Source organism: Streptomyces sp. NPDC055962, from assembly GCF_042270185.1.
Lineage (GTDB): Bacteria > Actinomycetota > Actinomycetes > Streptomycetales > Streptomycetaceae > Streptomyces.
This window is the reverse complement of sequence record NZ_JBHJYN010000001.1, coordinates 993272-1106487: the sequence shown is the minus strand read 5'-3', so window position 1 is coordinate 1106487 and position 113216 is coordinate 993272. Positions and strand designations below refer to the sequence as shown.

The 113216-nt window shown below is 72.4% G+C and carries 101 protein-coding genes, 1 pseudogene and 1 riboswitch (2 of these 103 running past the window's edge); of the genes and pseudogenes, 66 read left to right on the top strand and 36 right to left on the bottom strand.

Annotation, left to right across the window (positions count from 1 at the left end):
* Together ACFC51_RS04955 and ACFC51_RS04950 are read right to left on the bottom strand one after the other, a co-directional pair.
* Positions 1 to 19 carry the beginning of a hypothetical protein gene (locus ACFC51_RS04955; protein WP_376526997.1) on the bottom strand. It extends 1871 nt beyond the left edge of the window, so 19 of the gene's 1890 nt are visible here — the first part of the coding sequence; the start codon lies at positions 17 to 19; the stop codon falls past the left edge of the window.
* A 57-nt stretch (positions 20 to 76) separates the two neighbouring features.
* Entirely contained in the window at positions 77 to 928 is an 852-nt protein-coding gene (locus ACFC51_RS04950; protein ID WP_376377263.1) for a hypothetical protein, read from the bottom strand.
* 67 nt (positions 929 to 995) lie between these two features.
* On the opposite strand from ACFC51_RS04950, the gene ACFC51_RS04945 reads away from it, so the two are divergent.
* From ACFC51_RS04945 to glmM, 4 genes are all read left to right on the top strand, one after another.
* On the top strand, positions 996 to 2615 hold the full coding sequence (locus tag ACFC51_RS04945) for an ATP-binding cassette domain-containing protein (RefSeq protein WP_376377265.1): 1620 nt from the start codon (positions 996 to 998) through the stop codon (positions 2613 to 2615).
* A 227-nt stretch (positions 2616 to 2842) separates the two neighbouring features.
* Positions 2843 to 3286, top strand: a complete 444-nt coding sequence (rplM, locus tag ACFC51_RS04940) for a 50S ribosomal protein L13 (protein ID WP_136328420.1) — start codon at positions 2843 to 2845, stop codon at positions 3284 to 3286.
* A 45-nt stretch (positions 3287 to 3331) separates the two neighbouring features.
* Positions 3332 to 3859 (top strand): 30S ribosomal protein S9, encoded by a 528-nt coding sequence (gene rpsI, locus ACFC51_RS04935; RefSeq protein WP_014154572.1) that lies wholly within the window; start codon positions 3332 to 3334, stop codon positions 3857 to 3859.
* Between the two features lie 215 nt (positions 3860 to 4074).
* Positions 4075 to 5433, top strand: coding sequence for a phosphoglucosamine mutase (glmM, locus tag ACFC51_RS04930; protein ID WP_376377268.1), 1359 nt, complete (start codon positions 4075 to 4077; stop codon positions 5431 to 5433).
* A gap of 41 nt (positions 5434 to 5474) precedes the next feature.
* Here glmM and ACFC51_RS04925 read toward each other — a convergent pair.
* The 4 genes and pseudogenes from ACFC51_RS04925 to ACFC51_RS04910 all read right to left on the bottom strand — a co-directional run.
* A pseudogene (locus ACFC51_RS04925) lies at positions 5475 to 5717 on the bottom strand (PH domain-containing protein); the annotation flags it as partial.
* Positions 5713 to 6705: a DUF389 domain-containing protein gene (locus ACFC51_RS04920; protein ID WP_376377270.1), complete on the bottom strand. Its 993-nt coding sequence runs from the start codon at positions 6703 to 6705 to the stop codon at positions 5713 to 5715. The pseudogene ACFC51_RS04925 and the gene ACFC51_RS04920, both read right to left, overlap by 5 nt.
* A gap of 18 nt (positions 6706 to 6723) precedes the next feature.
* Positions 6724 to 7716: a type I pantothenate kinase gene (gene coaA / locus ACFC51_RS04915; protein WP_376377272.1), complete on the bottom strand. Its 993-nt coding sequence runs from the start codon at positions 7714 to 7716 to the stop codon at positions 6724 to 6726.
* 283 nt (positions 7717 to 7999) lie between these two features.
* Positions 8000 to 8467 (bottom strand): HIT family protein, encoded by a 468-nt coding sequence (locus ACFC51_RS04910; RefSeq protein ID WP_376377274.1) that lies wholly within the window; start codon positions 8465 to 8467, stop codon positions 8000 to 8002.
* Positions 8468 to 8653: 186 nt separating this feature from the next.
* Here ACFC51_RS04910 and glmS point away from each other — a divergent pair, with 186 nt between their 5' ends.
* The 8 genes from glmS (at position 8654) to ACFC51_RS04870 (ending at position 16247) form a co-directional block, all read left to right on the top strand.
* Positions 8654 to 10501, top strand: a complete 1848-nt coding sequence (gene glmS, locus ACFC51_RS04905; protein ID WP_376377276.1) for a glutamine--fructose-6-phosphate transaminase (isomerizing) — start codon at positions 8654 to 8656, stop codon at positions 10499 to 10501.
* 15 nt (positions 10502 to 10516) lie between these two features.
* Positions 10517 to 10885, top strand: coding sequence for a holo-ACP synthase (locus ACFC51_RS04900; RefSeq protein WP_376377278.1), 369 nt, complete (start codon positions 10517 to 10519; stop codon positions 10883 to 10885).
* 3 nt (positions 10886 to 10888) lie between these two features.
* Positions 10889 to 12334, top strand: coding sequence for an NAD(P)H-hydrate dehydratase (locus tag ACFC51_RS04895; protein ID WP_376526995.1), 1446 nt, complete (start codon positions 10889 to 10891; stop codon positions 12332 to 12334).
* A gap of 66 nt (positions 12335 to 12400) precedes the next feature.
* On the top strand, positions 12401 to 12787 hold the full coding sequence (locus tag ACFC51_RS04890) for a DUF488 domain-containing protein (RefSeq protein WP_376377282.1): 387 nt from the start codon (positions 12401 to 12403) through the stop codon (positions 12785 to 12787).
* 61 nt (positions 12788 to 12848) lie between these two features.
* The gene (alr, locus tag ACFC51_RS04885; protein WP_376377283.1) at positions 12849 to 14003 is read left to right on the top strand and encodes an alanine racemase; all 1155 of its coding nucleotides are present in this window, start codon (positions 12849 to 12851) and stop codon (positions 14001 to 14003) included.
* 63 nt (positions 14004 to 14066) lie between these two features.
* Entirely contained in the window at positions 14067 to 15293 is a 1227-nt protein-coding gene (locus tag ACFC51_RS04880; RefSeq protein WP_376377285.1) for an alpha/beta fold hydrolase, read from the top strand.
* A gap of 19 nt (positions 15294 to 15312) precedes the next feature.
* The gene (gene tsaE, locus ACFC51_RS04875; RefSeq protein ID WP_376377287.1) at positions 15313 to 15846 is read left to right on the top strand and encodes a tRNA (adenosine(37)-N6)-threonylcarbamoyltransferase complex ATPase subunit type 1 TsaE; all 534 of its coding nucleotides are present in this window, start codon (positions 15313 to 15315) and stop codon (positions 15844 to 15846) included.
* A 197-nt stretch (positions 15847 to 16043) separates the two neighbouring features.
* On the top strand, positions 16044 to 16247 hold the full coding sequence (locus ACFC51_RS04870) for a hypothetical protein (RefSeq protein WP_376377289.1): 204 nt from the start codon (positions 16044 to 16046) through the stop codon (positions 16245 to 16247).
* Positions 16248 to 16398: 151 nt separating this feature from the next.
* On the opposite strand, the gene ACFC51_RS04865 is transcribed toward ACFC51_RS04870, so the two are convergent.
* Positions 16399 to 16938 (bottom strand): hypothetical protein, encoded by a 540-nt coding sequence (locus ACFC51_RS04865; protein WP_376377321.1) that lies wholly within the window; start codon positions 16936 to 16938, stop codon positions 16399 to 16401.
* 190 nt (positions 16939 to 17128) lie between these two features.
* Between ACFC51_RS04865 and tsaB the strand changes: the two genes are divergently transcribed.
* From tsaB to ACFC51_RS04830, 7 genes are all read left to right on the top strand, one after another.
* Positions 17129 to 17776: a tRNA (adenosine(37)-N6)-threonylcarbamoyltransferase complex dimerization subunit type 1 TsaB gene (gene tsaB, locus ACFC51_RS04860; RefSeq protein WP_376377291.1), complete on the top strand. Its 648-nt coding sequence runs from the start codon at positions 17129 to 17131 to the stop codon at positions 17774 to 17776.
* Positions 17773 to 18264 (top strand): ribosomal protein S18-alanine N-acetyltransferase, encoded by a 492-nt coding sequence (gene rimI, locus ACFC51_RS04855; protein ID WP_033297630.1) that lies wholly within the window; start codon positions 17773 to 17775, stop codon positions 18262 to 18264. The genes tsaB and rimI overlap by 4 nt, the downstream gene beginning before the upstream one ends.
* Positions 18264 to 19370 carry a tRNA (adenosine(37)-N6)-threonylcarbamoyltransferase complex transferase subunit TsaD gene (gene tsaD, locus ACFC51_RS04850; protein ID WP_376377295.1) on the top strand — a complete coding sequence of 369 codons (1107 nt, stop codon included), beginning with the start codon at positions 18264 to 18266 and terminating at the stop codon, positions 19368 to 19370. The genes rimI and tsaD overlap by 1 nt, the downstream gene beginning before the upstream one ends.
* Positions 19367 to 19636 carry a hypothetical protein gene (locus ACFC51_RS04845; protein WP_376377297.1) on the top strand — a complete coding sequence of 90 codons (270 nt, stop codon included), beginning with the start codon at positions 19367 to 19369 and terminating at the stop codon, positions 19634 to 19636. Before tsaD ends, ACFC51_RS04845 begins: the two co-directional genes overlap by 4 nt.
* Positions 19637 to 19782: 146 nt before the next feature.
* Complete coding sequence (locus ACFC51_RS04840) at positions 19783 to 20244, top strand: VOC family protein (protein WP_376377299.1); 462 nt, start codon at positions 19783 to 19785, stop codon at positions 20242 to 20244.
* Positions 20245 to 20317: 73 nt separating this feature from the next.
* Positions 20318 to 20590, top strand: a complete 273-nt coding sequence (locus ACFC51_RS04835) for a DUF1876 domain-containing protein (RefSeq protein ID WP_376377301.1) — start codon at positions 20318 to 20320, stop codon at positions 20588 to 20590.
* A gap of 109 nt (positions 20591 to 20699) precedes the next feature.
* Positions 20700 to 21350, top strand: a complete 651-nt coding sequence (locus ACFC51_RS04830; RefSeq protein ID WP_376526993.1) for a hypothetical protein — start codon at positions 20700 to 20702, stop codon at positions 21348 to 21350.
* A 20-nt stretch (positions 21351 to 21370) separates the two neighbouring features.
* Here the strand turns inward: ACFC51_RS04830 and ACFC51_RS04825 are convergent, their stop codons facing one another.
* Positions 21371 to 22585: a methyltransferase domain-containing protein gene (locus ACFC51_RS04825; protein WP_376526991.1), complete on the bottom strand. Its 1215-nt coding sequence runs from the start codon at positions 22583 to 22585 to the stop codon at positions 21371 to 21373.
* Positions 22586 to 22708: 123 nt separating this feature from the next.
* Here ACFC51_RS04825 and ACFC51_RS04820 point away from each other — a divergent pair, with 123 nt between their 5' ends.
* The 3 genes from ACFC51_RS04820 (at position 22709) to groL (ending at position 25953) form a co-directional block, all read left to right on the top strand.
* The gene (locus tag ACFC51_RS04820; RefSeq protein ID WP_376377307.1) at positions 22709 to 23629 is read left to right on the top strand and encodes a polysaccharide deacetylase family protein; all 921 of its coding nucleotides are present in this window, start codon (positions 22709 to 22711) and stop codon (positions 23627 to 23629) included.
* A gap of 288 nt (positions 23630 to 23917) precedes the next feature.
* Positions 23918 to 24226, top strand: a complete 309-nt coding sequence (gene groES, locus ACFC51_RS04815; protein ID WP_003966899.1) for a co-chaperone GroES — start codon at positions 23918 to 23920, stop codon at positions 24224 to 24226.
* 101 nt (positions 24227 to 24327) lie between these two features.
* Complete coding sequence (groL, locus tag ACFC51_RS04810) at positions 24328 to 25953, top strand: chaperonin GroEL (RefSeq protein ID WP_376377309.1); 1626 nt, start codon at positions 24328 to 24330, stop codon at positions 25951 to 25953.
* A 134-nt stretch (positions 25954 to 26087) separates the two neighbouring features.
* On the opposite strand, the gene ACFC51_RS04805 is transcribed toward groL, so the two are convergent.
* Both ACFC51_RS04805 and ACFC51_RS04800 read right to left on the bottom strand, forming a co-directional pair.
* Complete coding sequence (locus ACFC51_RS04805) at positions 26088 to 26861, bottom strand: SDR family NAD(P)-dependent oxidoreductase (RefSeq protein ID WP_376377311.1); 774 nt, start codon at positions 26859 to 26861, stop codon at positions 26088 to 26090.
* A gap of 308 nt (positions 26862 to 27169) precedes the next feature.
* Positions 27170 to 27844 carry an MOSC domain-containing protein gene (locus ACFC51_RS04800; protein ID WP_376377313.1) on the bottom strand — a complete coding sequence of 225 codons (675 nt, stop codon included), beginning with the start codon at positions 27842 to 27844 and terminating at the stop codon, positions 27170 to 27172.
* A gap of 82 nt (positions 27845 to 27926) precedes the next feature.
* Between ACFC51_RS04800 and ACFC51_RS04795 the strand changes: the two genes are divergently transcribed.
* The gene (locus tag ACFC51_RS04795) at positions 27927 to 28817 is read left to right on the top strand and encodes a LysR family transcriptional regulator (RefSeq protein WP_376526989.1); all 891 of its coding nucleotides are present in this window, start codon (positions 27927 to 27929) and stop codon (positions 28815 to 28817) included.
* Between the two features lie 224 nt (positions 28818 to 29041).
* Here ACFC51_RS04795 and ACFC51_RS04790 read toward each other — a convergent pair whose 3' ends face one another.
* Complete coding sequence (locus ACFC51_RS04790; protein WP_376377317.1) at positions 29042 to 29371, bottom strand: WhiB family transcriptional regulator; 330 nt, start codon at positions 29369 to 29371, stop codon at positions 29042 to 29044.
* A 433-nt stretch (positions 29372 to 29804) separates the two neighbouring features.
* On the opposite strand from ACFC51_RS04790, the gene ACFC51_RS04785 reads away from it, so the two are divergent.
* The 4 genes from ACFC51_RS04785 to ACFC51_RS04770 all read left to right on the top strand — a co-directional run bounded on the left by ACFC51_RS04785 (position 29805) and on the right by ACFC51_RS04770 (position 34282).
* The gene (locus tag ACFC51_RS04785) at positions 29805 to 30416 is read left to right on the top strand and encodes a response regulator transcription factor (RefSeq protein ID WP_003948568.1); all 612 of its coding nucleotides are present in this window, start codon (positions 29805 to 29807) and stop codon (positions 30414 to 30416) included.
* A gap of 423 nt (positions 30417 to 30839) precedes the next feature.
* Positions 30840 to 31415 (top strand): sigma-70 family RNA polymerase sigma factor, encoded by a 576-nt coding sequence (locus ACFC51_RS04780; RefSeq protein WP_329231921.1) that lies wholly within the window; start codon positions 30840 to 30842, stop codon positions 31413 to 31415.
* 135 nt (positions 31416 to 31550) lie between these two features.
* Complete coding sequence (gene guaB / locus ACFC51_RS04775; RefSeq protein ID WP_376377319.1) at positions 31551 to 33053, top strand: IMP dehydrogenase; 1503 nt, start codon at positions 31551 to 31553, stop codon at positions 33051 to 33053.
* A gap of 104 nt (positions 33054 to 33157) precedes the next feature.
* Positions 33158 to 34282 (top strand): GuaB3 family IMP dehydrogenase-related protein, encoded by a 1125-nt coding sequence (locus ACFC51_RS04770; protein WP_014154539.1) that lies wholly within the window; start codon positions 33158 to 33160, stop codon positions 34280 to 34282.
* A 69-nt stretch (positions 34283 to 34351) separates the two neighbouring features.
* Here the strand turns inward: ACFC51_RS04770 and ACFC51_RS04765 are convergent, their stop codons facing one another.
* Together ACFC51_RS04765 and ACFC51_RS04760 are read right to left on the bottom strand one after the other, a co-directional pair.
* Positions 34352 to 34963, bottom strand: coding sequence for a hypothetical protein (locus ACFC51_RS04765; RefSeq protein WP_376526987.1), 612 nt, complete (start codon positions 34961 to 34963; stop codon positions 34352 to 34354).
* A gap of 114 nt (positions 34964 to 35077) precedes the next feature.
* Positions 35078 to 36340, bottom strand: a complete 1263-nt coding sequence (locus ACFC51_RS04760) for a nucleotide sugar dehydrogenase (protein ID WP_376379986.1) — start codon at positions 36338 to 36340, stop codon at positions 35078 to 35080.
* Positions 36341 to 36595: 255 nt separating this feature from the next.
* Here ACFC51_RS04760 and ACFC51_RS04755 point away from each other — a divergent pair, with 255 nt between their 5' ends.
* Positions 36596 to 38302 carry a glycerol-3-phosphate dehydrogenase/oxidase gene (locus ACFC51_RS04755; RefSeq protein ID WP_376379989.1) on the top strand — a complete coding sequence of 569 codons (1707 nt, stop codon included), beginning with the start codon at positions 36596 to 36598 and terminating at the stop codon, positions 38300 to 38302.
* Here the strand turns inward: ACFC51_RS04755 and ACFC51_RS04750 are convergent.
* A complete protein-coding gene (locus ACFC51_RS04750; RefSeq protein ID WP_376526985.1) occupies positions 38299 to 39426 on the bottom strand; it encodes a serine hydrolase domain-containing protein in 1128 nt (375 codons plus the stop codon). The two genes, ACFC51_RS04755 and ACFC51_RS04750, sit on opposite strands and share 4 nt — an antisense overlap.
* 118 nt (positions 39427 to 39544) lie before the next feature.
* Between ACFC51_RS04750 and ACFC51_RS04745 the strand changes: the two genes are divergently transcribed.
* The 5 genes from ACFC51_RS04745 to ACFC51_RS04725 all read left to right on the top strand — a co-directional run bounded on the left by ACFC51_RS04745 (position 39545) and on the right by ACFC51_RS04725 (position 50253).
* Positions 39545 to 41563 carry a serine/threonine-protein kinase gene (locus tag ACFC51_RS04745; protein WP_376526983.1) on the top strand — a complete coding sequence of 673 codons (2019 nt, stop codon included), beginning with the start codon at positions 39545 to 39547 and terminating at the stop codon, positions 41561 to 41563.
* Between the two features lie 188 nt (positions 41564 to 41751).
* Positions 41752 to 44670, top strand: coding sequence for a protein kinase (locus ACFC51_RS04740; RefSeq protein ID WP_376526981.1), 2919 nt, complete (start codon positions 41752 to 41754; stop codon positions 44668 to 44670).
* A gap of 119 nt (positions 44671 to 44789) precedes the next feature.
* Positions 44790 to 46469 (top strand): serine/threonine-protein kinase, encoded by a 1680-nt coding sequence (locus tag ACFC51_RS04735; RefSeq protein ID WP_376526979.1) that lies wholly within the window; start codon positions 44790 to 44792, stop codon positions 46467 to 46469.
* Positions 46470 to 46730: 261 nt separating this feature from the next.
* Positions 46731 to 48368: a succinic semialdehyde dehydrogenase gene (locus ACFC51_RS04730; protein WP_376380004.1), complete on the top strand. Its 1638-nt coding sequence runs from the start codon at positions 46731 to 46733 to the stop codon at positions 48366 to 48368.
* A gap of 46 nt (positions 48369 to 48414) precedes the next feature.
* A complete protein-coding gene (locus tag ACFC51_RS04725) occupies positions 48415 to 50253 on the top strand; it encodes a GMC oxidoreductase (protein WP_376380007.1) in 1839 nt (612 codons plus the stop codon).
* A gap of 70 nt (positions 50254 to 50323) precedes the next feature.
* On the opposite strand, the gene ACFC51_RS04720 is transcribed toward ACFC51_RS04725, so the two are convergent.
* Positions 50324 to 51337 (bottom strand): LAETG motif-containing sortase-dependent surface protein, encoded by a 1014-nt coding sequence (locus ACFC51_RS04720; RefSeq protein ID WP_376380009.1) that lies wholly within the window; start codon positions 51335 to 51337, stop codon positions 50324 to 50326.
* 282 nt (positions 51338 to 51619) lie between these two features.
* On the opposite strand from ACFC51_RS04720, the gene ACFC51_RS04715 reads away from it, so the two are divergent.
* Entirely contained in the window at positions 51620 to 51754 is a 135-nt protein-coding gene (locus ACFC51_RS04715; protein ID WP_376526977.1) for an alpha/beta hydrolase, read from the top strand.
* Positions 51755 to 52123: 369 nt separating this feature from the next.
* On the opposite strand, the gene ACFC51_RS04710 is transcribed toward ACFC51_RS04715, so the two are convergent.
* Complete coding sequence (locus ACFC51_RS04710; RefSeq protein ID WP_014154529.1) at positions 52124 to 52426, bottom strand: chorismate mutase; 303 nt, start codon at positions 52424 to 52426, stop codon at positions 52124 to 52126.
* 314 nt (positions 52427 to 52740) lie between these two features.
* Here ACFC51_RS04710 and guaA point away from each other — a divergent pair, with 314 nt between their 5' ends.
* From guaA to ACFC51_RS04685, 5 genes are all read left to right on the top strand, one after another.
* Positions 52741 to 54327, top strand: coding sequence for a glutamine-hydrolyzing GMP synthase (gene guaA / locus ACFC51_RS04705; protein WP_376380616.1), 1587 nt, complete (start codon positions 52741 to 52743; stop codon positions 54325 to 54327).
* A gap of 116 nt (positions 54328 to 54443) precedes the next feature.
* Positions 54444 to 54593 (top strand): hypothetical protein, encoded by a 150-nt coding sequence (locus ACFC51_RS04700; RefSeq protein ID WP_376526975.1) that lies wholly within the window; start codon positions 54444 to 54446, stop codon positions 54591 to 54593.
* Positions 54594 to 54655: 62 nt separating this feature from the next.
* Entirely contained in the window at positions 54656 to 55411 is a 756-nt protein-coding gene (locus ACFC51_RS04695) for an SAM-dependent methyltransferase (RefSeq protein WP_376380645.1), read from the top strand.
* Positions 55412 to 55540: 129 nt separating this feature from the next.
* A complete protein-coding gene (locus ACFC51_RS04690) occupies positions 55541 to 56809 on the top strand; it encodes a hypothetical protein (protein ID WP_376380622.1) in 1269 nt (422 codons plus the stop codon).
* 75 nt (positions 56810 to 56884) lie between these two features.
* The gene (locus ACFC51_RS04685) at positions 56885 to 57394 is read left to right on the top strand and encodes a DoxX family protein (protein WP_376380625.1); all 510 of its coding nucleotides are present in this window, start codon (positions 56885 to 56887) and stop codon (positions 57392 to 57394) included.
* Between the two features lie 95 nt (positions 57395 to 57489).
* On the opposite strand, the gene ACFC51_RS04680 is transcribed toward ACFC51_RS04685, so the two are convergent.
* Both ACFC51_RS04680 and ACFC51_RS04675 read right to left on the bottom strand, forming a co-directional pair.
* The gene (locus ACFC51_RS04680; protein ID WP_376380628.1) at positions 57490 to 57720 is read right to left on the bottom strand and encodes a hypothetical protein; all 231 of its coding nucleotides are present in this window, start codon (positions 57718 to 57720) and stop codon (positions 57490 to 57492) included.
* Positions 57707 to 59044 carry a PspC domain-containing protein gene (locus ACFC51_RS04675; protein ID WP_376380630.1) on the bottom strand — a complete coding sequence of 446 codons (1338 nt, stop codon included), beginning with the start codon at positions 59042 to 59044 and terminating at the stop codon, positions 57707 to 57709. The genes ACFC51_RS04680 and ACFC51_RS04675 overlap by 14 nt, the downstream gene beginning before the upstream one ends.
* 207 nt (positions 59045 to 59251) lie before the next feature.
* On the opposite strand from ACFC51_RS04675, the gene ACFC51_RS04670 reads away from it, so the two are divergent.
* Positions 59252 to 60544 carry a PspC domain-containing protein gene (locus tag ACFC51_RS04670; RefSeq protein ID WP_376380633.1) on the top strand — a complete coding sequence of 431 codons (1293 nt, stop codon included), beginning with the start codon at positions 59252 to 59254 and terminating at the stop codon, positions 60542 to 60544.
* The gene (locus ACFC51_RS04665) at positions 60541 to 61236 is read left to right on the top strand and encodes a response regulator transcription factor (protein WP_173315165.1); all 696 of its coding nucleotides are present in this window, start codon (positions 60541 to 60543) and stop codon (positions 61234 to 61236) included. The genes ACFC51_RS04670 and ACFC51_RS04665 overlap by 4 nt, the downstream gene beginning before the upstream one ends.
* Positions 61237 to 61249: 13 nt before the next feature.
* Here the strand turns inward: ACFC51_RS04665 and ACFC51_RS04660 are convergent, their stop codons facing one another.
* Together ACFC51_RS04660 and ACFC51_RS04655 are read right to left on the bottom strand one after the other, a co-directional pair.
* Entirely contained in the window at positions 61250 to 62005 is a 756-nt protein-coding gene (locus ACFC51_RS04660; RefSeq protein WP_376380636.1) for a GNAT family N-acetyltransferase, read from the bottom strand.
* A 12-nt stretch (positions 62006 to 62017) separates the two neighbouring features.
* On the bottom strand, positions 62018 to 63088 hold the full coding sequence (locus ACFC51_RS04655) for an NlpC/P60 family protein (RefSeq protein WP_376526973.1): 1071 nt from the start codon (positions 63086 to 63088) through the stop codon (positions 62018 to 62020).
* Between the two features lie 356 nt (positions 63089 to 63444).
* Here ACFC51_RS04655 and ACFC51_RS04650 point away from each other — a divergent pair, with 356 nt between their 5' ends.
* Entirely contained in the window at positions 63445 to 63798 is a 354-nt protein-coding gene (locus ACFC51_RS04650) for a hypothetical protein (RefSeq protein WP_376380642.1), read from the top strand.
* A 77-nt stretch (positions 63799 to 63875) separates the two neighbouring features.
* On the opposite strand, the gene ACFC51_RS04645 is transcribed toward ACFC51_RS04650, so the two are convergent.
* Positions 63876 to 65024, bottom strand: coding sequence for an NlpC/P60 family protein (locus tag ACFC51_RS04645; RefSeq protein WP_376526971.1), 1149 nt, complete (start codon positions 65022 to 65024; stop codon positions 63876 to 63878).
* A riboswitch (cyclic di-AMP (ydaO/yuaA leader) is annotated at positions 65023 to 65184 on the bottom strand. Its footprint overlaps the gene before it by 2 nt.
* 257 nt (positions 65185 to 65441) lie before the next feature.
* On the opposite strand from ACFC51_RS04645, the gene pcrA reads away from it, so the two are divergent.
* On the top strand, positions 65442 to 67880 hold the full coding sequence (pcrA, locus tag ACFC51_RS04640) for a DNA helicase PcrA (RefSeq protein WP_376379912.1): 2439 nt from the start codon (positions 65442 to 65444) through the stop codon (positions 67878 to 67880).
* 91 nt (positions 67881 to 67971) lie between these two features.
* On the opposite strand, the gene ACFC51_RS04635 is transcribed toward pcrA, so the two are convergent.
* Positions 67972 to 69633 (bottom strand): M23 family metallopeptidase, encoded by a 1662-nt coding sequence (locus tag ACFC51_RS04635; RefSeq protein ID WP_376379915.1) that lies wholly within the window; start codon positions 69631 to 69633, stop codon positions 67972 to 67974.
* 240 nt (positions 69634 to 69873) lie between these two features.
* Positions 69874 to 70860, bottom strand: coding sequence for an esterase/lipase family protein (locus tag ACFC51_RS04630; RefSeq protein ID WP_376379918.1), 987 nt, complete (start codon positions 70858 to 70860; stop codon positions 69874 to 69876).
* 344 nt (positions 70861 to 71204) lie between these two features.
* Between ACFC51_RS04630 and ACFC51_RS04625 the strand changes: the two genes are divergently transcribed.
* The gene (locus ACFC51_RS04625; RefSeq protein ID WP_376379921.1) at positions 71205 to 71618 is read left to right on the top strand and encodes a cobalamin B12-binding domain-containing protein; all 414 of its coding nucleotides are present in this window, start codon (positions 71205 to 71207) and stop codon (positions 71616 to 71618) included.
* Positions 71619 to 71706: 88 nt separating this feature from the next.
* Here ACFC51_RS04625 and ACFC51_RS04620 read toward each other — a convergent pair whose 3' ends face one another.
* Together ACFC51_RS04620 and ACFC51_RS04615 are read right to left on the bottom strand one after the other, a co-directional pair.
* A complete protein-coding gene (locus ACFC51_RS04620) occupies positions 71707 to 73338 on the bottom strand; it encodes a DUF5691 domain-containing protein (RefSeq protein WP_376379924.1) in 1632 nt (543 codons plus the stop codon).
* Between the two features lie 293 nt (positions 73339 to 73631).
* A complete protein-coding gene (locus ACFC51_RS04615) occupies positions 73632 to 74774 on the bottom strand; it encodes a hypothetical protein (protein ID WP_376379927.1) in 1143 nt (380 codons plus the stop codon).
* A 117-nt stretch (positions 74775 to 74891) separates the two neighbouring features.
* Here ACFC51_RS04615 and ACFC51_RS04610 point away from each other — a divergent pair, with 117 nt between their 5' ends.
* The 5 genes from ACFC51_RS04610 (at position 74892) to sucD (ending at position 81906) form a co-directional block, all read left to right on the top strand.
* On the top strand, positions 74892 to 76004 hold the full coding sequence (locus tag ACFC51_RS04610) for an AAA family ATPase (protein WP_376379930.1): 1113 nt from the start codon (positions 74892 to 74894) through the stop codon (positions 76002 to 76004).
* Complete coding sequence (locus ACFC51_RS04605) at positions 76001 to 78316, top strand: DUF5682 family protein (protein ID WP_376379933.1); 2316 nt, start codon at positions 76001 to 76003, stop codon at positions 78314 to 78316. The genes ACFC51_RS04610 and ACFC51_RS04605 overlap by 4 nt, the downstream gene beginning before the upstream one ends.
* 38 nt (positions 78317 to 78354) lie before the next feature.
* Positions 78355 to 79530: a VWA domain-containing protein gene (locus ACFC51_RS04600; RefSeq protein ID WP_376527069.1), complete on the top strand. Its 1176-nt coding sequence runs from the start codon at positions 78355 to 78357 to the stop codon at positions 79528 to 79530.
* A gap of 288 nt (positions 79531 to 79818) precedes the next feature.
* Positions 79819 to 81000 (top strand): ADP-forming succinate--CoA ligase subunit beta, encoded by a 1182-nt coding sequence (gene sucC / locus ACFC51_RS04595; protein ID WP_376379936.1) that lies wholly within the window; start codon positions 79819 to 79821, stop codon positions 80998 to 81000.
* Between the two features lie 21 nt (positions 81001 to 81021).
* Positions 81022 to 81906 carry a succinate--CoA ligase subunit alpha gene (gene sucD / locus ACFC51_RS04590; RefSeq protein WP_014154506.1) on the top strand — a complete coding sequence of 295 codons (885 nt, stop codon included), beginning with the start codon at positions 81022 to 81024 and terminating at the stop codon, positions 81904 to 81906.
* A 132-nt stretch (positions 81907 to 82038) separates the two neighbouring features.
* On the opposite strand, the gene ACFC51_RS04585 is transcribed toward sucD, so the two are convergent.
* Positions 82039 to 83310, bottom strand: a complete 1272-nt coding sequence (locus ACFC51_RS04585; protein WP_376378159.1) for a helix-turn-helix domain-containing protein — start codon at positions 83308 to 83310, stop codon at positions 82039 to 82041.
* 131 nt (positions 83311 to 83441) lie between these two features.
* Here ACFC51_RS04585 and ACFC51_RS04580 point away from each other — a divergent pair, with 131 nt between their 5' ends.
* Positions 83442 to 85418: a DUF6350 family protein gene (locus ACFC51_RS04580; RefSeq protein ID WP_376527067.1), complete on the top strand. Its 1977-nt coding sequence runs from the start codon at positions 83442 to 83444 to the stop codon at positions 85416 to 85418.
* Between the two features lie 22 nt (positions 85419 to 85440).
* Here ACFC51_RS04580 and ACFC51_RS04575 read toward each other — a convergent pair whose 3' ends face one another.
* A complete protein-coding gene (locus ACFC51_RS04575; RefSeq protein WP_376526969.1) occupies positions 85441 to 86370 on the bottom strand; it encodes a hypothetical protein in 930 nt (309 codons plus the stop codon).
* A 239-nt stretch (positions 86371 to 86609) separates the two neighbouring features.
* Between ACFC51_RS04575 and purN the strand changes: the two genes are divergently transcribed.
* The 3 genes from purN to ACFC51_RS04560 all read left to right on the top strand — a co-directional run bounded on the left by purN (position 86610) and on the right by ACFC51_RS04560 (position 90440).
* A complete protein-coding gene (gene purN / locus ACFC51_RS04570) occupies positions 86610 to 87266 on the top strand; it encodes a phosphoribosylglycinamide formyltransferase (RefSeq protein WP_376378164.1) in 657 nt (218 codons plus the stop codon).
* Positions 87253 to 88806 (top strand): bifunctional phosphoribosylaminoimidazolecarboxamide formyltransferase/IMP cyclohydrolase, encoded by a 1554-nt coding sequence (purH, locus tag ACFC51_RS04565; protein WP_376378167.1) that lies wholly within the window; start codon positions 87253 to 87255, stop codon positions 88804 to 88806. Before purN ends, purH begins: the two co-directional genes overlap by 14 nt.
* Positions 88807 to 88979: 173 nt before the next feature.
* Complete coding sequence (locus tag ACFC51_RS04560; protein WP_376378170.1) at positions 88980 to 90440, top strand: DUF2079 domain-containing protein; 1461 nt, start codon at positions 88980 to 88982, stop codon at positions 90438 to 90440.
* A 60-nt stretch (positions 90441 to 90500) separates the two neighbouring features.
* Here the strand turns inward: ACFC51_RS04560 and ACFC51_RS04555 are convergent, their stop codons facing one another.
* Positions 90501 to 91109: a hypothetical protein gene (locus tag ACFC51_RS04555; protein ID WP_376526967.1), complete on the bottom strand. Its 609-nt coding sequence runs from the start codon at positions 91107 to 91109 to the stop codon at positions 90501 to 90503.
* 235 nt (positions 91110 to 91344) lie between these two features.
* Here ACFC51_RS04555 and ACFC51_RS04550 point away from each other — a divergent pair, with 235 nt between their 5' ends.
* The 4 genes from ACFC51_RS04550 (at position 91345) to ACFC51_RS04535 (ending at position 95533) form a co-directional block, all read left to right on the top strand.
* Positions 91345 to 92211, top strand: a complete 867-nt coding sequence (locus ACFC51_RS04550) for a bifunctional methylenetetrahydrofolate dehydrogenase/methenyltetrahydrofolate cyclohydrolase (RefSeq protein ID WP_376526965.1) — start codon at positions 91345 to 91347, stop codon at positions 92209 to 92211.
* Positions 92212 to 92230: 19 nt separating this feature from the next.
* The gene (locus tag ACFC51_RS04545; protein ID WP_376526964.1) at positions 92231 to 92854 is read left to right on the top strand and encodes a DUF3017 domain-containing protein; all 624 of its coding nucleotides are present in this window, start codon (positions 92231 to 92233) and stop codon (positions 92852 to 92854) included.
* A 406-nt stretch (positions 92855 to 93260) separates the two neighbouring features.
* On the top strand, positions 93261 to 94367 hold the full coding sequence (locus ACFC51_RS04540) for an XRE family transcriptional regulator (RefSeq protein WP_376526962.1): 1107 nt from the start codon (positions 93261 to 93263) through the stop codon (positions 94365 to 94367).
* A gap of 176 nt (positions 94368 to 94543) precedes the next feature.
* Positions 94544 to 95533, top strand: coding sequence for a malate dehydrogenase (locus ACFC51_RS04535; RefSeq protein WP_329232016.1), 990 nt, complete (start codon positions 94544 to 94546; stop codon positions 95531 to 95533).
* Between the two features lie 147 nt (positions 95534 to 95680).
* Here ACFC51_RS04535 and ACFC51_RS04530 read toward each other — a convergent pair whose 3' ends face one another.
* Both ACFC51_RS04530 and ACFC51_RS04525 read right to left on the bottom strand, forming a co-directional pair.
* The gene (locus ACFC51_RS04530; RefSeq protein WP_376526960.1) at positions 95681 to 96418 is read right to left on the bottom strand and encodes an isocitrate lyase/phosphoenolpyruvate mutase family protein; all 738 of its coding nucleotides are present in this window, start codon (positions 96416 to 96418) and stop codon (positions 95681 to 95683) included.
* A 412-nt stretch (positions 96419 to 96830) separates the two neighbouring features.
* Positions 96831 to 97340: a carboxymuconolactone decarboxylase family protein gene (locus ACFC51_RS04525; RefSeq protein WP_376378187.1), complete on the bottom strand. Its 510-nt coding sequence runs from the start codon at positions 97338 to 97340 to the stop codon at positions 96831 to 96833.
* A 47-nt stretch (positions 97341 to 97387) separates the two neighbouring features.
* Here ACFC51_RS04525 and ACFC51_RS04520 point away from each other — a divergent pair, with 47 nt between their 5' ends.
* From ACFC51_RS04520 to ACFC51_RS04510, 3 genes are all read left to right on the top strand, one after another.
* Positions 97388 to 98788, top strand: a complete 1401-nt coding sequence (locus ACFC51_RS04520; protein WP_376526958.1) for a PLP-dependent aminotransferase family protein — start codon at positions 97388 to 97390, stop codon at positions 98786 to 98788.
* Positions 98789 to 98915: 127 nt separating this feature from the next.
* Entirely contained in the window at positions 98916 to 99197 is a 282-nt protein-coding gene (locus tag ACFC51_RS04515) for a hypothetical protein (RefSeq protein WP_376378193.1), read from the top strand.
* 7 nt (positions 99198 to 99204) lie between these two features.
* A complete protein-coding gene (locus ACFC51_RS04510; protein ID WP_376378195.1) occupies positions 99205 to 100392 on the top strand; it encodes a glutathionylspermidine synthase family protein in 1188 nt (395 codons plus the stop codon).
* A 110-nt stretch (positions 100393 to 100502) separates the two neighbouring features.
* Here the strand turns inward: ACFC51_RS04510 and rocD are convergent, their stop codons facing one another.
* From rocD to ACFC51_RS04495, 3 genes are all read right to left on the bottom strand, one after another.
* On the bottom strand, positions 100503 to 101732 hold the full coding sequence (rocD, locus tag ACFC51_RS04505) for an ornithine--oxo-acid transaminase (RefSeq protein ID WP_376526956.1): 1230 nt from the start codon (positions 101730 to 101732) through the stop codon (positions 100503 to 100505).
* Positions 101733 to 102178: 446 nt separating this feature from the next.
* Complete coding sequence (locus ACFC51_RS04500) at positions 102179 to 102796, bottom strand: hypothetical protein (RefSeq protein WP_376526954.1); 618 nt, start codon at positions 102794 to 102796, stop codon at positions 102179 to 102181.
* Positions 102793 to 103374: an RNA polymerase sigma factor gene (locus tag ACFC51_RS04495; RefSeq protein ID WP_376378236.1), complete on the bottom strand. Its 582-nt coding sequence runs from the start codon at positions 103372 to 103374 to the stop codon at positions 102793 to 102795. The genes ACFC51_RS04500 and ACFC51_RS04495 overlap by 4 nt, the downstream gene beginning before the upstream one ends.
* Before the next feature lie 183 nt (positions 103375 to 103557).
* Between ACFC51_RS04495 and trpS the strand changes: the two genes are divergently transcribed.
* Positions 103558 to 104571 (top strand): tryptophan--tRNA ligase, encoded by a 1014-nt coding sequence (trpS, locus tag ACFC51_RS04490; RefSeq protein ID WP_376378204.1) that lies wholly within the window; start codon positions 103558 to 103560, stop codon positions 104569 to 104571.
* Positions 104572 to 104661: 90 nt separating this feature from the next.
* The gene (locus ACFC51_RS04485; RefSeq protein ID WP_376526952.1) at positions 104662 to 105252 is read left to right on the top strand and encodes a 2'-5' RNA ligase family protein; all 591 of its coding nucleotides are present in this window, start codon (positions 104662 to 104664) and stop codon (positions 105250 to 105252) included.
* 124 nt (positions 105253 to 105376) lie between these two features.
* Here ACFC51_RS04485 and ACFC51_RS04480 read toward each other — a convergent pair whose 3' ends face one another.
* A complete protein-coding gene (locus ACFC51_RS04480) occupies positions 105377 to 106135 on the bottom strand; it encodes a decaprenylphospho-beta-D-erythro-pentofuranosid-2-ulose 2-reductase (RefSeq protein ID WP_376378210.1) in 759 nt (252 codons plus the stop codon).
* A gap of 166 nt (positions 106136 to 106301) precedes the next feature.
* Positions 106302 to 107651 (bottom strand): FAD-binding protein, encoded by a 1350-nt coding sequence (locus tag ACFC51_RS04475; RefSeq protein WP_376378213.1) that lies wholly within the window; start codon positions 107649 to 107651, stop codon positions 106302 to 106304.
* Between the two features lie 128 nt (positions 107652 to 107779).
* Here ACFC51_RS04475 and ACFC51_RS04470 point away from each other — a divergent pair, with 128 nt between their 5' ends.
* On the top strand, positions 107780 to 108715 hold the full coding sequence (locus tag ACFC51_RS04470) for a YihY/virulence factor BrkB family protein (protein ID WP_376378215.1): 936 nt from the start codon (positions 107780 to 107782) through the stop codon (positions 108713 to 108715).
* On the opposite strand, the gene ACFC51_RS04465 is transcribed toward ACFC51_RS04470, so the two are convergent.
* Positions 108663 to 109907, bottom strand: coding sequence for a D-alanyl-D-alanine carboxypeptidase family protein (locus ACFC51_RS04465; RefSeq protein WP_376378218.1), 1245 nt, complete (start codon positions 109905 to 109907; stop codon positions 108663 to 108665). The two genes, ACFC51_RS04470 and ACFC51_RS04465, sit on opposite strands and share 53 nt — an antisense overlap.
* A 121-nt stretch (positions 109908 to 110028) precedes the next feature.
* Here ACFC51_RS04465 and ACFC51_RS04460 point away from each other — a divergent pair, with 121 nt between their 5' ends.
* From ACFC51_RS04460 to ACFC51_RS04450, 3 genes are all read left to right on the top strand, one after another.
* A complete protein-coding gene (locus ACFC51_RS04460; RefSeq protein WP_376378221.1) occupies positions 110029 to 110274 on the top strand; it encodes an SCO4848 family membrane protein in 246 nt (81 codons plus the stop codon).
* 54 nt (positions 110275 to 110328) lie between these two features.
* Complete coding sequence (locus ACFC51_RS04455; RefSeq protein WP_376526950.1) at positions 110329 to 111657, top strand: metallophosphoesterase; 1329 nt, start codon at positions 110329 to 110331, stop codon at positions 111655 to 111657.
* 141 nt (positions 111658 to 111798) lie between these two features.
* Positions 111799 to 113216, top strand: partial view of an ABC transporter substrate-binding protein gene (locus ACFC51_RS04450; protein ID WP_376378227.1) — the 5' portion only. It continues 136 nt past the right edge of the window; the window shows 1418 of its 1554 coding nt (coding positions 1-1418); it begins with the start codon at positions 111799 to 111801; its stop codon lies off the right edge, out of view.

Here is a 113216-nt window from a genome sequence, read left to right as displayed (position 1 = left end):
GGAGGGTGGTCAGACGCACGGCGACGGGTCCTCGGTGGAGGGGAGGGACGGGGCTGGTGCGTGGGGGGAGGGGCGGTCAGGCGACGGGGGCCCCTGCGGCGGCCGAGGCCTGGACCTCGCCACGGTGGCGGATCTGCCGGAAGGTGAAGTCGGTCAGGTCGTCACCGACCGCGTAGACGTCCTTGGACGCCGTGGTGACGTCCTTCCCGCTGGTGTAGCCGCCGACCGTGAAGTAGGCGTAGCGGCCGTAGGAGTTGGCGGTACGCCGGCAGACGGATCCGCCGCGGCAGAAGGTGGGGACTCCCGAGCCGCTCAGCGAGGCCAGGCCGCCGGACGCCTGCTGGGCGGCCTTCCGGGCTTCCGCCTCGGTGCCGAAGACGGCGAGGCCGATGGTGACCGCGACGCCGCCCTTGCTGTACGTGGCGCGGATGACCTGGTCGCAGCCGTTGCCGTCGAGGATGCCGCCGAGGGCGCCCTGGGTCGTCGTGGCGCAGTTCGCCGTGCGGGCGGTGGCGCCCTTGGCGTAGACGCGGTCGCCCATGGTCAGCTTCCGGCCGGGGAAGAAGGAGTCGACGGTGACCGGGCCCTTGTCCTTCTTCTCGTCGGCTATGTAGTCCTTCGGGTCCGGCGGGGGCGGAGGGGCGACCGAGGAGAAGGAGGGCCCCGGCGCGGAGCTCTCCGAGGGCAGGTCGGCGGGGGTGGGCAGCTCGCCGGCGTTCTTGTCCGACCCGGAGCCGCCGCCTCCGCCCGTCGTGATGACGGCGGTGGCCACGATCGCGGCCACGGCGGCGGTGGCCACCGCGCCACCGCCGATCAGCAGCCACCTCCTGCGCCTGGCACGTGTGGCGGACGCCTCCGCCAGTGCCGCCCAGTCCGGAGTCCGGCTCTCTCCCGGCCCCCAGGAGGGCCCCCCTTGCCCAAAGCTCATGCGGCGAATCCTAGACCGACCGTAATCGGGTTGGGCCAAGGGTTGTCCTGCCGTGACAATGCTCTGCATGGGACATCTTGAAGCGGGCCACCTGGAGTACTACCTGCCGGACGGACGGGTGCTGCTCGGCGACGCCTCGTTCCGGGTGGCGGACGGCGCGGTGGTCGCCCTCGTCGGGGCGAACGGGGCGGGCAAGACGACCCTCCTGAAGCTGCTCGCCGGGGAGCTCCAGCCGCACGGCGGCTCGGTCTCGGTGAGCGGGGGGCTCGGCGTGATGGCCCAGTTCGTGGGCTCCGTACGGGACGAGCGCACCGTCCGTGACCTGCTGGTCTCCGTGGCGCAGCCCCGCATCAAGGAGGCGGCCGAGGCCGTCGACGCGGCGGAGGCGCGCATCCTCGCCGTGGACGACGAGGCCGCGCAGATGGCGTACGCGCAGGCCCTGAGCGACTGGGCCGAGGCGCGCGGGTACGAGGCCGAGACGCTCTGGGACATGTGCACCACGGCCGCGCTCGGGGTCCCGTACGAGAAGGCGCAGTGGCGCGAGGTGCGCACGCTCAGCGGCGGCGAGCAGAAGCGGCTCGTCCTGGAGGCGCTGCTCCGGGGCCCGGACGAGGTGCTGCTGCTCGACGAGCCGGACAACTACCTGGACGTCCCCGGCAAGCGGTGGCTGGAGGAGAAGCTCAGGGAGACCCGCAAGACGGTGCTCTTCGTCTCCCACGACCGGGAGCTGCTCTCGCGGGCCGCCGAGAAGATCGTGAGCGTGGAGCCCAGCGCGGCGGGCTCGGACGTCTGGGTGCACGGTGGTGGATTCGGTACGTACCACGAGGCCCGCAAGGAGCGGTTCGCGCGCTTCGAGGAGCTCCTGCGGCGCTGGGAGGAGGAGCACGCCCGGCTGAAGGCGCTGGTCCTGCGGATGCGGCAGCAGGCGGCGAACAGCCCCGACATGGCCAACCGCTACCACGCGATGCAGACCCGCTTCAAGAAGTTCGAGGAGGCGGGGCCGCCGCCGGAGCCGCCGCGCGAGCAGGACATCAGGATGCGGCTGCGCGGCGGCCGGACCGGGGTGCGGGCGGTGACCTGCACGAACCTGGAGCTGACCGGCCTGATGAAGCCGTTCGACCTGGAGATCTACTACGGGGAGCGGGTCGCCGTGCTCGGCTCCAACGGCTCGGGGAAGTCGCACTTCCTGCGGCTGCTGGCGGGGGAGCCGGTGGCGCACACCGGGGAGTGGAAGCTCGGCGCACGCGTCGTGCCGGGGCACTTCGCCCAGACGCACGCCCACCCGGAGCTGCTCGGCAAGACGCTGGTGGAGATCCTCTGGACCGAGCACGCCAAGGACCGGGGCGGCGCGATGGGGGTGCTGCGGCGCTACGAGCTGGAGCGCCAGGGCGACCAGGCCTTCGAGAGGCTGTCGGGCGGGCAGCAGGCACGGTTCCAGATCCTGCTCCTGGAGCTGGCCGGCACGACAGCGCTGCTGCTGGACGAGCCGACGGACAACCTGGACCTGGAGTCGGCCGAGGCGCTCCAGGACGGGCTGGAGGTGTACGACGGCACGGTGATGGCCGTCACGCACGACCGCTGGTTCGCGAAGTCCTTCGACCGGTACCTGGTCTTCGGCTCGGACGGGGTGGTGCGGGAGTCCGCGGAACCGGTCTGGGACGAGCGCAGGGTCGAGCGGAAGCGGTAGGGGCGGCGCGTTTTGACCCGTCCCGGGCGGGACGGGTACTGTCGGGGGTTGTTATACGTATGGGCCACGGCGTTCTCACGCGAAGGGCCCGTACGTAGGTTCTCTGGAGCAGTTACCAGTGGCTCGCATACGGGCAGTGTCCCCGGCGCTGTGAGCCCCAGCTGCATGATCGCTTCAGGGGTGCCATGTGTCTGGACCTCATCCACTGAAGAAGCGAAGGCTACGAAGTGCGTACGTACAGCCCCAAGCCCGGCGATGTCACTCGCCAGTGGCACATCATCGACGCTGAGGACATCGTCCTCGGCCGTCTGGCCACCACGGCCGCGAACCTCCTCCGAGGCAAGCACAAGGCGATCTACGCCCCCCACATGGACATGGGCGACTTCGTCATCATCATCAACGCCGACAAGGTTCACCTGTCCGGCAACAAGAAGACCCAGAAGATGGCGTACCGCCACTCGGGCTTCCCGGGCGGTCTCCGTTCGGTGCGTTACGACGAGCTCCTCGCGAAGAACCCCGAGAAGGCTGTCGAGAAGGCCATCAAGGGCATGATCCCCAAGAACACCCTGGGTCGTCAGATGATCTCGAAGCTCAAGGTCTACGCGGGCGACCAGCACCCGCACGCTGCGCAGCAGCCGGTCCCGTTCGAGATCACCCAGGTCGCGCAGTAGTTCCGGCCTCCCCCCTAAGACGTACAGAAAGATCTGAGGAGAATCGTGGCCGAGACCACTGTTGAGACGCCCGTCGAGGGCACCGAGGGCGAAGAGACCTTCGCCGAGGTGACCACCTTCGAGTCGGAGGTCCCCGTCGAGGGTGAGTACACCTCCGAGTCGCTCGCAGGCCGCTTCGGCGACCCGCAGCCCGCGGCCGGCCTTGGCCGTCGCAAGAACGCCATCGCCCGCGTCCGGATCGTCCCGGGCACCGGCAAGTGGAAGATCAACGGTCGCACCCTTGAGGACTACTTCCCCAACAAGGTGCACCAGCAGGAAGTCAACGAGCCCTTCAAGGTGCTCGAGCTCGACGGCCGCTACGACGTCATCGCCCGCATCTCGGGTGGCGGCGTCTCCGGTCAGGCCGGCGCCCTGCGCCTCGGCGTGGCCCGCGCGCTGAACGAGGCGGACGTGGACAACAACCGCGCCACGCTGAAGAAGGCCGGCTTCCTCTCCCGCGACGACCGTGCGGTCGAGCGCAAGAAGGCCGGTCTCAAGAAGGCCCGTAAGGCCCCGCAGTACAGCAAGCGCTAAATCTCGCCTGCTTTACACGTTCGCCCCGGCGGCACACACCGTGCTGCTGGGGCGTTCGTTTATCAGCCCTCGCGGGCGTATAACGGCTTAAGACGTTTGCACGTTTATAGGGCTGGAAGCTTCGGGCGCGCCCTTCCTTGTTGTGCCTTGCCTCGCTTTGCCCTGATTTGATTACTTTGGTTTTGCGGTTTTCGGAGCACCTTCGGAGGACACCAGTGGGACGACTCTTCGGCACCGACGGCGTGCGCGGTGTCGCCAACGCGGACCTGACGGCCGAGCTCGCGCTCGGGCTCTCGGTCGCGGCGGCGCACGTACTGGCCGAGGCGGGCACCTTCGAGGGGCACCGGCCGACCGCCGTGGTGGGCCGTGACCCACGGGCGTCCGGAGAGTTCCTGGAGGCCGCCGTCGTGGCGGGCCTGGCCAGCGCCGGTGTGGACGTCCTGCGTGTCGGGGTGCTGCCCACGCCGGCCGTCGCCTACCTCACCGGCTCGCTCGGCGCCGACATCGGTGTCATGCTCTCGGCCAGTCACAACGCCATGCCGGACAACGGCATCAAGTTCTTCGCGCGCGGCGGCCACAAGCTCGCCGACGAGCTGGAGGACCGCATCGAGACGGTCTACGACCAGCACCGCACCGGCGAGCCCTGGGCGCGCCCGACCGGCGCCGGAGTCGGCCGGGTCACCGACTACGCCGAGGGCTTCGACCGTTACGTCGCCCACCTCATCGGCGTCCTGCCGAACCGGCTCGACGGCCTGAAGGTCGTCCTCGACGAGGCACACGGCGCCGCCGCCCGCGTCTCGCCGGAGGCGTTCGCCCGGGCCGGGGCCGAGGTCGTCACCATCGGTGCCGAACCGGACGGCCTGAACATCAACGACGGGTGCGGCTCCACCCACCTGGAGCTGCTGCGGGCCGCCGTCGTCGAGCACCGCGCCGACCTCGGCATCGCCCACGACGGTGACGCGGACCGCTGCCTGGCCGTGGACGCGGCCGGCGAGGAGATCGACGGCGACCAGATCCTGGCCGTGCTCGCCCTCGCCATGCGCGAGGCCGGCCAGCTGCGCAAGGACACCGTCGTCGGCACCGTCATGTCGAACCTCGGCTTCAAGACGGCGATGGAGCGGGAGGGCATCCACCTCGTCGAGACCGCCGTCGGTGACCGCTACGTCCTGGAGTCGATGAAGGCCGAGGGCTTCGCGCTGGGCGGCGAGCAGTCCGGCCACGTCATCGTCCTGGATCACGCGACCACGGGTGACGGCACGCTGACGGGGCTGATGCTCGCGGCCCGGGTCGCCGCCACCGGACGTACCCTCGCCGACCTGGCGGGTGTGATGCAGCGCCTCCCGCAGGTCCTCGTCAACGTGCCGGACGTCGACAAGTCCCGCGTGGAGACCTCGCCCGAGATCGCCTCCGCGGTGGCGCGGGCCGAGCACGACCTGGGTGACACCGGGCGCGTACTCCTGCGGAAGTCGGGCACCGAGCCGCTCGTACGGGTCATGGTCGAGGCCGCCGACCTGGAGCAGGCGCGTGCCGTGGCCGGGCAGTTGGCCGACGTGGTGAAGTCCGCGCTCGGCTGACGGACCAGCGGTCGGACGGACGGCCCCGGCTCCACCGCCGGGGCCGTCCTGCGTGCTGCCTCCAGCTCCTGGACGATGCGGGTCAGGTCGGCGGGGGCGGCCGCGAGGCGGACGGGCCCACCCGCGTCGTCGAGTTCGGCGATGTGCCGGCCCGCGCTGACGGTGTCGCCGTCGCTGCCCCGGACGCGCCGCACGCCCGTCACGGTGAGGCGCTCCACCGGTATCCGTCTCGCCGCGAACCTGCCCGGGCCGGGGTGGGGCGTCACCGCGGGCGGCCCGTCACCCGCCCCGGCGCGGGGTCGGACTGGGCCGCTGTGACTGCTCGGCGCCCGCCGGCCGGCCGGGCCCCCGCCGGCGCTGCCAGGCCCACAGCATCCTCTGCACCAGCAGCGTCACCGTCCCGGCGAGGACGATGCCTCCCAGGTTGGCCAGCAGCTGTCCCGTGGATCCCCAGGTCTGCGGGAGGTCCTGGTAGCTGAACGCGACCGCGGCGTTGGCCGCCGCCGGAACCGTGGTCACCGAGATCGCCACGCCGATCAGCGCCCCCGACTTGGCCGAGGTCAGCGAGAGCGTCCCGGCGATGCCCGCCAGGACCGCCACGACGAAGGACATCCAGTCCGGGTGCCAGATGAAGCCGGTGTTCGGCCGGTCGGCCTCGACCATGTCCGCGGTGAACAGCCCGAGCACGTCCATGAGCCAGGCGAAGCCCGCCGTGAGGGCCATGGCCACCACGAATCCGCCGATCAGCGCCCACAGCGACCGCCCCACCAGCCTCGGCGCCCGCTGCACCAGCGCCGTCGAGATCCCCGCCAGAGGGCCGAACTCCGGGCCCACCGCCATCGCGCCCACGATCAGGACCGCGTTGTCCAGCATCACGCCGCACGCGGCGAGCATCGTCGCGATGGCGAGGAAGGCCACATAGGTGACGCTGAAGGTCGACTCCTCGTGCGTGACCTCGGTCAGCTCCTCCCAGAGCACCGCGTCCGCCCCCTCGCCCGGCGCCGCCCGTTCCGCCTCGTCGGCGCGCTTGGAGAGGGTGAGATCTATGTCCTCGACGGTGATCGAGCCGCAGTCGTCGATCCCCAGCTTCCGCAGACCGCCGATGAGCTCGTCGCCCGCCTCACGTGCCACGTCGCACAGGACGACGTCGCCCGCCGGGCTCCGGGCGGCGCCTTCGAGCACCGCGAGATGGGCGGTCCCCACGGTCCGCTCGATCAGCTCGACCACCTCATCGGTGCGGTCGGACGGCACGATGAGGCGCAGATGCAGCACGGTGCACCCTTTCCGGGATCAGAGCTTGCGCAACGAAAGGCGCTGGACCTTGTGGTCCGGCCCCTTGCGCAGCACCAGGGTGGCACGGCCGCGCGTCGGCGCCACGTTCTCCAGGAGATTGGGCTTGTTGATCGTCCGCCACATGGTGCGCGCGTAGTCCAGCGCCTCCGCCTCGGAGACCTGGGTGTACTTCCGGAAGTACGAGAACGGGTTCTGGAAGGCCGTCTCGCGCAGCCTGCGGAAGCGGTGGAGGTACCAGTTCTCGATGTCCTCGGCGCGCGCGTCGACGTACACGCTGAAGTCGAAGTAGTCCGCGAGCCCCACCCTGGTCCGGCCGTCCTTGCCGGGCAGGGCCGGCTGCAGCACGTTCAGCCCTTCGACGATGAGGATGTCGGGGCGCCGTACGGTCAGCCTCTCGCCTGGCACGATGTCGTAGATCAGGTGGGAGTAGACCGGGGCCGTCACCTCGTCCTTGCCGGCCTTGATGTCGGCGACGAACCGGGTCAGCGCCCGCCGGTCGTACGACTCGGGAAACCCCTTGCGCGACATCAGGCCGCGCGCCTCCAGCTCCTTCATCGGCAGCAGGAACCCGTCGGTCGTCACGAGCTCGACCCGGGGGTGCTCGGGCCAGCGCGCCAGCAGCGCCTGGAGGATGCGGGCGCTGGTGGACTTGCCGACGGCGACACTGCCCGCGACCCCTATGACGAACGGGGTGCCGCGCTGCTCGCCGTGCCCGTTGCCCGCGTCGCCCAGGAAGGTGTTCAGCGCGCCGCGCAGACCGGACGTGGCCTGCACGTAGAGGTTGAGCAGCCGCGAGAGCGGCAGATAGACGTCCCGGACCTCGTCGAGGTCGATGACGTCGCCGAGCCCTCTCAGCTTCTCGACCTCCTCGGCGGTCAGCGGCAGGGGGGTCTTGTCACGCAGGGCGCTCCACTCGGCCCGGGTCAGGTCGACGTAGGGCGTCGGCGCGTGCTCGGTGCGGCGGGTGCTCCGTGCGGGCGAAGTGATCACGTACTCATTGTTGCGGGAGTTTCAACGGAGTGGGGGGTGGGGTCGGTCACGTGGGGGAGCGACCGGTGGCCCGCGCGCGGCCGGCGGGGCCTCACGCCCGTCCCCCGGGGACTCCGGGGCCGGATCCCCCCACCGGGGCGGCCCCCGTCGTGCTGCCCGGCGGGAACGGATCCCGGTCCCTGTGGAACGGCTGCGCCATCCGGTCGGAGGGCCTCGGCCGCCGCCGGCCGGTCGGCGGCCCGCCTCGGGGGAGTGGCGCCGGCAGCTCCGGCCGCCGTGGACATCACCCGCCGGCCGGACGCCCGCGGAGGCGGGCGCGGAGCGACAGCGCCGTCCGGTCGGCCTGAGCGGCCGTCACGCGCTCGTGCTCCGGGGCCCGGAGCAGTCCGAAGACCCCCGGGCCGCGGTGTTCCGGCGCCAGGTCCGCCGGGCGCGGCACGATGTGGAAGTGCACATGGGCGAAGCCTTCCGCCTCGGCGAACTGGACGACGTACGTCTTCTCGCAGCCGGTCACGCCCCGGAGCGCCCGGGAGAGGCCGATCTGCCACGCTCCCAGCGTGGCGGCCTCCGCGTCGGTGAGGTCGTGCACCGCCGTGACGTGGCGGCGGGGCAGCAGCACGAGCCAGCCCGGTACGGAGGTGGTGAAGGAGTGGGCCACCCGCCAGTGCTCGTCGGAGGCGACGCACTCCCGGGGCGGCAGATCCCCGAACCGCGCTTCCCTGTCGCACGCGTAACACCCAGAGGTCGTCATGACCCCGGAGCGTAGGGCCGTCCCTCCCCGGAGCGCACCGGTTCCTCCCGCTGTTGCCCGCGGCGGCCGAAAAGGTTCACGGGGGCGGGCCGGAGGTCCGGACCGACAGGGTGACAGACACGTTTGGCGCAGTGGCGGGCGCTTCGGCGCCGCCCCGGCCGAGGACACCGGCCTTAAGGTGGCGATATGTGCGGAATCGTGGGTTACGTCGGGACGCAGTCGGCGCAGGATGTCGTGGTCGCGGGGCTGAAGCGGCTGGAGTACAGGGGGTACGACTCCGCCGGGGTCGCTGTCCTCGCGGACGGGGGGCTGGCCTCCGCGAAGAAGGCGGGGAAGCTCCTCAACCTGGAGAAGGAGCTCAAGGACCGGCCGCTGCCGGCCGGGAACACCGGGATCGGGCACACCCGTTGGGCCACGCACGGCGGGCCCACCGACGCCAACGCGCACCCGCACCTGGACAACGCGGGCCGGGTCGCCGTGGTGCACAACGGGATCATCGAGAACTTCGCGGCGCTGCGCGAGGAGTTGGCGGGCCGGGGGCACGATCTGGCCTCCGAGACCGACACCGAGGTGGTGGCCCATCTGCTGGCCGAGGCGTACTCGTCCTGCGGTGACCCGGCGGAGGCCATGCGGCAGGTGTGCCGGCAGCTGGAGGGCGCGTTCACCCTGGTCGCCGTCCACGCCGACGAGCCGGACGTGGTGGTGGGGGCCCGGCGGAACTCACCGCTCGTCGTCGGGGTGGGGGAGGGGGAGATGTTCCTCGCCTCCGACGTGGCCGCGTTCATCGCGCACACCAGGGACGCGATCGAGCTGGGCCAGGACCAGGTGGTCGAGCTGCGGCGGGACGGGGCGACGGTCACCGGCTTCGACGGACGGCCCGCCGACGTACGCGCGTACCACGTGGACTGGGACGCGTCGGCCGCGGAGAAGGGCGGCTACGCGTCCTTCATGCTGAAGGAGATCGCCGACCAGCCCAAGGCCGTCGCCGACACGCTGCTCGGCCGTGTCGACGGTTCGGGCACGCTCCACCTCGACGAGGTGCGCATCCCGCCGAGCGTGCTCCGGGAGGTGACCAAGGTCGTCGTCGTGGCCTGCGGGACCGCCTTCCACGCCGGGATGATCGCCAAGTACGCCATCGAGCACTGGACCAGGCTGCCCTGCGAGACCGAGCTCGCCAGCGAGTTCCGCTACCGCGATCCGATCCTGGACCAGCGCACCCTCGTCGTCGCCATCTCGCAGTCGGGCGAGACGATGGACACGCTGATGGCTGTCCGGCACGCCCGCGAGCAGGGGGCGAAGGTCCTCGCCATCTGCAACACGAACGGTTCGACCATCCCGAGGGAGTCCGACGCCGTCCTCTACACGCACGCGGGGCCGGAGGTCGCCGTCGCCTCCACCAAGGCGTTCCTGACGCAGCTCGTCGCCTGCTACCTCGTCGCGCTGTACCTGGGGCAGGTGCGGGGTACCAAGTGGGGCGACGAGATCCGCACCGTCGTGCGCCAGCTCTCCGAGATGTCCGGCGCGGTCGAACGCGTGCTGGGCACGATGGAGCCGGTGCGCGAGCTGGCCCGCTCGCTCTCCGGCCACGACACGGTGCTCTTCGTGGGGCGGCACGTGGGCTACCCGGTGGCCATGGAGGGTGCGCTGAAGCTCAAGGAGCTCGCGTACATGCACGCCGAGGGCTTCGCCGCGGGGGAGCTCAAGCACGGGCCGATCGCGCTCATCGAGGAGGGCCTGCCCGTCGTGGTGATCGTGCCGTCCCCGCGCGGCCGTTCGGTGCTGCACGACAAGATCGTGTCGAACATCCAGGAGATCAGGGCCCGCGGAGCCCGTACCGTCGTCATCGCGGAGGAGGGTGACGAGGAGGTCGTCCCGTACGCGGACCACCTCATCAGGATCCCGGTCACGCCTACGCTGCTCCAACCGCTGGTCGCCACGGTGCCGTTGCAGGTCTTCGCCTGCGAGCTGGCGACCGCCCGGGGCAACGAGGTGGACCAGCCGCGCAATCTGGCGAAGTCCGTGACAGTCGAGTGAGTGAGTGAGTGAAGCGTGATCATTGGGGTCGGGATCGACGTGGCGGAGATCGAACGCTTCGGCGCCGCGCTGGAGCGCACGCCCCAGCTGGCCGATCGGCTCTTCCTGGAGCGTGAGGTGCTGCTGCCGGGCGGGGAGCGACGCGGAATCGCGTCGCTGGCGGCCCGCTTCGCCGCCAAGGAGGCCCTGGCCAAGGCGCTCGGCGCACCGGGCGGACTGCTCTGGACCGACGCCGAGGTCTGCGTCGAGGAGAGCGGCAGGCCCCGGCTGGAGGTCCGCGGCACCGTCGCCGCGAGGGCGGCGGAGCTCGGCGTACGCAGCTGGCACGTGTCGCTCAGCCACGACGCGGGGGTGGCGTCGGCCGTGGTGATCGCGGAGGGTTGAGGCATGCGACATGCCTACAGCGTCGAGACCGTACGGGCCGCCGAGAAGGCCCTCATGGAACGGCTGCCGGACGGGGCGCTGATGCAGCGTGCCGCGGCCGGCCTCGCGGTGGCCTGCGGTGATCTGCTCCGGCGCAACGGACGGGTGTACGGCTCCCGGGTGCTCCTCCTCGTCGGCAGCGGCGACAACGGCGGGGACACGCTCCACGCGGGAGCCCGGCTGGCCAGGCGAGGAACAGGCGTACGGGCCCTGCTGACCTCACCGGACACGGTCCACCGGGCCGGGCTGGCGGCCCTGCTCGCGGCGGGCGGGCAGGTCCTGGACACCCCCGACGGGCTGGGCCCCGTCGACCTCGTCGTCGACGGCATCACCGGGATCGGGGGCCGCGGAGGCCTGCGGCCCGAGGCGGCGGAACTGGTGCGCGCGGTGACCCGCGGCCACGCGCCCGTCCTGGCGGTGGACCTGCCGAGCGGGGTCGAGGCGGACACCGGGCAGGTGCTCGGCGCGGCCGTGCGGGCGGACGCGACCGTCACCTTCGGCACGTACAAGCCGGGGCTGCTCATCGACCCGGCCGCCGAGCACGCGGGCGCGCTCCGGCTCGTCGACATCGGCCTGACGGCGCAGCTGCCCGCGCGCCCGGACCTGGAGGCCCTCCAGTACGCCGACGTCGCCGCCCTGCTGCCCGAGCCGGACGCCGAGAGCGACAAGTACCGCCGCGGGGTCGTCGGGATCGCAGCGGGCTCCGAGCGGTACCCGGGCGCGGCCGTGCTCGCGGTCGCCGGTGCGCTGCACGGCGGCGCGGGGGCCGTCCGGTACGCGGGCCCCGGCGCCGACGCGGTGATCGCCCGCTTCCCGGAGACCCTCGTGCACTCGGGACCGCCGTCGCGGGCCGGCCGGGTGCAGGCCTGGGTGGTCGGGCCGGGGCTCGGCGACTCCTCGGCGGCGGCCGGTGCGGTGGCCGACGTGCTGGGCGCGGACGTCCCGGTGCTCGTCGACGCGGACGGGCTGCGGCTGATGGACGAGGGCGCCGTACGCTCCCGGACCGCCCCGACCGTCCTCACCCCCCACGCGGGCGAGGCCGCCGCCCTGCTCGGCGTACCGCGCGAGGAGGTCGAGGCGGGCCGGCTCGCCGCCGTACGGGAGCTCGCCGCGAGGTACCGCGCCACCGTGCTGCTGAAGGGCTCGACGACCCTCGTGGCGGACGCCGCGGACACGCCGGTGCGGGTCAACCCGACCGGCACGTCCTGGCTGGCCACGGCGGGCAGCGGCGACGTGCTGTCCGGGCTGACGGGCTCGCTGCTGGCGGCGGGTCTCGCACCGCGTGACGCCGCGTCGGCGGGCGCCTATCTGCACGGCCTCGCGGCGCGCCGGGCGTCCGACGGGGCACCGGTCTCCGCGCAGGACGTGGCGGGCGCCCTGCCGGCGGCGTGGCGGGACGTGCGGGCCTGATCCAGGCTGGACGCAAGGCGCGGGAGGAACCGGGCCCCGAGCGACGGGAACGGACGGTGATCGGTCGTGGCCAGCGGCAGCGGCATACGCGTACGCAGGGTGTACGACCCGCCGGAGGAGGACGACGGCACCCGCGTCCTGGTCGACCGGCTCTGGCCGCGCGGGATCTCCAAGGAGCACGCGGCGGTCGACCTCTGGGCCAAGGACGTGACGCCGTCGAAGGAGCTCCGCACCTGGTACCACGAGGACCGCACGGGCGAGCGGTACGACGCCTTCGCGGACCGCTACCGCGCCGAGCTCCGCGACCCCGCCCACACCGAGGCCGTCGAGGGACTGCTCGCGCTGCTGCGCAAGGGCGGCGCCGTCACCCTCGTCACCTCCGTGAAGGACGTCCCGGCCAGCCATGTCCCGGTCCTCGTCGCGCACCTGGAGCAGGCCCTCGACCACCGCTGACCGCCTCACCGGGCACAGGAGGTCGAGGGCACAGGCGTACGGCTCTGAGAGACTGGGCGCGATGAACGAGACAGCGACCCTGAGAGCCCGTGCCGAGATCGACCTCGACGCGCTGCGCGCCAACGTGCGCGCCCTGCGTGCGCGGGCGTCCGGGGCGCAGCTCATGGCCGTGGTGAAGTCCGACGCGTACGGGCACGGAGCGGTGCCCTGCGCCAGGGCGGCACGCGAGGCCGGCGCGACCTGGCTGGGCACCGCCACGCCGCAGGAGGCGCTCGCGCTGCGGGCCGCCGGTATCGGCGGACGGGTGATGTGCTGGCTGTGGACCCCCGGAGGGCCCTGGCGCGAGGCGGTCGAGGCGGACATCGACGTCTCGGTCAGCGGGATGTGGGCCCTCGGCGAGGTCGTCGCCGCGGCGACGGAGGCCGGACGCCCGGCCCGGGTCCAGCTCAAGGCCGACACGGGCCTCGGCCGCAACGGCTGCCAGCCCGCGGACTGGCCCGAGCTGGTCACCGCCGCGCGCGCCGCCGAGGAGGCGGGGATCCTGCGGGTCACCGGGCTCTGGTCGCACTTCGCCTGTGCCGACGAGCCCGGCCATCCGTCGATCGCGGCCCAGCTGGACGTCTTCCGGGACATGGTGGCGTACGCCGAGAAGGAAGGCGTCCGGCCCGAGGTGCGGCACATCGCCAACTCCCCGGCGACGCTCACGGTGCCCGAGTCCCACTTCGACCTGGTGCGCACCGGGATCGCGATGTACGGCATCTCGCCCAGCCCCGAACTGGGCACCGCGGCCGACTTCGGGCTGCGCCCCGTGATGACGCTCGCGGCGTCCGTCGCCCTGGTCAAGCAGGTGCCGCCGGGCCACGGCATCAGCTACGGGCACCACTACACGACGTCCGCCGAGACGACGCTGGCCCTGGTGCCGGTCGGCTACGCGGACGGCATCCCGCGCCACGCCTCGGGCCGGGGACCGGTCCTGGTGGGCGGGGCCGTCCGCACGGTCGCGGGCCGGGTCGCGATGGACCAGTTCGTGGTCGACCTCGGGGGCGACGCCCTGGAGGCGGGCGCGGAAGCGGTGCTCTTCGGGCCGGGTGACCGGGGTGAGCCGAGCGCGGAGGACTGGGCCCGGGCGGCGGACACGATCGCGTACGAGATCGTCACGCGCATCGGCCCCCGCGTCCCCCGCGTCCATCTGCACGGGGCCTCCGGCCGGGACTGAGCCCGGTCCGGCCAGGATCATGGTCCGACGACGACGACAACGACGACGAAGGAGCACGGCACCGTGAGCGAGACCAGCGCGGAGGACGTGGTGGCGACGGCGGCCGTCGCGGCGGCCGGCTGGCGCCGGGCGGGCTTCGCCGGGGCGGCGATAGGCGTCATCGCCGCGGGCGCGGCCGCGGGCGTCGCCGTCGAGCGGCTCACCGTGGGCCGCGGCATGCGCAAGAAGGCCCGTCTCGCGCTGGACGCCTCCGGCCCGTACGGGTCCCTGCGGGGGCTGCCCGGCCGGGCGGTCGCCGACGACGGCACCGAGCTGTACTACGAGGTCGACGAGATCGAGCCGGACGGCGGGGCGAGCCGTCCGGGCAGGGGCGCCGGGGCGAGCACCCCCGCGGGCTCCAAAGGGCGCAGGCGCAGGCTCTTCGGCAGCAAGGACCCCGCGCCTCTGACCGTCGTCTTCAGCCACGGCTACTGCCTGGGCCAGGACTCCTGGCACTTCCAGCGGGCGGCCCTGCGCGGGTTGGTGCGCACGGTCCACTGGGACCAGCGCAGCCACGGCCGGTCCGAGCGGGGCAGGGCCCAGGCGGAGGGGGTGCCGGTCGGCATCGACCAGCTCGGCCGCGATCTCAAGGCGGTCCTCGACGCGGCTGCGCCCGAGGGCCCGCTGGTGCTCGTGGGGCACTCCATGGGCGGGATGACGATGATGGCGCTCGCCGACCGGTATCCGGAGCTGATCCGCGACCGGGTGGCCGCCGTCGCGTTCGTCGGCACGTCGAGCGGCAAGCTCGGCGAGGTGAACTTCGGGCTCCCGGTGGCGGGCGTGAACGCGGTGCGCCGGGTGCTGCCCGGGGTGCTGAAGGCGCTCGGCTCGCAGGCGGAGCTGGTGGAGCGCGGGCGGCGGGCGACGGCGGACCTGTTCGCGGGGCTGATCAAGCGGTACTCGTTCGGTTCGCGGGACGTGGACCCCGCGGTCGCGCGGTTCGCCGAGCGGCTCATCGAGTCGACCCCGATCGATGTGGTCGCCGAGTTCTACCCGGCGTTCACCGAGCACGACAAGAGCGGCGCCCTGCCCGCCTTCCGCGACATCCCGGTGCTCATCCTGGCCGGGGACAAGGACCTCGTGACACCCAGCTCGCACAGCGAGGCCATCGCGGACGAGCTTCCGGACGCCGAGCTGGTCATCGTGCCGGATGCCGGGCACCTGGTGATGCTGGAGCACCCGGAGACCGTCACCGACCGGCTCGCGGACCTGCTGGTGCGGATCGGCGCCGTTCCGGCCGAGGCGCGCTGATCCTCTAACGTTGGTCGGCATGGAAGCAGCGCACAACGGCCCGGTGGCCGGTCCCGTCACACCGGGCGCCGTCACCCTGGACGTCGCCGTAGAGTCCCCCGAAGAAATGAAGGAGCTGGGCCGCCGGATCGCCGGTGTGCTGGCCCCCGGCGACCTGGTCATGCTCACCGGTGAGCTCGGCGCGGGCAAGACCACCCTGACCCGCGGTCTCGGTGAAGGCCTCGGGGTGCGGGGTGCCGTCACCTCGCCGACCTTCGTGATCGCCCGGGTCCATCCGCCGCTGGGCGACGGCCCCGCCCTGGTCCACGTCGACGCGTACCGCCTGGGCGGTGGCCTCGACGAGATGGAGGACCTCGACCTGGACGTGTCCCTGCCGGATTCGGTGATCGTCGTGGAGTGGGGCGACGGCAAGGTCGAGGAACTGTCCGAGGACCGGCTGCGCGTGGTGATCGACCGCGCCGTCGGCGACACGGACGACGAACGCCGCACGGTGACCCTGGTGGGGATCGGGGCGCGCTGGGCAGAGCTGGGCGGGGAGCTGGCGGCGCTCTGAGGGCGGACGCCGGCGGACGGGTGCGGCGCCCTCCGTACCGGGGCTCCGCGAGGTCTCCGTACCCTCGTTCACCCACCTTTTCCGACAAGGCGTCGGTAAAATGTTGCGCCGGGGCGGTCCGCCGTGGTCACATGGGACACAGGGACATGGTTAGGTCTACCTAACCACGCCTCTCACCGAAGCCCGAGGAGGCATCCATGCCGGCACCCGAGCGTGAAGTGCACCCGCAGCCGTCGCAGGCGTCACCGGCGGAGACACCGGCGGTGTCCGCGGTGTCGATGAGGGATCTGCTGGCCTCCTGCGCCGCCGCGACGGCGGTGTCGACCCCGCCCCGCGACGCGCAGGCGGACGAGGACGCCGCGCAGGACGTGCCGCCCGCCGCGGAGCGCGACGCGGCCTGACCTCCCCGGAGCGGCTGCGCCGAGGAGCGCGCCACGGGGACGTGCCGAGGGGTGCGCCACAAGGGCGACGCGACTCCGAGGGTGCGCCGTACGGGACGCCGCGCGCCGAGGGGGGGTGCCCTGTCGGGACGACGCGTGCCGAAGGGTGCCGCTACGGGACGACGACGACCTTCACGCCGACCGTGGCGAAGGTCCACACGGCGTCGCCGTCGGCCCGCTTCATCCGCACCCCGCCGGTCTTCCTGGTCGGGTCGGGGGTCTCCATCGAGCCGTCCTGGGCGGCACTGAAGCCCACGGAGACGTCGCCGACGTCCGCGAAGCGCACCACGTGCTCGATCAGGACACCGTCGGAGCCCTTGATGCTGCCGGAGCGCGACGTCACCCGGTACACACCGGGCAGCGGGCTCACGGAGCTGGGCATCACGGTGAACGTCCGGACCGCCTTCTCCTTGTCGTCCACGATCCACACGCGGCGGTCCTTCAGCGCGTACACCACGCGGGCCCCGGTGTCGGAGTCCTCCGGGACGGCGAGGGGCGCCTCGGGGGCCGCAGGCTTCTTGGAGGGGGCAGCGGTCGTCGGCCGCGAAGCCCCGGCCGACGGGACGGCGACCGAGTCGGGCGCGTTCGCCGACGCCTGGTAGGCGAGGAAACAGACCGCGGCCACCGCCGCGGCGGTGAGCCCGGCCACCATTCCCGAGCTGCCCCTTGCCACCGTGAGGTCCCCTTTCACATGCCGTCCGTCGCATGTCGTACAAGCATTTACGTCGTACACGCGTATACCCGGCGACGGTACCAGCAGCGGAAGGGGAGGCCGGGACGACGTACGGGCTGCCGTGGCCGAGTCGGCGGAGCCGTAGGCTGTTTGTGTGCTGCTGCTCGCCATGGATACCGCCACCCCCGCCGTCACCGTCGCCCTCCACGACGGCGTCTCCGTCGTCGCCGAGACCGGACAGGTCGACGCCCGCAGGCACGGGGAACTGCTGCTCCCCGCCGTCGACCGGGTCCTCACCGAGGCCGGGGTGACACTCGACGCCGTGACCGACGTGGTCGTCGGGGTCGGACCCGGCCCCTACACCGGGCTGCGTGTCGGCCTGGTCACCGCGGCGACCTTCGGCTCCGCGCTCTCCGTGCCCGTGCACGGGCTGTGCACGCTCGACGCCCTCGCCTACGCCGCCGGACAGGAGGGCCTCGAAGGCCCGTTCGCCGTCGCGACGGACGCACGCCGCAAGGAGGTCTACTGGGCGCGGTACGGGGACTTCCGCAGCCGGGACGGCGAACCCGCCGTCGACCGGCCCGCCGACATCGCGGACCGGCTCGCCGGACTGCCCGTCGCCGGCGCGGGCGCGCTGCTCTACCCCGAGGCCTTCCCGGAGGCCCGCGGCCCGGAGCACGTCTCCGCCGGAGCCCTCGCCGCCCTGGCCGCCGAGCGGCTGGCCGCCGGCGCCGCGCTGCTCCCGCCGCAGCCGCTCTACCTGCGCAGGCCGGACGCCCAGGTCCCCAAGAACTACAAGGTGGTCACCCCCAAGTGACCACCGCGACCGCAGTGCTCCGCGAGATGCGCTGGTGGGACATCGCGCCGGTGCTGGAGCTGGAACACGAGCTGTTCCCCGACGACGCCTGGTCGGCGGGCATGTTCTGGTCCGAGCTGGCCCGTGCCCGTGGGCCGCGCGCGACCCACCGCTACGTCGTGGCCGAGGACCCCGCGGACGGCCGGATCGTCGGCTACGCGGGCCTCGCCTCCGCCGGTGACCTCGCCGACGTCCAGACGATCGCGGTCAGCCGCGGTCAGTGGGGCGGCGGCCTGGGCTCCGAGCTCCTGACCGATCTGCTCCGGCACGCCACCGCCTTCGAGTGCACCGCGGTGCTCCTGGAGGTCCGTGTCGACAACACCCGCGCGCAGAAGCTCTACGAACGCTTCGGCTTCGAACCCATCGGCTTCCGCCGGGGGTACTACCAGCCGGGGAACATCGACGCACTCGTCATGCGCCTGACCGTACAAGGAACAGAGACAGACTGATGGCTGACGAACCGCTCGTACTCGGTATCGAGACCTCCTGCGACGAGACCGGCGTCGGCATCGTGCGCGGCACGACGCTCCTCGCCGACGCCGTCGCCTCCAGCGTCGACACGCACGCCCGCTTCGGGGGTGTCGTCCCCGAGATCGCCTCCCGCGCCCACCTGGAGGCGATGGTCCCCACCATCGAGCGCGCCCTGAAGGACGCCGGGATCAGCGCCCGTGACCTCGACGGCATCGCGGTCACCGCCGGCCCCGGGCTCGCCGGCGCGCTGCTCGTCGGCGTCTCGGCCGCCAAGGCGTACGCGTACGCCCTGAACAAGCCGCTCTACGGGGTCAACCACCTCGCCTCGCACATCTGCGTCGACCAGCTGGAGCACGGGCCGCTCCCCGAGCCGACGATGGCGCTGCTGGTGAGCGGCGGGCACTCCTCGCTGCTGCTGGCCCCGGACATCACCAACGACGTGCGGCCGCTGGGCGCGACCATCGACGACGCGGCGGGCGAGGCCTTCGACAAGATCGCCCGGGTCCTGGACCTCGGCTTCCCCGGCGGGCCGGTCATCGACCGGCTGGCGCGGGAGGGCGACCCGAAGGCGATCGCGTTCCCGCGCGGACTGAGCGGCTCGCGCGATCCCGCGTACGACTTCTCGTTCTCCGGCCTCAAGACGTCCGTGGCGCGCTGGATCGAGGCGAAGCGCGCCGCCGGTGAGGAGGTCCCGGTGCGGGACGTGGCGGCGTCCTTCCAGGAGGCCGTCGTGGACGTCCTCACCCGTAAGGCCGTCCGCGCCTGCAAGGACGAGGGCGTCGACCACCTGATGATCGGCGGAGGCGTCGCGGCGAACTCGCGGCTGAGGGCGCTCGCCCAGGAGCGGTGCGAGAAGGCCGGGATCAGGCTGCGGGTCCCCAGGCCGGGGCTCTGCACGGACAACGGGGCCATGGTCGCCGCGCTGGGCGCCGAGATGGTGGCACGCAACCGTCCCGTGTCCGACCTGGACCTCTCCGCGGACTCCTCGCTCCCGGTCACCGAGACCCACGTCCCGGGTGCGGGCGGCCACAGTCACGGCCACGACCACGTGCACGAGATCAGCAAGGACAACCTCTACTCATGACCGTCGCCCTGATGTGGGAGGCCCGTGCGGCGGAGGGCCGGGGCGCGGAGCTGCTGGAGTGGGCCAGGGCGCGGACGGCCGAGCTCGCCCGGCAGCCGCTGCGCGACGAGCTGCTGTGCGCCCCGGGGGACCGGGTGCTCGTCCTGACCTGGTGGGACGCGGCGTACGACGGGGAGCTGCCGGAGCTGCCCGAGCCGGAGGCCGGGCTGATCAGCCGCCCGGTGCACCGGTGGCGCTTCGAGTCGCTCGGTCCTGCGGGCGGCTGACAGCGCCCGGTCCGGCGGGCGGCTGACAGCGCCCGGTCCGGCGGGTGGCTGACGGGGGCCGTGCCCCGGGTGTTCCGATGAGTTTCCGGCCCGGAACCGGTCTACCTTGCACGCGAACGACGGCGTTGCGAGCGAAGGAGCAGACCATGCAGAAGATCAGGCCCTGTCTGTGGTTCGACAACCAGGCGGAGGAAGCGGCCGAGTTCTACGTCTCGGTCTTCGGTGGTGACTCCCGCATCGAGAACGTCACCCGCTGGCCCGAGGGGACCGATTCGGCCGGATCGGTGCTGACCGTCGACTTCGTGCTCGCCGGCCAGGAGTACCTCGGCCTCAACGGCGGCCCGCAGTTCACCTTCGACGAGGCCGTCTCGCTGAGCGTGGACTGCGCGGACCAGGAGGAGGTCGACCGGCTGTGGGCGAAGTTCACCGAGGACGGTGAGGAGAGCCAGTGCGGATGGCTGAAGGACAAGTACGGGCTGTCCTGGCAGATCGTCCCGCGCGAGCTGCCCGAGCTGCTCGGCGGCCCCGACCGGGCCCGTGCGGAACGGGCGATGAAGGCCATGATGGGGATGCGGAAGCTCGACGTCCAGGCCCTGCGGGACGCCTGAACCCCCGGCCACGCCGTGCGCGGGCGGGGGAAGGGGCGCACCCTGGAAACAGGGAATCCGGGAGGTGACCGTCATGATGGAGACCACCGTCGGATGGCATATCGAGCTGGAATTCGAGGAGGACTCCCACCGCACCCGCGCGGCGGCCCTCGTTCGGCTCAGCGACGGGACCGAGGTACGGGCCCACGGATACGCCAGCCGTCATCCCTCCGATGCGGAGCAGCCGCGGGTGGGCGAGGAGATCGCCGGGGCCCGCGCGCTGAACGAGCTCGCGATGAAGCTGCTCACCAAGGCGCACGACGAGATCGACGACGCGTCGGGCCGCACGTCGTACCCACTGACCTGACCTGACGCCCATGTGGCCTGAACTGGCCTGACCCGACCTGACCTGACCTGCCGGGCAACCGGCGGACGTCGGTGCCGGGGTGTGTTGCCCGCTCGGTAATGTCTGGGCCATGCCACGTAGTTCACCCCTGCCGCCACCGCCCCCGCCCGCGGAGATACGCACCTGGCCCGACCGTGACGCGCTGCTGCGGGACCGGGCGGTCGTCCTGGGCGAACTGGTCAGGATGTTCGTCGGCCCCGGCCGGCTCGGTCTCCACTGGACGTGGGCCGGCATCACGGCGCTGGGCTGGTCGCTCGCTGGCGCCGCGTTCGTCATGTTCGAGGAGGCGCAGGGGCCCTTCGACACGATCCCCGGGGTCATCAGCCTCGCCATCGGCGCGGCCGTGCTGATCCCCGGTGCCGCCTTCATGGCCGTCGGTGCGGCACGGGACGTGCGGGTCCACCGGCTCCTCGTGCAGTGGGGGGCGCTGGAGAGCGACCCCGTGGGGGATCTGCCGCTGCGGATGCCGCGGGCGAACGTCGCCTGGCTGCTGACGTCGTCCGCGCTCTGCGCGGCCGGGCTCTTCGGCTGCGTCGTCGTGCCGGCGACCGCCCGTGCGGGCCAGGAGACGTACGGCATGGTGGCCTGGCTGATGGGGCTGGGATTCCTCGCCTGGCTGACCGGGCTGACCGGCTTCGTCAAGGCGTTCGCCCACCGGCGCTGGGTACTGCGGGTGCTGGCCGGGACGAGGGCGGGACAGCCCGTCGCTGCGGGCGGCTGACCGCCAGCGCGGACTGCTGGTCAGGGCAGCTTCACCGGCTGCCCGATCAGCATCGTCGGGGCCCCGGCCACCCGGGTCAGGAAGACGGTGGCCGAGTGGGGCCCCTGGAGCTTCATCTTCCGGCGCAGTTCCTCCGGTTCGACCGCCGAGCCGCGCTTCTTGACGGTCAGGACACCGACCTGACGCTCTCTCAGCAGTGCTTTGAGCTTCTTCATGTTGAAGGGCATCTGGTCGGTGATCTCGTACGCGGCCGTGGCGTCCGACGCGTAGGGCGTGTCGCTCGTGACGTAGGCGATCGTCTCGTCGACCAGCCTGCCGCCGCACCGCTCGACGACGTCCGCCACCAGATGGGCACGGATGACGGCGCCGTCCGGCTCGTACAGATACCGACCGACGGGGCCCACCGGCGGGGCGGGGAGAGGTCCGTCGGAGACGAGCGTCGCACGCGACGGCAGCAGCGTGGCCCGGTAGGCACCCGGTGCGAAGCCCTCGCCGAACCAGAGCACCGCCTCCTTCACGTCGCCGCCGTCCGAGATCCACTCGGCCTCGGCCTGCGGTCCGATCGCCTCGTGCGGGACGCCGGGGGCGATCTTCAGCGCCGCGCGGGGGGCCCTGAGCGCGGCCTCCGTCGCCCAGGACAGGGGCGGTGAGTAGGCCTCGGGGTCGAAGATCCGGCCGCGTCCGCCGCGCCGGGCGGGGTCGACGAAGACCGCGTCGTACGGGGACGTGTCGATCTCCGTGACGTCGGCGCACCGCACCTCGACGAGGTCCTGGAGGCCGAGCGCCTCGGCGTTGGCCCGGGCGACCTGAGCGGTGAGCGGGTCCCGGTCCACGGCCAGGACCCGGATGCCCGCCCGGGCCAGGGCGATCGCGTCGCCGCCGATCCCGCAGCACAGGTCGGCCACGCTCCGCACGCCGAGCTCCGCGAACCGCCCGGCGCGGTAGGAGGCGACCGAGGTGCGGGTCGCCTGTTCCACGCCGTTCGGGGTGAAGAACATGCGGTACGCGTCCGCCGCCCCGAACTTGGCGACCGCGCGCTGCCTCAGCCGCGCCTGGCCGAGCGCCGCCGAGACCAGGGCGGCCGGGTGCGTACGGCGCAGACGGGTCGCGGTCGCCAGTTCACGGGCGGGGTCGTGGTCACGCAGCTCGTCCAGGAGCGCCGTGCCCTCGGGGGTGCGCAGGGCGGCGAAGGCGGCGAGCGGATCGGCCTGATCTGCGGGGGGAAGGTCGTTCACCCGTCCATTGTGAGCCAGCCGGGGGACCCGGCGGATCCCCCGGAGGTGTCGCGGGAGACCGCCGGTGACCCGGTGGCAGGATGCGGCGCCATGCAGCTAGTACGACAAAAAGAAAAATCTGTCATGAAGCGCCACAGAGCGGTCTGTGCGGTCGTGGCCGCCCTGCTGATCGGCGCCGCCGCCTCCGGATGTGCAGACGGTGGTGACGAAGCGGCCGCCGGCCGGGGCGGGCCGGCCGCCGGGCAGCCGGGAGCCGCCGCGGCGCAGGCGGGCCCCGCGGCCGCCGAGGCCAGGGCCAGGGCCGAGGCGGAGCGCCTGAAGCGGGAGCTGGCCGCACGCGTCGCCGTCGCGAAGAAGTGGGGGCTGGCCAAGGTCCCGCTCGCCGCTCCCGCGCCGCCTGCCGCGAAGCCGCACATCACCACCCGCGAGGGGTTCGAGGTGGAGGGCGGGGAGAAGCTGCCGCCGGTCTTCACCACCGTGCCCACCAAGGAGCGGATCGTCTTCCTGACGATGGACGACGGGGCGGAGAAGGACCCCGAACTGCTCCGGATGATGACGGAACTGAAGATCCCGTACAGCGCGTTCCTCAGCGACTACGTGGTGAGCGACGACTACGGCTACTTCAAGGACATGCAGGCCCGGGGCGTCACCCTCAACAACCACACGCTCAACCACCGCTACCTCCCAGGGCTCTCGGCGTCCGAGCAGCGGCGGGAGATCTGTGGCGAGCAGGACAAGATCGAGAGGTTCTTCGGGAAGCGGCCCACGCTCTTCCGGCCGCCGTACGGCAACTACAACGGCGACACCCTGCGCGTCGCGAAGTCCTGCGGCATCAAGGCCGTGCCCCTGTGGGCGGCCGAGGCGTTCCCCGACCACATGGAGTGGCGCGAGTGGGACAGGGACCTGCATCCCGGAGACATCATCCTCACCCACTTCCGGGGTGACGAGGACTGGGAGGGCTCCATGGCCGACATGGTCCGGCGCGTCATGAAGACGGTCACGGACAAGGGGTACGCGGTGGCCAGGCTGGAGGACTACGTCTGACGGGAGCGGTCCGCGCACCGGCCCGCCCGGCACCGGAACGGCGTGGAGGTCTCCCGCGTTGTCCCGGGGGCGGGCCGGCCCCGCGGCGCCACGCGAGGGTGGTGAATTGGCACTCCGCTTGACCGAGTGCTAATCGCGGTCATAGTCTCAGTGCTGGCACTCCCCGAGGGAGAGTGCCAGCACCACTGCGCGACAGGGCAGGTCCGGCACCCGCGACGACGGATCGACCTGGTCGCCACCCCACAGACTGTTAAACCCCGTGAGATCTCCGAAGGGGGAGACCGGATCGTGTCGACCACCAGCTCCAAGGTTGCGATCAAGCCGCTCGAGGACCGCATTGTGGTCCAGCCGCTCGACGCCGAGCAGACCACGGCTTCCGGCCTGGTCATTCCGGACACCGCCAAGGAGAAGCCCCAGGAGGGCGTCGTCCTGGCCGTGGGCCCGGGCCGCTTCGAGAACGGCGAGCGCCTTCCGCTCGACGTCAAGACCGGCGATGTCGTGCTGTACAGCAAGTACGGCGGCACCGAGGTGAAGTACAACGGCGAGGAGTACCTCGTCCTCTCGGCGCGCGACGTCCTCGCGATCGTCGAGAAGTAATTCACCCACGTTTGCTTCTGTTCTGCGCCCCTGGCCCCCTGCGAGATGACTAGCCGGGCGGCGAGGGGCGCAGTTCGTTTTGAGAGGGAAGAAAACAGCCCATGGCGAAGATTCTGAAGTTCGACGAGGACGCCCGTCGCGCCCTTGAGCGCGGCGTCAACAAGCTTGCCGACACGGTGAAGGTGACGATCGGTCCGAAGGGCCGCAACGTCGTCATCGACAAGAAGTTCGGCGCTCCCACCATCACCAACGACGGTGTCACCATCGCGCGCGAGGTCGAGCTCGACGACCCGTACGAGAACCTCGGTGCCCAGCTGGTGAAGGAGGTGGCGACCAAGACCAACGACGTGGCGGGTGACGGCACCACCACCGCCACCGTGCTCGCCCAGGCCCTCGTCCGCGAAGGTCTGCGCAACGTCGCCGCGGGCGCGTCCCCGGCCGCCCTGAAGAAGGGCATCGACGCCGCCGTGAAGGCCGTGTCCGAGGAGCTCCTCGCGACCGCCCGCCCGATCGACGACAAGGCCGACATCGCCGCCGTGGCCGCGCTCTCCGCGCAGGACCCGCAGGTCGGCGAGCTCATCGCGGACGCGATGGACAAGGTCGGCAAGGACGGCGTCATCACCGTCGAGGAGTCCAACACCTTCGGTCTGGACCTCGAGTTCACCGAGGGCATGGCCTTCGACAAGGGCTACCTGTCCCCGTACATGGTGACCGACCAGGAGCGTATGGAGGCCGTCCTCGACGACCCGTACATCCTGATCCACCAGGGCAAGATCGGCTCGATCCAGGAGCTGCTCCCGCTGCTGGAGAAGGTCATCCAGGCCGGCGCCTCCAAGCCGCTCCTGATCATCGCCGAGGACGTCGAGGGCGAGGCGCTCTCCACCCTCGTCGTCAACAAGATCCGTGGCACCTTCAACGCCGTCGCGGTGAAGGCCCCCGGCTTCGGTGACCGCCGCAAGGCCATGCTCGGCGACATCGCCACCCTCACGGGTGCGACCGTCATCGCCGAGGAGGTCGGCCTCAAGCTCGACCAGGCCGGTCTGGACGTGCTCGGCACGGCCCGCCGCGTCACGGTCTCCAAGGACGACACGACCATCGTCGACGGCGGCGGCGACTCCGCCGACGTCAAGGGCCGCGTCAACCAGATCAAGGCCGAGATCGAGTCCACGGACTCCGACTGGGACCGTGAGAAGCTCCAGGAGCGTCTCGCGAAGCTGGCCGGCGGCGTCTGCGTGATCCGCGTCGGTGCCGCCACCGAGGTGGAGCTCAAGGAGAAGAAGCACCGTCTGGAGGACGCCATCTCCGCGACCCGCGCCGCGGTCGAGGAGGGCATCGTCTCCGGTGGTGGCTCCGCCATCGTCCACGCCGTCAAGGTCCTCGAGGGCAACCTCGGCAAGACCGGCGACGAGGCCACGGGTGTCGCGGTCGTGCGCCGCGCCGCCGTCGAGCCGCTCCGCTGGATCGCGGAGAACGCGGGCCTCGAGGGCTACGTCATCACCTCGAAGGTCGCCGAGCTCGACAAGGGCCAGGGCTTCAACGCCGCGACCGGTGAGTACGGCGACCTGGTGAAGGCCGGCGTCATCGACCCGGTCAAGGTCACCCGCTCCGCCCTGGAGAACGCCGCGTCCATCGCGTCGCTGCTGCTCACGACCGAGACCCTGGTCGTCGAGAAGCCGGCCGAGGAAGAGGGCGACGCCGGTCACGGCGGCCACGGCCACTCCCACTAGTACGGCTCCGTACGACACCGAGGCCCGGTACCCCCGTCGCGGGGGCACCGGGCCTCGGTGCGTGTGCGGGACCGCGTCCCGGGCGTCTGCTCCGGACCGTCGGTCCGGCGGCTGCCCGGGGCCGGTCCGGGCGGCTACTTCGGGCCGTACGTCCGGCCGGCACGGGAGGTCACTCCACCGAGCAGGCCGCGGGGCGCCAGCTTCACCAGGCCCATCATCGCCTTGTAGCGGGGGTCCGGGATCGACACCGTCCTGCCCCGTGCCAGGTCCGCCAGTGCCGCGGCCACCAGCTTGTCGGCGTCGAGCCACATCCAGTCCGGGATGTTGCCCGTCCCCATCCCGGCCCGCTGGTGGAACTCGGTGCGCACGAAGCCCGGGCACAGGGCCATCAGCCGCACCCCCGAACCCGCCAGGTCCTTCGCGGCGCCCTGGGTGAACTGGACGACCCACGCCTTCGACGCCCCGTACGTCCCCCGCGGCAGGAAGGCGGCGACGGACGCCACGTTCACCACGCCGCCGCGGCCGCGCTCCCGCATCGGGCCCGCGGCCGCCGAGGTGAGCCGGAGAACCGCCTCGCAGTGGACCTTCAGCATCGTCAGCTCGTCGGCCATCGAGACGTCCAGGTAGCGCCCCTTGTTGCCGAAGCCGGCGTTGTTCACCAGCAGGTCGACGGGGCTCACGCGGTCCGCCAGCCGCGCTTCGACCGCCTCGATCCCGGCGTCCGTGGACAGGTCGGCCGTCAGCACCTCGGCCTCGATGCCGTGCCCGTCGTGCAGCTCCGTGGCCTGGGCCCGAAGCCGTTCCGTGTCGCGGGCCACCAGCACCAGATTGTGCCCGTCACCCGCGAGCCGCCGTGCGAAGGCGGCCCCGATCCCCGCCGTCGCGCCCGTAATCAGTGCAGTCGTCATAGGCGGCACGTTAGTGCCCGCGTGTGCGGGCGGCCGACCCGGCTTCTCCCTCAGGCCGGTCGGCCGGACGGAGGACCGCACGGACGGCCCGGCCGATGTCGTGCGCCGTCTGCCGGCGGGCGTCGAACCCCGCGTCAGCGACGGCGCTCGCACACAACCCTGAGGTGAAGGCGCTTGATGACGACAACCCGTACGGCATCCCCCGCCGCGTCGACGGCACCCTCACCCTGGGCTGCAACCCACGGCGCCGGGGCGGAGCCGGACGGTACCCCCGTACGGCTCCGCGCGCGTCCGCGTCACCGGGGTGGTCAGGAGGCGGAGTCCCGCTGTGCCACGTACGCCCGTGCGGCGCGCAGCGTCTCGGTGTGCAGGGCGTCCCCGGCGTCGAGCAGGCCCGGGAGCAGCTCCCGCTGCGTGGTCGTCGCCCGGAACTCGATGGCCGCGGTGATCCCGTGGCCGGGCACGTGCACCACCTCGACCGGGTCGCCGGAGCGGATCGTCCCCGGTTCGATCACCCGGAGGTACGCACCGGTCGCGCCCTCGCGCGTGAACCGCTTCACCCAGCCGTGCTCGCCCAGGTGGCCCGCGAACGTACGGCACGGAATGCGCCCCGACGTCACCTCCAGGACCAGCTCGTCGCCGATCCGCCAGCGCTCACCGATGCGCGCGTGGCTCACGGTGAGGCCGACCGTGGTCAGGTTCTCGCCGAACGCACCGTTGGGCAGGGGCCGGCCGAGCTCCTTCTCCCAGGCGTCGAGCTCCTCACGGGCGTACGCGTAGACCGCCTGGTCCGATCCTCCGTGGTGCCGGAGGTCGCACACCGCGTCACCGCTCAGACCGCTGCCGCCGCTGCCCTTGGGGCCGGGGTCCGCGACCCGCACGGGGCCGTCCGACGGACGCTTGCCGATCCCGGTGAGCCCGGAGGCCCCGTCGGAGTGGGGAGAGGGCGTGGGACGGCCGAGATTCACGGTGAGCACCTTCATGACCGGACAGACTAATCGCGGGGCACTCAAAGGTGCTCATGATTAATCGACTCTTTCTGCAAGAGTCGCTTATGGTTGAGGGGTGATCGAAGCCCGTCATCTCCGTGTCCTGCGCGCTGTGGCCACCACCGGTTCGTTCTCCGCCGCCGCGCGTGAGCTGGGGTGCACCCAGCCTGCCGTCAGCCAGCAGATGAAGGCCCTGGAGAGTTCCGCGGGCACTCCGCTGCTGATCCGTACGGGGCGCGAGATGCGCCTCACCCAGGCGGGTGAGGCGCTGGTGCGCCACGCGTCGGGCATCCTCGCGGGGCTGACCGCCGCGGAGGAGGAGATCGCCGCGATCGCCGGGCTGCGGGCCGGCCGGGTCCGGCTGGTGTCCTTCCCGAGCGGGAGCTCCAGCCTGGTCCCCGGCGCCCTCGCCGCCCTGCGCGCCGCGCACCCGGGCACGCGGGTCTCACTCGTCGAGGCGGAACCGCCGCGTTCGGTGGAGATGCTGCGCGACGGCGACTGCGACATCGCCCTGGCGTTCCGCTACGGGGCCACCTGCGGCGAGTGGGACGACCTGGTCGTGCGGCCGCTGCTGCGGGACCGGCTGGTCGGGCTGGTCCCCGAGGGGCACCGGCTGGCGGGTACGGACACGGTGGGCATCGGTGACCTGGCCGACGAGCCGTGGATCGCCGGCTGCCCGCGTTGCAGGCGGCAGCTGGTGGAGGTCTGCGAGGCATCCGGCTTCACCCCGAGGATCGACTTCGCCACGGACGACTACCCGGCGGTGATCGGGCTCGTCGGGGCGGGTCTCGGCGTCGCCGTCCTGCCGGAGCTGGCCCTCGAGTCCGTACGGGCCAAGGGGGCGCGCACGGTGGCGGTGGAGCCGGCCGTGGAGCGGGAGATCGTCGCCCTCACCCTGCCCGACCTCGCCCGGGTACCGGCGGTGGCGGCGACCCTCGACCAGCTCTCCCTGGCCGCCGCGCGCTGAGCCGGGGCCGCGCGACGGGTCCGGGCGTACCGTGACCCCGGTCGCGCGGCGTGCCGGTCGCGCGGCGAGTCCGGTCGCGTGGTGATTCCGTCGTGGGTGGTTCCGGGCGCGCGGTGGGCCGTCGGCATGCGGAACCGCCCGGCCCGCGGCGGCCGGGGCGTGGGGTCCGTGGTGGGCGTCCGGTGTGAAAAAACGTTTCTGCGTTCGATGTGCCGTGCGGACCGTCAGGTGTGACCGGGGTCCGGGGCGGGGCCCGTGTGTGCGGAGATCAGACGGTTGCGTGCGCGGCCCATGAGCTCCTCGCGCTCGTCCTCGGTCAGGCCGCCCCACACGCCGTAGGGCTCCCGTACGGCGAGCGCGTGCGCCGCGCACTCGGCGCGTACCGGGCAGCGCATGCAGACCTCCTTCGCCGAGGTCTCACGGGCGCTCCGGGCTGCTCCCCGTTCTCCTTCGGGATGGAAGAACAGCGAACTGTCGACCCCGCGGCAGGCGGCCAGCAGCTGCCAGTCCCACAGGTCCGCGTTGGGTCCGGGAAGGCGGGAGAAATCTGCCATTGCGTGTCCCCTCGAAACCTTGCTGGTTCGGAAACGGCTTCCTCGACCGTTGGTGCTCGTCCGTCGGTGTCGGTGACCGGAATCCCGACCGTACATCTACGGTGTTAGTAGATGTAAATATGACTGATTGCGAATCTAGCCGCAGACGCCAGCAAAAGGGAAGAAATCCCGCTAAATGGGGCAGGTCGTGGAGTGGGGGGCCGGTTGAAGGGTGAAGGATTCCGTGTCGCTCTTCTCCGTGCACACCCCCTCACTTAGAGTGCCGAACCGGATGCTTTGGCCCGTAACTCTTTCGAGTGACCGTCGTTGATGAGGGGGAGGCGGTTGACGGAGATCGAGCTCGGGCAGATGTCCGAGGGGGTCAACCGCACAGGTGACGACTTGTATCAGCCTGGAGGCTCAAGGTGACGCGCATCAGCTGCGGAGGACGGTCATGACATCCGTCCTCGTCTGCGACGACTCCCCGCTTGCCCGAGAAGCGCTCCGCCGCGCGGTTGCGACCGTTCCCGGCGTCGAGCGCGTGACGACGGCGGCCAACGGCGAGGAAGTCCTCCGCCGCTGGGGGGCCGACCGTTCGGATCTGATTCTGATGGACGTACGCATGCCCGGTCTGGGGGGTGTGGAGACGGTCAGGCGGCTGCTCTCGGCGGACCCCGGCGCCCGGATCATCATGCTGACCGTCGCCGAGGACCTCGACGGTGTCGCGCTCGCGGTCGCCGCCGGGGCCCGCGGCTATCTGCACAAGGACGCCTCGCGCGCCGAGCTGCGGGCGACCGTGACCCAGGCGCTCGCCGACCCGACGTGGCGGCTCGCCCCGCGCCGGCTCCGGTCCGCCGAGATGGGGGCGGCGCCGACGCTCACCGCGCGGGAGATCCAGGTGCTCGAAGGCATGAGCCACGGCCGCTCCAACGCGGAGATCGGGCGCGAGCTCTTCCTTTCCGAGGACACGGTCAAGACGCACGCGAGGCGTCTGTTCAAGAAGCTCGGGGCCTCGGACCGCGCGCACGCCGTCGCGCTCGGATTCCGCTGGGGCCTGGTCCGCTGATGCCGCGGCGCGGCCCGTAGCCGTGCGATCCCGTCCGCATGCCGGCGGACGGGGTGACGGTGGGCGGTGGACCTGCGGCCGGGCCCTCCCCACCAGCGCCAGGTGACGCTTCCCGGCCGATGCCGCATCCTTGGGGTTGTGGAGTTCCTCGGGGAACATTCGGTCGAGCGGAAGGGGAGGGCGCAGGACATGACATCCGGCGCACCCGCTCAGAACGCTGGAGCACTCGCTCACAGCGGCCAGGACGCACGACCCGAAGCACCGGCCGGCCGTCCCGACACGGCGGCGGGCCGTGGAGGCGCGGCCGTCGGCCACGCCGGCGCACCCGCCGGCGGCGGATCGGCGAAGCACGCTGATAACGCTTCGGTGCACAACTCAGGACGCGATGCCTCGGATCGGACGGGCCCGGGGCACCATGGTCCGATGCGTGAGGACGGGACGACGGTGATCGGTGCTCTGGTGCACCGTGCCGTCGACGGTGACGCGCAGGCCACGCACGACCTGCTCGCCCACGTACACCCCCTCGCCCTGCGCTACTGCAGGTCCCGTCTGAACCGCCTGCCCGGTGATGCCCGTCACTTCGTGGAGGACCTCGCGCAGGAGGTCTGCGTCGCCGTGCTGATGGCGCTGCCGCGGTACAAGGACACCGGCAGGCCCTTCGAGGCCTTCGTCTTCGCCATCGCCGGACACAAGGTCGCCGACCTCCAGCGGGCCGCGATGCGGCACCCCGGATCGACGGCCGTGCCCTCCGACGAGATGCCGGAGCGGCCCGACGACTCGCTCGGCCCCGAGGAGCGGGCACTGCTCAGCAGTGACGCGGCCTGGGCCAAGAAGCTGCTCGCCAACCTCCCGGACAACCAGCGCGAGCTGCTGGTGCTCCGCGTCGCGGTCGGGCTGACCGCCGAGGAGACCGGGCAGATGCTCGGAATGTCACCCGGAGCGGTCCGCGTCGCCCAGCACCGTGCCCTGAGCAGACTGCGGGCCCTCGCGGGCCAGTAGGGTCCGGTCCCGGAGGTCCGCGCGGTGTGGAGGAAGCCACAGAACCGCCAGGTGATCTTGATCGTGGAATGAGACACCCGTGGAGCCCGTTAGCATGGACATCCGCACCGATCAAGACCATTTGGGGAAGGTGTCATGACTGCAAACGTCGACGGAGTGCCTGAGAAGTTCGCGACGCTCGGGCTGACATACGACGACGTGCTGCTGCTGCCGGGCGCGTCAGAGGTCCTGCCCAACGCGGTCGACACCTCGTCCCTCATCTCGCGCAACGTGCGGGTGAACATCCCCCTGCTGTCGGCCGCCATGGACAAGGTGACCGAGGCACGGATGGCCATCGCCATGGCCCGCCAGGGCGGCGTCGGCGTGCTGCACCGCAACCTCTCGATCGAGGACCAGGTGAACCAGGTCGACCTGGTCAAGCGGTCCGAGTCGGGGATGGTCACCGACCCGATCACCGTGCACCCGGACGCCACGCTGGGCGAGGCGGACGCGCTCTGCGCGAAGTTCCGCATCAGCGGCGTGCCGGTCACCGACCCCGCGGGGAAGCTCCTCGGCATCGTGACCAACCGTGACATGGCCTTCGAGTCGGACCGGTCGCGCCAGGTGCGCGAGGTCATGACGCCGATGCCGCTGGTCACCGGCCGTGTCGGGATCTCGGGTGTGGAGGCCATGGAGCTGCTGCGCCGCCACAAGATCGAGAAGCTGCCCCTGGTCGACGACGCCGGCATCCTCAAGGGCCTCATCACGGTCAAGGACTTCAAGAAGGCCGAGCAGTACCCGAACGCCGCCAAGGACGCGGAAGGCCGTCTGCTGGTCGGCGCGGCCGTGGGCGCCAGCCCCGAGGCGCTGGACCGCGCGCAGGCACTCACCGCCGCCGGGGTCGACTTCCTGATCGTCGACACCTCGCACGGGCACAATCGCAACGCCCTCGACTGGATGGCGAAGATCAAGTCGAGCGTCGGCATCGACGTCATCGGCGGCAACGTCGCGACCCGCGACGGCGCCCAGGCGCTGATCGACGCGGGCGTCGACGGCGTGAAGGTCGGCGTCGGACCCGGTTCGATCTGCACGACCCGCGTGGTCGCCGGTATCGGCGTCCCGCAGGTCACCGCGATCTACGAGGCCGCGCTCGCCGCACGTGCCGCGGGTGTCCCGGTGATCGGCGACGGCGGTCTCCAGTACTCCGGCGACATCGGCAAGGCGCTGTCCGCCGGTGCCGACAGCGTGATGCTGGGCAGTCTCCTCGCGGGCTGCGAGGAGTCGCCGGGCGAGCTGATGTTCATCAACGGCAAGCAGTTCAAGTCGTACCGCGGCATGGGTTCGCTGGGTGCCATGCAGTCCCGCGGACAGGGCCGGTCGTACTCCAAGGACCGTTACTTCCAGGCGGAGGTGTCCTCGGACGACAAGCTCGTCCCCGAGGGCATCGAGGGCCAGGTGCCCTACCGGGGCCCGCTGGCCAACGTCCTCCACCAGCTGGTCGGCGGCCTCCGCCAGACCATGGGCTACGTCGGCGCCGCGACCGTCGACGAGATGGAGAGCAAGGGCCGCTTCGTCCGGATCACCTCGGCGGGTCTCAAGGAGAGCCACCCGCACGACATCCAGATGACGGTGGAAGCACCGAACTACAGCAGGAAGTAAGACATCAGCGCAGGTGAGGGGCGGACCGGCTTTTCGGGACCGCCCCTCACGCGTGCGTCGGGGATACTGGTCAGCGCAGACGTAGAGGGAAAGGCCACACCATCGTGACTGAGATCGAGATCGGGCGCGGCAAGCGCGGCCGCAGGGCATACGCGTTCGACGACATCGCCGTCGTCCCGAGCCGCCGTACCCGTGACCCGAAGGAGGTCTCGATCGCCTGGCAGATCGACGCCTACCGGTTCGAGCTGCCCTTCCTGGCCGCGCCGATGGACTCGGTGGTCTCCCCGCAGACCGCCATCCGCATCGGTGAGCTGGGCGGCCTCGGAGTCCTCAACCTCGAGGGGCTGTGGACCCGGCACGCCGACCCGCAGGCGCTCCTCGACGAGATCGCCGAGATGCCCGTCGAGGCCGCCACCCCGCGGCTGCAGGAGATCTACTCCGCCCCCATCCAGGAGGAGCTGATCGGGCAGCGCATCAAGGAGGTGCGCGACTCCGGTGTCGTCACCGCCGCCGCGCTGTCGCCGCAGCGCACCGCGCAGTTCTCCAAGGCGGTCGTCGACGCGGGTGTCGACATCTTCGTCATCCGCGGTACGACGGTCTCCGCCGAGCACGTCTCCGGCGCCGCCGAGCCGCTCAACCTCAAGCAGTTCATCTACGAGCTGGACGTCCCGGTCATCGTGGGCGGCTGCGCCACGTACACCGCCGCCCTGCACCTGATGCGGACCGGTGCGGCCGGTGTCCTCGTCGGCTTCGGCGGCGGCGCCGCGCACACCACGCGCAACGTCTTCGGCATCCAGGTCCCGATGGCGACCGCGGTCGCCGATGTGGCCGGTGCCCGCCGCGACTACATGGACGAGTCCGGCGGCCGGTACGTGCACGTCATCGCGGACGGCGGCGTCGGCTGGTCCGGCGACCTGCCGAAGGCCATCGCCTGCGGTGCGGACGCCGTGATGATGGGCTCTCCGCTGGCCCGTGCCACGGACGCGCCCGGCCGCGGCCGGCACTGGGGCATGGAGGCCGTCCACGAGGACGTGCCGCGCGGCAAGCTGGTCGACCTGGGCTCCGTCGGGACGACCGAGGAGGTCCTCACCGGCCCCTCGCACACCCCCGACGGCTCGATGAACATCTTCGGCGCCCTGCGCCGGGCGATGGCCACCACGGGCTACAGCGACCTCAAGGAGTTCCAGCGCGTCGAGGTGACGGTGGCGGACTCGCAGCACCGCCGCTGAGGTTCCGCCCGCACGGACGACGGCCCGCACCACCGAGGTGGTGCGGGCCGTCGTCCGTGCGCGTGAGGCTCAGCCGGCCTTCTTGACGCCCGCGAAGGCGCCGACCGGGCCCAGGACGAAGAAGACGAAGCTCATGAAGTCGAACTCTTCCTTCCAGATGGTGACCAGGTCGCCGAAGTGGTCGACGAAGACCTCGGAGAAGCCGACGCCCGCGGCGTCCGACGCGATCATCGACGCGCCGATGAGCTGGCCGAGGAAGACCGCGCCCAGGGACAGGGCGGCTGCGGCGATGCCGAGGGCCGGGAGCGGTCCGCCGACCTTGCTCGCCGCGAAGCCGATCAGGAAGCCCACTCCGATGGCCGCGTAACCGACCTCGCGCTCGATCGCTCCGATGATGACGCCGTAGAGGACGGCGGCGACGACGGCTGCGCCGAGGGCGACCAGGAGGCCCACGACCAGGTTGTTGCGTGCCGCCGGGGCCGGGGCGAACGGGGCGCCGCCGCCGAACTGGCCCGGCTGCTGGCCCGCGAACGGGTTGCCCGTCGGCGCAGGGGGCTGCTGGCCCGCGAACGGGTTGCCCGTCGCCGGCGGCTGCTGCGCGGCGTACGGGTTGCCGTCGGTCGGCTGACCGCCGCCGTAGGGCTGCTGCGGTGGGTTCGGCGGCTGCACGGGCTGGCTCATACGGGTTCCCCCCTGGGAAGCGGTGCGCACGGATGTGCGAGAAGTGACGCCGCAGGCTAGCAGCCCGTGCCGACACCGCCCACCGGAATCCCGGCGGACCTGCCGCGGAGCAGGTCAGAGGCGATGGGCGGCCCCAGCCGGAGTGGCCCCCCGGGTGTCCAGGAGGAGCTGTGCCTTCACCGCGAGCCCCTGGAGGTCGTAGGTGCGGTGATGTTGCAGCAGTACCGTCAGATCCGCCCCGGCGGCGGCCTCGTAGAGCGAATCGGCGCGTGGCACGGGCAGGTCGCGCACCCGCCAGTCCAGGACGTGCGGGTCGTGGTAGCCGATCTGGGCTCCCATGTCCATGAGCCGGGTCGCGATCTCGCGCGCGGGGGAGGCCTCCTGGTCGGCGAGGTCCGGCTTGTACGTGACCCCGAGCAGCAGGACCCGGGCCCCGCGCACCGACTTGCCGTGTTCGTTGAGCAGGGTCGCGCAGCGCTGGATCACATAGCTCGGCATCCGGTCGTTGATCTCCTTGGCCAGCGAGACCATGCGCAACGGGTGGCCGGGCGTACGGCTGTCGTACGGGAAGCAGACGGGATCCACCGGGGCGCCGTGGCCGCCGACACCGGGGCCGGGGCGGAACGCCTCGAAGCCGAACGGTTTCGTCTCGGCGCACCTGATGACGTCCCAGAGGTCGACGCCGAGGTCGTGGCAGAGCACCGCCATCTCGTTGACCAGCGCGATGTTCACATGCCGGAAGTTGGTCTCCAGGACCTTCGTCATCTCCGCCTCGCGCGGTCCCCGGGCCCGGACGACCTTGTCGGTGAGCCGTCCGTAGAAGGCGGCTGCCGACTCGGTGCACGCGGGGGTGAGGCCTCCGATGACCTTCGGGGTGTTGCCGAGGACGTGGGTGCGGTTCCCGGGGTCCAGGCGGCCGGGGGAGTGGGCGAGGTGGAAGTCGCGCCCGGCGCGCAGCCCCGAGCCCTCCTCCAGCAGGGGGCGTACGACGTTCTCGGTGGTGCCGGGAGGTACGGCGGACTCCACGAGGACGGTGGTGTGCGGCCGCAGCCGGGCGGCGAGCGCCCGGGCCGCGTCGGTCACGGCGCGGAGGTCGAGGGTGCGGTCCGGCCCGAGGGGGGTGGGGGCGCAGATGGCGGCGGTGCGGACCCGGCCCAGCGCGGCCGGGTCGGCTGTGGGCCGGAAGCCGCCCGAGAGCATCCGCCGGATGTCGGAGGCGCTGAGGGATCCCTCGACCGGCGTACGGCCCGCGGAGAGTTCGGCGAAGGGGCGTGGGTCGGTGTCGTAGCCGACGGTGTGGATCCCCGCGCCGACGGCTGCTTGGGCGAGTGGCAGACCGAGGTGACCGAGTCCGATGACGGCGAGGTCTGCGGGCATGTGAGCCGTCCTTTCCCTAAGGCCAAAAGACAGAAAGTGCAACTGCTGGGGACAGCGCAATGTCAGACTAGGCGTAAATATGACCTATATGTCGCATTCTGTGACGCGTGTGGGGCGGGTGTTGTCCACAGCCGGTGGCTGAAGTCGTGGTCCGCGGACAGAATCGAGAGGTGGGCACGGGCGCCCGGCCTTCCGGCCGGCCCCCGCTCCCGTGCCGTACCACCCCCGATGCACCGGGATTACCGGGAGGCAGCAGTGAGGACAGCGACACTGGGACCCGCGGAGCGCGCCGAGGCGCTGACCGCGATGGCCGAGCGCGAACTGGACGTACTGGTCGTGGGAGCGGGCGTGGTCGGCGCCGGGACCGCGTTGGACGCGGTCACGAGAGGACTCTCGACCGGGCTGGTCGAGGCACGCGACTGGGCGTCGGGCACGTCCAGCCGCTCCAGCAAGCTGGTCCACGGCGGGCTGCGCTATCTGGAGATGCTGGACTTCGCCCTCGTACGGGAGGCGCTGAAGGAGCGGGGGCTGCTGCTGGAGCGGCTGGCACCGCACCTGGTGAAGCCCGTGCCCTTCCTCTACCCGTTGCAGCACAAGGGGTGGGAGCGGCTCTACGCGGGCTCGGGCGTCGCCCTCTACGACGCCATGTCGGTGTCCTCCGGGCACGGCCGCGGCCTGCCCGTGCACCGGCACCTCTCCCGCCGCCGCGCCCTCCGGGTCGCCCCGGCCCTCAAGAAGGACGCCCTGGTCGGAGCCCTCCAGTACTACGACGCCCAGATGGACGACGCGCGCTACGTGGCGACGCTCGTCCGCACGGCCGCCGGCTACGGCGCGCACGTGGCCAACCGGGCCCGGGTCACCGGCTTCCTCCGGGAGGGCGAGCGGGTCGTCGGCGCGCGGGTGCAGGACGTCGAGGGCGGCGGCGAGTACGTGGTGAGGGCCAAGCAGGTGGTCAACGCGACCGGCGTCTGGACCGACGACACCCAGGCCCTGATCGGTGAGCGCGGACAGTTCCACGTCCGGGCGTCGAAGGGGATCCACCTCGTCGTGCCCAAGGACCGGATCCACTCCTCGACGGGGCTCATCCTGCGGACCGAGAAGTCCGTGCTCTTCGTGATCCCGTGGGGGCGCCACTGGATCATCGGCACGACCGACACCGACTGGGACCTGGACAAGGCCCACCCGGCCGCCTCCAGTGCCGACATCGACTACCTGCTCGAACACGTCAACGCGGTGCTGAACACCCCGCTCGGCAGGGACGACGTCGAGGGCGTCTACGCCGGGCTCCGGCCGCTGCTGGCCGGCGAGTCGGACGCCACGAGCAAGCTCTCGCGCGAGCACACCGTGGCCCACCCGGCGCCCGGACTCGTCGTGGTGGCGGGCGGCAAGTACACGACGTACCGCGTGATGGCGAAGGACGCCGTGGACGAGGCGGTCCACGCCCTGGACCAGCGGGTGGCGGACTGCGTCACCGAGGACGTCCCGCTGCTGGGCGCCGAGGGGTACCGGGCCCTGTGGAACGCCCGCGCCAGGATCGCCGCCCGCACCGGGCTGCACGTCGTACGGGTGGAGCACCTGCTCAACCGGTACGGCTCGATGACCGAGGAACTCCTCGACCTCGTGAAGGCCGACGCGTCGCTGGGGGAGCCGCTGGCCGGGGCCGAGGACTACCTCCGGGCGGAAGTCGTCTACGCCGCCTCCCACGAGGGGGCCCGCCACCTCGACGACGTCCTGACACGGCGCACCCGGATCTCCATCGAGACCTTCGACCGGGGCACCCGGTGCGCCCGTGAGTGCGCCGACCTGATGGCACCGGTCCTCGGCTGGGACACGGACCAGATCGAGCGGGAGGTGGAGCACTACCGCAAGCGGGTGGAGGCGGAGCGTGAGTCGCAGCGCCAGCCCGACGACCTGACGGCGGACGCGGCGCGGCTGGGCGCCCCGGACATCGTGCCGCTCTAGTCCCGCAGGACCTCGGAGCGGGCGGGCGGACAGAACTCCGCCTCCAGCAGCCCCGTTTCGAGGGCCGCGCCGGGCGGCGCGTCCGTGTTGACGCGGAAGGTGAGGACGTGCCGCCCGTCGCGGGTCGCGGCGGTCCGCGCGTAACTTCCGGTGATGTGCCCGTTGTGGCCCCAGACGGTGGTGCCGCACGAGAGCTCCTGCGGATAGATCCCCATGCCGTACCGACCGCCCGTGGGCCGGGTGTCGAGGAGGGTGGCCAGCTCGGCGGGGGCCAGCAGCCGCCCGCCCAGCAGCGCCGCGTAGAAGGCGTCCAGGTCGTCCAGCGTGGAGACCAGTTCCCCGGCCGCCCCGGCGAACCGCGGGTCGGCGTCCGTGACGTCGCGCACCGTGCCGTCGGCGGGGGAGCGGTGGTAGCCGCGGGAGCGGGGCAGGGGCAGGGTCGTCCGGGCGCCGGGAAGCGAGGTGCCGGTCAGCCGGAGGGGGCCGAGGATGCGGCGCCGTATCTCGGCGGCGTACGGGTGCCCGGTGACGCGCCGTACGACCATGCCGAGCAGCGCGTAGTTGGTGTTGGAGTACGCGTACACGCCGTGCGCGGTCACCGGGGGGCGGGCCACGGCCGCGCGGACCGCGGCGGCGGGGGTGACCGGCCGGGCCGACGGGCCGGCCGCCCCCGTGAGCGCGGGATCCGTCGGGGGGAGGGCCGTCATGTAGTCGGGCAGCCCGCTGGTGTGGGTCAGGAGCGTGCGAAGGGTGAGGAAGGAGCCCTCGCCACCGTCATCCCGTACGAGTCCGGGCAGGTACTCCTCGACGCCGTCGTCCAGCCCGAGCCGTCCCTCGTGGGCGAGTTGGAGGACCACCGTCGCCACGAACGTCTTGGTGATGCTGCCGGCCCGGAAGTGGTCCTCCGCCCCGATGCCGGGGCCCGCGGAGCCGAAGGTCTCCCCTTCGGCGGGGGTGTGGCCGCGTGCCAGAAAGGCGGCTGCGGGGGCGCCGCCCTCGACGACGAGCCGGGGGAGGTAGGACGATGCGGGCGTGGGGTGTGGTTCGCTGGGCAGGCTCGCGGTTCCCGGGGCGAGCAGAGTCAGCAGCAGCGGGGCGACGGGCAGCGCCCTGGATATCGGCATGGCGAGGGGTTCCTTCCTCCGGTCACATCATGGCCGACCCGGACCCGGGACCACGGGTGGTCCCGGGGTGAGGGACAATGAACGCTCTGCCAGGGCGGGTTGATCGCAGAGGGGACGCATGTCGGAGGCGGAGCAGGCGCGGGAGCCCCAAGGGGACAAGGACGGACGTCTTCTGGCGGGACGGTACCGCCTCGGGGAGGTGCTCGGCCGGGGCGGCATGGGCACGGTCTGGCGTGCTGCCGACGAGACGCTGGGGCGCACGGTCGCGGTCAAGGAACTGCGGTTCCCCTCGTCCATCGACGAGGAGGAGAAGCGGCGCCTCATCACGCGGACGCTGCGTGAGGCGAAGGCGATCGCAAGGATCCGCAACACCAGCGCGGTGACGGTCTACGACGTGGTCGACGAGGACGACCGGCCGTGGATCGTCATGGAGCTCATCGAGGGCAAGTCCCTCGCCGAGGTGATCCGTGAGGACGGGACGCTGACGCCGCGGCGTGCGGCGGAGGTCGGCCTGGCCATCCTCGACGTGCTGCGCTCGGCGCACCGCGAGGGCATCCTGCACCGGGACGTGAAGCCGTCCAACGTCCTGATCTCGGAGGACGGCCGGGTCGTCCTGACGGACTTCGGGATCGCGCAGGTCGAGGGCGACCCCTCGGTCACCTCGACGGGCATGCTCGTCGGCGCCCCGTCGTACATCTCGCCCGAACGGGCCCGCGGTCACAAGCCCGGACCGCCCGCCGACCTCTGGTCCCTCGGCGGGCTGCTGTACGCGAGCGTCGAGGGCCGGCCGCCGTACGACAAGGGGTCGGCGATCGCCACCCTGACGGCGGTGATGACCGAGCCGGTGGAGACGCCCGTCCACGCCGGTCCGCTGGAGGAGGTCATCTACGGCCTGCTGGCCAGGGACCCCGACCGGCGACTGGACGACGCCGGCGCGCGCACCCTGCTCAACGCCGTGATCAACGCCCCGGAAGAGCCTGCCGTCCCTCCGGCCGAGCGCACCCAGGTCATGGCGCTGCCCGCGATCGGTGACGCCGGGAGCGACAAGGGCGGCCGGAGCGGCAAGGGCGGCCCGAAGAAGGCGGCCGCCGCTGCCGCCGCACCCGTCTCCGCCGCCGCGGCCGACACCCCCGGAGAGTCCGGAGACAAGGCTTCCGGCAGCCGGGTGCACGGCTCCCCCGCCGCTCCGGAGCCCTCCTCGACGACCGCTCCGGCGGGCGTGGCGGGGATCGCGGAGGGCACCAAGGACCGGCTGCGCGACGCCCTTCGGTCGGTACGCAACGCCAGGACCCTGGCCGCCACCGCCTCGGCCTCCGGCCCGGCCGCGCCGGCCGGACGTCCGGCCGCGGCCCGCGCGTCGATCACCGACGTCGTCCCGCGCCGCACGCTGGCGGTCATCGCCGGCGTCGTCGTGCTCGCCGTGCTCGGCACGATCCTCGCGCTCACGCTCGGCGACGACGACACGGGCAACCAGGGCGGCGGCTCCAAGGGCGGCACCGCCGCGTCGGCCGGGGCCACGGCCGACGGTGAGCGGGCCACCGGAGGCGGCTCCGGCAAGGACGAGGAGAGCGGGAAGCAGGACGGCGGCAAGGACGGCCAGGGGAAGGACACGGGTGAGGCGTCGGGCGACACCTCGCCCTCACCGGAGACCGGGAAGCCTTCCGCCGACCCGGACGCGCTGCCCGCCGGGTACAAGAAGGTCACCGACGAGCGGTTCCACTTCTCGATGGCGATGCCCGAGGGCTTCAAGCGCAACGCCATAGCGGGAAGCAACTCGGGCGGCATCTACAACGACGGCGGCGGCTTCCCGCGCGTCCAGATCGACTACAACTCCTCGCCCGGGGACGACGCCGCCGCCGCATGGCGCGGTCTGATGGGAGCGGTCGCCGCGAGCAGCAGCGGCTACTCGCACATCGGGATAAAGAAGGTCGAGTACAACGGCTACCCGACCGTCGCGGACTGGGAGTTCACGCGCAACCAGCAGGGCATGCGGGTCAGGGTCCTCAACCGTGGCTTCAAGGCCGACGCCACCCACGGCTACTCGATCATGATCAGCTGCAAGGCGGACGAGTGGGACGGCGACGCGTGCAAGACCCTGCGCGAGACGGCCTTCGCCACGTTCGAGCCGACCGGCTGACCGGTCCTGACCGGGTTCGAGCGGCCGGGTTGGCGTGACCCGGCCGCGCTGCCGCCCCTTGCCACGTATGGTGAGAGACCGAGGACCGTACGCAGCCGGAATCAGGATCGATTGCACGGCAAGTGACCGCAATTGACGGATTGATGCGGTCTCGGTGACCGGGGGACAGCGCGCTCTGGGGAGGCGTCGTGGACGACTACGCGGGTCGGGTGCTTGCCGACCGCTACCGCCTTCCGCTGCCTCCGTCCGATGCGTACGAACTGGCCGAGACACGGGCGTTCGACACGTACAGCGGACAGGAAGTCCTGGTGCGGCAGGTGCCGTTGCCGGAGGTCGTGGACGCCGAGGTGCTCGACGCCGACGGTGTCCCCTCGGCCAGGCGCGCCACCGGCCGTGCGGTGCGACGGTCCACGGACCCCGCGGTCCGGCGGGCGATCGAGGCCGCGCAGGCGGCGGCGCAGGTGCCCGACCACCCGCGCCTGGACCAGGTCTTCGACGTGTTCGCCGAGGCGGGATCGCTCTGGATCGTGAGCGAGCTGGTCGCAGCCCGGCCGCTCGCCGCGCTGCTCGCGGAGCGGCCCCTCAATCCGTACCGGGCCGCCGAGATCGGCTCCGACGTCCTGACGGCGCTGCGGGTACTGCACGCGCACGGCTGGACGCACCGCAACATCACGGTCCGCACGGTGCTCGTCTGCGACGACGGCCGCGTGGTGCTGACCGGGCTCGCGGCGGGCGCGGCGGAGGAAGCGCTGTGCGGATACGTTCCGGCACCGCAGCCGGACCAGGAGAACGCCTACGGGCCTCCGGCGGTCGAATCGGGCCCCACCGGCCCGTACGAGCCCCCCGCCGTCGAGTCGGGCCCGTACGAGCCCCCTGCCGTCGAGTCGGGCCCGTACGAGCCCCCTGCCGTCGAGTCGGGCGCCTACGAGGCTCCTGCTGTCGAGTCGGGCGCCTACGAGGCTCCTGCTGTCGAACCGGGCGCCTACGAGGCTCCTGCTGTCGAACCGGGCGCCTACGAGCCTCCCGCCGTCGGACCGGGCCCCTACGAGCCTCCCCTGCCGTACCGGCCGGACCTCGCGCCGCCCGGGCCGGGAGCGCTCCCCGCCACGGAGGCGCTCCCGGCGCCCAGGACGCCCGGCGACGGCGGGCCGGCCCCCGCCACCCGTGGCGAGATCGAGGCGGCGCCTCCCGCCCTGCCCCCGGCGGAGCCCGGGGCGGGGAGCGCGGCGCAGCTGCGCGCCGCCCGTGCCGGAGCCATCGCGGCCTACCGGGCTGGGGCCCGCGCCGCCGCCCGCGCCGGTGAGGAGCGCCGGCGCGAGGAGCGCGACCACGACGGCGGCCAGGAGGCGGACGGGACCGAGGAACCGGCCACCCCGGCGTCTTCCGGCCCGCCGCAGCTGACGGCCGCCTGGGGCCGGCCGGCCGAGGCCCCGTATCCGTACCCGTACGACGACGAGGACGACGAGGACGACGACGAGGACGACGACGAGGGCCCGGGCGGCCCGCCGCCCGCCGGCCGGCGCGTCCACCTCGCCGGCACCTGGGGCGACGGCTCCGGCCGACCCGTGCCCGCAGGCGGCTCCGGAGGCCCGGGCCGCTCCGGCGAGGACGCGCTGCGCGCCGACGCCAGGCGCGTCGGCAGCGGCCCCGCGGAGCGCCCGGACCGGCTGCCCCGGCCGGTCGCCGCGCGAGGCCCCGCCGGAGGGTGGGACGAGGTCGTCGCGGGACGCGGTGACACCCCCGCCTACCGGGGCCCGGCCACCCCTCTCGCCGCCGAACGCGCCCGGCAGGCCCGGATAGCCGTCGTCGGTGCCGTCACGGAGCGCTGGGCGCCCGAACAGGCGGGCCCGGTCCACGACAACTGGCAGCTCGCCCCGCCCATCGGCCCCTCCACCGATCTGTGGGCGCTCGGTGCGCTTCTCTACCGTGCCGTGCAGGGCCACGCCCCGTACCCGGAGGAGAACGCCTCCGAGCTCGTCCAGATGGTCTGCGGCGAACCGCCCGCCTTCGCGGAGGAGTGCGGCCCGCTCCGCCCCGTCGTCGAGTCGCTGCTGCGTCAGGACCCCACGGAAAGGCCCGACTTCGAGGAGCTGCGCGGCTGGCTCCGCTCCCTCGTGCGTTCGGCCCCCGAGCCGGAGGTCGGCACCGACATCGTCACGATGCCGCCCGCCGACGCCACCCGCCTGCCCGTCGTACGCCGCCGCGGCGAACTCGTGCGCCGGCGCCGCGGCCGGGGCACGTCCCACGGCCGTCACCGTCAGGGGAAGCCGCAGCGCCGCGATCGGCAGCAGGCCTACGAACAGCCCCAGGCGTACGAGAAGCCGTCGCGCCCGCCCCGCGAACCCAAGGGTCCCAAGGTGCTCCGCCAGCCGCAGCCCGGCGGCCGGGCGCCGCGGCGGCTCGGACGTCTGCTGCTGGTGCTGATCCTGCTGGCGATGGCCGCAGCCATCGCCTACGCCATGCTGTTCATGCCCAAGGACGGTTCGGGGACGGGCGCAGCGCCGTCGGACTCCGTCGCACCGGCGGAGCCGGGCTCCGGCGGGGAGGCGTCGTCGTCCGGCTCGCCCGAGCCGTCGCGTTCCTCCGGCTCCCCGGACTCCGGGGGCTCGTCGGGCTCCGAGAAGCCGCAGACCAGCCGCTCCGCCGTCGCCCTCGCGCCGGGCTACACGCTGCGGAAGGACGCGGAGGGCTTCGAGATCGGTGTGCCGAAGGGCTGGCAGCGCAGCGCGACCGGGGCGGACCGTCAGGTCCGTTACGGGAGCGACGGGTTCAGCGTGCTGGTGGTCCCCGGCCGGGACACCGTGAAGGCCAACGGCGGCGATCCGCTCGACTACCAGCGGACCAAGGAACCGGAGTTGAAGCCCTTCCGGGAGTCGAGCTGGGCCACGTCCACCGGTCTGCGCCGTGTCGACGTCGGCCGACAGGCCATGGCGGAGGGGCAGTTCACCTGGCAGGAGAGCGACGGGCGCCAGGTGTACGTCCGCAACCTCGCCATGATCGTGGACGGCAGGTACCACATCGTCCAGGTCATCGGCCCGGAGAACGAGCGGGACAAGATCTCCGAGATCTACGAACAGGCCATCTCCTCCTACCGCGTGAACTCCTGACGGCGCGACAGCGAAACGCGACAAGCATCACAGTGCGGATTCGTGGGCGATGCGAGGTTCCGTGACACCGCCTCCCGTCCGTACCCTGTCGTCCCAAGGAAAACGGGGCGAGGACACACGTGGAACACGCGCAGGGCACGGACGCGGGGATCGTACTGGCCGGACGATACCGACTGGGTGACGTCCTGGGGCGTGGTGGCATGGGCAAGGTCTGGCGCGCCCAGGACGAGGTGCTCCACCGGACGGTGGCAGTCAAGGAACTGACGGCCGGGCTGTACGTCGCCGAGGCGGACCGTGCCGTGCTCCACGCCCGCACGCAGAAGGAGGCGCGCGCGGCGGCCCGGATCACGCACCCCGGGGTCGTCACCGTCCACGACGTCATCGAGTACGACAACCGCCCCTGGATCGTCATGCAGTACGTCGACGGGCCCTCGCTCGCCGACGCGGCGAAGGAGTCCGGCGAGGTCGATCCCCGCGAAGCCGCCAGGATCGGCCTCCATGTGCTGAGCGCGCTGCGGGCCGCACACGGCGCGGGGGTCCTGCACCGGGACGTGAAACCCGCCAACGTCCTGCTCGCCCGCGACGGCCAGGTCCTGCTGACGGACTTCGGGATCGCCGCGATCGAGGGCGACTCCACCATCACCAGGACCGGTGAACTGGTCGGCTCCATCGACTATCTGGCGCCCGAGCGGGTCCGGGGCGGCGACCCGGGCCCCGCCTCCGACCTCTGGTCGCTCGGTGCCACGCTCTACACGGCGGTCGAGGGCACCTCGCCCTTCCGGCGCACGTCCCCCATCTCCACCATGCAGGCCGTGGTCACGGAGGAACCGCTCCCGCCGGCGCGCGGCGGTGCGCTGGCGCCCGTGATCACCGCCCTGCTGCGCAAGGACCCCGCGGACCGTCCGACGGCCGAGGAGACCGAGCGCATGCTGCTGGACGCGATGGAGGGGCGCAGACCCCGCGCCGCGCAGGCGCACGTGCCCACGCAGCGGGTCTCGGAGGAGGAGCTGAACTCCTTCTCCGCCCCGGAGGGTTCCACCACCCACATCCCCCGGCCGCTGCCGGAGCCGGCCGGGCCCGCGTACACCACGGCGTCCGCCACCGGGCGCGGCCGGAAGCCCTGGCGCACCGTCCTGGTAATCCTCGCGGTCGCCGCGCTGATCGGCAGCGGTGTGGGCCTGGTCATCCGGTACACCGGGGATGCCGGAGGGGGGACGTCCGGCGAGGCCTCGGAGCGAAGCACCGGGAGCCCGGCGCCCTCCGCGTCCTCCTCCGGGGACGCCGCCGGGGACCCGTCGGCGTACCCGGCGGGAGAGGGAGAGCCCGCCGCGGGGAAGACCCCCGACGGCTGGAAGCGGGTCGACGCCCCCGAGGGGTTCGGCCTCCTGCTCCCGGAGGGCTGGGAGCGGCAGACGGGCGGCGACCGGATCGAGTACAGCCCCGACAACGGGGCGCACAGCCTCCGGATCAGCATCGATCCGCAGCCCGACTTCGACAGCTCGTACGCGCACATGCAGAGCATCGAGAAGGACCTGTCCCGGCGCCTTCCGGAGTACGAACGGCTCACGCTGGAGGAGAACGTCTTCCGTGACCGTCCCGGTTCACGGTGGGAGTTCACCTGGATCGAGTCCCAGGGTCAGCCCGGCCCGCGCCACGGCATCGACCAGATGTACTTCGCCGAGACGGGCGGGCCGGAGTACGCGTTCTACCTGACCGGTCCCGAGGGGGAACAGGACGAGACCCGGCAGCTCTTCGAGACCATGCTGCGCAGCTGGACACCGCCGGAGCGCGAGGGCTGAGGGGCGCTCCGGGGGCACCCGCGGCGGGTCCGGCGGCGGCGCGCGGCGAGGACACCGGCCCGGCGCCGGGCGAACCGCCGAAGATTCACTGTTCCTGACGCCCGATCCCCGCGAACGAGGGTGGATCGCCCCTGATCAGCGGTTATACCGCCAGTGATCGCTGGCTGTATGGCTGGGCGGGGCAGGAGTCTCTGGCGGGGTCTGTGAAAACCTGTTACCCACGGGTACCCAAAGTCGTCGGGTGGACATACTCTCGCCCTCATGACGGACTCGCAGGCTTCCTCGACCACCTCCGCCGCCTCCGGCAGCCGCGTCGGCACCAATCCGGTGGCCGCCGCCCCCGCAGGGGCGCGCACCGCCGCGGACGTGGTCACTCCCGAGGTGATCGCCCGGCTGACCCGTGGCGTCGTGGGCTCCGGCCGCACGTCGAACCACAGCCCCTTCACCGGGGACAAGCTGGCGGACCTCCCCGAGTCCACCCCCGAGGACGTACAGACCGCCTTCGACCGGGCCCGGGCCGCCCAGCCCGTCTGGGCCGCGACGCCGGTCAGGGCCAGGGCGGCGGTGCTGCTGCGCTTCCACGACCTGATCCTTCAGCGCCAGTCCGAGGTCCTCGACCTCATCCAGCTGGAGACCGGCAAGGCGCGGCTGCACGCCCACGAGGAGGTGCAGGCCGTCGCCGTCTCGGCCCGGCACTACGGGCGCAGGGCCGCCGCGTACCTGAAGCCGAAGCGCCACACCGGGGTCGTCCCCGCGCTGACCAAGGTCACCGAACTGCGCCAGCCGCGCGGTGTCGTCGGCCAGATCGCCCCCTGGAACTACCCGCTCGAACTCTCCGTCGGCGACGCGCTCCCCGCCTTCGTCTCCGGCAACGCCGTCGTGATGAAGCCCGACACGGAGACCGCGCTGACCGCGCTGTGGGCCCGTGACCTGCTGATCGAGGCCGGACTGCCCGCCGAGGTGTTCCAGGTCGTCCTCGGCGAGGGACCCGTCGTCGGGCCGGAGGTCGTCCAGCGCGCCGACTACGTCTCCTTCACCGGCTCGACCGCCACGGGCCGCGACGTGGCCCAGCGCGCCGCGGCACGGCTGGTCGGCGTCTCGCTGGAGCTCGGCGGCAAGAACCCCATGCTGGTCCTGGCGGACGCCGACGTCGAGAAGGCCGCCGAGGGCGCCGTGCGCGCCTGCTTCTCCTCGGCCGGACAGCTCTGCATCTCCATCGAGAGGCTGTACGTCCACGCGTCCGTCGCGGACGCCTTCGTGGAGCGCTTCGCCGCCCGCACCAAGGCCATGCGGCTCGGTGCCTCCCTGGCGTACGGGGCCGACATGGGCTCGCTCGTGGGCGAACGCCAGCTGGAGACCGTGAGCCGGCACGTGGCGGAAGCCGTCGAGAAGGGTGCCACGCTCGTCGCGGGCGGCGTCGCCCGCCCCGACATCGGCCCGCTCTTCTACGAGCCGACCATCCTCGACAACGTCCAGGAGCCGATGGCCGTCTGCGCCCAGGAGACCTTCGGCCCGGTCGTCTCCCTCTACCGCTTCACCGACGAGGACGAGGCGGTCGGCCTCGCCAACGCCACCCCCTACGGCCTCAACGCGAGCGTCTGGACCAAGGACGCCCGGCGCGGCCACCGGATCGCGGCCCGGCTGCGGGCCGGCACCGTCAACATCAACGAGGGGTACGCGCCCGCGTACGGCAGCGTCCAGTCGCCCATGGGCGGCATGAAGGAGTCCGGGCTCGGCCGGCGGCACGGCTCCGAGGGCATCCTCAAGTACACCGAGGCCCAGACGGTCGCCCAGCAGCGGCTGATGCCCCTCGCGCCGGCCTTCGGGATGGACGACGCGACGTACACGGCCTTCATGAGCCGCAGCCTCAAGGCGATGAAGGCCTTCCGGCTGCGCTGACCCCCGACGCCCCCTCCCACCTGCCCTTTTCGTGCCGAGGAGAGCCATGTCCCAGGACAGCCATGCCCAGAACCAGGCCGCACCGGCCGCTCCTGCGGCGCCCGACGACGCGTACGACTACGACGTCATCGTCGTCGGTTCGGGCTTCGGCGGCGCGGTCTCGGCCCTGAGGCTGAGCGAGAAGGGGTACCGGGTCGGCGTCCTGGAGGCGGGCCGCCGCTTCACGCGGGCGACGCTCCCCAAGAACTCCTGGGACATCAAGAACTACCTCTGGGCGCCGGCGCTCGGCCTGTTCGGCATCCAGCGGGTGCATCTGCTGGGCAAGGTGATGGTGCTGGCGGGCGCCGGCGTCGGCGGTGGCTCCCTCAACTACGCCAACACCCTGTACGTGCCGCCCGCGCCGTTCTTCGAGGACCGCCAGTGGTCCGGCATCACCGACTGGAAGGACGAGCTGGCGCCCTACTACGACCAGGCGAAGCGGATGCTCGGGGTGCGGCTCAACCCGACGGTGACCCCGGCGGACGTCCACCTCAAGGCGGTGGCCGAGACCATGGGCGTCGGCGACACCTTCCACCTCGCCCCCGTCGGCGTCTTCTTCGGCGACGGGAAGGACGCCGACGGCACGGTGGACGCGAAGCCCGGGGCGGAGGCGGCCGACCCCTACTTCGGTGGCGCGGGTCCCGCGCGCACGGCCTGCTCCCAGTGCGGCGAATGCATGACGGGCTGCCGTCACGGCGCGAAGAACACCCTCAACGAGAACTACCTGTACCTCGCGGAGAAGGCCGGGGCCGTCATCCACCCGATGACGTCCGTCACCGCCGTCACGGACGGCCCGGACGGCGGCTACCGGGTGTCGACCGTCCCCACGAACCGGCGCCGCAAGGCGAAGCCGTCCGTGCTGCGCGCCCGGAAGGTGGTCGTCGCCGCAGGCACGTACGGCACCCAGACCCTGCTGCACACCATGAAGGACGAAGGGCTGCTGCCCCGGATCTCGTCCCGCCTCGGTGAGCTGACCCGGACCAACTCCGAGGGCCTGGTGGGGGCGCAGACCAGTGACCGCCGCTACCGGAAGAAGCACGGCACGGCCAAGGCGGACTTCACCCGGGGCGTCGCCATCACCTCGTCCATCCACCCCGACGAGAACACCCACATCGAGCCGGTGCGCTACGGCAAGGGTTCCAACGCGATGGGCGCGCTGACCATCCTCCAGGTGCCCTACAGCACCCACCGGGTACTGAGCTGGTTCGGCAACGTGGCCAGGCACCCGGTGCTGACCGTGCGGTCCCTGTCCAACCTGCGCTGGTCGGAGCGGACCATCATCGGCCTCGTCATGCAGTCGCTGGACAACTCGCTGACCGCGTACCGCAAGCCCGGCGGCGTCGGCAAGGGGCTGCTCACCGCCCGGCAGGGCCACGGCTCGCCCAACCCCACCCAGATAGCCGAGGCGACCCAGGGCGCGACGCTGCTCGCCCAGGAGATCAACGGCTTCGCCGGATCGAACATCGGGGAGCTGATGGGCACGCCGCTCACGGCCCACTTCCTCGGAGGCTGCCCGATCGGTGCGAGCCCGGAGGAGGGGGTCATCGACCCCTACCACCGGCTGTACGGCCACCCCGGCATCTCCGTGGTCGACGGCTCGGCGGTCTCCGCCAACCTCGGCGTCAATCCGTCGCTGACCATCACCGCGCAGGCGGAACGCGCCATGTCGTTCTGGCCCAACAAGGGCGAGGAGGACCCGCGCCCGGCGCAGGACGCGTCGTACGAGCGGCTCTCCGCGGTCGAACCGGCCTCGCCCGCGGTGCCGAAGGAAGCGTTCGGCGCGCTGAAGCTGCCGTTCCTGGGCATACCGGCGGTGCCGCCGAAGAAGGCGGCGTCGGACGCCTGACCCCGGGAACGCCGAGGGGCTGCACCCCCCTCCGAGTGCAGCCCCTCCACGTACCTCGCGGTGACGCGCCTTACGCGGCGGCGTCACCGTTCTTGCGGCGCCGCGCGACGAACAGCGCGCCGGCACCCAGCACCACGGCCGTGGCGCCCGCGAGGGCGAACACCGGGGTGCTGGAGGACGAACCGGTCTCGGCGAGGCTGCCGGTCACCTGGTTGGTGGTGCCGGACGGCTTCCCCGAAGGCACGGGGATCTTGCCGCCCTCCTGGGGCTTCGCGCCGTCGTCGTCACCGGCCTCGACGATCTGGAACTTGTAGGCGACGTCCGAGAAGCACGGCTCCGACTCGAAGTCGTCGCCGAAGACGAGCCCGCCACCGAGGCTGAAGCCCGTTCCGACGGGTGCGCTCGCCTCCACCTTGAGGCGCAGAGCGATGTCGACCTCGTAGCCCGGCTTGATCCCCTCGGTCTCGCCGACGTAACCGGACGAGGTGCCCAGCTCGTCCAGGTCCTCCCAGGTGCCCTCGGACTCGTTGAGCGCCTGGAGGCGGACCTGCTTGGAGGTGAAGAGCTGCTCGCCCGCCTTGTCGGCGGCGGCACCCGCGAAGAACACCACGTTCTTCACGGTCTTCTTCGAGTCGTTGTAGATGTTGAAGGTGAAGCGGTCCCAGCCGCTGCCCCGGACGATCTTTCCGGAGAGGCCGTTGATGGCGAGCTTCAGCGGACGCGGCTCGCACGCCGGGGTGGGCTCGTCCCCGTCGCCCTCGTCCTCGGTCTCCGTGGCGGTGGGCGTCGGCGTCGCGGACGCCGTCTCCGACTCGGTGTCGGTCGGCGTGGGGGAGGTGGTCTCCGGTGCGATGCCCTCGGACGACTCCGTGGCCTCCGGCGTCTCGGACGGCGAGGCGGACTCGGTGTTCTCCGGGGACGCCGTCCCGGTCGGCGCCGTGTCCGTCGTCCCGGTCGGCGTCGGGGAGGCGGTCCCGGTCGTCGTGGTCTCGGTCTCCGCGAACGCGGCGGGCGCCGAGAGCAGGACGACCGGGCCTATGACGGCGGTGGCGGCAGCGAGTGCCAGGGTGCGGCGGAGCTTCATCTGGAGCCTCAGCAGGTCCGTGGTACCGCGTGGCCGCGGTACGGCGAAAGGAACGGGTGAACGGGCCTGCCGTTGTGGGGCACGGAACGAAGCCGGTGTGTTCGCCATGGATGATTCACAGAATCTTTATGTGGTGTCGGCCACACCCCGACCCGAGGTGCCCTTCCGTCACGACCCTGCCGGCGTCGACGGCGGCAGGGGACTACCGCTGCCGCCCGCGGCCCGGTCCTCTGCGCCGACCGGCACCTGCCCGTGCGCGATCAGCCGGGATGCCGCCGCGGCGTGCTCCTCACGTACGAGGGCCGGGGCCACGGGAGTGTCACCAGCGGCTCCTGCATGGAGGACGCCGTCGACGGATACCTGACCGGCCCCACCCTGCCGGCACACGGCACCAGGTGCCCCGCCGCGCTGTCCTGAGAACCGTTCCGGGAGAACTCGGGCGACCGGACCGGTCGCACTCCTCGGCCCTGCGGGGCCGGCACATCCGCCGAGACGGACCGCCTCGGCGACGGTCCGAGAGCGGCCGGTCCCGGGCGTCCCCGGGGCCGGCCGCATGGGTGACCGGGCTGCTGTCCCCTGCCGACCGGTCACACGCGCCGGGCCGTGGTCCCACGACGTGCCCGAGGCACGTCACACGGTCCGGCGGAGCCACGCGTGGATTTCTGCCGATGCCGCCCCTGGCTGGCACGGACACCCGGATCAACGAAGCCGTCCGGGGCCCGGTCACGCGCCGTACGGGTGAGACCGGGACCGAACGCGGGTGCGGCCGTACAGCCTTCCCGGACGTCACACCCGGCCGCGGCACAGCTCCAGCAGCGTCATGGCGAGGGCCGTGCCCGGCTTTCCCAGGGCGTCGCTGTAGTGGCTGAGGACGTCCATCTCCCGGGACAGGTTCACCCTGCGGCCGCCGGACGTGATCCTGGCCTCCTGGATGACCGCCGAGACGGCCATCCGTTCCTGCACGAGGCCGATGATCCGGTCGTCCAGCGCGTCGATGCGCGTCCGGGCGCCCCCGATCAGGGACGCGGCCTCGTCGGTGTGCGCGCCGGTCCGCTCGGCGGCCGTCTTCGTGGATGCGGTGCTGGTCATCTGTGACTCCTGGTGGGCGGGGCCTCAGGAGCGACGGGTCCGGAACGCCGAAGGCGCCCCGGGCCTGTCGGCCCGGGGCGCCTTGGAAAGTGCTTGTCAGTTGCTCAAGCAGCACGACCATGGCAGCCGGCGGGCCGGGTGCCATAGGTAAAGACGAAGATCGTGTGCTGACGCATGAGGGCAAGTATGGACCCCGTCCCCGGCCCGGGTCCACGCAGGGCCCGGATCGTGAGACGGGAGCCCGGCGGGGCGGCGCTCCACGGCCGGTAGAATTGGGAGGACCGACCCCCTCTCCACCGCCGGAAGGCCGCCCCGTGCCAGCAGCACCCCCCGCCGCCCCCGACACCACGACCGACGTCGTCCTGGTTGTCGACTTCGGCGCCCAGTACGCCCAGCTCATCGCCCGTCGCGTCCGTGAGGCCCGGGTCTACAGCGAGATCGTCCCGTCCACGATGCCGGTGGCCGAGATGCTGGCGAAGAACCCCCGGGCGATCATCCTCTCCGGCGGTCCGTCCTCGGTGTACGCGGAGGGCGCGCCCAGCCTCGACCGTTCGCTGTTCGAAGCCGGGGTCCCGGTCTTCGGCATGTGCTACGGCTTCCAGATCATGGCCACCACCCTCGGCGGCACGGTCGACGACAACGGTGCCCGCGAGTACGGCCGCACCCCGCTCACCGTGTCCAAGGCCGGCTCCACCCTCTTCGAGGGCACGCCCACCGAGCAGCCGGTCTGGATGTCGCACGGCGACGCCTGCTCCGCCGCACCCGAGGGCTTCACCGTCACCGCGTCCACGGACGTCGTCCCGGTCGCCGCCTTCGAGAACGACGAGAAGAAGCTCTACGGCGTCCAGTACCACCCGGAGGTCATGCACTCGACCTACGGCCAGCAGGTCCTGGAGCACTTCCTCTACCGGGGCGCCGGCATCGAGCCGACCTGGACGACCACCAACGTCGTCGAGGAGCAGATCGCCCTCATCCGCGAGCAGGTCGGCGACAAGCGCGCCATCTGCGGCCTCTCCGGCGGCGTGGACTCCGCGGTCGCCGCGGCCCTCGTGCAGAAGGCCATCGGTTCCCAGCTCACCTGCGTCTACGTCGACCACGGCCTGATGCGCAAGGGCGAGACCGAGCAGGTCGAGAAGGACTTCGTCGCCGCGACCGGTGCGAAGCTCAAGGTCGTCGACGCGGAGAAGCGCTTCCTGGACGCCCTGGCCGGTGTGTCCGACCCGGAGCAGAAGCGGAAGATCATCGGCCGCGAGTTCATCCGCGTCTTCGAGCAGGCCCAGCTGGAGATCCTCCAGGAGGACGGCCCCGAGGTCGCCTTCCTCGTGCAGGGCACCCTCTACCCGGACGTCGTCGAGTCCGGCGGCGGCACCGGCACCGCCAACATCAAGTCCCACCACAACGTGGGCGGGCTCCCCGACGACATCGAGTTCCAGCTCGTCGAGCCGCTGCGCCAGCTGTTCAAGGACGAGGTCCGGATGGTCGGCCAGGAGCTCGGCCTGCCCGAGGAGATCGTCCAGCGCCAGCCGTTCCCCGGCCCCGGCCTCGGGATCCGCATCGTGGGCGACGTCACCAAGGAGCGGCTCGACCTGCTGCGCGAGGCCGACGCCATCGCCCGCGAGGAGCTGACCGCGGCCGGCCTCGACCGTGACATCTGGCAGTGCCCCGTGGTCCTGCTCGCGGACGTCCGCAGCGTCGGCGTCCAGGGCGACGGCCGTACCTACGGCCACCCGATCGTGCTGCGCCCGGTCTCCTCCGAGGACGCCATGACGGCCGACTGGTCGCGCCTGCCGTACGAGACGCTGGCGAAGATCTCCACCCGCATCACCAACGAGGTCGCCGACGTCAACCGCGTGGTCCTCGACGTGACGAGCAAGCCGCCGGGGACGATCGAGTGGGAGTGACCCCTGCTCCCTGAGGCCGATGCCGATGCCGTCGCCCATGTGTTTGGGCGGCGGCATCGTCGTATCCGCTGGGTACGCTGACCGAGGAGACGAGACTCAGCCCCCTGGGAGCAACCATGGGTGCCGCACCCGACGACGAACCGACCGAGCACTGCCGCTGTCCCGTGCCCCCGCCCCAGGGCTGGGTTGCGGAGGAGCTCGATCGGCTTCCGGACCTGCCGCGGCGCACCGAGCTGATCGACGCGAGTCTCGTCTTCCTGCCGTGAACCGGCGACGTCTCCACTAATTCGGTGGCAGAGGTGCGGCACCCGTGGAATGGTCCGTCTCCATGTCCGCCGACGAGATCCGCGCCCTCATGTCCGCCCCCGGGAACGACCGCCTCACGTGGAACACCCCCCTCTCCGAGGAACACGCGGGCCGGCTGATCGCCGCCTGCGAGCCGCCCCCCGGTGCCCGCATCGCCGACTTCGGCAGCGGCTGGGGCGAACTGCTCATGCGCCTGGTCGAAGCGGCGCCCGGATCCACCGGGGACGGCATCGAGACCGACCCGGAAGCCGTCGCGCGCGGCCTGCGGCTCGCGCAGGAGCGAGGGCTCGCGGACCGGGTCCGCTTCCACGAGGTGTCCGCCGCCGGCCATCAGGACACCGGCTACGACCTCGCCGTCTCCATCGGCTCCTCGCACGCATGGCCCGGCGGTACCCCGGACGCGCTGAAGGCCCTGCGGGCAGCCGTACGCCCGGGCGGGCGGGTGCTGTTCGGCGACGGCTTCTGGGAGCGCGAGCCCTCGGCGGCCGCGCTGGAGGGTCTGGGCGCCGAGCCCGGCGACTTCGGCTCGCTCCTGGGGCTGATCCGGCAGGCGGAGGCCGTGGGGCTGAGGCCGCTCCAGGTGACCGTCGCCGACCGGCGCGAGTGGGACCTCTTCGAGTCGGCGGCCAACATCGGACGCGGTGAGCGCTGGGCGCTGGCCAACCCGGGGCACCCGCTGCACGCGGAGATGACCGAGACCGTCGACGCCCGCCGCACCGGGTACTACGGGGGATACCGGGGGACACTGGGCCTCGCCTACCTCGTGCTCAGCGCCTGAAAATCGCACATTTCTACGACAGGCGCTCCCGGCCCGCCCCGATGTGGGGCGAGCCCGCCACGTACGGCACAATTCGCAGAAATCAGAGGCGAGTTGGTTCTACTGGGGCGGGAAAGGGCGGCGTTCTCCGTGGCGTTGGACGAGGCGAGGGCGAAGAGTGCGCACGGCGGTGGCTGTACGTGCGGCGACTGCCCGCACGGGGCACACGAAGGACACCGGCGCGCGGTGGCGGCCTTCCTCGCCAAACGGGACGAACTCGCCGCCGGGCAGGGCCTGCCCGCCGGCGTCGCCCAGTCGGTGTCCGCGTCCCGCCAGTGGGTGTCCGACGAGCTGACCGAGTCGGCCCGTGCCGTCGCCGAGCGCAGCCGCGAGGCCGGGGACGCCTGGCTCCACACGCTCTGGCAGCGCACCCTGGTGGTGGTCTGGGGCGGTGTCGCGCTGCTGGTCGTCGGTGAGGCGGTGACCGCGATCGGCGCGGGCTGGTCCACGGCCCGCACCGCCGGTCTCGTCGCGGCGTTCGTCACCGCGGGCCTCCTGACCGGCGCCGCCCGCGTCCACCGGGCCCGCGGCGGCCTTCTCGCCCCGCTGATCGGCGAGGACAACCGGCTCTCCACCTCTCGCACGGTCGCCGCTTCCTGGGTGCTCCTCGCCGTCTTCGCCGTCCTCGTCCTCGCGCTGCAACTGGCCGGGGCGTCCGACCACGCCGACCGCGACGCCCTGATCGAGGGCCTCGACCTGGTCCGCTCGGCCGGCGTGCTCACCGTGCTCGCGCTGGTGTGCGCCGTCGCCGTCGTCGTACGCCGGGTGGTGACCGTACGGGTGCTCGCCCAGCGGTTGCAGAAGCTGCGGGCGGACCGGCCCCGCGCGGCCGACCTGCTCACCGACGACTCCGGGCGCGGCAGCTTCACCGACGTGCAGTACGTGCTGGTCAGCGCCGTCGCCGTGCTGTTCTCCGCGGTCCGCCTGGCCCGCCGGCCCGAGCAGCTCCCGGACCTGCCGTGGGGTCTGGCGGTCCTGGTGGCCGTCTCGGCGGCGACGTACTTCGCCGGGAAGTACGCGGAGGGCGGCCGGCCCGTCATCCTGTCGGTGGTGCGGGCCCGGGAAGCGGGGGACCTGGACGCCCCGATCCGTACCGGCGACGACATCGAGATCCGCGGCGCCGGATTCGTCCCGCCGGGCGCCGGCAGCCCCGACAGGCTGGCGCGGGTGGTCGTCAGGATCGGCCGTGTGCATGTGCACGTCCCTCTGATCCCGGTCACCGGAGGCTTCGCCAACCCGTCGGACACCGTGCTCACCGTGCCCGTGCCCGTGGAGGTCGAACCGGGCACGGTGGAGGTGCAGGTCGTCACGGCCGCGGGCGTGGAGACGAACTCCTGCCTCATCGACGTCACGGACTGAACCGCGCACCCGGTGAGCGGCACCGAACCGGCGTACGTATGGTCTGTCCAAGGGCCGACGGAGAGCGGGGCAGTGATGAGCGGGTACAGGGGCGGTTCGTACGGGCTGGACGAGCCGAGGGGTCTGCGGGACCGGGCGCGGGATCACGCGCTCCTGCCCCTGCGGATCTTCCTCGGCGTCACCTTCGTCTACGCGGGGCTCGACAAGCTCACCGACAGCGCGTTCCTGTCGGCGAGCGGCCCCGGATCCATCGGCGAGATGATGCACGGCGTACGCGACAGCGCGGCGATCCCCGGCCTCGTCGACCTGGCGCTGAAAAGCCCCGAGGGCTTCGGCTACGCCATCGCGATCGGTGAGCTCCTCGTCGGCCTCGGCACCCTCGCCGGCCTCTGGGCCCGCCTCGCCGCCCTCGGTGGCGCCCTGATCTCCCTGAGCCTGTGGCTGACCGTCAGCTGGCAGAGCACGCCGTACTACTACGGCAACGACCTGGTCTACCTGATGGCCTGGCTGCCGCTGCTGCTGGCGGGCGCGCCCTACTGGTCCCTGGACGCCCTGAGGGGGAGCCGCCGCCCGGGGAGGATCTGAGCACCCGCGGGCCTGGACGATCCGGGGCCGCGGCGCCCACGAGGAGACACTCCGAGGCCCGGGTCTCCACGAGGAGACGTTCCGAGCCCCGGCCTCTACGGGGACATGGCCGGGGCGGACGCCCTGCGCGCCGACCGCCGCCGGCGCAGCCGGTAGTTCACCCAGGTCACCGTGGCCGCGAGCCACAGGCCGCCGGCGAGCACGGGGACGAAGAACGTCCAGGGTGCGTTCCACGCCCCTGCCGCGTCCGCCGCGTAGCCGACCGCCAGGGTCAGCATGACCAGGCCCGCCACCGCCCGGCCCGGCAGGATCTCATGACGCATCACGGGTGACCTCCAGCTGTCCGATGCCGATGCCGATGCCCACGCCCAGCTCGATCGTGCCGGCGGACGGGCCGTCGCCGGAGGGAAGGACGGTCCGGCGCGTATGCCGGTCGGGGGCGATGTCCACGTCCTTGCGCACGTCGGACGGGAACTGGATGTCGCCCAGGCCCGCTTCGGCGTCCACCTTCACCGTCACCCCGGCCGGGACGACGACGACCGCCCGGCCGGCGGCGACCTCGACGCGGGTCCGCAGGGTCCCGCCGTTCGGGACGGCGACCCGGGACAGGTCGAGCCTCGCGTCGCCGAGGTCCAGCTTGTACAGGGGGCGGACCGCGGCGACGGAGGCCGGGCTCCACTCCTCCCGAACCCAGTCGGTGCCGATGTCCCGGGGGACCACGGAGGCCCCCGCGAGGAGCCCCGCCGTGATCATGGCCAGCATGATCGTGCCGAAGCCGGTCCTGCCGATGACCGAGGCGAGCAGCAGGCCGAGGCCGAACACCCCGAGAGCGGCGGCGAGCCCGATCTGAAGGCTGGTCCCCAGCGGCTGCGACCCCCAGCTCAGCCCCGTGCCCAGACCGCCCGCGACGAGGGCGGTCAGGAGGACGAGGCCGCTGATCGAACGCGGCCCCCGGGTGCCCGCCGCGCGGCGGGGAGACCGGGACGGCGCGTGTGCCGCTCCTCTCCCGCGGGGCTCCGCCGCCTCGGCCACCGCGCTCGCGGGGCCCCACAGATAGCCGGTGCCGGACGGCCCCGTCGTGCCGTCCTTGACGATCGGATCCCGCCACCAGGACGGGCTGCCCGTCGTGGGCGGCGCCTTCACCTCGGGGGGCGCCCCGTGGCCGGCGGTGTGCGCCGCGCTCTTCGGGATGTGCGCCGCCGGCCCCTGGGCGTCCTCGGGCGGTTCCGTCCCGCGGTGCTGCGTCCAGACGGAGAAGCCGACCACGGTCAGCGAGAGCATCGCGGCGAAGGCGAGCATCCCGCCGTTGTGCAGCATCGACAGCAGCAGCCCGCAGCCGACCAGGGCCAGCAGCAGGGCGACCAGCGACGCGCCCTCGACCCGGCCGGACAGCAGCCGGCGCGCCTCGTTCTCGTCCTCCCCGTCGACGGGGAGCAGCAGCCACGCGAAGCCGTAGAAGATCAGGCCGATGCCGCCCGTCACCGCGAGGACACCCAGCACGATCCGGAAGATCACCGGGTCCACGTCGCAGTACCGGCCGAGCCCGCCGCACACCCCGGCCACCACCTTCTGCCGCTTGCTGCGCCGCAGCCGCGGTGCCGGTTCGGGGGGCGGAGCGACGCCGGGGGAGGCGTCCTGGGGAACGGTCATGGCTCCATGGTGACGGCCCGTACGCCCGTGTGGGACCCGCGACGACCCTGGCCCGTCCCTGATATTGCGTGCCGGAGGCCCCTGGGGTCCCCGGCCGCCCCGCACGGGCCCGGCCGGTCCGGGGCGGCCGGGCCCGTGCGGGGCCTCAGGGTCGAGTCCGGGCAGACCCTGATGCCACGGCCCGCCGGAACGTGTGACGATCGGTGCATGCCAGCAGCCACGACCCGAGCCGCGAGCTCCCACGCCCCGGACCCGGAGGAGCCGGCGCCGCGCAAGCTGTACCGCAGCGCCGACGGACGGATGCTCGGCGGTGTCGCGCGCGGGCTCGCCGGGCATCTGGGACTGCCCGTCGCGTGGGTCCGGTTCGTCTTCCTCGGACTGTTCTTCGCCGACGGCCTGGGCGCCCTGCTCTACGCCGTGTTCTGGATCGTCGTGCCGCTCGGGGTCGGCGGGGTCGGCGGGGTGGAGAACCGGTCCCTCTTCGAGACCGCCCCGGACGGCCGTCGCAGACTGCGCAAGCCCGACAAGGGACAGGTCTTCGCCCTGGTCGCCCTGCTCGTCGGCGCCGTGACCTTCGTCGGCAACGTCGACATGGGCAGCAAGGCGGACCGCTACGTCTGGCCGGCGCTGCTGATCGGAGCAGGCTCCGTCCTCGTGTGGCGGCAGGCCGACAACGCCCGGCGCGCCCGGTGGATGGAGGTCGGCCGCCGCCGCCGTGTGCTGCACCTGGCCCGCGGACTGGCCGGCGTCGCGCTCGTCGGTCTCGGCCTCGCCGCCTTCATGGTGGTGCGCGGCTCGGCGGCCCAGCTGGGCACCGCGCTGACCGCGGCCATCGCCGTGCTGACCGGCATCGCACTCCTCGCGGGCCCCTATCTCGTGCGGATGACGCAGGACCTCTCCGAGGAGCGGCTGATGCGCATCCGGGCCCAGGAGCGCGCCGAGGTCGCCGCACACGTCCACGACTCCGTCCTGCACACCCTCACGCTGATCCAGCGCAACGCGGACGACGGCGGCGAGGTCCGCAGGCTCGCCCGCGCCCAGGAACGCGAGCTGCGCAACTGGCTGTACAACCCCGAGGGCACCGGCAAGGACGAGGCCGAGGAGCCGTCGAGCCTCGCCGAGGCCGTCAAGCGCGCCGCCGCCGAGGTCGAGGACAAGCACGGGGTCCCGCTGGAGGTCGTGGTCGTCGGCGACTGCCCGCTCGACGAGAAGCTCGCGGCGCAGATGCAGGCCGCACGCGAGGCGATGGTCAATGCCGCCAAGTACGGTGGCGAGGGCGGTGCCGTCCAGGTCTTCGCGGAGGTCGAGGGCCGCACCGTCTTCGTCTCCGTACGGGACAGGGGGCCGGGATTCGACCTGGATTCCGTCCCGGGCGACAGGATGGGCGTACGAGAATCAATCATCGGCCGGATGCAGCGCAACGGCGGTACGGCCCGGTTGCGTTCGGTGCCCGGCGGGGGCACGGAGGTCGAGCTGGAGATGGAGAGGGCGAGCGAATGACCGAGAACACCGAAGCGACCGGGGGCCCGGAGCGCCGGGTACGGGTCGTGCTCGTCGACGACCACCGGATGTTCCGCACCGGGGTCCAGGCCGAGATCGGCCGCACCGAGGAGACCGGGGTCGAGGTCGTCGGTGAGGCCGCCGACGTCGACCAGGCGGTCACCGTGATCACCGCGACCCGGCCCGAGGTCGTGCTCCTCGACGTCCACCTCCCCGGAGGCGGCGGTGTCGAGGTGCTGCGGCGCTGCGCCCCGATGATGGGCGCGGCCGAGAACCCGGTGCGCTTCCTGGCGCTGTCCGTCTCGGACGCCGCCGAGGACGTCATCGGAGTCATCCGCGGCGGTGCCCGGGGCTATGTCACGAAGACCATCACCGGTGCCGATCTCGTCGACTCCGTCTTCCGCGTCCAGGACGGCGACGCGGTGTTCTCGCCGCGGCTGGCCGGGTTCGTCCTCGACGCCTTCGCCTCGACGGACGCCCCGCCGGTCGACGAGGACCTGGACCGGCTGACACAGCGCGAGCGCGAGGTGCTGCGGCTGATCGCCAGGGGATACGCGTACAAGGAGATCGCCAAGCAGCTGTTCATCTCGGTGAAGACGGTCGAGTCCCATGTCTCGGCCGTGCTGCGCAAGCTCCAGCTCTCCAACCGCCACGAGCTGACCCGGTGGGCGACGGCGCGACGGCTGGTCTGAGCCGCAGGCCTCCTCAGGCGGGATCGAGCGAGATGTTGAGCTTCTCGCCGGTCCTGCGGTAGCCGACGCCCGCGTAGATCCGCTCGACGTCGGGGCCGCCCGGCTCCAGCCAGACGGTGTCGAAGCCGCGGTCGAAGGCGGTGCGGGTCAGCCAGACGGAGAGCGCCGCGCCCACGCCCCGGCGGCGGAAGGCGTCGGCGACGGCCAGGCCCGCCAGTTCGCCGATTCCGTCGGACGGGGTGGAGCAGCCGCCCGCTCCGGCCGGGCGTCCGTCCACGGTGGCCAGGGCCGAGACGCCGCCTCCGGCCGTCGCTCCCCGCAGCCAGGCGATCTCTCCCTCGTCCGGCCCGCCCTCGCCGCCGAAACCCGTGTGCTGGACGGCGGCCGCCGAGGCGAACTCGGCGTCGGTGACGGGCTCGGTGATGCGGAGGCCGTCGACCGGCTTCGGCGCGAGGAGGTCGTCCGCGGTGCAGGCCATGACCGGGGCGCGGAGCTCCACCGTGAACCCCGCCGCCAGCAGGGCGGGTTCGACGGCGGGTGCCCAGGAGGGCAGGAACTCCAGTCTGGGCAGCCGTTCGCGCGAGCGGAACGCCTCGACCAGGTCGGCGATGTCCCGCTCCGTGGGTTCGGCGTCCTGGTCGGGGATGGCGTAGTTGGCGAACTTCAGCTCCCAGCCCGGATTGTGGCGCACCGTGAACGGTCCCACCCGGTAGTGGTCCGGGGAACTGAGCGTGAGCGTACGCACGTATTTCTGGATGGCTGTGTCCATGAGGCCGGGAGCCTATGCGACGCGGGTGGCTCCCGCGAAGGGCATTTCGCTGATCGGCGCGATCCGGACAGGGGCTCCGGGGCGCGGGGCGTGGATCATCCGGCCGCCGCCGATGTAGAGCCCGACGTGGGTGACCCCGGGGTAGAAGAACACCAGGTCGCCCGGGGCGAGTTCGGAGCGTGAGACGCGCTGGCCCGCGTTGATCTGGGTGTACGTCGTGCGGGGCAGGGAGATTCCTGCCGCGCGCCAGGCGGCCTGGGTGAGGCCGGAGCAGTCGAAGGACGAGGGCCCGGTGGCTCCCCAGACGTACGGCTTGCCGAGCGCCCCGTACGCGAAGTCGACGGCCTGCGCCGCGCGGGCGTTGGGGGCGGCGACGGAGCCGCGGGGGGCGCTCCGGTCGGCACGGGTGGCGCTGCCGCCGTGCGCGGCGTCGGCCGAGCGCTCGTAACCGGCGCGCTGTTCGGCGGTGAGTGTGGCCAGGAGCTTGCGGGCGTTGGCGAGCTTGGAGCGGACCTCGTCCTTGTGCTTCTGCAGGGCGGCCCGGCGGGAGGCGAGCACCGCGAGCTCGTCCTCGGCCCTGGCACGCAGTTGGGCGATGTCCCCGATCTGCCGCCGTACCCCGTTGATCGCACCCGCCTGGCGGTCGCCCGCCCGGGCCTCGTAGGAGGCGCGCTCCAGATACTGGTCGGGGTCCGAGGAGAGGGCCAGCCGTACGGCGGGGTCGAGGCCGGCGCTGCGGTACTGGGCGGTGGCGTACGCGCCGAGGGCGTCGCGTGCGGTGTTGAGGCGCTCGGTCCTGCGGGCGGCCTCGTCGCGCAGGGTGTCCAGCGCCTTCTCGGAGGCGGCGGTCTGCTCCTTCGCGCCGTTGTACTTCTCGGTGGCGACCTCGGCGTCGTGGTACAGCCGGTCGACCTGGGCCTTCACCTCGGCCGCGGTGGGCCGGGGGTCCGCCTGGGCGGCACCTTCGAGAGCGGTCGCCGTGGCTGCCCCGGCGAGGGCGAGGGTCGCTGCGGTGCGGGCAGCAGGCCCGGTGAACAGGCGCTGCTTGGGCTTGCGGTGAGCGGCTTCTCGATGGGCGGGCACGGGGGTGGTGCGTCCTTCCGTTCGACTGCCCGCCGGGGATACCGGCGGGCCCGCCGGGGTCCGGCGGCGGGCCACCACAGGGGGGAGCGGCCCGCCGCCGGATTCCTGGCGGGGCGACCGGCACGCCGCCCGGTACGGAGGCGGTGATGCGGAGCCGGTCACCTGGGAGGGACGCTAAACCCGGGGCACAGGGAAGAGGCGTAATGACAGGTATTGCCTGCATGTGCTGTTTCGCTTCCGTCGGATGACCGGAAAAATCAACCGGAGTCAGGCAATTCGCGCAAGCATGAAGTGAACTCATCGGTAAGTCGTACCTTGCCGAAGAGTGGTGATATGGCCGCAGTTAGGCTGCGGCCATGGACGTACTCATCAATGTCTTCGTGGCCCTGCACATCATCGGGATCGCCTCCCTGCTGGGTGGTTTCCTGACCCAGATGAAGGCCATGGGGGCGGGTACGGCCCGCTTCGTCCCGGCCATGCTGCACGGCGCGCTCACCATGCTCGTCACGGGCATCGCCCTGGTCGGGCTGAACCAGGCCGACGACCAGAGCGTGAACAACGTCAAGATCGGCGTGAAACTGCTGGTCCTGGTCGTGATCCTCGCCCTCGTCTATGTGAAGCGGGACGACGAGAAGGCGGGCAAGGGCGCCTTCGCCGCGGTCGGCGGACTGACGGTCGCCAACATCTTCATCGCCACCCTCTGGACCTGAGCGGAACGGGGCCGGTCCGGGGGTCGCCCCCGGACCGGCCCCGCCGGTACGTCCTCGGTGTCCGCTGCGGGCGCGCGTCAGGCCGGGCGCACGCTGCCGTAGATCGGCATGTAGTAGATCGACTCCTCGCGGACGTTCGCGCCCGGCTTCGGCGCGTGGATCATCATGCCGTCGCCCTTGTAGATGCCGACGTGGCTGATGTCGTCGTAGAAGAAGACAAGGTCCCCCGGCTGCAGGTCCGCCGTGGCCACCCGGGTGCCGACCTCGACCTGGTCCCAGGTGGTGCGCGGGAGATCGACACCGGCGGCCTTCCAGGCCGCCTGGGTCAGCCCCGAGCAGTCGTACGACGACGGGCCCGTCGCCCCCCACACGTACGGCTTGCCGATCTGGGCGCGGGCGAAGGACAGGACCTGCTCCGCCTTCGAGGCGTACCCGCTGCCGGAGCCCGTGCCTCCCGTCCCGGTGCCCCCCTGCGCCGCCTCGTCCGCGTCGGCCTGCTCCGCCTTCTCCTTCGCGGCGGCGGCCTGCTGCCTGGCGAGCTCCTCGGCCTTGCGCCGGGCCTCGGCCTCCTTCTTGCGCTCCAGCTCCGCGAGCCGCGCCTTCTCCTCGGCGGTGAGCTTCGACAGCAGGGTGCGCGCCTCGGTGAGCTTCGTCTGCACCTGCTGCTTGCTGGTGCGCAGCGCGGCCTGCGACTCGGTGAGCTTCTCCAGGCTCTTCGTCGCCTCGACGCGCTTCTCCGCCGCTTCCTTCTGCTGCGTACGGAAGTCGGCCACCGACTTCTGCTGGCGGCTGGTCATCCGCGCCATCAGCTGGTCCTGGTCGAAGTACGACTGGGGGTCGTCCGCGAGGAAGAACGTGGCCGTCGGGGCGATCGAGCCGGTGCGGTACTGCGCGGCCGCGTAGTTGCCCAGCTCGCGGCGCGTCTCGTTGAGCTTGTCGGCCCGCTTCGCAGCCGCCTCCAGGAGTGCGTCGACCTCGGAGCGCTGCTCGGCCGAGGCGGTCCTCGCCTTGTTGTACTGCTGCGTCGCGGTGCCGGCCTGCCGGTAGAGGGCGTCGACCTTCTTCTGCACTTCCTCGATACCGGGCTTCGGCTCGGCGGGAGCCGCCGTCGCGCTCTGCGTGGAGAGCAGGGTGACGGAGGCGAGCGCCACGGTCGTGAGACCGACGGCGGGGGTGGTGGTGCGCATGCGTGTGCGCGGCTTGCGATGCGACGCCAAGGCCGGCATCTCCTTCCGTGGACCGCCTACCGGGTTAGCTGTCGGGTTCGGGCGGAACGGAAGGCTGCCCTACGGTCCGGTGGAGACGGGCCGATTCACCCCGGTGCTGCGTGTGGGTCCCCGGTTCCGGGCTCCCTTCGGGGGAGTACGGATTCGGCGGGGGCACCCGTGCGGCGCGGTTCGCCTCAAGGGGGTACGGGGCACCCGTCGGAGCACGCTAGCCAACCCGTGGCGTCCCTGTGAAGGTTGATGTGCGATATGCCCGATACATTTCCGTGACCTTTTCGGAGTGGCGGTCCCTGTGGCCGGAACCACTCCCTGGAGCTCACGGACCGTGGGCGCGCCCTCGCGTTGTGCGCACGGTCCGGGGTCCTTGTCGCCGATGCGGCCCGGGCTGTCGGTGCGGCCGCCTAGACTCGTGAGGCGATGAGCAGCCTCTTTGACGACAGTTTCCTGACCGGCCTCCAGCGAGCGGAGGACGGCCCCCCGCCGCCCCCCGAGGAGCACGCACCCGAAGCGGTGCCGGAGGGCCTCTTCGAGGACGTCTTCGACGCCCCTCCGCCGCCGCGCGACGCCTACTACCGCGACGGCGCCCCGCGCCCCGTGGTCGACTCCGCCGCGCTGCTCGACGGGCTGAACACCGAGCAGCGCGCCGCCGTCGTGCACGCCGGCTCCCCGCTGCTCATCGTCGCCGGGGCCGGGTCCGGCAAGACTCGGGTGCTCACCCACCGGATCGCCCACCTCCTCGCCGAGCGCGGGGTGCACCCGGGGCAGATCCTCGCCATCACCTTCACGAACAAGGCCGCCGGCGAGATGAAGGAGCGCGTCGGAGACCTCGTCGGCCCGCGCGCCAACGCCATGTGGGTCATGACCTTCCACAGCGCCTGCGTGCGGATCCTGCGCCGGGAGTCGAAGCGCCTCGGCTTCACCTCGTCGTTCTCGATCTACGACGCCGCCGACTCCAAGCGGCTGATGGCCCTGGTCTGCCGGGATCTGGACCTCGACCCGAAGCGCTACCCGCCGAAGTCGTTCACGGCGAAGGTCTCGAACCTGAAGAACGAGCTGATCGACGAGGAGACCTTCGCCGGGCAGGCCGCCGACGGCTTCGAGAAGACGCTGGCCCAGGCCTACGCGCTCTACCAGGCGCGGCTGCGGGAGGCCAACGCCCTCGACTTCGACGACATCATCATGACGACGGTCCACCTGCTCCAGGCGTTCCCCGACGTCGCCGAGCACTACCGCCGCCGCTTCCGGCACGTCATGGTCGACGAGTACCAGGACACCAACCACGCGCAGTACACCCTCGTGCGCGAGCTGGTGGGCCCGGCGGGCGAGGCCGACGCCCCGGGCGAGCTGTGCGTCGTCGGTGACGCGGACCAGTCGATCTACGCCTTCCGCGGCGCGACCATCCGCAACATCCTCCAGTTCGAGGAGGACTATCCGGATGCGACGACGATCATGCTGGAGCAGAACTACCGCTCCACGCAGACGATCCTCTCGGCGGCCAACGCCGTCATCGAGCGCAACGAGAGCCGCCGCCCCAAGAACCTCTGGACCAACGCGGGCACCGGCACCCGGATCACCGGCTACGTCGCCGACACCGAGCACGACGAGGCGCAGTTCGTCGCCGACGAGATCGACCGGCTGACGGACGCGGGCGACGCGAAGGCGGGCGACGTCGCCGTCTTCTACCGCACCAACGCCCAGTCCCGTGTCTTCGAGGAGATCTTCATCCGCGTCGGACTGCCCTACAAGGTCGTCGGCGGAGTGCGCTTCTACGAGCGCAAGGAGGTCAGGGACGTCCTGGCCTACCTCCGGGTGCTGTCCAACCCCGAGGACACCGTCCCGCTGCGGCGCATCCTCAACGTGCCCAAGCGCGGCATCGGGGACCGGGCCGAGGCGATGATCGACGCCCTGTCCATGCGCGAGAAGATCTCCTTCCCGCAGGCGCTGCGCCGTGTCGACGAGGCGTACGGCATGGCGGCCCGGTCGGCGAACGCCGTGAAGCGCTTCAACACACTGATGGAGGAGCTCCGCACGATCGTGGAGTCCGGCGCGGGCCCGGCGGTCGTGGTGGAGGCCGTCATGGAGCGGACCGGCTATCTCGCCGAGCTCCAGGCGTCCACCGACCCGCAGGACGAGACCCGTATCGAGAACCTCCAGGAGCTCGCCTCCGTCGCTCTCGAATTCGAGCAGGAGCGGGCGGAGGAGGAGGGTGCGGGCACCCTCGCCGAGTTCCTGGAGAAGGTCGCGCTCGTCGCCGACGCCGACCAGATCCCCGACGAGGACGAGGACGGCTCCGGCGTCGTCACGCTGATGACGCTGCACACCGCGAAGGGCCTGGAGTTCCCCGTCGTGTTCCTTACGGGCATGGAGGACGGCGTCTTCCCGCACATGCGCGCGCTGGGACAGGTGAAGGAGCTGGAGGAGGAGCGCCGGCTCGCCTACGTGGGCATCACGCGCGCCCGCGAGCGCCTCTACCTCACCCGGGCGTCGATGCGGAGTGCGTGGGGCCAGCCCTCGTACAACCCGCCGTCGCGCTTCCTGGAGGAGATCCCGGACCAGCACCTGGAGTGGAAGCGCAAGGGGCCGATGGCCGCCCCGGCGGGTCCGACGTCCGGCATCACCTCGTCGCTGTCCTCGTCGCGCGCGAAGTCCGGGCCGTCGGGATTCGCGACCCGGCGCACCTCCGACAAGCCCGTGGTCACCCTCGTCGTGGGGGACCGCGTCACGCACGACCAGTTCGGACTGGGCACGGTGACGGCGGTCGAGGGCTTCGGCGACCAGGCCAAGGCGACGGTCGACTTCGGGGACGAGCGTCCAAAGAAGCTGCTCCTGCGCTACGCCCCGGTCGAGAAGCTCTAGATCCGGCCACCGGGCACGGAGGAGCCCCGGCCCCCGACGTCCCTGCGCGGGACATCGGGGGCCGGGGCTCTTCGGGCCTCGGGACGCGGGATCAGTACGGGTTGATCCCGTGGCTGCGGAGCCAGGGCATCGGGTCGATCGCCGAGCCGCCGCCCGGCCGTACCTCGAAGTGGAGGTGCGGGCCGGTGGAGTTGCCGGAGTTCCCGGAGTAGGCGATGACGTCGCCGGCCTTGACCGAGCCCGAACGGATCTTGGTGGTGCTGAGGTGGCAGTACCACGTCTCGGTGCCGTCGGCCGCGGTGACGATGGCCATGTTGCCGTAGGCGCTGTTCCACTGGGTGCGCACGGTGCCGTCCGTCGCCGCCATCACGGGGGTGCCGTACGAGACGGGGAAGTCGATGCCCGTGTGCACGGACATCCAGTTCACCCCGGCCTGGCCGTAGGTGGCGCTGAGTCCGTGCTGCTTCACCGGCAGGACGAACTTGGGGCGCAGGGCCTCGCGGCGCGCCGCCTCCTCCTCGCGCTTCTTCTTCTCGGCAGCCTGACGCTCCTTCAGGTCGATGCGCTCCTGGGTGCGGCTGGCCCGGTCGGCGAAGTTCTCGGCGTCGGCGCTGAGCGCAGCGAGCTGGGTGTCCAGCTTGTTGTTGGCCACCGCCGGCTTGACCGTCTCCGCGGCGGCCATGGACGTGGTCTCGTCCTTCGTCTCCTCGGCGCCCACCCCGCTCACCGAGGCTGCGGCGATGCCCGCGACGCTCATGACGCAGGCGGAGGGGACGGCGACGGTGAGGAGGGCGGAACGCTTCGCGGGGGTGCGGCGCCGGCCCCTGCCCCCGCCGCGCGGGGCGGCGGACCGGCTCACGGGGTGCGCGGCGGCCGTCACGGACGCGGTCTCCGCGGTCACGTCGACGAGGTCCGGCAGGGGCTCGGGCCCGTCGGTCCCGTGGCTGTCGGTGTGGCTGCCGGCCCCGGGGCCGTCGCCGTACGCGTCGGTGTAGGCGTCGGCGCCGGTGTGCGCGTCCGTCCGCGTCGTTCCGGCTTCGGCGCCGGCGTCCTCGGGGTGGTCGAGGAGGCCGGTGGATTCGTGCAGGTCGTGGGAGCCGATGCCGTCGTGCGCGGCGAACTGGGCTGTCTCGTACGGCTCGTAGGCGGCCGACTCGTGTTCGTACGAGGGATACGACGTCTGTTCGGATGCGTACGCGGGGCTCTCGGGCGTGGCGCCGGTGTTCCAGGCGGTGGCGTCGTAGGCGCCGGTGTCGGCGGCCGCGTAGCTCTCGTACCCCGCGGTGTCGAAGACGGGGGCGGTATAGGTGCCGGTCGTGTAGGCCGTGGTGTCGAACGTGGTGGTGGGGAAGGCGCCGGTGTCGCCCGCCGCCCACTGCGTGTCCTGCCCGGTCTGGTTCCAGCCTGTGGTGTCCCACTGGCCCGTCGCGTCAGGGATTCCGGCCTGGGGCGGGATTCCGGCCTCGGGCATCCAGGTGGCGGTGGTGTCGTAGCCCTGGGGCGCCTGCGGTTGCCCCTGGACGCCGTAGGCGTCGTACGGGGCCGCCTGTTGATGCGCTCCGGTGTCCCACTGGTTCGTGTCGTAGCCGCCGTAACCACTGTCGTACGCCGGGGCGTAGCCCTCGCCGTACGTGACCTCGTGCGTGGTGTCGTGCTGACCGGGCAGACTTCCGAAGAGTGGATCGGTGTCGAAGCTGCCGGTGGACTGGCCGTCGTATCCGGCATACCCGGCGTGGGGGTGCTGGTCGTTCACCAACTTCTCTCTCGCCTCGGCAGCAGGACCTGTTCCGGGGTCCGGTGGGGGGGATCCCGGGGTGAGTGGTGGCCGCGACTGTACCCGGCGGTAGGAGGGGACGACAATCTTCGGAGGCCTCCGGCACCGAAGGAAACGGGCAATCGGCCGCCTTTCGGCGGACCGGGCGTACATGCTTGGCTCTATGTTCGAAATTCGTTCTATTCGACGTGCGCCGTGCGGTCGTTCAGCCGGCGGAGATCAGGCGACCGAGGCGGCACCAGGGGCGGCTCCCGGGGCGGCTCCCGGAGTGCCGGCCACCGCGCCGTCGGACTCGAGCGCCTGACGGATCGCGGACGCCACCGCGGGGTGCACCGGAAGGGCCAGGTGGCCGATACCGGTGACACGCACGTTCAGCGCGTCGAGGTCCGGGTGGTCGATACAGGCCGTCTCGACAGGAAGCATCACCCGGTCCAGCTCGCTCCAGAAACTGACGAACCGCGTCCGGCAGCCCGGAGCAGGGCGGCGCAGCTCCTCGATCAGATCGGAGCCGCCGCGCATCTGGCGGACGATGGGGTGGGCACCCGCGAGGGGGGCGGCCGCCGTGCCGCCGTGCGGCGTACCGAGAGTGACGAGCGTGCGCACCCGGCGGTCCCCGCCGAGCCGCTGCACGTAGTACCGCGCGATGAGCCCGCCGAGACTGTGCCCGACGATGTCGATCTCGCGATGCCCGGTGCGGGCGCAGATCTCCTCCACATGGCGTTCCAGCAGCTCGGCCGCGGTGCGGATGTCGCAGGTCAGGGGTGAGTAGTTGAGCGACTCGAGATGGTGCCAGCCGTGCCGGGCCAGGGAGCGGCGGAGCAGGACGAAGACCGAGCGGTTGTCGATGAACCCGTGCAGGAGGACGACGGGCGGCCGGTCGCCGGCCGCGGTGGGCAGCACCGTGGCATCCGCCGAACGGGTGATTCCGTCGGAGTCCGGGGGCGGGGCCGGGTGTGCGTGCGGGGCGGTGCCGGTGTCCGGTGTCGCGCGGACGTCTTCCTCGGGCCCGGTGCCGGTACCGGTGCCGGGTGCGGGCGGGGACGCCGGCGCCCTGCGCTCCGGGGTCAGGCCCGACGGGTAGATCAGCACGTGTCCGGCGAGGATCACCAGCTCCAGCGCGGTGGCTCTGATCAGCGTCGACGACAACCAGGCGGGGCGCAGACACGGCCTGCGCAGCAGTAGGGGTAGGAAGGACAGGACCTTCATGGCCGACCTCCTGCACTGGCACGCGGGGAGGCGGCTCCCTGCCCCGTACGCCCTCACGGGAGACGCTGCGGAGGTGACCGGCGGCCCTGATGCGGCCGGGGGTCGTACCACCGTGCCGTGCGGCTGGCGGCACGGTGGTACGACGACCTCGTTGCGGCTCCCCTGGCGACGCTCCCCGCGCGGCCGGTGGGCCGCACGGTGCCGGGAACGACGCCGGCGAACATGTCCCATGTGTGATTTCCCCCTCCCGGTCCACCGCGAAACGACGAGGTGCGGGATGCTGTGGATAACGTTCGTTCACATCACCGGCCCTCCGGGCACGGGAGACGCATGTGGAGGCATTGATGGGTGTGACCGGTCCGATCCGTGTGGTGGTGGCCAAGCCGGGCCTCGACGGCCATGACCGCGGGGCGAAGGTGATCGCGCGGGCGCTGCGGGACGCGGGCATGGAGGTCATCTACACGGGGCTCCACCAGACCCCCGAGCAGATCGTGGACACGGCGATCCAGGAGGACGCCGACGCCATCGGCCTCTCCATCCTCTCCGGCGCCCACAACACGCTCTTCGCCAAGGTCATCGAGCTGCTCAGGGAGCGCGAGGCGGAGGACATCAAGGTGTTCGGCGGCGGCATCATCCCCGAGGCGGACATCGCTCCGCTCAAGGAGCAGGGCGTCGCCGAGATCTTCACCCCGGGCGCCACGACGGCCTCGATCGTCGACTGGGTCAACGCCCACGTCCGCCAGCCTGCGGAGGCCTGAACCTGCCGGGCCGGCCTGCGGAGGCCCGAACCCGCCGGGCCGGTCCCGGGTGCGGTGCGCGGGGGCGGTGCCTGAGCGGCCGTGCCGGTCACCGCGTGCCGTCCTCGGCCAGCAGTTCCGCATCCATGGCGGCGCGCAGCCGCAGGGTGGAGACGAGGCGCTGGAACGCCTCCGACCAGTAGCCCCCCGCGCCCGGTGAAGCGCCCTCGGGTTCGTCGGGCGTGGTGGTCAGCACCGCGAGCCGGTCCGCCTCGGCAGGGTTCAGACAGCGCTCGGCGAGGCCCATCACTCCGCTGAAGCTCCAGGGGTAACTCCCCGCGTCCCGGGCGATGTCCAGCGCGTCGACCACCGCCCGGCCGAGCGGTCCGTCCCAGGGCACGGAGCAGACACCCAGCAGCTGGAAGGCCTCGGACAAGCCGTGTGCGGCTATGAAACCGGCGACCCAGAGCGCCCGTTCGGCCGGCGGCAGGATGGCGAGGAGCTTGGACCGCTCCGCCAGCGATGCCGTCCCCGGGCCGTTCGCCGGCGGTGTCGCGGGGGTGCCGAGCAGCGCCCGCGCCCACTCGGGATCCTGCTGCCGCACCGCGGCGCGGCACCAGGCGGCGTGCAGCTCAGCTGCCCAGCCGTCGGCGACGGGCAGCGTGACGAGCTCGTGGGCGGTCCGGCCGTCGAATCCGTCCCGCCAGACACCCAGCGGGGTCGCCTCCACCAACTGGCCCAGCCACCACGACCGTTCGCCTCGTCCGGAGGGAGGTGCGGGAGTCACACCGTCCCGCTGCATCGCCGCGTCGCACTCGTGCGGTGCTTCCACGGCTATGGAGACGGCGCCGCCCGTACGGTCGGGGTTCACGCAGGACGTGGCGCGGTCGGCCATCCGGAGCGCGAGTGCCGAACCGGGCAGTGCCGACAGCAGTTCGGCGGCCGTGGCGCGCACATTGCGGCTGCGGTCCGACAGGGCGTCCTCCAGGAAGGCCTCGTCCTCACCGGAGAGGCCGGAGCGCAGGGAGTCGAGGAACATCAGCCGGTCCTCCGCACGCTCCGCGGCCCACGTGGTGGCGAGCAGGGACCGGGCCGCCGAGGCATCCCGCTCCCGCAACGCCCCGAGCAGGGCGACCCGTTCGGCGAAGAGGCCCTCCTCCCAGAGCCGGCGCACCGCTTCCGGGTCGCCCGTGTCCGGCCGTCGTGCTCCGCGTGCGTGGGCGCGCAGCGCGAACCTCCACTCCGGATTCAGCCCGGCCAGCCAGATTCCGCGCGGCCCGGCGAAGGCGAGGACGTGCGGACGCAGATCCGTGCGCGCCCGCGCCGCGTCCAGCAGGGCGGGCAGCAGGTCCGCCGGTGCCCGGTAGCCCCGCGCACCGGCGGAGGCCAGCCACTGGGGGATGAGCTCGGTGAGATCGGGGGCCGTGCCCCGGCGTCCCCCGCCGGGCGGGGCCGAACGGTCGGCGAGCAGCTGGGCGAGCCGGCGGCGCGCGGCGCCGGGCAGCGGCGGGCGGAGGTCGGCGGGTGCCGGCTCCGGTGGGGTGGTCCCGGTGGCAGGACGAAGGCCCGCCCGGCGCCGCACGGTATGGACGGCCGCCGCTTCGAGCAGCGCCGCCGGTCCGAGCGCGGCCCCGTCCTCGGCCCGGAGGGGGCGCCGGTCGGTGCCGAGCAGAGCCGAGGTGACGAGGTCCTCCCACGGGGCGTCCACGGGCACGCCGGTCGTCGTGGCGGTGGTGGGCATCGGATCCCTTCCTGTGGTCCAGCGGTCGCGGTTCGAGGAATGCGGTGGATCAGGGGTGCGGTGGGGTCGGGGATGCGGTGGGTCGGGAATGCGATGGGCCGGGGAGCGCGGGTGGATCGGGACCGCGGGAGGGGTCGGGAACGGGGTGGTGGGTCGGAACGGGGTGGATCGGGACCGTAGGAGGGTCGGGGACGGGACGGATCGGGAGGACGTGGTGGGTGGCGGGGCTCAGCTTGCGGAGAGGGAGATCCGGGTGGAGGGGAGGTGGGGGACGGGTCGTTGCGGTGCCCGCGTCAGGCGAGCGCCACGGCCGCTCCCGCGTCGAGGCCGTCCGAGGACTCCGCGCACCAGGCCGCGAGCGGGTCGAAGCCGCGGTGTCCGCACTCCCCGAACACCGTCACGGGGGCGCCGCCGGAGAGGGCGACGAGCTTCCACCAACCCGGCCTGGACACCGCCGGGGGTGCGATCGGCAGGGCGGATCCGTCCTCCGCGCCGATCAGTTGCCAGCCGTCCCCGGACGGCGCGGGTATGACATCGCGCAGGGTGGCCGGCCAGCCGTCCAGCCAGGGGTCGTCCCGCAGGGCACGCCCGTACGCGCCGACGGCATCGGCCGTCGTGCCGCCCCGTGGCGGGGCAGCCGTGGCGACGGGATCGCCGAACCGCTGTCCCAGCTCCGCCCGCAGTCCGCCGCCGCCCGGATACGGCGTCACCTCGGCGTCGATCACCGTGCCCACCGGAAGCGTCCACGCGGGGGTGCGCCCGGGCGCACCGTAGGACAGCAGGAGCGCCGTGCGTCCCGACTCCTCGCCGTGCAGCCAGATGCGGCGGGCCGTGATCCTGCCGTCCGGTGTGTCGTACTGCGCGAGGACCGCCCAGCGGTCGCGGACGGCGGGGCCCTCCGCGGAGGCCGTCAGCCCCACTCTCGAACGGACCGTCGCCGCCAGGGGGCCGGGAAGCCCGTCGAGCCTCAGCCAGGCCGCGTCCAGCAGATGCAGGAGCGCGCACTCCTCGAGCAGCCGTACCGGCCAGCCGGGCCCCGACGCGGCCACGGACCCCAACTCGCGGACCCGGTGCGCGAGTCCGGGTGCCTGGGCGTCGACCATGCGGGCCGCGGTCTCCTCCCACAGCCCGTACCCGGGCCGGTCCGTCGCGGCGAGTCCGCCGCGGAGCAGATCGGCGAGACGCTGCTCCAGCTCCTGCGCGCCACCCGTGACGCGCTCGGCCCTGCGGGCGGCGCGGCGGGCCGCCGCGGCCCGGCCCGCGGAGTCCGGGGGCGGTCCGCCCGCCGTGCGTGACGTCTCGTCAGGAACGGTCTCCCGCACCTGATCCGCCGTGTCCGACACCTCGTCCGGGCCGGGTGACGCCACCCGGTCCGCCGTCCGACGCTCCACCGGGCCCTTGGGGCGCCCGGCCTCTCCCCCGTGAGATAGCACCATGCAAACGACGGTAGAGGGTGCCACTGACAATCGGCCCCGGCGGCCGCCGGGGCCGATTGTCAGTGGCGTGGTGCACGGTGGAAACCGCATCGGACCGACCGATCCGGAGGGGGAACCATGACCGTGTCCGTACAGACCGACGCAGCCGGCGGCGAAGTCCTGAGGCCGCATGCCGAGCACGCCTTCGCCGACGAGCTCAAGGCGCTCGCCGCCGCCGACGACCGTCCCAGGCCCGCCCGTTGGAAGCTCTCCCCGTGGGCCGTCTCCACTTATCTGCTGGGCGGGACACTTCCCGACGGCACCGTGATCACACCGAAGTACGTGGGGCCGCGCCGCCTCGTCGAGGTCGCCGTGACCACGCTCGCCACGGACCGGGCCCTGCTGCTCCTCGGTGTCCCGGGGACCGCGAAGACCTGGGTGTCCGAGCACCTCGCCGCAGCCGTCAGCGGGGACTCGACCCTCCTCGTCCAGGGCACGGCCGGCACCCCCGAGGAAGCCGTCCGCTACGGATGGAACTACGCGCGGCTGCTGGCCGACGGCCCCAGCCGCGCGGCCCTGGTGCCGAGCCCCGTCATGCGGGCCATGGCCGAGGGCATGACCGCCCGCGTCGAGGAACTCACCCGCATCCCCGCGGACGTGCAGGACGCGCTCATCACGATCCTTTCGGAGAAGACGCTCCCCGTCCCGGAGCTGGGACAGGAGGTCCAGGCGGTCCGGGGGTTCAACCTCGTCGCCACGGCCAACGACCGGGACCGCGGGGTCAACGAGCTCTCCAGCGCCCTGCGCCGCCGGTTCAACACCGTCGTGCTGCCGCTGCCCGCGACACCCGAGGCCGAGGTGGACATCGTGTCCCGGCGCGTGGCCCAGATCGGACGCGCGCTCGACCTGCCGCCGGCGCCCGACGGCATGGCCGAGATCCGGCGCGTCGTCACGGTCTTCCGTGAACTGCGCGACGGCATCACCACGGACGGCCGCACCACGCTCAAGTCGCCCTCCGGGACGCTGTCCACGGCCGAGGCCATCTCCGTCGTCACCGGGGGCCTCGCGCTCGCCGCGCACTTCGGCGACGGGGTCCTGCGCCCCGGTGACGTGGCGGCGGGCGTCCTGGGGGCGGTGATCCGCGACCAGGCAGCCGACCGGGTGGTCTGGCAGGAGTACGTGGAGACCGTCGTCCGCGAGCGGGACGGCTGGAAGGACTTCTACCGCGCCTGCCGTGAGGCCGCCGAATGACCTCGCGCACCGCGGGGCACGCCCCTGCGGACGGCCCGCTGCTGCTGGGGGTGCGCCACCACGGCCCCGGCTCCGCCCGCGCGGTCCTGGCAGCCCTGGAATCCGCACGGCCGAGCGCGGTGCTCGTCGAGGGGCCGCCCGAGGGCGACGCCCTGCTGCCGCTCGCCGCGCACGGCAGGATGCGTCCACCGGTCGCGCTGCTCGCCCACGCCGTGGACGACCCGGGGCGCGCCGCGTTCTGGCCGATGGCCGACTTCTCGCCCGAGTGGGTGGCGATCCGGTGGGCCCTCGCCCACGGTGTCCCCGTCCGCTTCGTCGACCTGCCGGTCGCGCACTCCCTGGCGCTGACGGACCGGCAGGAGGACGCCGCGGAGAGGGAGGGGGAGGGGCGCGGCATCGACCCGATCGGCCTCCTCGCCGGGACTGCGGGCTACGACGACCCCGAGCGCTGGTGGGAGGACGTCGTCGAGCACCGCGCGGCGGACGGAGGGCCCGCCGACCCGTGCGCCCCGTTCGCCGCGCTCGCCGAGGCGATGACGGCCCTGCGTGAGGCGCACGGGGACGGAGGCCATCCGCAGGACGCCGTCCGGGAGGCCTCCATGCGCCTCCAGCTGCGCGCCGCCCGCAGGGAGTTCGGCGACGGCGTCGCCGTCGTCTGCGGCGCGTGGCACGTGCCCGCGCTCGCCGCGCGTACGACGGTCGCCGCGGACCGGGCCCTCCTCAAGGGGATGCCCAAGGTCAGGGCGGAGCTGACCTGGGTGCCCTGGACCCACCGCCGGCTGGCCCGGTACAGCGGGTACGGCGCGGGGATCGAGTCGCCCGGCTGGTACGGGCACCTGTTCGGCGCCCCCGACCGGCCCGTCGAGCGCTGGATGACGAAGACCGCCGGGCTGCTGCGCGACGCGGACATGGCGGTCTCCTCGTCGGATGTCATCGAAGCCGTCCGGCTCGCCGCGACGCTGGCCGCCCTGCGGGGCCGCCCGGCCGTCGGCCTGGACGAGGCCACCGACGCGGTCCGGGCCGTCATGTGCGGGGGCTCCGACGTGCCGCTCGCCCTCGTGCGGGACCGGCTCGTCGTCGGCGAGATCCTCGGCGAGGTCCCGGAGACCGCCCCCGCCGTGCCCCTCCAGCGCGACCTGGACAAGCAGCAGCGCACCCTGCGGCTGAGACCGGAGGCGGAGAAGCGCGAGCTGGAGCTCGACCTGCGCAAGGAGACCGACGCGGCCCGCAGCAGGCTGCTGCACCGGCTGCGGCTCCTCGGAGTGGAGTGGGGCGAACCCGCCGCCGGCCGGGGCAGCACGGGTACGTTCCGGGAGAGCTGGCGGCTGCGCTGGGAACCCGAGCTGTTCGTCCGGACCGCCGAAGCCGGGGTGTGGGGCACCACCGTGGTGGAGGCCGCGACCGCCAGGGCCGAGTCCGAAGCCTTGGCGGCGTCCTCGCTCGCCCGGGTCACGGCCCTCGCCGAGCAGTGCCTCCTGGCCGGTCTGCCCGAGGCGCTGCCCGTCGTGATGAGGGCCCTCGCCGACCGGGCGGCCCTCGACACGGACGTCGGCCACCTCGCCGACGCGCTGCCCGCCCTGGCCCGCTCCCTGCGGTACGGGGACGTGCGGGCCACCGACACCTCCGCCCTCGCCGAGGTGGCCGCCGGCCTCGCCGAGCGTGTCTGTGTGGGCCTGCCGTACGCCTGCACCGGCCTCGACGAGGACGCCGCCGCCGAGGCGCGCCGTCGGATGGACGCCGTGCACGGCGCGATCGCCCTGCTCGCCGGCGCCGTACAGGCGGACGGGCTGCCCGAGCGGTGGGCCACCGTCCTGCGCAGGCTCACCGGCGGGGACGCGGTCGCCGGCGTGATCCGGGGCCGCGCCGCACGGCTGCTGCTGGACGACGGGCGGCTCTCCGGGAGCGAGGCCGCGCGGCTCATGGGGCTGGCCCTCTCGCCCGGCACACCGCCCGCCCGTGCTGCGGCCTGGATCGACGGCTTCGTGGGCGGGGCGGCGGGCGGCGGCCTGCTGCTCGTCCACGACGAGCGGCTCCTCGGGCTCGTCGACACCTGGCTCACGGGCGTACCGGCCGACACGTTCACCGACGTCCTGCCCCTGCTGCGCCGCACGTTCTCGGCGTACGAGCCCGGAGTGCGGCGCACCCTCGGCGAGCTCGTGCGCCGCGGCCCCGGGACCCCGCGCGACGAGGGCGTGCCCGCCGCGCCCGGCTTCGGGGAGGCACTCGACGAGGAGCGCGCGGACGCGGTGGTCCCGGTGCTCCGGTTGCTGCTCGGTACGGACGGGCCGGCGTGCGCGGGGGCGACCGGATGAGTGAGGACCGCGTGGACCCCGGGGAAGGGCAGAACACGATGGACGGGACATCCGCCGACGAGCGGCTGCGGCGCTGGCGCATGGTGCTCGGAGCGGACGGCGGCGAGCGCACGGGCTGTGAGCTCACCGGACGTGACGCAGCCATGGACGGAGCGCTGACCGCGCTGTACGACGGGAGGCCGCCGGGAGGCCGGGGCGGAGCCGAGCGTTCCGCGGGGCTCGGGGCTTCCGCCCCGGCCATGGCCCGCTGGCTCGGCGACATCCGCACGTACTTCCCGAGCTCCGTCGTCCAGGTCATGCAGCGCGACGCGATCGAGCGTCTCGGCCTCGTCGCCCTGCTGCTGGAACCGGAGATGCTGAAGGCCGTCGAGCCCGACGTGCACATGGTCGGCACCCTGCTCTCGCTCGGCAAGGCCATGCCGGAGACCACGAGGGAGACGGCCCGGGCCGTCGTGCGCACGGTCGTCGAGGATCTGGAGCGGAGGCTGGCCACGCGCACGAGGGCGACGCTCACCGGCGCGCTGGACCGCTCGGCCAGGTCCCGCCGGCCGCGTCACCGGGACATCGACTGGGACCGCACGATCCGGGCCAACCTCAAGCACCACGTGCCCCGGCCCGGCGGGGAGGGTTCCGGCACGGTGGTGCCCGAGCGCCTCGTCGGGTACGGGCGGGCGGACCGGTCGGTGAGGAAGGAGGTCATCCTCTGTGTCGACCAGTCGGCGTCCATGGCCGCCTCCGTCGTCCACGCCGCGGTCTTCGGCGCGGTGCTCGCCTCGATGCGGACCGTGTCGACGCGGCTCGTCGTGTTCGACACGGCCGTCGTCGATCTCACCGACCAGCTCGACGATCCGGTCGACGTCCTGTTCGGCACCCAGCTCGGCGGCGGGACGGACATCAACCGCGCGCTCGCCTACTGCCAGTCGAGAATCACCCGTCCGGCGGACACCGTCGTCGTCCTCATCAGCGATCTCCACGAGGGTGGGATCCGCGACGAGATGGTCGGACGGGCCGCCGCGATGACGGCGTCCGGCGTGCGGTTCGTGACCCTGCTCGCGCTCTCCGACGAGGGCGCTCCCTCCTACGACCGGGCGCACGCTGCCGCGCTGGCGGAGCTCGGCGCACCAGCCTTCGCCTGCACCCCGGACCTCTTTCCCGAGGTCATGGCGGCGGCGATCGAGAAGCGGCCGCTGCCGGTGCCGGACGCCGGCCGGTGACACCGGCGCCCCGGTCCCGCCGCAGGACCGGGGCCACCGGGACCCCACCGCGGACGTGCCGTTTTGTCCTCCGTACCCCGGCCACCAGCGCGGTCTGTGACCGGTATCACCGCTCATGTGTGATCTGCAATTTAGGGTCCGGTGCGGCACGGGGGATAACCTGCCGGATGGACATGCCGCGTACCCGGTCACCGTGTGCGCCTCCCTTGTGACCGCGCAGTCACGTTGCCCTCGCGGCACGCCCACGCAGAAAACCAACCGCGAGACCACTAAAAGGGACGGACGCGCGTGGACCTGTTCGAGTACCAGGCGAGGGACCTCTTCGCCAAGCACGGTGTACCGGTGCTGGCCGGTGAAGTCATCGACACGCCTGAGGCAGCCCGCGAGGCGACCGAGCGGCTGGGCGGCAAGTCCGTCGTCAAGGCGCAGGTGAAGGTCGGTGGCCGAGGCAAGGCCGGCGGCGTGAAGCTGGCGGCGGACGCCGACGAGGCGGTCGCCCGCGCGACCGACATCCTCGGCATGGACATCAAGGGCCACACGGTCCACAAGGTGATGATCGCCGAGCTCTCCCCGGAGATCGAGGCGGAGTACTACGTCTCGTACCTCCTCGACCGCACCAACCGCACCTTCCTCGCCATGGCGTCGGTGCAGGGCGGCATGGACATCGAGGAGGTCGCGGAGAAGACCCCCGAGGCCCTCGCGAAGGTCCCGGTCAACGCCGTCGACGGCGTGGACATCGAGAAGGCCCGCGAGATCGTGGCCCAGGCGAAGTTCCCGGCCGACGTGGCCGAGGGTGTCGCCGAGGCCATGGTGACCCTGTGGGACACCTTCGTCGCCGAGGACGCGCTCCTCGTCGAGGTCAACCCGCTGGTGAAGACCAAGGACGGCCGCATCCTGGCGCTGGACGGAAAGGTGTCTCTCGACGAGAACGCCGACTTCCGCCAGGCCGACCACGAGGCGCTCGAGGACAAGGCCGCGGCCAACCCCCTCGAGGCCGCCGCCAAGGCCAAGAACCTCAACTACGTCAAGCTCGAGGGCGAGGTCGGCATCATCGGTAACGGTGCCGGTCTGGTCATGTCGACCCTGGACGTCGTCGCGTACGCCGGTGAGAACCACGGCAACGTGAAGCCCGCCAACTTCCTCGACATCGGTGGCGGCGCCTCCGCAGAGGTCATGGCGAACGGCCTGGAGATCATCCTCGGCGACCCGGACGTCAAGTCCGTCTTCGTCAACGTCTTCGGTGGCATCACCGCCTGTGACGAGGTCGCCAACGGCATCGTCCAGGCCCTGGAGCTGCTCAAGTCCAAGGGCGAGGACGTCACCAAGCCGCTGGTCGTGCGCCTCGACGGCAACAACGCGGAGCTGGGTCGCAAGATCCTCTCCGACGCCAACCACCCGCTCGTGCAGCGTGTGGACACCATGGACGGCGCGGCCGACAAGGCCGCCGAGCTCGCCGCGGCTGCGAAGTAAGGGACGAGGGACTCCAACACCATGGCTATCTTCCTCACCAAGGACAGCAAGGTCATCGTCCAGGGGATGACCGGCGCCACGGGCATGAAGCACACCAAGCTCATGCTGGCCGACGGCACCAACATCGTCGGTGGCGTGAACCCCCGCAAGGCGGGCACCTCCGTCGACTTCGACGGCACCGAGGTACCCGTGTTCGGATCCGTCGCCGAGGCGATGGAGAAGACCGGCGCCGACGTGTCCGTTCTCTTCGTGCCGCCGGCCTTCGCGAAGGCCGCCGTCGTCGAGGCGATCGACGCCGAGATCCCGCTGGCCGTCGTGATCACCGAGGGCATCGCCGTCCACGACTCGGCCGCCTTCTGGGCGTACGCCGGCTCGAAGGGCAACAAGACCCGGATCATCGGTCCGAACTGCCCCGGTCTGATCACCCCCGGCCAGTCCAACGCCGGCATCATCCCGGGCGACATCACCAAGCCCGGCCGCATCGGTCTCGTGTCCAAGTCCGGCACGCTGACCTACCAGATGATGTACGAGCTCCGTGACATCGGCTTCTCGTCCGCCGTCGGCATCGGTGGCGACCCGGTCATCGGCACCACGCACATCGACGCCCTCGCGGCGTTCGAGGCGGACCCCGACACCGACCTCATCGTGATGATCGGCGAGATCGGTGGCGACGCCGAGGAGCGTGCCGCCGACTACATCGCGAAGAACGTCACGAAGCCGGTCGTCGGCTACGTCGCGGGCTTCACCGCGCCCGAGGGCAAGACCATGGGCCACGCCGGCGCCATCGTCTCCGGCTCCTCCGGCACCGCCGCCGCCAAGAAGGAGGCCCTCGAGGCCGCCGGCGTCAAGGTCGGCAAGACGCCGACCGAGACCGCCAAGCTGGCGCGCGAGATCCTCGGCGGCTGACCGCCCGCCTCGCACGGATCACCGCTTCACGCGGAACCGGCGCGGGTCCGCACCCCCTCTGTCGAAGGGGGTGCGGACCCGCGCCGTTTCCGTGCGCCTCGCGCGTTTCCGTGCGCCTCCGGGGCGGACGTGTCAGGGAATCCGCGGGACCAGGCGCTCCGGGCCGTGGGCGAGCTCGCCCCGCAGCGCCTTCTGCAGCTCCAGGTCCTGCGGTGTCAGATGCTCCGGCCCGCCCCGCGGCGGGACGCCGCCGACGCGCTGGGCGGGTGACAACGGCTGCTCGTACCGGGTGGGCGCGGTGTGGAGGGTGAACGCCGTCGCGCTGACGAGCAGCACCCCGAAGCAGACCGCCGCCCGGGTCCAGAGCTCCGCGATGCGCTCACTGCCTGCCCGGACCGCCGGGGCCGGCGGCGGGGCGGGCACCTCTTCGGCGAGGGCGAGCGCGCTCAGCCGCCCGTGGAGCCGCGGGGCCCCGCGACCGGGGTCCGCGGGCTCCGACGGCCCGGCCAGCCGTTCCACGACGGCCGCCCGGGCGTGCACCAGCCGGTTCGCCGCGGCGAGGGTGCTCGCCTCCGTCTCGGCGGCCGTCTCCGGCAGGCCCAGCCCCACACCGTCGTGCAGCAGCAGCGTGCGACGGTACGAGGGGGGCAGATCGAGCAGCGCGTCGAGCAGGGCGTGCCGCGCCGGGTCCTCGGGCAGTGCGTCCGCCCGGCGGTGGGCGCGGCGCAGCCGGTGCCAGGGCGACATCGCGTACTCGTACGCCGCCGCTCGTACCCAGCCCGCCGGATCACGGTCCCTCGCCACCTCCGGCCAGCGCTGCCAGGCGATCCTGAACGCGTGCTCGACCGCCTCCCGGGAGAGCCGCCGACGGCCCGTCAGCAGGTACATCTGGCGGGTGAGTCCAGGGGCCGCGTCGCTGTACAGGGCGTCGAACGCCTCCTCCGCCGTCAGGCCCTCACGGGGCTGCGGGACGGCGCCGTGCCCGTCCGGCCCGGGAGGGCGTTCACGCACCGGGGTGTCCGTGGCGGGTGGGGGCACGGGTGCGGGGGAGGCCGGCGCCGGCGTCTGCCCGGTGGACGCGGTCCGGGCGGCGCCGGTGAGGACGGTGGGGGCAGGGGTGGTGCCGGGCTCGGTCGGGGACATCGTGCTGCTCCCGTTGGCTTCGACGGAGGAGGGCGGTGCGGGGCGGTCCTCGGCGCAGCCGATCAGCCTCGCGTAGGCCGTGCGCCGGCGGCCCCGCGGGCTGGCGCGCCCTGTTTCCCAGGCGCGGACGGTGGCGGCCGTGACGCCCACGGCGGCCGCGACCTGTTCCTCAGTCAGACCCCTGGCCTCGCGCAGCCTGCGGCGCTCCACGGGAGAGGGCAGCGCGGCTGCGGGGGCCGGACCGGTGGCGCTCCGTGTCATGCCCGGCCTCCGTACCCGAGGACACTGCACTGGGTGAAAAAGCACATAAACGTATATTGGGCGACACAGCGGCCATTCGCCCGTTACACGGAATAAGGGCGTGTCGTTGGCAGCATGGCCGCGTGACCCAAGTGACCGAGTGCAGCCCGATGTTGCCTGCCGAGCGGAGCAGGTCCGCCGCTCTGGCCTCCGCCTTCGTGCGCGGGGTGCTCGCGGCGGGGCTCGGGCTCGGCTCGCTGGCCGTCCTGGTCACGATGCTGTGGATCAGCTCCCCGTACCCGGACAGCGGGCCGAGCGGCGCTCTTCATGTGGCGGCCGGGCTCTGGCTGCTCGCCCACGGGGCCGAACTCGTCAGGGCCGACACGATCGGAGGACACCCCGCCCCCGTGGCCGTCGTTCCGCTGCTGCTCGGTGTGCTGCCGGTGTGGCTGGTGCACCGTGCCGCCCGGGACTCGGCGGAGCCCGGCGGTGAGACCGGGACCGGCCACTCGGCGGCCGGGGCGTTCTGCGCGGTGAGCGCCGGTTACCTGCTGGTGGTGCTCGCCGCGGCGGCGTACGCGCGGGGAGGCGCGCTGCCCGCCGACCGGGCGTCGCTGGCCTTTCCGCTCACCGCCGTGGTGGCCGGTGCGGCCGCCGCGGGGGTGTGGGCCGGACGCGGACGTCCGATGGCCTCACTCCTGGTCTGGGCGCCGTTGCGGCTCCAGGAGGCGGCTGCCCGATCCCGTTTCCGGTCCGCGGCCGGGGTGGCCCTGCGGTCGGCCGCCGCCGGTGTCCTGACACTCCTCGGAGGCGGGGCGCTGCTCGTGGCGGTGGCGCTGGTCTGGCATTCCGGGGCGGCCAGGGAGTCGTTCCTCGGGCTGTCCGGCGACTGGGCGGGCCGCGTCTCCGTCCTCCTGCTGGCGGCGGCGCTGGTACCGAACGCGGCGATGTGGGGAGCGTCCTACGGCCTCGGGCCCGGATTCGCCCTCGGTACGACGTCGCTGGCGACCCCGCTCGCTCTCACGGGACCTCCCGCGCTGCCGGACTTCCCGCTGCTTGCCGCGGTGCCGTCCCACGGTCCCGGCGCGGCGGCGAACTGGGCCGCGGCAGCGGTGCCGCTCGTGGCCGGCCTGACCGTCGCCAGGTTCGTGGGGCGGGGGGCGGCTCCGGTGCCCGGTGCGCGCGAGGACGCCTGGGGGCAGGGGACGACGGCGCTGGTCGCGGGAGTGGCGGCCGTCGGGTGCGGGGCGGGTGCGGCCGTGCTGGCGGCGGCGTCGGGCGGCCCGCTGGGCACCGGCGCACTGGCCGAGTTCGGCCCCGTGTGGTGGCTGGTGGGCCCGGCGGCCCTCGTGTGGTCGGCCCTCGTCGGCGTACCGGCGGCCCTGCTGCTCAGGGCATGGCGGCTGCGGGAACGCAGGTGGGGATGGAGGTGGGACGCGGTGAAGGGGGAGTCGCGGACGGCGGAGCCGGGGCGGGATCCGGACCCGAAGCCCGAGCAGGGAGGGGCGCAGGAGCCCGGGAGCAAGGGCGAGGACGCGGAGCCGTACGACTTCCTCTCGGCCGGCCCCTGGCACGAGGACGGTGCACGGGAGGCCCGCTGGGCCGCGCTGAAGAAGAACTCGGGCGGGCTGATGGCCGACTTCCCGGCGGCCTCCGGGGCGGCGCAGCCGCCTCCGGCCGTCCCGTCGCCGGCGTCCGCCCAGGCACCCCCGCCCGCCCCCGGGCCGGGTGCCTCCGCGGCCCTTGAGCCTCCGTCGGTTCCTGAGCCTCCGTCGGTTCCTGAGCCCCCGTCGGTCCCCGCGCCTTCCTCCGGGCCGGCGCCCACCGGAGCACCCACGCCCCGACCCGCACCGGACGCGGGCGCACGGGACGCGGACGCATCGGGCCCTGACGCACGGGACGCGGACGCATCGGGCCCTGACGCACGGGACGCGGAAGCCTCGGACGCGGACGCTCCCGACCCCGTGCCGTCACCCGGCCCCGCGCCGGCGTCCGGCATCGAGCCGTCACCCGGCCCCGCGTCGGCGCCTGACCCCGCGCCTGACTCCGATGCCCGGCCCGATACGCCGACCGGCCGGGTTCCTGAGGCCCAGGGGCGCTCGGAATCCGGCCGAGAGGACGGCGCGTAGGGCGCGTCCTGGTGCGGGTGGGCTACTTCTTCACGCCGAAGAAGGGCTCCAGCGGGTCGGGCAGCTTGTCGTTGCAGGCGAGCGCGCCGGACTTGGTGAGCGCGTCGTTCACGCAGGTGTAGTAGTCGCGGTAGACCAGCTGGACCGTGTAGCCGGTGGCCACGATCGCCAGGGCCAGCAGCGCCGTGACCAGGCCGCTCACGGCCGCCGTCGTCTGCTGCCGGCTGCTGATCTGCGCGGCACCGGGAGCCGTTCCGGGCGCGGTGCCCGGAGCCGGGGGAGCGGCCGGCCTGTCGGGGGTGCCACCGGTCGCCGCGGGCGATCCCGAGCCGGACGCCCGGGGCGGGCGCGGGCCGCCGCGGAGGGCGCTGATCGACCAGTACACGGCGAGGGCGCCGAGCAGCATCGCGATCTCGGGGAAGTCGAAGAGGGCGAAGAAGAACGCCCACATGCCGCCCAGCACCGCGTAGCGGGCGCGCCGCTGGGCCGGGTCGGTCGGGTCCCAGCGCAGTCCGCCGGGATTTCCCTCGGGGCCACCGCTCTGTCCGCCCGGTCCGCCGGTACCGGCCGGACGGCCACCGAAGCCGCCGTTCTGGCGCCCCGGCTGCTGGTCACTCCACTGACTGCCCCAGACGGGACGGTCGTCGGACTGCCCGTCGGCGTCGCCCCCGCTGCCGCCGTTGCTCCGGTTCCCTGGCGTACGGGAAGGGTGGCGGGGCTGCCAGGGCTGGTCGGGACGGTCCTCGGGCGGCGCCGCGAACGGATTGTCGTCGGACGACCCGGACGACCCGGACGACCCCGACGGCTTCGAGGAGCCGGACGAGGATCCCGGTCCCGAGGAGGACCCCGACCCCGACGAGGAGTCCGGCGATGAGGACTGGCGTTCCCGCATCAGCGTGGATGCCCGCGCGGGCAGCGGGTGGCCAAGGGCGGTGCGGAGGCGGTCCGGCATGTGGTGAACGTCTTCCCCATCTCGTCATTTCCGCCCGGGGGCGGTTCCCTGTCCCCTGACGCTACCTCCCGGTCACGCCCCCGTCCCGTGGGGGCCGCCGGGTGTGCCGGTATCGTTGCTGACGGTCGGACCGTTCGTAGAGTTCCCCGTATCCCGAGGCGAGCTTCTTTCGTACGACCATACAAACGCACCTCCTGTACATCGCGTACCGGCTCCATCACGCGAGAAAGGGCCCTGTTGTGGCCTCGCCGCCCCCCTCCGCCGCTCCGGCCCGTGTGGTCGTGCTCGTCTCCGGCTCAGGCACGAACCTCCAGGCACTCCTCGACGCGATCGGTGACGACCCCGAGGGCTACGGCGCCCGGATCGTCGCGGTCGGCGCGGACCGCTACGGCACCGTCGGCATCGAGCGCGCGGAGCGCGCCGGGCTCCCCACCTTCGTCCGCAAGCTCGGTGAGTACGCGAGCCGTGACGCCTGGGACGAGGCCCTGACCGCGGCCGTGGCGGAGCACCGCCCGGACCTCGTGGTCTCGGCGGGGTTCATGAAGATCGTGGGCAAGGGCTTCCTCGCCGAGTTCGGCGGCCGCGTCGTCAACACCCACCCCGCCCTGCTCCCCAGCTTTCCCGGTGCTCACGGCGTACGCGACGCGCTCGCGTACGGCGTGAAGGTCACCGGGTGCACCGTCCACTTCGTCGACGACGGCGTCGACACCGGTCCGATCATCGCGCAGGGCGTGGTCGAGGTGACCGAAGAGGAAACGGCGGAGGGCGAAGCCGCCCTCCATGAACGCATCAAGGAAGTCGAGCGCAAGCTGCTCGTCGAGGCCGTGGGGCGGCTCGCCCGTGACGGCTATCGCATTGAGGGACGAAAGGTTCATCTCGGTCATGTCGGTGAATAAGCCCATCCGTCGCGCCCTGGTCAGTGTCTACGACAAGACGGGGCTCGAAGACCTCGCCCGCGGTCTGCACGAGGCGGGTGTCGAGCTGGTGTCCACCGGCTCCACCGCCGGGAGGATCGCAGCCGCCGGAGTGCCGGTCACCAAGGTCGAGGAGCTCACCGGCTTCCCCGAGTGCCTCGACGGCCGCGTCAAGACGCTGCACCCCCGCGTGCACGCCGGCATCCTCGCCGACCTGCGTCTGGACGCCCACCGCGAGCAGCTCGCCGAGCTCGGCGTGGAGCCGTTCGACCTCGTGGTCGTCAACCTCTACCCGTTCAAGGCGACCGTCGCCTCCGGCGCCTCGGACGACGAGTGCGTGGAGCAGATCGACATCGGCGGCCCCTCGATGGTCCGCGCCGCCGCCAAGAACCACCCGTCCGTGGCGGTCGTGACCAGCCCGGAGCGTTACGCCGACGTCCTCGCCGCGGTCAAGGAGGGCGGGTTCGACCTGACCGCCCGCAAGCGGCTCGCGGCCGAGGCCTTCCAGCACACGGCCGCGTACGACGTGGCCGTGGCCGCCTGGTTCGCGGACGGCTACGCGGCCGCCGACGACTCCGGCTTCCCGGACTTCTCCGGTGCGACGTACGCGCGCAAGAACGTCCTGCGCTACGGCGAGAACCCGCACCAGCCCGCCGCGCTCTACACCTCGGGCGAGGGCGGCCTCGCCGAGGCCGAGCAGCTGCACGGCAAGGAGATGTCCTACAACAACTACACGGACACCGACGCCGCGCGCCGTGCCGCCTACGACCACGCCGAGCCGTGCGTCGCGATCATCAAGCACGCCAACCCGTGCGGCATCGCCATCGCCGACGACGTCGCGACGGCGCACCGCAACGCGCACGCCTGCGATCCGCTGTCCGCGTTCGGCGGCGTCATCGCCGTCAACCGTCCGGTGACCGTCGCGATGGCCGAGCAGGTCGCGGAGATCTTCACCGAGGTCATCGTCGCCCCGGCCTACGAGGACGGCGCCGTCGAGGTGCTGGCCCGCAAGAAGAACATCCGGGTGCTGCGCTGCCCCGACGCCCCGGCCTCGACGGTCGAGGTCAAGCCGATCGACGGCGGTGCGCTGCTCCAGGTCACCGACCGGCTCCAGGCCGACGGCGACGACCCGGCCAACTGGACCCTCGCCACCGGCGAGGCGCTCTCCGCGGCCGAGCTCAGGGAGCTCGAGTTCGCGTGGAAGGCGTGCCGCGCGGTCAAGTCCAACGCCATCCTGCTCGCCAAGGACGGTGCCTCGGTCGGCGTCGGCATGGGCCAGGTCAACCGCGTCGACTCCGCGAAGCTCGCCGTCGAGCGGGCCGGCGAGGAGCGGGCCCGGGGCTCCTACGCCGCGTCCGACGCCTTCTTCCCCTTCCCCGACGGTCTGGAGATCCTGACCGCCGCCGGCATCAAGGCCGTCGCCCAGCCGGGCGGGTCCGTCCGTGACGAGCTGGTCGTCGAGGCCGCGAAGAAGGCGGGCGTGACCATGTACTTCACCGGCACGCGCCACTTCTTCCACTGACGCCCAGGTCAAGGCGCCACCGCAGGCCGCACCCGATCACGGGTGCGGCCTGCGGTGCGTCCGGCTTCCTGCGACCAGTCGCCCCTCTGTTCTAATGAATGGCTTGTCGGGCCGTGACGGCGGGACGGGCGCGACCGGCAGTGACCACTGAGGGATTCCGTTGCGGGGGCACCGTGCTTGACCTGAACCAGAGTGAGACCGACGCGCCCGGGGAGCAGGCGCCCGGACCGGCCGGAGGCACGAGGCACCCGGCGCCCCTGCGTCCGTACCTGATCGCCGCCGTGATCCTCTGCGCGCTCTACTTCCTCTACGGATACCTGCGCTTCAGCCACTTCCAGTCACCCTCCTGGGACCTGGGCATCTTCGAGCAGGAGGTGCGGGCGTACGCCGGTTTCGACGCCCCGGTCGTCGACATCAAGGGCCCGGGCTTCCTGATACTCGGCGACCACTTCAGCCCCGTGGTCGCGCTCCTCGTCCCGCTCTACTGGATCTGGCCGTCCGCCGTGGCCCTGCTGTTCGCCCAGGCCGTGCTGTTCGCCGTCTCCGCGGTGGTCGTCGGCCGCACCGTCCAGCAGATGCTGGGCGGCCGGTCCGGCCTCTGCGTCACCGTCGCGTACGGGCTGTCCTGGGGACTGCAGGAGGCGGTGAAGTCGGACTTCCACGAGATAGCCCTGGCCGTCCCGCTGCTGGCCCTGGTGTGCAGGGCCCTGCTCATGGAGCGCTGGCGGGCGGTCGTCCTGTGGTCGCTGCCGCTGGTCCTGGTCAAGGAGGACCTCGGGGTCACCGTCGCCGTCGTCGGCGGACTCCTCGCGCTGTACGGCCGGCGGCTCCAGGGCTTCCTGCTGGCGGCCTTCGGGATCGTCGCGTTCGCGCTGACCGTGCTCGTGCTCATCCCGGCGGCCAGCAGCGCGGGGGAGTACGACTACTGGAAGAAGATCGAGGAGAACGGCGGGCAGGAGGTCTCCCTGCTCGACTCCGTCCTCGGCGTGTTCAACTCCTCCGTCAAACTGGAGATGCTGGTCTTCCTGGTCGGCATCACCGCCTTCATGGCGCTGCGCTCTCCCCTGATCCTGCTCGTCCTGCCCACGATCGGCTGGCGTCTGCTCTCCCAGGACTCCAACCACTGGGGCATGGTCTGGCACTACAGCGCGATCCTGATGCCGGTGGTCTTCCTCGCCATGGCCGACGGCGTCCGCCGCAGCCAGGGCTCGAAGCGGCCCTGGCTCGTCTCGTACGCGAACGTCGCCGTCCCGATGGCCGCAGCCATCGCCGTGGCCCTCACCCAGCACCTTCCGCTGCGCGACCTGCTGCGCCCGGAGACGTACCGCTCCGACGCGCGCACCTACGCCGCCGAACAGGCGCTGGACGCCATCCCCGTGGGGGCACGGGTCGAGACGGACATCACGCTGATGGCACACCTGACCGCGGACCGCACCGTCTACTGGGTCGGCGGGGCACCCGGCACCGCGCCCGACGTCGTCGCGATCAACCTGGACTTCGGCTGGTCGCGGCCCATCGACGACCCGGTGAAGTACGCCGAGCAACTGCATCCCGAGGCGAAGTACCGGATCACCCGCGAGGCCGGCTCCTTCGTCGTCATGGAGCGGACCACGCCGGTGCCCGGAAACGGCTGAAGGCCGCCCACCCGCTGCTGAGCGGGTGCCACGGCCTTCGAGCGCGGGTGCGCCGGGGTGTCAGTGCTGCTGCTGGCGGTTGAACCAGGCGCCACCGTCGGACTTGGCCACGAAGACGACGACCAGGATGGCCAGGACCGTGTGGATGAGGCCGATCACGATGAAGGGGTAGATGCCCAGGATCGCGGTGATCACTCCGAACACGATGGCGGTGATGCGGATCCCGTTGCCGCCCTTGCCGAACTTGGCGGCGAGGAAGACGGCCAGGACGCCCCACAGGATCGCGAAGACGACGATGGCCCACAGCGCTGCGCCCGAGTAGTCGGCGAGCTGCTGGAACTGGACGTCCTCCTTGAGCGTCGCGTCGTTCTTGGCCGCGTTCACGGCCGCGGCGGCGAGCGCGACGAAGATCGCGCCGATGACCTGGAGGCCGGCTATCACGTAGAGCAGGACGCGCGAGGCCTTCACGCCGCCGGGCATCTCCGTGGGGCCGCCCGGGTAGCCGTAACCGCCCTGGACCGGCGGGGCCTGCGGGTAGCCGTAGCCCTGCTGGGGGACACCCTGGGGGGCCTGCTGCGGGTAGCCGTAGCCCGGCTGGCCGCCCTGCTGCTGGCCCTGCTGCTGGCCCTGCTGCTGGCCGTAGGGGTTGTTGGGGTCGCCGAAGCTCATGGCGAGATTCCTCCGTTGTGGATATGCGGGGACGACGCGGCCCGGGCGGAGGAATCGTGTGCACTCAGAACGGTGGTCCCCCCGACACTGTCCGCGGTGATGCGGGCCTTATCGTCGTCGTGACATCGGCTTTTTGTCCAGCTGATTGCCGAATGCGTTGTGCAAGTGCAATCTCGTGTCCACGTGGCAAGCCACGATTGGTACCTGGGCGGGGTCATCCGCGAGGATGGGTGCCATGACTGCCCAGATTCTCGATGGCAAGGCCACCGCAGCTGCGATCAAATCCGATCTGACCGTCCGCGTGGCGGCCCTCAAGGCACAGGGCATCACCCCCGGCCTGGGGACCCTGCTCGTCGGGGACGACCCGGGCAGCCGCTGGTACGTGAACGGCAAGCACCGTGACTGCGCCCAGGTCGGCATGGGATCCATCCAGCGCGAACTCCCCGACACCGCCACGCAGGAGGAGATCGAGGAGGTCGTACGGGAACTCAACGCCAACCCCGACTGCACGGGTTACATCGTGCAGCTCCCCCTCCCCAAGGGCATCGACACCAACCGCATCCTGGAACTGATGGACCCGGCCAAGGACGCGGACGGGCTGCACCCCATGAACCTGGGCAAGCTCGTGCTCAACGAGTCGGGCCCGCTCCCCTGCACCCCGCAGGGCGTCGTCACCCTGCTCCGCCGCCACGGCGTGGAGATCAACGGGGCCCACGTGGTCGTGGTCGGCCGGGGTGTCACCATCGGCCGCCCCCTCCCGCTGCTGCTGACGCGCAGGTCCGAGAACGCGACCGTGACCCAGTGCCACACCGGCACCCGTGACCTCTCGGCGCACCTGCGGCAGGCGGACATCATCGTCGCGGCCGCCGGTGTGCCCCACCTGATCAAGCCCGAGGACGTCAAGCCGGGCGCCGCCGTGCTGGACGTCGGCGTCAGCCGCGACGAGAACGGAAAGATCGTCGGCGACGTCCATCCCGGCGTCGCCGAGGTGGCGGCCTGGGTCGCCCCGAACCCGGGCGGCGTCGGCCCCATGACCCGGGCCCAGTTGCTCGTCAACGTGGTCGAGGCAGCCGAACGCGCCGCCGCCGTGTCCGCCGGCTGACCTGAACCGGAGGAGCGTCATGGGTGCTGGTACGAGTCCGGCGGACGGTACGCACGCGGCCGGGCCGGCCGCGGAGGCACAGGGCCCCGAGGAGGACGTGGTGTCCGAGGAGACCGGGGAAGCCGTCGCGGCGCAGGAGCCCGGGAAGGCCGAGGCGACCGGGGAACCTGTCGCCGAGGCACCCGGTGAGCCTGTCGCCGAAGCGGAAGGAGCCACGGCGGGAGGCGGGGCCGGCGGCTCGACCTGGGCGCCCTCGCGCCGTTTCTCGCTGACCCGTGACACCGCGCGCCCCGAGGGCGGCGGCCGCGCGGCACCGGGGGGCGCCCCCGCGCCCGCGCGCCAGTGGCCCCTGCTCACGGTGCTCTGCACCGCCGGCCTCGGGCTGCTGATCGTGGGGACCAACGCCTTCGACCAGGCGTTCAGGGTCGGCGCGATACTGATGGGCGTCGCCCTGCTCGCCGGTGCGGTGCTGCGCTGGGTGGTCCCCTCCGTCGGCATGCTCGCCGTACGGTCGCGGTTCACCGATCTGGTCACGTACGGCCTGATGGGTGCGCTGATCGTGCTGCTCGCGATGATGGCGCAGCCCGATCCGTGGCTGCGGGTGCCGATCCTGCAGGACGTGGTCCACTTCACGATCCGCTAGGTCCCTGTGTCCGAAGGGTGTCCGTCCCCACCCCCGAGAAGGGACGGACACCGGACGGGGCACCGGTGCGACAAGCGCCGGAATGCGGCGACTTGGGCCGCCTTGCCCTGTCCTGGGTCAAGCGTCATGGACATGCGGTACCGGGTTCAAGGGATGCCCGCCGCCTGTGGCACGGAAGTGACCATTCCGCCACCCTGTGATCGTCACGCAACGGCGTGAAGCCGGCTCGGTGTGTCCTACGGCGTGCAACGGACATGCACCCGTGCGCCCGGTTCTCCGGAACTGGAGGCCTGGATCCGTGCATCCTTCTGGGTAGTCCGGAGTGCGGGACGGACGGCAGGGGAAGGCCCGGCGCCGGGACGGGGGCGCGCCGGGCGGGCCCGGGGGACTCGACTGGGGGGAAGCAATGCCTCGTTGGAAGGTGCTACCGGAAGAACTCGATCCGCAGATGCGGGAGTTCGTCGGCCAGCTGCGCGGACTGGTGGACCGGGGCGGTCTGAGCCTGGCAGCGGTCGCCGACCGCACCGGCTACAGCAAGACGTCGTGGGAGCGCTATCTCAACGGCAGGCTGCTCGCCCCCAAGGGGGCGATCGTCGCGCTCGCCGAGGTGACGGGCGCTCCGCAGCACCACCTGACGACCATGTGGGAACTGGCCGAGCAGGCCTGGAGCCGCTCCGAGATGCGCCACGACATGACCATGGAAGCCATCCGGATCTCCCAGGCGCGGGCGGCGCTCGGCGAGGCGGGCGTGGCCGCGGCTCCCGTGGCGGGCGGCGGCACGGGAGTCCCCGCCGGCACGGGAGTCCCCGCCGGCACGGGAGTCCCGATCGGCAGGGGAGTCTCCAACGACCCTGCTGCCGGGGCGGGGAGCCAGGACTTCGGCCGTAAGCCGTCCGTCCCCGTCCAGCGCGGCACGCTCCCGCGGATTCCTCAGCAGCCGCGGCGGGGCGCGGCACCGGATCCCGGCGGGAGCGCACTCCCCGCCGACGCCGGTCCGGGGGAGCGGCAGGGCGGCCGGCGGCGGCTGCCCCTGCTGCCGGCGGCAATCCTGGGGGTGCTCCTGCTGACCGCCGGGGCCGTCCTGGTCATCGATCCGGGCGGCGACGACGGTGCTGGTGCCGCGGCGGTCACCCCGTCCGCCGATCCCGCCACCAGCACGGTCGCCCGGCCGGCCGGAGTCGGGTGCAGCGGTGCCGACTGCGACGGACAGGACCCGGAGGCGATGGGCTGCGGCGGCCGGTTCGCCGGCACCGTCGCCAGGGCGGCCGTCGGCGGTGGCCTCGTCGAGGTCCGCTACAGCAGGACCTGCGGGGCCGCGTGGGCCCGTATCACCCAGGCGTCGCCGGGCGACACCGTCCGGATCACCTCCGGCCCGTCCGAGCAGGTCGGCACGGTGGAGGGGAGCGGGGACGCCGACGCGTACACCCCGATGGTCGCCGTGAAGCAGGCCTCCGACGCGGAAGCCTGCGCCACCCTCGCCTCCGGCGCGACAGGCTGCACCACTCCGGAGTGACGGGACGGCGCGGATGCGCAACGTAACCGACTGTGTGCGGTCCCACAGGGGGGCGGGCGGTCCGGGGGACGAGGGTCGGATAGCCTGACCGCTGGATATCTCTTCACGTCAAGATTCAGAGGTATCCAGCACCAGGGGCAGGGACCCCCACCGCCAGCTGTCTAACGGAGATCGCCATGACCCGCACTCCCGTGAATGTCACCGTGACCGGCGCAGCCGGCCAGATCGGCTACGCGCTGCTCTTCCGCATCGCCTCCGGCCACCTGCTCGGCCCGGACGTGCCGGTCAACCTGCGACTCCTCGAGATCCCGCAGGGCCTGAAGGCCGCCGAGGGCACCGCCATGGAGCTCGACGACTGCGCCTTCCCGCTGCTGCGCAACATCGAGATCACGGACGACGCCAACGTCGGCTTCGCCGGCGCCAACGTCGCCCTCCTGGTCGGCGCCCGCCCGCGCACCAAGGGCATGGAGCGCGGAGACCTGCTGTCCGCCAACGGCGGCATCTTCAAGCCGCAGGGCAAGGCCATCAACGACAACGCCGCGGACGACATCAAGGTCCTCGTCGTCGGCAACCCGGCCAACACCAACGCCCTCATCGCCCAGGCCGCCGCCCCGGACGTACCGGCCGAGCGCTTCACCGCGATGACCCGCCTGGACCACAACCGCGCGATCTCGCAGCTGGCCGCCAAGACCGGCGCCGCCGTCTCCGACATCAAGCGCCTGACGATCTGGGGCAACCACTCGGCGACCCAGTACCCGGACATCTTCCACGCGGAGATCGCCGGCAAGAACGCCGCCGAGGTCGTCAACGACGAGGCATGGCTGGCCGACACCTTCATCCCGACCGTCGCCAAGCGCGGCGCCGCGATCATCGAGGCCCGTGGCGCGTCCTCGGCCGCCTCGGCCGCCAACGCCGCCATCGACCACGTGCACACCTGGGTCAACGGCACGGCCGAGGGCGACTGGACCTCGATGGGTATCCCGTCGGACGGCTCCTACGGCGTGCCCGAGGGCATCATCTCCTCCTTCCCGGTCACCACGAAGGACGGAAAGTTCGAGATCGTCCAGGGCCTGGACATCAACGAGTTCTCCCGTGCGCGCATCGACGCGTCGGTGAAGGAGCTCACCGAGGAGCGCGACGCGGTTCGCGAGCTCGGCCTGATCTGACGGAGTCCGGCCACCGGCCGGGCCCCGGACCGTACGAGGGCGCCCCCCGTCAGCATCTGCTGCGGGGGGCGCCCTCGTGTGTGCGTGTGCGCAGTTGCGCGCCCAGCTCTGTCCCGTCGCGTGCCCCGCTGCGTCTCCCTTGTGCGTTCAGCTGCCGAGCAGCCGGTCGGCGAGGCCGCGTACGGCGTCCGTGGCCCTGTGCTGCAACTGGGGGCCGAAGGTGATCCGTGCCGCGCCCAGCTCGCCGAGCCGCCGGGTGACGGACGGGCCGTCGGGCGTGCCCAGCGCGTTGAGCGGGACCGGGACCGCCGCGGCCAGACGCGGGAGGACCTCCGCCGGGGCCTTGATCGGGTAGACGCAGTCCGCGCCGGCGTCGGCGTAGAGGCGCGCGCGGGCGATCGTGTCCGCGACCACGTCCACGGCGGCGGGGTCCCCGTGGATGTAGGTGTCGACGCGGGCGTTGACGAAGAGACGCCCGCCCGCCGCCGCGCACACCGCCGCGAGCCGGTCGGCCTGCCTCTGCGGGTCGACGAGCACGCCGTCGGTCGAGTCCTCCAGATTGCAGCCGATCGCGCCGGCCTCCAGGAGGCGCTCGACGAGTTCGCCGGGGGCCAGCCCGTAGCCGTCCTCGATGTCCGCCGACACCGGAACGGACACGGACCGGGCGATCCGGGCCACGGCCGCGAACATCTCGGCGGCGGGCGTGTTTCCGTCGGCGTGGCCGAGGGAGGCGGCGATACCCGCGCTCGGAGTGGCGAGAGCGGGGAATCCGGCGGCCTCGAACGCGCGAGCGCTCGCGGCGTCCCATGGGCCGGGCAGGAGGAGCGGGTCGTCCGGGGCCCTGCCGTGGTGGAGGGCGCGGAAGACGGAGACGGGGTCGTTCATCAGGGCTCCGGTGCTGGAGGGGTGCGGGTGGCACGGCCGGGCGACGGCGGAACGGCGAGGTGGCGGGCGGTCGGCAGCGGGGCGGCAGGGGCCAGGATCCGCCGCCCTGCCTGTCCCGTGCCGGTGCCTCAGGTCGGCTTCCCGGGCGCCGTGGGGCGGACAGCGGACGGTGCCTCAGGTGGCTTCGCGGGCCTGGTGGTGCGGACTGGGGACTGCGGACGGTGCCGCAGGTCTGCGGACTGCGGACCGGGGACCGCGGACCGCGGACCGGGGACCGCCGACGGCCGACCGCTGGTCCGCCGTCCGCCACCGTCCGCTGGTCCGCCGGTCCGCCGGTCCGCTGGTCCGCCGGTCCCTGGACCGACGGTCCAGCGACACGGGTCCCGGCGACACGGGCCCCGGTGGCTCGGGATCAGTGCTTGATGTCGCCGGGCGTGTAGTGCCCCGGGGTCAGCCGTGCGGTCACGCCGAACCGGTTCCAGGCATTGATCACCGTGATCGCGGCGATCAGCTGGGCGAGCTCGGCCTCCTCGAAGTGCTTGGCTGCCTTCGCGTAGACCTCGTCGGGCACGAAACCGTCGGTGAGGACGGTCACCGCCTCCGTCAGCTCGATCGCCGCCAGCTCCTTCTCCGTGTAGAAGTGCTGCGACTCCTCCCAGGCGCTGAGCTGGATGATCCGCTCGACGGACTCGCCCGCCGCGAGGGCGTCCTTGCTGTGCATGTCCAGGCAGAAGGCGCAGTGGTTGAGCTGCGAGGCGCGGATCTTCACCAGTTCGAGCAGGACCGGGTCGAGTCCCTTACGGGACGCCGCGTCCAGCCGGACCATGGCCTTGTAGACATCGGGGGCGAGCTGGGCCCACTGCAGACGGGCGGGGTGTTCGGGGGCGTTGGCGCTGGGGGTGTGATGCGTGTGCGTCGTCATGCGATCGACGCTAATGGCCGGGTGGCGCACCGGTATGGTCCACTTCCATGACAGATTCCTGGGCCGCTTTCGGTGCCGACCTGCACATCGAGCCCGTCGGTTCGGGCCTCCGCAGCGGGCTGATGGACGCGCTGCGGGAAGCCGTACGGACGGGGCGGCTGACGCCCGGCACCCGGCTGCCCTCCTCCCGCACACTGGCTGCCGATCTCGGGATCGCGCGCAACACGGTCGCCGACGCCTACGCCGAACTCGTCGCCGAGGGCTGGCTCACGGCACGGCAGGGCTCGGGCACCAGGGTCGCCCGGCGGGCCGAAGCGCCCGGGCCCGTGGGCCGGGATCCCCGGGCCAGGCCGGTGCGGCGGCGACCCGCCCACAATCTGATGCCGGGGTCTCCGGACCTCTCGGCCTTCCCGCGCGCGGAATGGCTCAAGGCCGGCCGGCGTGCCCTCACGGCCGCACCCGACCTGGCCTTCGGGTACGACGACCCGCGGGGGCGCGTCGAGCTGAGGACCGCGCTGGCGGACTATCTGGCACGGGCCCGCGGTGTGTACGCGGATCCCGAACGCATCGTCGTCTGCTCCGGGTTCGTCCACGGGCTGACCCTGATGGGCAAGGTGCTGCGGCGCCACAAGGTACGGGGGACGGCCGTCGAGTCCTACGGGCTCGACATCCACTGGAATCTCCTGGCCGAGGCGGGGCTGGCCACCCCGTGCATCCCGGTGGACGGGCTCGGGGCCAGGACCGGGGCGCTGGGAGAGGTGCCGGGCGTGGGGGCTGCGCTGCTGACCCCCGCCCACCAGTTCCCCACGGGTGTCCCGCTCCATCCCGACCGACGGGCCGCGGCGGTCGACTGGGCGCGTTCCTCCGGCGGACTGATCCTCGAGGACGACTACGACGGTGAGTTCCGCTACGACCGCCAGCCGGTGGGTGCGCTGCAGGGGCTCGATCCGGAACGGGTCGTCTACATGGGGACGGCGAGCAAGTCACTGGCCCCCGGCCTGCGGCTGGCGTGGATGGTGCTGCCCGAAGAGCTGGTGGAGGAGGTGTGCGCGGCGAAGGGCGGCTTCGACTGGATGTCCGGAGTGACGGACCAGCTGACGCTCGCCGAGTTCATCACGTCGGGAGCGTACGACCGGCATGTGCGGGCCATGCGGCTGCGCTACCGGCGCCGCCGCGACCAGCTCGTCGAGGCGCTCGCCGAGCGGGCACCGGACTTCCGGGTGAGCGGCATCGCCGCGGGGCTGCACGCCGTGCTCGAACTCCCCGAAGGGACGGAGCAGTCGGTCGTCCAGGCGGCCACCTGGCAGGGGCTCGCGCTGGAGAGGCTCTCGCGTTTCCGGCACCAGGACGCGGAGCCGGGGCGTGACGGGCTGGTCATCGGTTACGGCACGCCGTCGGAGAGCGGCTGGGCGGGCGCGCTGGACGCGCTGTGCCGGGTGCTCCCGTAGCCGGGGCGCCGCCGTCGCGGAGGAACGCGCGACACCGGGTTTCAGTCGCGCCTGCCGTGCATCTAATCTGACTGGCGGTTCGCAGGCGGGCAGACGCCGGCGTGTCGGTACGACGGGGAGACACCACATGGACACGCGCAGGCGCCGGCTGAGGTCGAGCACCGTCGTGCTCGGCGGCATGGGGATGCTCGCGGCGACGCTCACCGCTTGCAGTTCGGAACCGGACGAGCGGTGCGTCGACCCCGTGACACAGGAGATCCTGCCGAGCTACGAGTGCGAGGACGGCAACGGCAGCGGTAAGTACTACTACGGTGGCAGCAGCCACAAGAACCGGATGTCCGGGGGCAGTTTCGACAAGTCCGCGGTCGAACGCCACGGATTCGGCTCCTCCGGCTCCAGCGGCGGCTGACACCTTCATGGAACGCCGCACCACGGACCCGCGCCCGGGCTGGCAGGAGACCGTCGAGGAACAGGGGCTGATCTACCCCCTGACCCGCTACCCGGACGGGTCCCTGCGCCCCTACTGGGACGAGAGCGCCTACTACGTCTTCTCCCTGCCCGAGGTCGAGGCTCTCGAGGAGGTCGTGGAGGAGCTCCACGGGATGTGCCTGGCCGCAGCTGCGCACATCGTCGACCGCGACCGCTTCGCCGATCTCGGGATCACGGACCCCCGCCTCGCGCGGCTGATAGCCGAGTCCTGGCGGCGCCGTGCCGAACTGCCCTCCCTGTACGGCAGGTTCGATCTGCGGTACGACGGGGACGGCCCGGCCAAGATGCTGGAGTACAACGCCGACACCCCCACCTCGCTGGTGGAGGCGGCCAGCCCCCAGTGGTTCTGGATGGAGGACCGCTTCCCCGGGGCGGACCAGTGGAACTCGCTGCACGAGCGTCTCGTCGATGCCTGGAAGCGCCAGGCGCCGCTGCTGCCACCCGGCCCGCTGCATTTCGCCCACTCCGACGGCGACGAGCTGGGCGAGGACCTGATGACGGTCGCGTACCTGAGGGAGACCGCCGAACAGGCGGGGATCGCCACCGAGGCGCTCTCCGTCGAACGGATCGGCTGGGACCGGCTGTCCGGCCGTTTCGTCGACGAGCGGCTCCGCTTCATCCGCAGCTGCTTCAAGCTGTACCCCTGGGAGTGGCTGGCGACGGACCGCTTCGGTCCCCATGTGCTGGACACCCTCGACAACGGCGGTGGCACCGGCAGCACCTGCTGGATCGAACCCGCCTGGAAGATGCTGCTCTCCAACAAGGCGCTGCTGGCCATCCTCTGGGAGCTGTACCCGGGCCACCCCAACCTCCTGCCCGCCTACCTCGACGGCCCCCGCGAACTGGCCGGCGCCGGGGCCGCGGGGTACGTCGCCAAGCCGCTGCTCGGCCGTGAGGGGGCCGGGGTCACCGTCCACGAACCGGGCAGCGCCCCGGTGCTGCGCGACGAGCCCTGCTGCTACCAGGAGCTGGCACCCCTGCCCGACTTCTCGGGCAACCGTGTGGTGCTCGGCGCCTGGGTGGTGGAGAACGAGTCCGCCGGACTCGGGATCCGGGAATCGGCGGGGCTGATCACGGACGAGTACGCCCGCTTCCTGCCCCACGTCATCCTCTGATCCGGCGACCGGCAGCCCCGACCGGGGCGACCGGAGGCCCGGCTGCCACAGCCGAACTGGCACCCCGGCCGCCCCGGGGCACCGGCCCTCAGATCAGCCGGGTCTGCCGGTCAGCCCGCCACCCGGTCGGCAGGCGACCCCGCCAGCACGCCACGGAGCTGTTCCAGCCCCCAGTCCAGATCCTCCTTGCTGATCACCAGGGGCGGGGCGATCCGGATCGTCGAGCCATGGGTGTCCTTGACCAGCACACCGCGGTCCATCAGCTTCTCCGAGATCTCCCGGCCGGTCCCGAGAGCCGGGGCGATGTCGATCCCCGCCCAGAGCCCCCGGCCCCGCACGGCCTCGACCGCGCCGCCGCCCGTCAGCAGGCCCAGCTCACGGTGGAGGTGGTCGCCCAGCTCCGCCGCGCGCTGCTGGAACTCACCGGTGCGGAGCATCGCGATCACCTCCAGGGCGACCGCGCAGGCCAGCGGATTCCCACCGAACGTCGACCCGTGCTCGCCCGGCCTGTGGACACCGAGGACGGCGGCGGACGACACCACGGCAGAGACGGGCACGACACCACCGCCCAGCGCCTTGCCCAGGACGTACATGTCGGGCACGACGCCCTCGTGCTCACAGGCGAACGTCCGGCCCGTGCGTCCCAGACCCGACTGGATCTCGTCCGCGATGAACAGCACGTTCCGCTCCCGCGTCATGTCCCGCACCCCGGCGAGATAGCCGGGGGGCGGGACCAGCACCCCGGCCTCGCCCTGGATCGGTTCCATGAGCACCGCGACGGTGTTCTCCGTCATCGCCTCGGAGAGCGCGGTCAGGTCCCCGTACGGCACGATCTCGAACCCCGGTGTGTACGGGCCGAAGTCGGCCCGCGCCTCGGCGTCCGTGGAGAAGCTCACGATCGTGGTCGTCCTGCCGTGGAAGTTGTCCGCGGCCACGATGATCTTCGCCATTCCGTCCGGTACGCCCTTGACGCGGTACCCCCACTTGCGGGCCGTCTTCACCGCCGTCTCGACCGCCTCCGCCCCCGTGTTCATGGGGAGGACCATCTCCATGCCGCAGAGGTCGGCGAGCTGCGCGCAGAACTCGGCGAACCGGTCGTGGTGGAAGGCCCGCGACGTCAGCGTCACACGGTCGAGCTGCGCCTTGGCCGCGTCGATCAGACGACGGTTGCCGTGTCCGAAGTTGAGTGCCGAGTAGCCGGCGAGCATGTCGAGGTAGCGGCGCCCCTCCACGTCGGTCATCCAGGCGCCGTCCGCCGAGGCGACGACGACCGGCAACGGGTGGTAGTTGTGTGCGCTGTGCGCCTCGGCGGAGGCAATGGCGGTTTCCGTGGTCGACACGGGATCTCCGTTCGTCGTGCGGCGTGGGCGCGGGTGGTGCCCACTTTGTATCGTCGGTCGGATGCGGGACACGGAAACCTTCCGTGCGCGGCGCGCCTCACGGGCCCCCTCCCCGGGCCTCGCCCCGCCGGTTCACGCGCCGATCAGCCGGCGAGGAGCTCCCGGCGCCGGCCGGGCTCCCGCCGTCGCGCTCCGGACCGCAGGGCAGCTGCCGTCAGCCCCGATCCCACAGCCGGACCGGGTCCCGCCCGCCACCAGCGGTCCAGGAGCACCGAGGGGCCGGAGGCCCTCGGCGGCCCTGCCCTCGGCCGCCCTCCCCTCGACGTCGGCCGCTCTCGCATGTCGTCCCCTCCGCAGGCCGGCCGGCCTCCCCGGACAGCATCACCTCGGATACACCGGCCGGCGGGCGGAGGTTCCGCCCGATACGCCCGCACCTCGGGGACTGCTCAGGGGGCGTACCCGGTTGTCTCCTGAGCCCGGGCCGGGAAGGCGTCGAGACCTATCGCCCGCCCGTCCTCCCGCCGGCACGGCGTGACCGTCGACCGGCCCTCCGGCAGACCTGTCACCGCGACCGCGCCCGGTGGGCCGAGCGCGCCGGGCTCGACCGGCCGGAAGCCCGCACGCCGGACCGGGGCCGCCTCGGGAGCGGACACCGGGACGCCGCAGTCCCGCCCCGTCGCCCGGCCCGGAAGGCCGTCCAGTGGTTCCGGGGCCCACTGCACCTCGACCCCGCCGAAGGCGAACCACTCGACGGCCACGGCCCGCACCGGCGGCGTCAGCACCAGCACGACCAGCAGACCCGAGCAGGCAGCGGCCAGGACCCGGAGACGCCGTCGGCACCCTGCGCGGATCCGCTCCCGGAGCCGCGCGGGCTCCCGCACGGGCACGGGCACCCCCTCGGCGACGATCTGCGCCATGACCCGCTCGGCCATCGTGGCGCCGTCGGTCTCCGGCACCCCCGGCCCGCCGCCCAGCGCCATGAGCTCCGCCCGCAGCCGCGCCCGGCTCCCGTCCTCCGGACGCCCGAGGCGTCCGGGCCCGTCCGTGTCCCTCGCACCGCTCACCGCTTCTCCCCGCTTTCCCCTGAGATCCGGCCGTCCCGATCAGGGCCCAGCTGTCCGCCGAGCCGCCGCTCCAGCTTCTTCAGCGCACGGTTCAGCCGGGACTTCACCGTCCCCCGGGGCCAGCCGAGGGTCTGCGCCGTCTCCGCCTCGCCCATCTCCAGGAGGTACCGACACGTCACCACCTGGCGCTGCTCCTCGCTCAGCTCGTCCAGCGCCGCCGCCAGCAGCGTCCTGCGTTCCTGCGCGAGGGCCACCGCGGCCGGGTCCGCCGCATCGGGTATCACCGGATCCGCCCCCCGGTAGCAGGCCTCGCGTCCGGCCACCGCTCGCGCACGCCCTGCCGAGCGGACCGTGTTTCTCGTCTCATTCATCACGATGCGCAGCAGCCACGGCCTGAACGGGGCGCCGTCCCGGAAACGGCCCAGGGCCCGGTACGCCTTGAAGAAGGCCGCCTGCACCACATCCTCCGCGTCAGCCCCCGCTCCGAAGGCGACAGCCGCCCGCAACGCGACGCCCGTGTGGGCACGCACGAGCTGCGCGTATGCCTCGACGTCCCCCGCGCGCACGCGGGCGATCACCGCGGCCTCGCCGTCGGCACCATCCCCCGACGGTCCTCCGGCACGCCCGACAGCACCGCTCCCGCCCCCGGTCCCGGCGGCACAGCTCTCCTCCGGGCCCGGCTCCAGAGCCCCCTCCAGCGTCCTCACATCTTTCCTACACCGGTTGCCGGAGATCGGTTCCGCACCTGAGACAATGAGTGCATGGCCTCTGATCGACCCCGCGTGCTTTCCGGAATCCAGCCCACCGCAGGCTCGTTCCACCTCGGCAACTATCTCGGTGCGGTCCGCCAGTGGGTGGCGCTGCAGGAGTCCCACGACGCCTTCTACATGGTCGTGGACCTGCACGCGATCACCGTGCCGCAGGATCCGAAGGAGCTCCGGGCCAACACCCGGCTCGCCGTCGCCCAGTTGCTGGCGGCCGGGCTCGATCCGGAGCGCTGCACCCTCTTCGTGCAGAGCCACGTGCCCGAACACGCCCAGCTCGGCTGGATCATGAACTGCCTCACCGGCTTCGGCGAGGCGTCCCGCATGACGCAGTTCAAGGACAAGTCCGCCAAGCAGGGCGCGGACCGTGCGACCGTGGGCCTGTTCACCTACCCGGTCCTCCAGGTCGCCGACATCCTCCTCTACCAGGCCAACCAGGTCCCGGTCGGCGAGGACCAGCGCCAGCACATCGAGCTCACCCGCGACCTCGCCGAGCGATTCAACGGCCGTTACGGCGCGACCTTCACCATCCCGGCGCCGTACATCCTCAAGGAGACGGCCAAGATCTTCGACCTGCAGGACCCGGCGGTCAAAATGAGCAAGTCGGCGTCCACGCCGAAGGGCCTGATCAACCTCCTCGACGACCCGAAGGCCACCGCCAAGAAGGTCAGGAGCGCGGTCACCGACACGGACACCGTCATCCGCTACGACACGGAGAAGAAGCCCGGGGTCAGCAACCTGCTGAGCATCTACTCCACCCTCACCGGTACCGCCGTCACGGACCTGGAACAGAAGTACGAGGGCAAGGGGTACGGCGCGCTCAAGACCGACCTCGCCGAGGTCATGGTGGAGTTCGTCACCCCCTTCCGGACCCGGACCCAGCAGTACCTGGACGACCCGGAGACCCTGGACGCCCTCCTCGCCAAGGGGGCGGAGAAGGCCAGGACCGTCGCCGCGGAGACCCTGGCGCAGACCTACGACCGGATGGGTCTTCTGCCCGCGAAGCACTGAGTCCAAGGACCCTGGCGAGAGCAGGGCCGGAGGGGCCACACTGGCGTCGGCACGACCGAAGAACGCACTTCGAGGATTGAGGAGAACGATGTGGGGACCGTAACGCTCGGCGTTTCGATCGCGGTCCCGGAGCCGTACGGCAGCCTGCTCCAGGAGCGGCGCGCGAGCTTCGGGGACCCTGCCGCGTACGGCATCCCCACCCACGTCACCCTTCTCCCGCCGACCGAGGCCGAGGCGGCCGATCTGCCGGCCATCGAGACCCACCTCTCCCAGATCGCCACGGCCGGCCGCGCCTTCCCGATGAGGCTGTCCGGCACGGGCACCTTCCGGCCGCTCTCGCCGGTCGTCTACGTCCAGGTCGTCGAGGGGGCCTCGGCCTGCTCCTGGCTCCAGAAGCGGGTCCGGGAGGCCTCCGGGCCGCTCGTGCGCGAGCTCCAGTTCCCGTACCACCCGCACGTGACCGTGGCGCACGGCATCGCGGAAGAGGCGATGGACCGTGCGTACGAGGAGCTCTCCTCGTACGAGGCGGCCTGGACCTGCGGCTCCTTCGCGTTGTACGAGCAGGGCGCGGACGCCGTCTGGCGCAAGATCAACGAGTTCCCGTTCGGCGCCGGCGGGGGCGCGCCCGCCGTGCCGGCCCAGGGCGGCAGCTCCATGGACCAGCCCTCCCTGCGCCCCTGAGCCCGGTACCGGTCCGATCGGGCCGGCACCGCACCGGCCCGATCACGACGCGGGTCCGCACCTGCCCGATCTCACCGGCCGATCACGACCCGGGTCCGCCCGCGGCCGCCGCCGGGGCAAGGCCCTACCGCACCGGCAGGCGCCGGAAGAGCGGGCGCGGTACGTGCCGCAGAGCCGACATCACCACCCGCAACGCCCCGGGAACCCAGACGGTCTCCGAGCGCCTCCTCAGCCCCGTCACGATGGCGTCCGCGACCGCGCCGGGTGTCGTGGCGAGCGGTGCCTCCTCGCGTCCCGCCGTCATGCGTGAGCGCACGAAGCCCGGACGCACCACCATCACGTGCACCCCCGTCCCGTGCAGCGCGTCGCCCAGCCCCTGCGCGAAGGTATCCAGGCCCGCCTTGCTGGAGCCGTAGATGAAGTCGGCGCGCCGGGCGCGTTCACCGGCCACGGACGAGAGCACCACCAGCGACCCGTGCCCCTGCGCCTGCAGCGCGCCGGCGCACACCAGCCCGGCGGAGACCGCCCCGGTGTAGTTGGTCTGCGCGACGCGCACGGCGGAGAGGGGCTCCTCCTCGTCACGGGCCTGGTCGCCCAGGACGCCGAAGGCCAGCAGCACCATGTCGATGTCGCCCTCGGTGAAGAGCTTCCCGAGCACCTCCTCGTGGGACGCGGAATCGAGCGCGTCGAAGGCGACGGTGCGGACGTCGGCGCCCAGCTCGCGGAGGTCCGCCGCGGCCCGCTCCAGGGCCGGGGAGGGCCGCCCGGCGAGCCGCACGGTCCGGGTGCGGCGGGCGATCAGCCGCCGCGCGGTGGCCAGGCCGATCTCCGAGGTGCCACCGAGGACGAGCAGGGACTGCGGGGCACCGAAGGCGTCCTTCACGGGATTACTCCTAGCGGGGATGACGGAGAGCGCTGTCGAGCGAACGGAGGAGCGGAAGCGCGGAAGCGCGGAACGGGCGGGGGAGCCGCGGGGACGGGGCCGCGGACGGCCGGGCCGTGCCGGGGCGACGTGGCGCCGGGGACACCGCCCCACGCGGCCCGGACGGTCAGAGCGCGAGGCGGCGGGACAGGTCGGAGCGGAAGGCTCCCGTAGGGTCCAGCTCCTCGCGCAGGGCCCGGAACTCCGGGAGCCGCGGGTACATGGCGGCCAGCAGCCCGGGCCGCATCCGCGCGTCCTTCGCCAGGCAGACCCGGCCGCCGGCCGCCGCCACCTCCGCGTCGAGCCCGTCCAGGAGGCGCGCCAGACCGGGCAGGCCGGCCGGCAGCCCGAACGAGAGCGTCCAGCCGGGGGCCGGGAACGACAGCCAGCCCGGACCGCCTTCGCCGAACCGCTTGAGCACGGCGTGGAAGGCGGGGGCCCGGCGCAGGGTGATCTGCCGGACGATGCGGTGCAGGGTCTCCTCGTGGCCGTGCCCGAGGACGAACTGGTACTGCACGGAGCCGGACCTGCCGGGGACACGGGCCCACGCAGGGGCGGCGTCCATGGGGTGGAAGAAGGTGGAGACCTTCTGCAGCTCCCCGGTCCGCGAAGCGGGGGCCCCACGGTGACGGAGCTCGTTCAGGAGCGCCGCCGGGGTGCGGCCGAGCAGCCCCTCGGGGACGAGGGCGGCTGCGGGAGGGAGCTTCCCCGGGCGGAAGGCGAGCGCGGTGCGCCGGGCGCGCGCCGGGAGCGCGTCGAGGGGCGTGTGCTCCCCGCGCGTCACGATTGCGCGCCCCGTCGACCTGCCGCGGGCCAGGAGATCGATCCAGGCGGCGGCGTACGGGGTGTGGTCGCCGCAGGCGCTCAGCCGGGCCAGTGCCCCGTCCAGATCGGCCGCCCGTGCGGTGTCGACCGACATCAGGGAGGTGGCGACGGGGCGCAGGCCGAGGGTGGCGGAGAGGATCACGCCGGTCAGCCCCAGGCCGCCGGTGGTCGCGGCGAACAGGTCGGTGCCCGGCAGGACCGTACGGACCGCACCGTCCGCGGTCAGCAGCTCCAGGGAGCGCACGTGCCGGGCGAAGGAGCCCGCCGTCCGGTGGTTCCTGCCGTGCACGTCGGAACCGATGGCGCCGCCGACGGTGACCTGCCGGGTCGCCGGGGTGACCGGGAGGAACCAGCCGAGGGGGAGCAGGGTCGCCATCAGACGGTGCAGGCTCACCCCGGCGTCGCAGACCACCGTCCCCGCGACGGCGTCGACCGCCCGGATCCTGTCCAGCGCCGTCATGTCGACCACGGATCCGCCGGCGTTCTGCGCGGCGTCCCCGTGGGCGCGGCCCAGGCCCCGGGCGACGACCCCACGGGGCCCGCGGCCCCGTACGGCGACCGCGGCGTCTTCGTACGTACGGGGGCGGAACCGCAGCGCGGTCGTCGGGGCGGTGCGGCCCCAGCCGGTCAAGGACACCGTGTCGACGGACATGAACGTGACCGTATCGTCCTGCAAAACCCTTTTGAGGGATTTGTTACAGCACTCACCGAAATGGGTGATTGGTGTTCCGGGAGGCTCCGGACACCGGTTTTCTGCGCGCGGAGGGGTACGCGTACGTCATGGACTGGCTGAAAAAACTTCCCGTCATCGGGCCGCTCGTCGCGCGGCTGATGATGACGCACGCCTGGCGCTCCTACGAGACGCTGGACCGGGTCCATTGGACGAGGCTCGCCGCGGCGATCACCTTCCTCAGCTTCCTCGCGCTCTTCCCGCTGATCGCGGTCGGCGCCGCGGTCGGTGCCGCGCTGCTCTCGCCCCAGCAGCTCGACACGATCGAGGACAAGCTGGCCGACCAGGTGCCGGGCATCTCGGACCAGCTCGGCATCGACAGCCTCGTGGCCCACGCGGGCACGGTGGGGGTCGTCGCCGGTCTGCTGCTGCTCTTCACCGGCATCGGGTGGGTCGGCTCCATGCGGGACTGCCTGCGGGCCGTGTGGGACAAGGACGACGTGGACGAGGGCAACCCCGTCGTCCGCAAGCTGAAGGACGCGGGCCTGCTCCTCGGCCTGGGCGGCGCGGTCCTCGTGACGCTCGCCGTGTCCACCGTCGCCTCCACGGCCATCGGCTGGACGGTCGACCGCCTGGGCATCCCCGAGAACGGCGTGGGCGGGGTGCTGCTCCAGGTGGCCGCCGTGGCCGTGGCGGCCTTCGCCGACTTCCTGATCCTGCTCTACCTGCTGACCCTGCTGCCCGGGGTGGAGCCGCCGCGCCGCCGGCTGATCGTGGCCGGTCTGGTCGGCGCCGTCGGCTTCGAGCTGCTCAAGCTGCTGCTCGGCAGCTACATGCGGGACGTCGCCGGGAAGAGCATGTACGGCGCCTTCGGCGTGCCGATCGCCCTCCTCCTGTGGATCAACTTCAGCGCGAAGCTGCTGCTGGTCTGTGCCGCCTGGACGGCGACACCCAGCAAGGACGAGGAACCGGCGGACGAGGAGGCCGCTGCCATCAGTGACGGGGAAGACGGCGCACCAGGTCCGGCAGCGGCCAGCGCCGGTTGACCAGGAACACGCCGCCCGCCAGGACCACCAGTACACCGCCGGCGATGGACAGGGCCGTCCAGGCGCCGTTGGTGCCGGCCGGTCCGGCGGCGGCCGCGGCGGCCGCGTGCTTCTTCTCTGCCTTGTCCGCACCCGCGGCCGGTGTCGAGTCCTTCGCGGGCAGGGCGGACCTCGGCGGCACCAGCTCGCCCACGGGGGTCACCTTGCCCTCGGCCGAGAAGCCCCAGTCGAGCAGGTGTGCAGCCTCCTTGTAGACGGCGTGGCTCTCCTCGGACGAGGGGTTCATGACCGTCACGAGGAGCACCTTGCCGTCGCGTTCGGCGATGCCCGTGAAGGTGTTGCCCGCGTGGGTGGTGTAGCCGTTCTTGACGCCCGCGATGCCCTGGTACGGATCCACCCCGATGTCCCCGGTGATCAGCCGGTTGGTGTTCTGGATCTCGAAGGTCTCCCGCTTCTTGCCCTTCTTCTGGTCGCCGGGGAACTCCGCCGTCGCCGTCGCGGCGTACTCGCGGAAGTCGGCCTTCTGCATGCCGCTCCGGGCGAACAGGGTCAGGTCGTACGCGCTGGAGACCTGCGTCGGCGCGTCGTAGCCGTCGGGCGAGACGACCGTCGTGTCCAGGGCCTGCAGTTCCTCCGCGTGCCGCTGCATCGCCGCGACCGTCGCGGGCACGCCGCCGTACATCTCGGACAGCACGTGCACCGCGTCGTTGCCGGAACGGAGGAACACGCCGAGCCACAGGTCGTGGACCGTGTAGGAATGGTCCTCCTTGACGCCCACCAGGCTGCTTCCCTCGCCGACGCCCGCGAGCTCGTCCTCGGTCACCAGGTGGGTCATCGTCTTCGGCTGCAGGGCGGGCAGCACCGTGTCGGCGAAGAGCATCTTCAGGGTGGAGGCGGGCGGGAGCCGCCAGTGCGCGTTGTGCGACGCGAGCACCTTCCCGTCCTCCGCGTCGGCGACGATCCACGACCGCGCGGTGAGCTCCTTGGGCAGGACGGGGGCGCCCGGTCCCAGTTCGACCTGGGTGCCCACCTCGCCCAGCCGGTTGCCGCCCACGGTCGACATCCGACCCGTCGGTACCGGCTGCTTGTCGTCGGTCTTGTCCTTGTCGGCCGCCCCCGCGGGACTGACGACACATACGGACAGCAATGCGGCAGAGAGGACCGTCATTACGGTCTTTTTCAGAGCAGGCACGGTCGGAAACGTACAGGGCGTTGCTGAGGATGGGGACACGGATGGCCTGACCCGCCGTGCATACCGCCGGGTCGGCCCACCCCGGGCGTGAGGGCGGGAAGGCGGCGGCGATACTGATTCCATGAAGCTCAGCCGCCCCGTCTCCTGGTTCCTGCTCGTTTTCGGAGCGTGGAGCTGGGTCATCTGGGTCACCTTTGTCAAGAATCTGTGGAAGGACGGCAGCGGGCTCGCGTTCGACGACGCGGGCGACCCGACCGCCTACTTCTGGGTCCATCTGCTGCTCGCCGTCACCTCGTTTCTTCTGGGGACGGCTGTGGGGGTCATCGGGTTCCGTGGAGTCAGGGCCCTGCGTCGCGACGGCGGATGACACCCCGCGTAAGGGCGGGCGTCGGGGCAAGATCGTTTCAGCGGGGGAGCGTACGTGATCGTGGTCTTCGTGCTCGTGGCGGTGGCGGTTCTCGCCCTGCTCGCCGGAGTGCACCGCTATGTGTGGCGCCGGCTGATCGGTGACACGACGCGGAAGGGGAGCCCCGCCCGCCGGGCGGGGACCGTCGCCGCCTTCGTGCTGCCGCTGCTGAGCGTCGGAGCCCTCGTCTCCAGCCGTGCGGGAGTGCCCTTCCCGGTGCAGCAGGCGCTCGCCTGGCCCGGCTACCTGTGGCTGGCCGCCCTGCTCTACCTGACGCTGGCCCTGCTGGTGGGAGAGGCCGTACGCCCCCTGCTGCGCCGGGTGCTCGCCCGCAGGGCCGGAGCGGCCGAGGAGGCGGACCGGACCGACGCCGCGGCCGCTGCGCACCCGGGCCGGACGACGGAGCCGGCCGCCGAGCGGGTGGACCGGGCCGTGGCGGACGACGCCGGTTCCGGCACGGGCAGCACCCGTACGGACGTCGCGCCGGACCCCGGGGCCACCGCCCCGGCCGTCGCCGACCCCTCCCGCCGGCTGTTCGTCGCCCGCACGGTCGGCGGGGCCGCCGCCCTTGCCGGGCTCGGCATCGTCGGGAACGGCACCTACGGGGTGCTCCGCGGTCCCCGCACCAAGCGGATCACCATCCCGCTCGCCGGACTGCCGCGCTCCGCCCACGGCTTCCGGATCACGATGGTGAGCGACATCCACCTGGGCCCCCTCCTGGGCCGCGCCCACACCCGGCGCGTCGTCGACGCGATCAACGCCACCAGCCCCGACCTGGTCGCCGTGGTGGGAGACCTCGTCGACGGATCCGTCGCCGACCTCGGGCCCGCGGCCGAGCCGCTCGCGCAGATCGAGTCCCGGCACGGCAGTTACTTCGTCACCGGCAACCACGAGTACTTCTCCGGTGCCGCCGAGTGGGTCGACCACGTACGCGAACTGGGTCTGCACCCGCTGGAGAACGCCCGAATCGAGGTCGCCGGCTTCGACCTCGCCGGGGTCAACGACGTGGCGGGCGAGAGCGAGGGCCAGGGACCCGACTTCGCCCGCGCGCTCGGCGACCGGGACCGCAGCCGTGCCTCCGTCCTCCTCGCCCACCAGCCCGTCGTCATCGACGACGCCGTCGAGTACGGCGTGGGTCTCCAGCTCTCCGGCCACACCCACGGGGGCCAGCTCTGGCCCGGCAACCTGGTGGCCGAGCTCGCCAACCCGACCGTCGCCGGGTACGAACGCTACGGCGACACCCAGCTGTACGTCTCGCGCGGCGCGGGCGCATGGGGTCCGCCCGTACGCGTCGGGGCTCCCTCCGACATCACCGTGGTGCAACTCGCTTCCCCGCAGGCCTGAGCGCGAAACCTGTGAAAGGCCAGTCTGACCTTCCGTATGTGAATATCGTGTGATTGAGTGACGGTGAACATGCGGCCGTGATGCGATGAGGCACCTCTCCATGCACGCGAGCCGGGGGTGGGTTGGCAAGGGAGCACGGCAATGCGGTTCATCCGTCTACGGATTCTCGCGATTCTGGCGGTATTGGTCATCGCAGGCGTCGGCGCCTGGCAACTGCTCCCCTCGGACGAGGTGAACGAGTCCCCGATCACGGTGGGCACGTCCGACGAAGTGACCTCGCTCGACCCGGCAGGCGCGTACGACGCAGGCTCGTGGGCGATCTACAGCAACCTCTACCAGTCGCTGATGACCTTCAAGTCCGGGGCGGTCGTGCCGGAACCGGACGCGGCCAAGAGCTGCGGCTTCATCGGCCAGAAGCTCCAGACCTACCAGTGCGAGCTGCGGGACGACCTGACCTTCTCCAACGGCCGCAAGATCACGGCCGCGGACGTCCGGTACTCCTTCGAGCGGATGCTGAGGATCAAGGCCGACGCCGGGCCCTCCGTGCTGTTCCCCAGCCTCGACACCGTCGTGTCCGAGGGCCGGACGATCACCTTCAACCTCTCCGCGCGGGACGCGACGTTCCCTCAGAAGCTCGCGACGGGCGCCGGATCCATCGTCGATCCCACCCTGTACCCGAAGGACAAGCTGCGCGCCGGCAACCAGGCCGACGGCTCCGGCCCGTACACCCTCAAGTCGTTCGAGCCCGGTGTCCAGGCGGAGCTGGTGCCCAACCCGTCGTACAAGGGCGCGCTGAAGCAGACGGGCGGTCCCGTCGACATCCGCTACTTCGAGGGGTCCGAGGCGCTCCAGGCGGCCTGGACGGCCGGGGACGTCGATGTCACGCACCGTCAGCTTCCCGCCGAGACGCTCGCCGAGCTCGACCCGGGCGCGAGCGAACAGCGCGTCACCGAGGCGGACAGCGCCGAGATCCGCAACCTCGTCTTCAACGTCCGTGAGGGATCGCCGCTCGCGGACAAGAAGGTGCGCCAGGCCATCGCCTGGCTCATCGACCGCGGACCGCTGGTCACCAAGGTCTACCGGAACACCGTGGAACCGCTCTACTCGCTGATCCCGCAGGGATACATCGGGCACAGCACCCCCTTCTTCGACTCCTACCCGCAGTCGGACCCGGCCCGGGCGAAGGCGCTCATGCAGGAGGCGGGCGTGCAGCTCCCCCTGCACATCACCTTCGCCCACCGCGACGACGACGCCAACAAGGAGGAGTCCACCGAACTGGTCCGCCAGCTGGAGAAGGACGGACTGTTCGACGTCACGGAGAAGGCCGTGGAATGGCAGGCGTTCCAGAAGGGGTACGCGGCCGGCGAGTACGACGCGTACACCCTGGGCTGGCTTCCCGACTTCCCGGACCCCGACACCTTCAGCCAGCCGCTGGTCGGCCGCGACAGCTCCCTGCACAACGGCTACACCAGCACCAAGATGGACGCGCTGATCGCCGCCACCCAGCAGTACAGCGACCGTGGCCGGACCTCGGCCGACTTCAAGGAGCTCCAGGAGCT

Excerpts from the sequence above, each read along its gene's own strand:
- ACFC51_RS04950 (WP_376377263.1), bottom strand. The coding sequence starts at position 928 with ATGAGCTTTGGGCAAGGGGGGCCCTCCTGGGGGCCGGGAGAGAGCCGG.
- ACFC51_RS04945 (WP_376377265.1), top strand. The coding sequence starts at position 996 with ATGGGACATCTTGAAGCGGGCCACCTGGAGTACTACCTGCCGGACGGA.
- ACFC51_RS04910 (WP_376377274.1), bottom strand. The coding sequence starts at position 8,467 with ATGACGACCTCTGGGTGTTACGCGTGCGACAGGGAAGCGCGGTTCGGG.
- glmS (WP_376377276.1), top strand. The coding sequence starts at position 8,654 with ATGTGCGGAATCGTGGGTTACGTCGGGACGCAGTCGGCGCAGGATGTC.
- ACFC51_RS04895 (WP_376526995.1), top strand. The coding sequence starts at position 10,889 with ATGCGACATGCCTACAGCGTCGAGACCGTACGGGCCGCCGAGAAGGCC.
- alr (WP_376377283.1), top strand. The coding sequence starts at position 12,849 with ATGAACGAGACAGCGACCCTGAGAGCCCGTGCCGAGATCGACCTCGAC.
- tsaE (WP_376377287.1), top strand. The coding sequence starts at position 15,313 with ATGGAAGCAGCGCACAACGGCCCGGTGGCCGGTCCCGTCACACCGGGC.
- ACFC51_RS04870 (WP_376377289.1), top strand. The coding sequence starts at position 16,044 with ATGCCGGCACCCGAGCGTGAAGTGCACCCGCAGCCGTCGCAGGCGTCA.
- ACFC51_RS04865 (WP_376377321.1), bottom strand. The coding sequence starts at position 16,938 with ATGGTGGCCGGGCTCACCGCCGCGGCGGTGGCCGCGGTCTGTTTCCTC.
- tsaB (WP_376377291.1), top strand. The coding sequence starts at position 17,129 with ATGGATACCGCCACCCCCGCCGTCACCGTCGCCCTCCACGACGGCGTC.
- tsaD (WP_376377295.1), top strand. The coding sequence starts at position 18,264 with ATGGCTGACGAACCGCTCGTACTCGGTATCGAGACCTCCTGCGACGAG.
- ACFC51_RS04845 (WP_376377297.1), top strand. The coding sequence starts at position 19,367 with ATGACCGTCGCCCTGATGTGGGAGGCCCGTGCGGCGGAGGGCCGGGGC.
- ACFC51_RS04840 (WP_376377299.1), top strand. The coding sequence starts at position 19,783 with ATGCAGAAGATCAGGCCCTGTCTGTGGTTCGACAACCAGGCGGAGGAA.
- ACFC51_RS04835 (WP_376377301.1), top strand. The coding sequence starts at position 20,318 with ATGATGGAGACCACCGTCGGATGGCATATCGAGCTGGAATTCGAGGAG.
- ACFC51_RS04830 (WP_376526993.1), top strand. The coding sequence starts at position 20,700 with ATGCCACGTAGTTCACCCCTGCCGCCACCGCCCCCGCCCGCGGAGATA.
- ACFC51_RS04820 (WP_376377307.1), top strand. The coding sequence starts at position 22,709 with ATGAAGCGCCACAGAGCGGTCTGTGCGGTCGTGGCCGCCCTGCTGATC.
- groL (WP_376377309.1), top strand. The coding sequence starts at position 24,328 with ATGGCGAAGATTCTGAAGTTCGACGAGGACGCCCGTCGCGCCCTTGAG.
- ACFC51_RS04805 (WP_376377311.1), bottom strand. The coding sequence starts at position 26,861 with ATGACGACTGCACTGATTACGGGCGCGACGGCGGGGATCGGGGCCGCC.
- ACFC51_RS04800 (WP_376377313.1), bottom strand. The coding sequence starts at position 27,844 with ATGAAGGTGCTCACCGTGAATCTCGGCCGTCCCACGCCCTCTCCCCAC.
- ACFC51_RS04790 (WP_376377317.1), bottom strand. The coding sequence starts at position 29,371 with ATGGCAGATTTCTCCCGCCTTCCCGGACCCAACGCGGACCTGTGGGAC.
- ACFC51_RS04785 (WP_003948568.1), top strand. The coding sequence starts at position 29,805 with ATGACATCCGTCCTCGTCTGCGACGACTCCCCGCTTGCCCGAGAAGCG.
- ACFC51_RS04780 (WP_329231921.1), top strand. The coding sequence starts at position 30,840 with ATGCGTGAGGACGGGACGACGGTGATCGGTGCTCTGGTGCACCGTGCC.
- guaB (WP_376377319.1), top strand. The coding sequence starts at position 31,551 with ATGACTGCAAACGTCGACGGAGTGCCTGAGAAGTTCGCGACGCTCGGG.
- ACFC51_RS04765 (WP_376526987.1), bottom strand. The coding sequence starts at position 34,963 with ATGAGCCAGCCCGTGCAGCCGCCGAACCCACCGCAGCAGCCCTACGGC.
- ACFC51_RS04760 (WP_376379986.1), bottom strand. The coding sequence starts at position 36,340 with ATGCCCGCAGACCTCGCCGTCATCGGACTCGGTCACCTCGGTCTGCCA.
- ACFC51_RS04750 (WP_376526985.1), bottom strand. The coding sequence starts at position 39,426 with ATGCCGATATCCAGGGCGCTGCCCGTCGCCCCGCTGCTGCTGACTCTG.
- ACFC51_RS04745 (WP_376526983.1), top strand. The coding sequence starts at position 39,545 with ATGTCGGAGGCGGAGCAGGCGCGGGAGCCCCAAGGGGACAAGGACGGA.
- ACFC51_RS04730 (WP_376380004.1), top strand. The coding sequence starts at position 46,731 with ATGACGGACTCGCAGGCTTCCTCGACCACCTCCGCCGCCTCCGGCAGC.
- ACFC51_RS04725 (WP_376380007.1), top strand. The coding sequence starts at position 48,415 with ATGTCCCAGGACAGCCATGCCCAGAACCAGGCCGCACCGGCCGCTCCT.
- ACFC51_RS04720 (WP_376380009.1), bottom strand. The coding sequence starts at position 51,337 with ATGAAGCTCCGCCGCACCCTGGCACTCGCTGCCGCCACCGCCGTCATA.
- ACFC51_RS04710 (WP_014154529.1), bottom strand. The coding sequence starts at position 52,426 with ATGACCAGCACCGCATCCACGAAGACGGCCGCCGAGCGGACCGGCGCG.
- ACFC51_RS04700 (WP_376526975.1), top strand. The coding sequence starts at position 54,444 with ATGGGTGCCGCACCCGACGACGAACCGACCGAGCACTGCCGCTGTCCC.
- ACFC51_RS04695 (WP_376380645.1), top strand. The coding sequence starts at position 54,656 with ATGTCCGCCGACGAGATCCGCGCCCTCATGTCCGCCCCCGGGAACGAC.
- ACFC51_RS04685 (WP_376380625.1), top strand. The coding sequence starts at position 56,885 with ATGAGCGGGTACAGGGGCGGTTCGTACGGGCTGGACGAGCCGAGGGGT.
- ACFC51_RS04675 (WP_376380630.1), bottom strand. The coding sequence starts at position 59,044 with ATGACCGTTCCCCAGGACGCCTCCCCCGGCGTCGCTCCGCCCCCCGAA.
- ACFC51_RS04670 (WP_376380633.1), top strand. The coding sequence starts at position 59,252 with ATGCCAGCAGCCACGACCCGAGCCGCGAGCTCCCACGCCCCGGACCCG.
- ACFC51_RS04665 (WP_173315165.1), top strand. The coding sequence starts at position 60,541 with ATGACCGAGAACACCGAAGCGACCGGGGGCCCGGAGCGCCGGGTACGG.
- ACFC51_RS04660 (WP_376380636.1), bottom strand. The coding sequence starts at position 62,005 with ATGGACACAGCCATCCAGAAATACGTGCGTACGCTCACGCTCAGTTCC.
- ACFC51_RS04650 (WP_376380642.1), top strand. The coding sequence starts at position 63,445 with ATGGACGTACTCATCAATGTCTTCGTGGCCCTGCACATCATCGGGATC.
- ACFC51_RS04645 (WP_376526971.1), bottom strand. The coding sequence starts at position 65,024 with ATGCCGGCCTTGGCGTCGCATCGCAAGCCGCGCACACGCATGCGCACC.
- pcrA (WP_376379912.1), top strand. The coding sequence starts at position 65,442 with ATGAGCAGCCTCTTTGACGACAGTTTCCTGACCGGCCTCCAGCGAGCG.
- ACFC51_RS04630 (WP_376379918.1), bottom strand. The coding sequence starts at position 70,860 with ATGAAGGTCCTGTCCTTCCTACCCCTACTGCTGCGCAGGCCGTGTCTG.
- ACFC51_RS04625 (WP_376379921.1), top strand. The coding sequence starts at position 71,205 with ATGGGTGTGACCGGTCCGATCCGTGTGGTGGTGGCCAAGCCGGGCCTC.
- ACFC51_RS04620 (WP_376379924.1), bottom strand. The coding sequence starts at position 73,338 with ATGCCCACCACCGCCACGACGACCGGCGTGCCCGTGGACGCCCCGTGG.
- ACFC51_RS04615 (WP_376379927.1), bottom strand. The coding sequence starts at position 74,774 with ATGGTGCTATCTCACGGGGGAGAGGCCGGGCGCCCCAAGGGCCCGGTG.
- ACFC51_RS04610 (WP_376379930.1), top strand. The coding sequence starts at position 74,892 with ATGACCGTGTCCGTACAGACCGACGCAGCCGGCGGCGAAGTCCTGAGG.
- ACFC51_RS04605 (WP_376379933.1), top strand. The coding sequence starts at position 76,001 with ATGACCTCGCGCACCGCGGGGCACGCCCCTGCGGACGGCCCGCTGCTG.
- ACFC51_RS04600 (WP_376527069.1), top strand. The coding sequence starts at position 78,355 with ATGGACGGGACATCCGCCGACGAGCGGCTGCGGCGCTGGCGCATGGTG.
- sucD (WP_014154506.1), top strand. The coding sequence starts at position 81,022 with ATGGCTATCTTCCTCACCAAGGACAGCAAGGTCATCGTCCAGGGGATG.
- ACFC51_RS04585 (WP_376378159.1), bottom strand. The coding sequence starts at position 83,310 with ATGACACGGAGCGCCACCGGTCCGGCCCCCGCAGCCGCGCTGCCCTCT.
- ACFC51_RS04575 (WP_376526969.1), bottom strand. The coding sequence starts at position 86,370 with ATGCCGGACCGCCTCCGCACCGCCCTTGGCCACCCGCTGCCCGCGCGG.
- purH (WP_376378167.1), top strand. The coding sequence starts at position 87,253 with ATGTCGGTGAATAAGCCCATCCGTCGCGCCCTGGTCAGTGTCTACGAC.
- ACFC51_RS04555 (WP_376526967.1), bottom strand. The coding sequence starts at position 91,109 with ATGAGCTTCGGCGACCCCAACAACCCCTACGGCCAGCAGCAGGGCCAG.
- ACFC51_RS04550 (WP_376526965.1), top strand. The coding sequence starts at position 91,345 with ATGACTGCCCAGATTCTCGATGGCAAGGCCACCGCAGCTGCGATCAAA.
- ACFC51_RS04545 (WP_376526964.1), top strand. The coding sequence starts at position 92,231 with ATGGGTGCTGGTACGAGTCCGGCGGACGGTACGCACGCGGCCGGGCCG.
- ACFC51_RS04540 (WP_376526962.1), top strand. The coding sequence starts at position 93,261 with ATGCCTCGTTGGAAGGTGCTACCGGAAGAACTCGATCCGCAGATGCGG.
- ACFC51_RS04535 (WP_329232016.1), top strand. The coding sequence starts at position 94,544 with ATGACCCGCACTCCCGTGAATGTCACCGTGACCGGCGCAGCCGGCCAG.
- ACFC51_RS04530 (WP_376526960.1), bottom strand. The coding sequence starts at position 96,418 with ATGAACGACCCCGTCTCCGTCTTCCGCGCCCTCCACCACGGCAGGGCC.
- ACFC51_RS04525 (WP_376378187.1), bottom strand. The coding sequence starts at position 97,340 with ATGACGACGCACACGCATCACACCCCCAGCGCCAACGCCCCCGAACAC.
- ACFC51_RS04520 (WP_376526958.1), top strand. The coding sequence starts at position 97,388 with ATGACAGATTCCTGGGCCGCTTTCGGTGCCGACCTGCACATCGAGCCC.
- ACFC51_RS04515 (WP_376378193.1), top strand. The coding sequence starts at position 98,916 with ATGGACACGCGCAGGCGCCGGCTGAGGTCGAGCACCGTCGTGCTCGGC.
- ACFC51_RS04510 (WP_376378195.1), top strand. The coding sequence starts at position 99,205 with ATGGAACGCCGCACCACGGACCCGCGCCCGGGCTGGCAGGAGACCGTC.
- trpS (WP_376378204.1), top strand. The coding sequence starts at position 103,558 with ATGGCCTCTGATCGACCCCGCGTGCTTTCCGGAATCCAGCCCACCGCA.
- ACFC51_RS04475 (WP_376378213.1), bottom strand. The coding sequence starts at position 107,651 with ATGTCCGTCGACACGGTGTCCTTGACCGGCTGGGGCCGCACCGCCCCG.
- ACFC51_RS04470 (WP_376378215.1), top strand. The coding sequence starts at position 107,780 with ATGGACTGGCTGAAAAAACTTCCCGTCATCGGGCCGCTCGTCGCGCGG.
- ACFC51_RS04460 (WP_376378221.1), top strand. The coding sequence starts at position 110,029 with ATGAAGCTCAGCCGCCCCGTCTCCTGGTTCCTGCTCGTTTTCGGAGCG.